This is a genomic window from Paracoccus zeaxanthinifaciens ATCC 21588, from assembly GCF_000420145.1.
GTDB classification, from domain to species: Bacteria; Pseudomonadota; Alphaproteobacteria; order Rhodobacterales; family Rhodobacteraceae; genus Paracoccus; species Paracoccus zeaxanthinifaciens.
Window position 1 is genome coordinate 1 of record NZ_ATUJ01000005.1, and the last position, 112,738, is coordinate 112,738.

105 protein-coding genes, 1 tRNA gene and 1 pseudogene (1 of these 107 cut by a window edge) are annotated in these 112,738 nt (G+C 66.9%); 39 read left to right on the plus strand and 68 right to left on the minus strand.

The window, feature by feature from the left end; all coding sequences use genetic code 11:
• Nucleotides 1-281 (minus strand): transposase (locus F804_RS0106305; RefSeq protein ID WP_022706902.1); only part of this gene is annotated, 281 nt, incomplete at its 3' end.
• Between the two features lie 51 nt (nt 282-332).
• Here F804_RS0106305 and F804_RS17130 point away from each other — a divergent pair.
• Nucleotides 333-590, plus strand: a pseudogene (locus F804_RS17130) (DNA cytosine methyltransferase); the annotation flags it as partial.
• On the opposite strand, the gene F804_RS17335 reads toward F804_RS17130, so the two are convergent.
• The 6 genes from F804_RS17335 to F804_RS15815 form a co-directional block, all read right to left on the minus strand.
• A complete protein-coding gene (locus tag F804_RS17335) occupies nt 518-1,390 on the minus strand; it encodes a DUF6339 family protein (RefSeq protein WP_022706903.1) in 873 nt (290 codons plus the stop codon). The pseudogene F804_RS17130 and the gene F804_RS17335 sit on opposite strands and share 73 nt — an antisense overlap.
• The gene (locus F804_RS0106315; protein WP_022706904.1) at nt 1,387-2,301 is read right to left on the minus strand and encodes a hypothetical protein; all 915 of its coding nucleotides are present in this window, start codon (nt 2,299-2,301) and stop codon (nt 1,387-1,389) included. Before F804_RS0106315 ends, F804_RS17335 begins: the two co-directional genes overlap by 4 nt.
• A complete protein-coding gene (locus tag F804_RS0106320; RefSeq protein ID WP_022706905.1) occupies nt 2,298-4,139 on the minus strand; it encodes an ATP-binding protein in 1,842 nt (613 codons plus the stop codon). The genes F804_RS0106315 and F804_RS0106320 overlap by 4 nt, the downstream gene beginning before the upstream one ends.
• Complete coding sequence (locus F804_RS16895; protein WP_022706906.1) at nt 4,136-5,140, minus strand: PD-(D/E)XK motif protein; 1,005 nt, start codon at nt 5,138-5,140, stop codon at nt 4,136-4,138. Before F804_RS16895 ends, F804_RS0106320 begins: the two co-directional genes overlap by 4 nt.
• Nucleotides 5,133-7,733 carry a Z1 domain-containing protein gene (locus tag F804_RS0106330; RefSeq protein ID WP_022706907.1) on the minus strand — a complete coding sequence of 867 codons (2,601 nt, stop codon included), beginning with the start codon at nt 7,731-7,733 and terminating at the stop codon, nt 5,133-5,135. The genes F804_RS16895 and F804_RS0106330 overlap by 8 nt, the downstream gene beginning before the upstream one ends.
• A gap of 180 nt (nt 7,734-7,913) precedes the next feature.
• Complete coding sequence (locus F804_RS15815; protein WP_084686497.1) at nt 7,914-8,687, minus strand: helix-turn-helix domain-containing protein; 774 nt, start codon at nt 8,685-8,687, stop codon at nt 7,914-7,916.
• Nucleotides 8,688-9,223: 536 nt separating this feature from the next.
• On the opposite strand from F804_RS15815, the gene F804_RS0106345 reads away from it, so the two are divergent.
• A complete protein-coding gene (locus tag F804_RS0106345) occupies nt 9,224-10,330 on the plus strand; it encodes a tyrosine-type recombinase/integrase (RefSeq protein WP_028725692.1) in 1,107 nt (368 codons plus the stop codon).
• Nucleotides 10,331-10,443: 113 nt separating this feature from the next.
• Here F804_RS0106345 and nagB read toward each other — a convergent pair whose 3' ends face one another.
• From nagB to F804_RS0106380, 7 genes are read right to left on the minus strand one after another with little or no spacing between them, the layout of a single operon-like run.
• Nucleotides 10,444-11,223 carry a glucosamine-6-phosphate deaminase gene (gene nagB / locus F804_RS0106350; protein ID WP_022706910.1) on the minus strand — a complete coding sequence of 260 codons (780 nt, stop codon included), beginning with the start codon at nt 11,221-11,223 and terminating at the stop codon, nt 10,444-10,446.
• Nucleotides 11,224-11,227: 4 nt separating this feature from the next.
• Nucleotides 11,228-12,349, minus strand: a complete 1,122-nt coding sequence (locus F804_RS0106355; RefSeq protein ID WP_022706911.1) for an ABC transporter ATP-binding protein — start codon at nt 12,347-12,349, stop codon at nt 11,228-11,230.
• Nucleotides 12,350-12,405: 56 nt separating this feature from the next.
• Nucleotides 12,406-13,620, minus strand: a complete 1,215-nt coding sequence (locus F804_RS0106360) for an ABC transporter substrate-binding protein (protein ID WP_022706912.1) — start codon at nt 13,618-13,620, stop codon at nt 12,406-12,408.
• Between the two features lie 50 nt (nt 13,621-13,670).
• Nucleotides 13,671-14,513 carry a carbohydrate ABC transporter permease gene (locus F804_RS0106365; RefSeq protein WP_022706913.1) on the minus strand — a complete coding sequence of 281 codons (843 nt, stop codon included), beginning with the start codon at nt 14,511-14,513 and terminating at the stop codon, nt 13,671-13,673.
• Nucleotides 14,510-15,394, minus strand: a complete 885-nt coding sequence (locus F804_RS0106370; RefSeq protein ID WP_022706914.1) for a carbohydrate ABC transporter permease — start codon at nt 15,392-15,394, stop codon at nt 14,510-14,512. The genes F804_RS0106365 and F804_RS0106370 overlap by 4 nt, the downstream gene beginning before the upstream one ends.
• Entirely contained in the window at nt 15,391-16,554 is a 1,164-nt protein-coding gene (locus tag F804_RS0106375) for a Gfo/Idh/MocA family protein (protein ID WP_022706915.1), read from the minus strand. The genes F804_RS0106370 and F804_RS0106375 overlap by 4 nt, the downstream gene beginning before the upstream one ends.
• A 4-nt stretch (nt 16,555-16,558) precedes the next feature.
• Nucleotides 16,559-17,278 (minus strand): copper homeostasis protein CutC, encoded by a 720-nt coding sequence (locus F804_RS0106380; RefSeq protein WP_022706916.1) that lies wholly within the window; start codon nt 17,276-17,278, stop codon nt 16,559-16,561.
• A 153-nt stretch (nt 17,279-17,431) separates the two neighbouring features.
• Between F804_RS0106380 and F804_RS15820 the strand changes: the two genes are divergently transcribed.
• The 7 genes from F804_RS15820 to F804_RS0106415 are packed head-to-tail and all read left to right on the plus strand — an operon-like array spanning nt 17,432 to nt 25,854.
• The gene (locus F804_RS15820) at nt 17,432-18,304 is read left to right on the plus strand and encodes a DeoR/GlpR family DNA-binding transcription regulator (protein ID WP_022706917.1); all 873 of its coding nucleotides are present in this window, start codon (nt 17,432-17,434) and stop codon (nt 18,302-18,304) included.
• Nucleotides 18,279-19,355, plus strand: coding sequence for an SIS domain-containing protein (locus F804_RS0106390; RefSeq protein ID WP_022706918.1), 1,077 nt, complete (start codon nt 18,279-18,281; stop codon nt 19,353-19,355). The genes F804_RS15820 and F804_RS0106390 overlap by 26 nt, the downstream gene beginning before the upstream one ends.
• On the plus strand, nt 19,343-20,242 hold the full coding sequence (locus tag F804_RS0106395; RefSeq protein ID WP_028725693.1) for an ROK family protein: 900 nt from the start codon (nt 19,343-19,345) through the stop codon (nt 20,240-20,242). Before F804_RS0106390 ends, F804_RS0106395 begins: the two co-directional genes overlap by 13 nt.
• Nucleotides 20,239-21,498 carry a class II D-tagatose-bisphosphate aldolase non-catalytic subunit gene (locus tag F804_RS0106400; protein ID WP_028725694.1) on the plus strand — a complete coding sequence of 420 codons (1,260 nt, stop codon included), beginning with the start codon at nt 20,239-20,241 and terminating at the stop codon, nt 21,496-21,498. Before F804_RS0106395 ends, F804_RS0106400 begins: the two co-directional genes overlap by 4 nt.
• Nucleotides 21,498-22,589, plus strand: a complete 1,092-nt coding sequence (locus tag F804_RS0106405) for an N-acetylglucosamine-6-phosphate deacetylase (protein ID WP_022706920.1) — start codon at nt 21,498-21,500, stop codon at nt 22,587-22,589. The genes F804_RS0106400 and F804_RS0106405 overlap by 1 nt, the downstream gene beginning before the upstream one ends.
• A complete protein-coding gene (locus tag F804_RS0106410; protein ID WP_022706921.1) occupies nt 22,586-24,478 on the plus strand; it encodes a beta-N-acetylhexosaminidase in 1,893 nt (630 codons plus the stop codon). Before F804_RS0106405 ends, F804_RS0106410 begins: the two co-directional genes overlap by 4 nt.
• Nucleotides 24,475-25,854, plus strand: coding sequence for a M81 family metallopeptidase (locus F804_RS0106415; RefSeq protein ID WP_022706922.1), 1,380 nt, complete (start codon nt 24,475-24,477; stop codon nt 25,852-25,854). Before F804_RS0106410 ends, F804_RS0106415 begins: the two co-directional genes overlap by 4 nt.
• 118 nt (nt 25,855-25,972) lie before the next feature.
• Here the strand turns inward: F804_RS0106415 and F804_RS0106420 are convergent, their stop codons facing one another.
• Genes F804_RS0106420 through cyoA form a run of 5 tightly spaced genes read right to left on the minus strand, consistent with a single transcriptional unit; the run spans nt 25,973 to nt 30,899 of the window.
• A complete protein-coding gene (locus tag F804_RS0106420; protein ID WP_022706923.1) occupies nt 25,973-26,680 on the minus strand; it encodes an SURF1 family protein in 708 nt (235 codons plus the stop codon).
• The gene (gene cyoD, locus F804_RS0106425) at nt 26,677-27,033 is read right to left on the minus strand and encodes a cytochrome o ubiquinol oxidase subunit IV (protein WP_028725697.1); all 357 of its coding nucleotides are present in this window, start codon (nt 27,031-27,033) and stop codon (nt 26,677-26,679) included. The genes F804_RS0106420 and cyoD overlap by 4 nt, the downstream gene beginning before the upstream one ends.
• Nucleotides 27,030-27,701: a cytochrome o ubiquinol oxidase subunit III gene (cyoC, locus tag F804_RS0106430; RefSeq protein ID WP_022706925.1), complete on the minus strand. Its 672-nt coding sequence runs from the start codon at nt 27,699-27,701 to the stop codon at nt 27,030-27,032. The genes cyoD and cyoC overlap by 4 nt, the downstream gene beginning before the upstream one ends.
• Nucleotides 27,701-29,734: a cytochrome o ubiquinol oxidase subunit I gene (gene cyoB, locus F804_RS0106435; RefSeq protein WP_022706926.1), complete on the minus strand. Its 2,034-nt coding sequence runs from the start codon at nt 29,732-29,734 to the stop codon at nt 27,701-27,703. The genes cyoC and cyoB overlap by 1 nt, the downstream gene beginning before the upstream one ends.
• 4 nt (nt 29,735-29,738) lie before the next feature.
• Nucleotides 29,739-30,899 (minus strand): ubiquinol oxidase subunit II, encoded by a 1,161-nt coding sequence (gene cyoA, locus F804_RS15825; protein WP_342662146.1) that lies wholly within the window; start codon nt 30,897-30,899, stop codon nt 29,739-29,741.
• A 138-nt stretch (nt 30,900-31,037) separates the two neighbouring features.
• Here cyoA and F804_RS0106445 point away from each other — a divergent pair, with 138 nt between their 5' ends.
• Nucleotides 31,038-32,297 (plus strand): MFS transporter, encoded by a 1,260-nt coding sequence (locus tag F804_RS0106445; RefSeq protein ID WP_022706928.1) that lies wholly within the window; start codon nt 31,038-31,040, stop codon nt 32,295-32,297.
• 76 nt (nt 32,298-32,373) lie between these two features.
• Here F804_RS0106445 and F804_RS0106450 read toward each other — a convergent pair whose 3' ends face one another.
• Both F804_RS0106450 and F804_RS0106455 read right to left on the minus strand, forming a co-directional pair.
• The gene (locus F804_RS0106450; protein ID WP_022706929.1) at nt 32,374-33,516 is read right to left on the minus strand and encodes a CaiB/BaiF CoA transferase family protein; all 1,143 of its coding nucleotides are present in this window, start codon (nt 33,514-33,516) and stop codon (nt 32,374-32,376) included.
• Nucleotides 33,509-34,732: an acyl-CoA dehydrogenase gene (locus tag F804_RS0106455; RefSeq protein WP_022706930.1), complete on the minus strand. Its 1,224-nt coding sequence runs from the start codon at nt 34,730-34,732 to the stop codon at nt 33,509-33,511. Before F804_RS0106455 ends, F804_RS0106450 begins: the two co-directional genes overlap by 8 nt.
• A 100-nt stretch (nt 34,733-34,832) precedes the next feature.
• Here F804_RS0106455 and F804_RS0106460 point away from each other — a divergent pair, with 100 nt between their 5' ends.
• Complete coding sequence (locus tag F804_RS0106460) at nt 34,833-35,726, plus strand: LysR substrate-binding domain-containing protein (protein ID WP_022706931.1); 894 nt, start codon at nt 34,833-34,835, stop codon at nt 35,724-35,726.
• Between the two features lie 55 nt (nt 35,727-35,781).
• On the opposite strand, the gene F804_RS0106465 is transcribed toward F804_RS0106460, so the two are convergent.
• Nucleotides 35,782-36,126: a hypothetical protein gene (locus tag F804_RS0106465; protein WP_022706932.1), complete on the minus strand. Its 345-nt coding sequence runs from the start codon at nt 36,124-36,126 to the stop codon at nt 35,782-35,784.
• A 338-nt stretch (nt 36,127-36,464) separates the two neighbouring features.
• On the opposite strand from F804_RS0106465, the gene F804_RS0106470 reads away from it, so the two are divergent.
• Nucleotides 36,465-36,863 (plus strand): pore-forming ESAT-6 family protein, encoded by a 399-nt coding sequence (locus tag F804_RS0106470; protein ID WP_022706933.1) that lies wholly within the window; start codon nt 36,465-36,467, stop codon nt 36,861-36,863.
• Nucleotides 36,864-36,914: 51 nt separating this feature from the next.
• On the opposite strand, the gene F804_RS0106475 is transcribed toward F804_RS0106470, so the two are convergent.
• From F804_RS0106475 to cls, 7 genes are all read right to left on the minus strand, one after another.
• Complete coding sequence (locus F804_RS0106475; RefSeq protein ID WP_022706934.1) at nt 36,915-38,162, minus strand: AI-2E family transporter; 1,248 nt, start codon at nt 38,160-38,162, stop codon at nt 36,915-36,917.
• Between the two features lie 101 nt (nt 38,163-38,263).
• Nucleotides 38,264-39,490, minus strand: coding sequence for a saccharopine dehydrogenase family protein (locus F804_RS0106480; protein ID WP_022706935.1), 1,227 nt, complete (start codon nt 39,488-39,490; stop codon nt 38,264-38,266).
• Nucleotides 39,491-39,523: 33 nt separating this feature from the next.
• Nucleotides 39,524-40,630 carry a carboxynorspermidine decarboxylase gene (gene nspC / locus F804_RS0106485; RefSeq protein WP_022706936.1) on the minus strand — a complete coding sequence of 369 codons (1,107 nt, stop codon included), beginning with the start codon at nt 40,628-40,630 and terminating at the stop codon, nt 39,524-39,526.
• 122 nt (nt 40,631-40,752) lie between these two features.
• Nucleotides 40,753-41,148 (minus strand): hypothetical protein, encoded by a 396-nt coding sequence (locus F804_RS0106490; protein WP_022706937.1) that lies wholly within the window; start codon nt 41,146-41,148, stop codon nt 40,753-40,755.
• Between the two features lie 10 nt (nt 41,149-41,158).
• A complete protein-coding gene (locus F804_RS0106495; protein WP_022706938.1) occupies nt 41,159-41,944 on the minus strand; it encodes a DUF6478 family protein in 786 nt (261 codons plus the stop codon).
• A 91-nt stretch (nt 41,945-42,035) separates the two neighbouring features.
• Nucleotides 42,036-42,320 (minus strand): 4a-hydroxytetrahydrobiopterin dehydratase, encoded by a 285-nt coding sequence (locus tag F804_RS15830; RefSeq protein ID WP_022706939.1) that lies wholly within the window; start codon nt 42,318-42,320, stop codon nt 42,036-42,038.
• Between the two features lie 19 nt (nt 42,321-42,339).
• Nucleotides 42,340-43,767 carry a cardiolipin synthase gene (gene cls, locus F804_RS0106505; RefSeq protein ID WP_022706940.1) on the minus strand — a complete coding sequence of 476 codons (1,428 nt, stop codon included), beginning with the start codon at nt 43,765-43,767 and terminating at the stop codon, nt 42,340-42,342.
• An 89-nt stretch (nt 43,768-43,856) separates the two neighbouring features.
• On the opposite strand from cls, the gene accD reads away from it, so the two are divergent.
• Both accD and F804_RS0106515 read left to right on the plus strand, forming a co-directional pair.
• On the plus strand, nt 43,857-44,795 hold the full coding sequence (accD, locus tag F804_RS0106510) for an acetyl-CoA carboxylase, carboxyltransferase subunit beta (protein ID WP_022706941.1): 939 nt from the start codon (nt 43,857-43,859) through the stop codon (nt 44,793-44,795).
• 54 nt (nt 44,796-44,849) lie between these two features.
• Entirely contained in the window at nt 44,850-46,133 is a 1,284-nt protein-coding gene (locus tag F804_RS0106515) for a bifunctional folylpolyglutamate synthase/dihydrofolate synthase (protein ID WP_022706942.1), read from the plus strand.
• 69 nt (nt 46,134-46,202) lie between these two features.
• Here the strand turns inward: F804_RS0106515 and F804_RS0106520 are convergent, their stop codons facing one another.
• Both F804_RS0106520 and F804_RS15835 read right to left on the minus strand, forming a co-directional pair.
• Nucleotides 46,203-46,790 (minus strand): outer membrane protein, encoded by a 588-nt coding sequence (locus F804_RS0106520; protein WP_022706943.1) that lies wholly within the window; start codon nt 46,788-46,790, stop codon nt 46,203-46,205.
• Nucleotides 46,791-47,067: 277 nt separating this feature from the next.
• The gene (locus F804_RS15835; protein WP_022706944.1) at nt 47,068-47,382 is read right to left on the minus strand and encodes an HNH endonuclease family protein; all 315 of its coding nucleotides are present in this window, start codon (nt 47,380-47,382) and stop codon (nt 47,068-47,070) included.
• 53 nt (nt 47,383-47,435) lie between these two features.
• Here F804_RS15835 and F804_RS0106530 point away from each other — a divergent pair, with 53 nt between their 5' ends.
• Nucleotides 47,436-48,068: a DsbA family protein gene (locus F804_RS0106530; protein WP_022706945.1), complete on the plus strand. Its 633-nt coding sequence runs from the start codon at nt 47,436-47,438 to the stop codon at nt 48,066-48,068.
• Here F804_RS0106530 and zapE read toward each other — a convergent pair.
• On the minus strand, nt 48,057-49,172 hold the full coding sequence (gene zapE, locus F804_RS0106535; RefSeq protein ID WP_022706946.1) for a cell division protein ZapE: 1,116 nt from the start codon (nt 49,170-49,172) through the stop codon (nt 48,057-48,059). The genes F804_RS0106530 and zapE overlap by 12 nt on opposite strands.
• A gap of 130 nt (nt 49,173-49,302) precedes the next feature.
• Here zapE and F804_RS0106540 point away from each other — a divergent pair, with 130 nt between their 5' ends.
• Entirely contained in the window at nt 49,303-49,956 is a 654-nt protein-coding gene (locus tag F804_RS0106540) for a 5'-methylthioadenosine/S-adenosylhomocysteine nucleosidase (RefSeq protein ID WP_022706947.1), read from the plus strand.
• A 36-nt stretch (nt 49,957-49,992) separates the two neighbouring features.
• Nucleotides 49,993-51,768: an ABC transporter transmembrane domain-containing protein gene (locus tag F804_RS0106545; protein ID WP_022706948.1), complete on the plus strand. Its 1,776-nt coding sequence runs from the start codon at nt 49,993-49,995 to the stop codon at nt 51,766-51,768.
• Between the two features lie 102 nt (nt 51,769-51,870).
• Here F804_RS0106545 and F804_RS15840 read toward each other — a convergent pair whose 3' ends face one another.
• On the minus strand, nt 51,871-52,413 hold the full coding sequence (locus F804_RS15840; RefSeq protein WP_022706949.1) for a CAP domain-containing protein: 543 nt from the start codon (nt 52,411-52,413) through the stop codon (nt 51,871-51,873).
• A 256-nt stretch (nt 52,414-52,669) separates the two neighbouring features.
• Here F804_RS15840 and F804_RS0106555 point away from each other — a divergent pair, with 256 nt between their 5' ends.
• Both F804_RS0106555 and F804_RS15845 read left to right on the plus strand, forming a co-directional pair.
• Nucleotides 52,670-54,550 (plus strand): acyl-CoA synthetase, encoded by a 1,881-nt coding sequence (locus F804_RS0106555; protein ID WP_022706950.1) that lies wholly within the window; start codon nt 52,670-52,672, stop codon nt 54,548-54,550.
• Nucleotides 54,551-54,734: 184 nt separating this feature from the next.
• Complete coding sequence (locus tag F804_RS15845) at nt 54,735-55,760, plus strand: mechanosensitive ion channel family protein (RefSeq protein ID WP_051142310.1); 1,026 nt, start codon at nt 54,735-54,737, stop codon at nt 55,758-55,760.
• On the opposite strand, the gene F804_RS0106565 is transcribed toward F804_RS15845, so the two are convergent.
• From F804_RS0106565 to rimO, 4 genes are read right to left on the minus strand one after another with little or no spacing between them, the layout of a single operon-like run.
• Nucleotides 55,761-56,237: a DUF421 domain-containing protein gene (locus F804_RS0106565; protein WP_051142311.1), complete on the minus strand. Its 477-nt coding sequence runs from the start codon at nt 56,235-56,237 to the stop codon at nt 55,761-55,763.
• Between the two features lie 20 nt (nt 56,238-56,257).
• Complete coding sequence (gene ettA / locus F804_RS0106570) at nt 56,258-57,913, minus strand: energy-dependent translational throttle protein EttA (protein WP_022706951.1); 1,656 nt, start codon at nt 57,911-57,913, stop codon at nt 56,258-56,260.
• Nucleotides 57,914-57,971: 58 nt separating this feature from the next.
• On the minus strand, nt 57,972-58,850 hold the full coding sequence (locus tag F804_RS0106575; RefSeq protein WP_022706952.1) for a sulfotransferase family protein: 879 nt from the start codon (nt 58,848-58,850) through the stop codon (nt 57,972-57,974).
• Between the two features lie 35 nt (nt 58,851-58,885).
• Entirely contained in the window at nt 58,886-60,250 is a 1,365-nt protein-coding gene (gene rimO, locus F804_RS0106580) for a 30S ribosomal protein S12 methylthiotransferase RimO (RefSeq protein WP_022706953.1), read from the minus strand.
• Between the two features lie 135 nt (nt 60,251-60,385).
• Between rimO and F804_RS0106585 the strand changes: the two genes are divergently transcribed.
• Nucleotides 60,386-60,841: a hypothetical protein gene (locus tag F804_RS0106585; protein WP_022706954.1), complete on the plus strand. Its 456-nt coding sequence runs from the start codon at nt 60,386-60,388 to the stop codon at nt 60,839-60,841.
• Here F804_RS0106585 and F804_RS0106590 read toward each other — a convergent pair whose 3' ends face one another.
• The 3 genes from F804_RS0106590 to mnmC2 form a co-directional block, all read right to left on the minus strand.
• A complete protein-coding gene (locus tag F804_RS0106590; protein ID WP_028725706.1) occupies nt 60,842-61,603 on the minus strand; it encodes an ABC transporter permease in 762 nt (253 codons plus the stop codon). It abuts the gene before it with no gap.
• Between the two features lie 5 nt (nt 61,604-61,608).
• Complete coding sequence (locus F804_RS0106595) at nt 61,609-62,547, minus strand: ABC transporter ATP-binding protein (protein WP_022706956.1); 939 nt, start codon at nt 62,545-62,547, stop codon at nt 61,609-61,611.
• An 80-nt stretch (nt 62,548-62,627) separates the two neighbouring features.
• Entirely contained in the window at nt 62,628-63,311 is a 684-nt protein-coding gene (gene mnmC2 / locus F804_RS0106600; protein ID WP_022706957.1) for a tRNA (5-methylaminomethyl-2-thiouridine)(34)-methyltransferase MnmC2, read from the minus strand.
• Between the two features lie 24 nt (nt 63,312-63,335).
• Between mnmC2 and F804_RS0106605 the strand changes: the two genes are divergently transcribed.
• A complete protein-coding gene (locus tag F804_RS0106605) occupies nt 63,336-64,376 on the plus strand; it encodes an NAD(P)/FAD-dependent oxidoreductase (protein WP_156845212.1) in 1,041 nt (346 codons plus the stop codon).
• A gap of 65 nt (nt 64,377-64,441) precedes the next feature.
• Nucleotides 64,442-65,707, plus strand: coding sequence for a DUF4202 family protein (locus tag F804_RS17745; protein ID WP_342662147.1), 1,266 nt, complete (start codon nt 64,442-64,444; stop codon nt 65,705-65,707).
• On the opposite strand, the gene F804_RS0106620 is transcribed toward F804_RS17745, so the two are convergent.
• Both F804_RS0106620 and F804_RS0106625 read right to left on the minus strand, forming a co-directional pair.
• Complete coding sequence (locus F804_RS0106620) at nt 65,689-66,411, minus strand: GNAT family N-acetyltransferase (RefSeq protein ID WP_022706959.1); 723 nt, start codon at nt 66,409-66,411, stop codon at nt 65,689-65,691. The genes F804_RS17745 and F804_RS0106620 overlap by 19 nt on opposite strands.
• Complete coding sequence (locus F804_RS0106625) at nt 66,408-67,148, minus strand: competence/damage-inducible protein A (RefSeq protein ID WP_022706960.1); 741 nt, start codon at nt 67,146-67,148, stop codon at nt 66,408-66,410. The genes F804_RS0106620 and F804_RS0106625 overlap by 4 nt, the downstream gene beginning before the upstream one ends.
• A 108-nt stretch (nt 67,149-67,256) precedes the next feature.
• Here F804_RS0106625 and map point away from each other — a divergent pair, with 108 nt between their 5' ends.
• Entirely contained in the window at nt 67,257-68,054 is a 798-nt protein-coding gene (gene map / locus F804_RS0106630) for a type I methionyl aminopeptidase (protein ID WP_022706961.1), read from the plus strand.
• Nucleotides 68,055-68,073: 19 nt separating this feature from the next.
• Here map and F804_RS0106635 read toward each other — a convergent pair whose 3' ends face one another.
• Nucleotides 68,074-68,667: a YqgE/AlgH family protein gene (locus F804_RS0106635; RefSeq protein ID WP_022706962.1), complete on the minus strand. Its 594-nt coding sequence runs from the start codon at nt 68,665-68,667 to the stop codon at nt 68,074-68,076.
• Nucleotides 68,668-68,769: 102 nt separating this feature from the next.
• Between F804_RS0106635 and F804_RS0106640 the strand changes: the two genes are divergently transcribed.
• Nucleotides 68,770-69,570, plus strand: coding sequence for a protein-disulfide reductase DsbD domain-containing protein (locus F804_RS0106640; protein ID WP_022706963.1), 801 nt, complete (start codon nt 68,770-68,772; stop codon nt 69,568-69,570).
• On the opposite strand, the gene F804_RS0106645 is transcribed toward F804_RS0106640, so the two are convergent.
• From F804_RS0106645 to F804_RS0106665, 5 genes are read right to left on the minus strand one after another with little or no spacing between them, the layout of a single operon-like run.
• On the minus strand, nt 69,549-72,887 hold the full coding sequence (locus F804_RS0106645) for an efflux RND transporter permease subunit (protein ID WP_040595791.1): 3,339 nt from the start codon (nt 72,885-72,887) through the stop codon (nt 69,549-69,551). The genes F804_RS0106640 and F804_RS0106645 overlap by 22 nt on opposite strands.
• Nucleotides 72,880-74,223, minus strand: coding sequence for an efflux RND transporter periplasmic adaptor subunit (locus F804_RS15855; RefSeq protein ID WP_022706965.1), 1,344 nt, complete (start codon nt 74,221-74,223; stop codon nt 72,880-72,882). Before F804_RS15855 ends, F804_RS0106645 begins: the two co-directional genes overlap by 8 nt.
• Before the next feature lie 55 nt (nt 74,224-74,278).
• A complete protein-coding gene (locus F804_RS0106655) occupies nt 74,279-75,094 on the minus strand; it encodes a uracil-DNA glycosylase (protein WP_028725713.1) in 816 nt (271 codons plus the stop codon).
• A gap of 31 nt (nt 75,095-75,125) precedes the next feature.
• A complete protein-coding gene (locus F804_RS0106660; protein WP_022706967.1) occupies nt 75,126-75,824 on the minus strand; it encodes a response regulator in 699 nt (232 codons plus the stop codon).
• Between the two features lie 18 nt (nt 75,825-75,842).
• Nucleotides 75,843-76,361 (minus strand): MarR family winged helix-turn-helix transcriptional regulator, encoded by a 519-nt coding sequence (locus F804_RS0106665; protein ID WP_022706968.1) that lies wholly within the window; start codon nt 76,359-76,361, stop codon nt 75,843-75,845.
• Between the two features lie 153 nt (nt 76,362-76,514).
• Between F804_RS0106665 and F804_RS0106670 the strand changes: the two genes are divergently transcribed.
• The gene (locus tag F804_RS0106670; RefSeq protein WP_028725714.1) at nt 76,515-77,384 is read left to right on the plus strand and encodes a branched-chain amino acid aminotransferase; all 870 of its coding nucleotides are present in this window, start codon (nt 76,515-76,517) and stop codon (nt 77,382-77,384) included.
• A gap of 68 nt (nt 77,385-77,452) precedes the next feature.
• Here the strand turns inward: F804_RS0106670 and F804_RS0106675 are convergent, their stop codons facing one another.
• The 8 genes from F804_RS0106675 to F804_RS0106710 all read right to left on the minus strand — a co-directional run bounded on the left by F804_RS0106675 (nt 77,453) and on the right by F804_RS0106710 (nt 82,408).
• A complete protein-coding gene (locus tag F804_RS0106675; protein WP_022706970.1) occupies nt 77,453-77,641 on the minus strand; it encodes a hypothetical protein in 189 nt (62 codons plus the stop codon).
• Between the two features lie 53 nt (nt 77,642-77,694).
• Nucleotides 77,695-78,159 (minus strand): PTS sugar transporter subunit IIA, encoded by a 465-nt coding sequence (locus tag F804_RS0106680; protein WP_022706971.1) that lies wholly within the window; start codon nt 78,157-78,159, stop codon nt 77,695-77,697.
• A gap of 91 nt (nt 78,160-78,250) precedes the next feature.
• Nucleotides 78,251-78,826 (minus strand): ribosome hibernation-promoting factor, HPF/YfiA family, encoded by a 576-nt coding sequence (hpf, locus tag F804_RS0106685; RefSeq protein WP_022706972.1) that lies wholly within the window; start codon nt 78,824-78,826, stop codon nt 78,251-78,253.
• 176 nt (nt 78,827-79,002) lie between these two features.
• On the minus strand, nt 79,003-79,731 hold the full coding sequence (gene lptB / locus F804_RS0106690) for an LPS export ABC transporter ATP-binding protein (RefSeq protein WP_022706973.1): 729 nt from the start codon (nt 79,729-79,731) through the stop codon (nt 79,003-79,005).
• Nucleotides 79,728-80,213, minus strand: a complete 486-nt coding sequence (gene lptA, locus F804_RS0106695; RefSeq protein WP_022706974.1) for a lipopolysaccharide transport periplasmic protein LptA — start codon at nt 80,211-80,213, stop codon at nt 79,728-79,730. The genes lptB and lptA overlap by 4 nt, the downstream gene beginning before the upstream one ends.
• 11 nt (nt 80,214-80,224) lie before the next feature.
• Nucleotides 80,225-80,812: a hypothetical protein gene (locus F804_RS0106700; RefSeq protein WP_028725715.1), complete on the minus strand. Its 588-nt coding sequence runs from the start codon at nt 80,810-80,812 to the stop codon at nt 80,225-80,227.
• 4 nt (nt 80,813-80,816) lie between these two features.
• Nucleotides 80,817-81,716, minus strand: coding sequence for a KpsF/GutQ family sugar-phosphate isomerase (locus F804_RS0106705; RefSeq protein ID WP_051142316.1), 900 nt, complete (start codon nt 81,714-81,716; stop codon nt 80,817-80,819).
• Nucleotides 81,717-81,793: 77 nt separating this feature from the next.
• Nucleotides 81,794-82,408 carry a ribonuclease D gene (locus F804_RS0106710; RefSeq protein ID WP_022706977.1) on the minus strand — a complete coding sequence of 205 codons (615 nt, stop codon included), beginning with the start codon at nt 82,406-82,408 and terminating at the stop codon, nt 81,794-81,796.
• Between the two features lie 189 nt (nt 82,409-82,597).
• Here F804_RS0106710 and F804_RS0106715 point away from each other — a divergent pair, with 189 nt between their 5' ends.
• The 5 genes from F804_RS0106715 to F804_RS0106735 all read left to right on the plus strand — a co-directional run bounded on the left by F804_RS0106715 (nt 82,598) and on the right by F804_RS0106735 (nt 87,865).
• The gene (locus F804_RS0106715) at nt 82,598-84,205 is read left to right on the plus strand and encodes an ABC transporter substrate-binding protein (RefSeq protein ID WP_028725717.1); all 1,608 of its coding nucleotides are present in this window, start codon (nt 82,598-82,600) and stop codon (nt 84,203-84,205) included.
• 105 nt (nt 84,206-84,310) lie between these two features.
• Nucleotides 84,311-85,303, plus strand: a complete 993-nt coding sequence (locus F804_RS0106720) for an ABC transporter permease (protein WP_028725718.1) — start codon at nt 84,311-84,313, stop codon at nt 85,301-85,303.
• The gene (gene nikC, locus F804_RS0106725) at nt 85,300-86,211 is read left to right on the plus strand and encodes a nickel transporter permease (RefSeq protein ID WP_028725719.1); all 912 of its coding nucleotides are present in this window, start codon (nt 85,300-85,302) and stop codon (nt 86,209-86,211) included. The genes F804_RS0106720 and nikC overlap by 4 nt, the downstream gene beginning before the upstream one ends.
• Entirely contained in the window at nt 86,208-87,098 is an 891-nt protein-coding gene (locus F804_RS15860; RefSeq protein ID WP_022706981.1) for an ABC transporter ATP-binding protein, read from the plus strand. Before nikC ends, F804_RS15860 begins: the two co-directional genes overlap by 4 nt.
• Complete coding sequence (locus F804_RS0106735; RefSeq protein WP_022706982.1) at nt 87,095-87,865, plus strand: ABC transporter ATP-binding protein; 771 nt, start codon at nt 87,095-87,097, stop codon at nt 87,863-87,865. Before F804_RS15860 ends, F804_RS0106735 begins: the two co-directional genes overlap by 4 nt.
• Here the strand turns inward: F804_RS0106735 and F804_RS0106740 are convergent.
• The 8 genes from F804_RS0106740 to F804_RS0106775 all read right to left on the minus strand — a co-directional run bounded on the left by F804_RS0106740 (nt 87,847) and on the right by F804_RS0106775 (nt 95,365).
• Nucleotides 87,847-89,244 (minus strand): ABC transporter ATP-binding protein, encoded by a 1,398-nt coding sequence (locus F804_RS0106740; RefSeq protein WP_022706983.1) that lies wholly within the window; start codon nt 89,242-89,244, stop codon nt 87,847-87,849. The two genes, F804_RS0106735 and F804_RS0106740, sit on opposite strands and share 19 nt — an antisense overlap.
• Nucleotides 89,241-90,020 carry an ABC transporter permease gene (locus F804_RS0106745; protein ID WP_040595768.1) on the minus strand — a complete coding sequence of 260 codons (780 nt, stop codon included), beginning with the start codon at nt 90,018-90,020 and terminating at the stop codon, nt 89,241-89,243. Before F804_RS0106745 ends, F804_RS0106740 begins: the two co-directional genes overlap by 4 nt.
• Nucleotides 90,017-90,961 carry an ABC transporter permease gene (locus tag F804_RS0106750; RefSeq protein WP_022706985.1) on the minus strand — a complete coding sequence of 315 codons (945 nt, stop codon included), beginning with the start codon at nt 90,959-90,961 and terminating at the stop codon, nt 90,017-90,019. Before F804_RS0106750 ends, F804_RS0106745 begins: the two co-directional genes overlap by 4 nt.
• The gene (locus F804_RS0106755; RefSeq protein WP_022706986.1) at nt 90,958-92,457 is read right to left on the minus strand and encodes an ABC transporter substrate-binding protein; all 1,500 of its coding nucleotides are present in this window, start codon (nt 92,455-92,457) and stop codon (nt 90,958-90,960) included. The genes F804_RS0106750 and F804_RS0106755 overlap by 4 nt, the downstream gene beginning before the upstream one ends.
• A 72-nt stretch (nt 92,458-92,529) precedes the next feature.
• On the minus strand, nt 92,530-93,594 hold the full coding sequence (modC, locus tag F804_RS0106760) for a molybdenum ABC transporter ATP-binding protein (RefSeq protein ID WP_022706987.1): 1,065 nt from the start codon (nt 93,592-93,594) through the stop codon (nt 92,530-92,532).
• Nucleotides 93,591-94,289 carry a molybdate ABC transporter permease subunit gene (gene modB, locus F804_RS0106765; RefSeq protein WP_022706988.1) on the minus strand — a complete coding sequence of 233 codons (699 nt, stop codon included), beginning with the start codon at nt 94,287-94,289 and terminating at the stop codon, nt 93,591-93,593. Before modB ends, modC begins: the two co-directional genes overlap by 4 nt.
• Nucleotides 94,289-95,026, minus strand: a complete 738-nt coding sequence (modA, locus tag F804_RS0106770; protein WP_022706989.1) for a molybdate ABC transporter substrate-binding protein — start codon at nt 95,024-95,026, stop codon at nt 94,289-94,291. The genes modB and modA overlap by 1 nt, the downstream gene beginning before the upstream one ends.
• Nucleotides 95,027-95,089: 63 nt before the next feature.
• Nucleotides 95,090-95,365: an Rdx family protein gene (locus F804_RS0106775; protein WP_028725723.1), complete on the minus strand. Its 276-nt coding sequence runs from the start codon at nt 95,363-95,365 to the stop codon at nt 95,090-95,092.
• Between the two features lie 175 nt (nt 95,366-95,540).
• On the opposite strand from F804_RS0106775, the gene F804_RS0106780 reads away from it, so the two are divergent.
• On the plus strand, nt 95,541-97,769 hold the full coding sequence (locus F804_RS0106780) for a FepA family TonB-dependent siderophore receptor (protein WP_022706991.1): 2,229 nt from the start codon (nt 95,541-95,543) through the stop codon (nt 97,767-97,769).
• 36 nt (nt 97,770-97,805) lie between these two features.
• On the opposite strand, the gene F804_RS0106785 is transcribed toward F804_RS0106780, so the two are convergent.
• Together F804_RS0106785 and F804_RS0106790 are read right to left on the minus strand one after the other, a co-directional pair.
• Nucleotides 97,806-98,972, minus strand: a complete 1,167-nt coding sequence (locus tag F804_RS0106785) for a nucleotide sugar dehydrogenase (protein WP_022706992.1) — start codon at nt 98,970-98,972, stop codon at nt 97,806-97,808.
• Between the two features lie 146 nt (nt 98,973-99,118).
• Nucleotides 99,119-99,203: transfer RNA gene (locus F804_RS0106790), tRNA-Leu, on the minus strand.
• A gap of 195 nt (nt 99,204-99,398) precedes the next feature.
• Here F804_RS0106790 and F804_RS0106795 point away from each other — a divergent pair.
• From F804_RS0106795 to queG, 8 genes are all read left to right on the plus strand, one after another.
• Nucleotides 99,399-100,382 carry a complex I NDUFA9 subunit family protein gene (locus F804_RS0106795; RefSeq protein WP_022706993.1) on the plus strand — a complete coding sequence of 328 codons (984 nt, stop codon included), beginning with the start codon at nt 99,399-99,401 and terminating at the stop codon, nt 100,380-100,382.
• The gene (locus tag F804_RS0106800) at nt 100,382-101,185 is read left to right on the plus strand and encodes an undecaprenyl-diphosphate phosphatase (protein ID WP_022706994.1); all 804 of its coding nucleotides are present in this window, start codon (nt 100,382-100,384) and stop codon (nt 101,183-101,185) included. The genes F804_RS0106795 and F804_RS0106800 overlap by 1 nt, the downstream gene beginning before the upstream one ends.
• 152 nt (nt 101,186-101,337) lie before the next feature.
• On the plus strand, nt 101,338-102,822 hold the full coding sequence (locus tag F804_RS0106805) for an NAD(P)-dependent oxidoreductase (RefSeq protein WP_022706995.1): 1,485 nt from the start codon (nt 101,338-101,340) through the stop codon (nt 102,820-102,822).
• 10 nt (nt 102,823-102,832) lie between these two features.
• Nucleotides 102,833-103,555, plus strand: coding sequence for a hypothetical protein (locus tag F804_RS0106810; RefSeq protein ID WP_022706996.1), 723 nt, complete (start codon nt 102,833-102,835; stop codon nt 103,553-103,555).
• Between the two features lie 2 nt (nt 103,556-103,557).
• Nucleotides 103,558-108,090 (plus strand): glutamate synthase large subunit, encoded by a 4,533-nt coding sequence (gene gltB / locus F804_RS0106815; protein WP_028725725.1) that lies wholly within the window; start codon nt 103,558-103,560, stop codon nt 108,088-108,090.
• Between the two features lie 86 nt (nt 108,091-108,176).
• Complete coding sequence (gene mtgA / locus F804_RS0106820; RefSeq protein WP_245540326.1) at nt 108,177-108,905, plus strand: monofunctional biosynthetic peptidoglycan transglycosylase; 729 nt, start codon at nt 108,177-108,179, stop codon at nt 108,903-108,905.
• A gap of 65 nt (nt 108,906-108,970) precedes the next feature.
• Nucleotides 108,971-109,657, plus strand: coding sequence for an FtsZ-binding protein FzlA (gene fzlA / locus F804_RS0106825; protein ID WP_022706999.1), 687 nt, complete (start codon nt 108,971-108,973; stop codon nt 109,655-109,657).
• On the plus strand, nt 109,635-110,765 hold the full coding sequence (gene queG, locus F804_RS15865; RefSeq protein ID WP_022707000.1) for a tRNA epoxyqueuosine(34) reductase QueG: 1,131 nt from the start codon (nt 109,635-109,637) through the stop codon (nt 110,763-110,765). Before fzlA ends, queG begins: the two co-directional genes overlap by 23 nt.
• Here the strand turns inward: queG and F804_RS17135 are convergent.
• Nucleotides 110,729-111,127 (minus strand): M10 family metallopeptidase C-terminal domain-containing protein, encoded by a 399-nt coding sequence (locus F804_RS17135; protein WP_245540332.1) that lies wholly within the window; start codon nt 111,125-111,127, stop codon nt 110,729-110,731. The two genes, queG and F804_RS17135, sit on opposite strands and share 37 nt — an antisense overlap.
• Nucleotides 111,094-112,738, minus strand: the 3' portion of a protein-coding gene (locus F804_RS17645) for a calcium-binding protein (RefSeq protein ID WP_022707002.1). 41 nt of this gene lie beyond the right edge of the window; only the last 1,645 of its 1,686 coding nucleotides appear in the window; its start codon lies off the right edge, out of view; it ends in the stop codon at nt 111,094-111,096. The genes F804_RS17135 and F804_RS17645 overlap by 34 nt, the downstream gene beginning before the upstream one ends.

Here is a 112,738-nt window from a genome sequence, read left to right on the forward strand (position 1 = left end):
CTCGCCTTGCGCAGGATCTCGTTTGCCTGACGCAGCTCCCGGTTCTCCCGTTCCAGCGCCTTCATCTTCTCGGTCATGTCGGTCGGGATGCCAGCCCGCTTGCCGCTGTCGACCTCGGCCTTCTTGATCCACTCGTTCAAGGTCTGGGGCGCACAGCCGATCTTTGCGGAAATCGACATGACGGCCTGCCAGCGCGATCCATGCTGGCCCTCATTGTCGAGGACCAAGCGCACCGCACGCTCACGCACTTCGGGGGAAAATTTGTTCGTCGTCTTGCTCATGATGCTCCATCCTACTCAGGAGTTGGAGCCTCCGGCAAACCCGGAGCGGTTCAGTTCCGTGTGCAGATCGGAAATCGCCCATCCAGCACCGTGACAAGTCACATCTCGAAGGACGGCCATTACTTCATCCACCCGGATCCTGCACAGGCCCGTGCGTTGACGGTCCGGGAGGCTGCGCGTCTGCAGACATTCCCGGACAACTACTTCTTCTGTGGAAACAGGACCCAGCAATACCATCAGGTCGGTAACGCGGTCCCGCCTTTCCTCGCCTTGAAAATCGCGCGCGTTATCCGTGAGATTATCGGCTGATCGTCCTGACCGCTAGCTTCTACCTCTTCCGGCACCACGTCTGCAGCGACACGTGCAAAGACGTTGCCGACCTCGGCGGCAAGCGCCTCGTCTGAAAGATAAGCCAGATCGACTACCTGGTTTCGCAGTCTGAGCAGCTTGGTCGCGCGTCGCATGACGACTTCCATCTTGCCACGTCCGATCCGCTCGGCTGTCGCGAACCAGGCAGCTGCCATGGCGCGCGACAGCCGGGCGTCACCTGCGATTGAGGCGCGTTCGAAGATCTGGACCATGGCGTCCTCGCTCAAGGCATTCAAAAGGTGCCAGCGATCCTCCCGGCCCTCCCCTTGGTCAAGGGTTCGACCGCGCATCCATAGCCGTTGGAAGGTGTTCCTCACGCCTCCTGCGAAGCGTGGTTTCTGTTCGGAGGAATAGCGCCATACCGCGAACTCCTGAAGCAGGACGCAGGACATGAATGCCCAGACGTCGTCTCGAAGAAGCTCTCCTCCGTCTAGGTCCGGATGTTGGCCGAAGTAAGCTGCCACGCGCTTGTCAAAGTCCGACTTCTGTCGTTCCGATGCCGGATGTGGAAAGCCGCACTCCTGAGCGATGGCATCGATATTGCCCATGATTTCGCCAACGAGCGCTCGATCCACAGAGCCTCCGCTTGCGGCGTACCAGACGTGTGCCTCGTAGGCCCTGAGGCGCTGATCGAGGTCGGAGCCAGGACGAATGCGTCCGTCCGATGAATTACTGAGATCCGCAAGGCACTTGTCTACCCCGATCGGCGACAGTCTGGGCAGGAGTTTCGCAACAGTCATTCGATTTCTCCCATGTCCGCAGAAGCGTGAAGGGCAGCATGGAAAGCCCCGGGGGTTGCGGTCATCAGCCCGCGAATTTCCTCAGGCCGCATGCCGGGGAAGGCCATCTCGAGCCAGCTCGCGATCTGGCTTCCGACCGAGCCGTCCTCGCAAGCGATCAGCGTATCCCGCGCGTCTTCGTCTTCGAGGGTGCCGCGGCACATCTGGACCATCACGTCTCCGAGGATCGCTTGCAGTGTTGTCGGATCGCCTTCTGCGACGCGTTCCGTCAACGCAGTGTGGTCTGCGTTCACGTAAAGACGTACGCTTCCCGTGAAGTCGGCCTGCAAGGAACCGGGCCTCCAATGGAGGTACCAGGGTGCGGTCTCCCACTTCTGACCCGGAAACGCCGCGCCGAACGGTACCATCTCCATCGGGAAGCGGGTGTCGCCGCCGTCCTCTAGGTGAATGTTGGACGTATCGGACCAAAGGCGCGATCCTGCGGTCTTGGGCGAGAGCGCCGAACCGGTCGGGATATCCTCCGCGAGCAGCACTTCGATGCGCACCAGCAGTCGGCCACTCAGGAGACGGCTTTCGATAGGCAGGCTGATCGCGAGGGGCTCGTGGAGCGGACCATCGATCACCTTTGTAAGAACGCGCTCCGTACGGCGGGCGAAGCGGCCGTTACCGGAGCCTGTCTTGGCTACAATCGCCAGCTTCAGGTCGTCCTCCGGGATCTGCAGCGAAGCGGCGGCTCCTGCAAAATCCAGCTCCAGCCGCGTGTCCAGTTGAAGGTCGCGGGCATAGTCCCAGTCATCCAGTTGACTGGAAATGTGAAAGAGTGGCGAGCCCGGATCTCCGATCAGCCAATCGCGGAACCCCACGACTTCGTCGGGCAACGTGAGGAATGGCAGGGCAAAGCTGGTCGTCATGCTGCATCTCCCTCATCGAAGGTGAACTTGACCCCGACTGCGGCGTCATCGGGCATGGTCACTCGACAGACGACGCTTCCGCCATTGCTGCCGATCCTGACCGCATTGCCGACAGTCTCTTCGCCGCGCAGCGTCAGATCCAGCAGCGAGATCTCGTAGCCGGGAGGCAAGTCCGTTGCATCCTCCAGTGATCCATCGATGACAAGTTGTGGTGTCGCAATCAGGAGCATGTCGGGCTTGCTGCCATCGTTCTTCAGGTGCGCTTCGAAGAAAGCCGTGCGCTTGTCGTCGATCGTCTCCAGTTTCACGAAACGCGGCGGGGAGATCGAGATCTTCTTGCGAGTGCCGCCCCCGCTAGGACTCGCGCTGCGTCCGGGGCCCTTGCTTGATGTCTGCCCGAGCAGCTTGCCCAACTTGGTTGCCGTGCCGGCCAGGGACGGCCCCTTTTCCCCGGTTCCAGTCGTCGTGTTCTTCGGAAGTGCAAAAGTCTGGGCCGCTTGCCGGATCTCTCTCAGAGCGACATTGACGAAGGTTTTCTCCCGCCCCTTGGGCAGCATATCTGGGCTCCAGTCGTCATGGGCTGGAGGCTCAGCATCAGCAAAGGCGCGCTCGATGTCCTTGACGTTTGAACAGATGAATACACCGGCCCATTCGAGCCGGTCATCGGGGAAAGCCTCTCCGGGAAGATAGCGCACCACTAGTTCAACCGGTCGCATCAAGGCGATGTGCGATGCTGCCCGGGGTATCAGGCTTTCAGTCTTCTTGACGATAGGAGCGCGAGGCGAGCGCATGCCATGTGTGATGGCCAGATTTCCGAGCAGTGCCTTCGGGCGCTGGCAATGTACTTGCTCGCCTTCTCCGATACGCGCTTGCGCTAGCGCCTGTGCGAACAGGTCAAGTGGTGGAAAGCTCTCGGGCTCGGGGATCGGAATGTTCACTCCCTCGATTTCGAGATTGATAGCGAGCTTTCGGTTCGAAGGGGTCGAAGCGCACATCCGGGGCCAAAAATTCCAGAGGATGGACTCAACGAGGTCGGAGGGCAGTGTGGCGACATCATCGACATGAGGTGCTATGATCGCGATCGTCGTCCCGGTGAGACCTTCATTCCGTTCGGGTAGGCCGAGGGCAAGCGCAAGCCTCACCGCGTCGTCGCCCTCGACGGGGTCGACGCCTCCGTCGCCGTCATCCTGCCCCCACCAATGTCGACCCGTATAGCGCTTCGGAGTTCCGCTCCGATCATCCTCGAAAGCGTTGCCGAGGTGACAGCCCATGATGCGACGGACGGGCCGACCTGCGGATGTGGTCTGGCTGTCGGCAATGATCGTGGAGCATCTGCTGAGGGCATAGAGTGAGGTCTTCCCGTAGCCGTATGTGCCTCCGCCCAAGTTTGTGTCTCGTGCAGCTCCGACATTGCGGAGGAAATTGACGAAATCGAGTTTCTCTCCTGCGGAAACCGCATCCGCGCGGGTTGGGCCTCCAAGGCCGGTCGTATTGAAATCGCAGATCTCGAAGATGCCAAGCTGGCTACCTTCGAGCACCCCATGGATATTGTGTTTCTCTCCGTCTTCGATGTCCTCGGGTTCGGTGGCCATTGGTGGGAGGTGGGAGAAGGCAAGTTTTCTGAACCTTTCAAGCTCTTCGCCGATCAGGACCCTGTAACGCAACTTGACGTCAACAGGACTGCCTTCAGGAGCGGCATCGACCGAGTTCTGGATCGCTTCGCGGATCACGGTCTGGAGCAGTCCGAGAGCTGGTCGGCCGAGCAGCCGACGGAAGCCCTCACCGGCGATGTTCCCCGTCTTGGCAAAGGGTTCGCTATAGAGCGTGAGTGGCGTCATGCGGCAAAGCTCCGGATCATTTCCTGACCAGTAGCCTCGTCCAGCCGATGGTCTCGTGCGTGTGTGAGGTCCAAGCCGTACTCGAGCCCGACGATACCATCGGGCAGGGTCACTCCAGGAAAGGACGAAGATACGATGCGTGGAAAGCCCTCACCTACCTCGTAGAAATCCATGCCCTCCAACTCAAAGGCCATGCTATTCCATTCATCTCCTTCGGGCTCACGGCACCCAATCGCAGCAAGGCGTGCATCGAGCATGACCTCATCGGCACCAAGAGCGATGATCTCGCGCCTCAGAAACGCAACACCTAAGGCGCCACCGTCACTCTGTTCGATTTTCAGATGGGCGAGGTACAGCTGTGCACCTGCCGGCGCGAGCAGCTGGTCAGGTCCATGTATCTGCACCCGCATTGCGTCTGCCCGCGTGGAGGTCTTGGTCTCCAGCGCGAAGGCGCCACGCCGAAAGTCATGGCGTTGGCCCGTAGGCCCAGTCCAGGCGGCGACGGCATCCGGCGACACGGCACAGAGCTTGGAGAGGATCACGAGCTCGCCGATTAGTCCCGCGAGCTCTGTCAGAGAGATTTCCGACTTCGGGGAGATCGCAAGCAGTTTCCTGAAATCCTCGATGGTGCCGTAAACTGCGGTTTCAGGGGCTTCCCCTGCCTCGATGCGTTCGAGGATCTCTTCTGCCAGGTCCGCGAAAACCCCGGCTAGGCGTGATTCCGTCAACATCAGATCGATGAAGTGCAATCCTTTGCCCGCGCTCCGATACGAGGCGTGACCAACTGTGAGGTTTCGGTTCCCGGCCGGCATCTTGCCTCCTCCCGGTCGAGCAACTGGTATGAGGAGCCTCGGTTCCCCAGCCGGCCCCGTTGCAATTCGGACTTGACCGAAGCCGGTGGAGATATCTGTTGTCCTGCTGGGTACCTCGAGGATGCCGTCGCCCTTGCCGCTCTTGCGGATCTGATCCCATTCGCGGGAAAGCTGCTGGGCCTCAGGCATTGGTGCCCTCCTCTTCGAAGTCCAGCTCGTCACCTGCCTCTTCGGTATCGTCGACTGCATGGCCGTCTATCTCGACTGAGAAGTAGTTCCCCGAGCGATCCTTCTGTCCGGGGAAGACGATGCCGAAGCCGACAAGGTCGGACACGGCATCCAGAGATGCACGCGACGTGGACTTGCGTGTCGGGTCGGGAGGGGATTCCGCATCGATGAGATAGATCAGCAGGAGTGGCTTTTCGGGCCGACAGGCCTTGTAGGCACTCCAGTCATGCTGATTTCCGGGCTCCTCATCTGCATCTATCAAGATGTCAGCCTTCGACATCAGGGCCTTGATGTCGGCATACAGCGTAGAGCTCTGCTTGAGCTTCGAACGCCGCATCGTTGATACTTCGCCGAGCCTACCCAAGGGGCGCTTGGATGACGTGCTCGACTTGGTGCTGATGACTGCCACATTCCAGTCTTCCAGACCGGCGGTGCGATCATCGAGGTACTGCAGGAGGTGCGGCTTCTTCAAGTCCATGTGCTCCTCCGAGATATCTGTTTCCCGGATGAAGCTGCGGATGGCCGCGAGGGGCACGTCGCGGAAAAGGCGTCCACGCTTCTCGATGGTGCCAGGTCCTTTCTGAAGAGCAGCATCGACTAATTTGGTTGCTGCTGCCCAGTTCGCCCCGACGATCTCGCTGTCCCGGTGGTTGAAGCGGATGGTCTGAACATGCTTACCCGCAAAGCTCATGCTGGTCGGGAAGGCGTGCCTCATCTTGGTCGCGGAGGTAATCGCCATCCCGGGAATTGCGCGCACCCTGACGGCGAACTGTGCGGGAGTTATCCCGTTCTCACGGTACATGGCGATGTCTTCCCGGATCTCCTCCTCGATCACGGCAAGTGATCTGAACTTCGAAGCCAGGTCGTCCGTGGTCCAGAGGCGGGGCAGGTCTTCGTAGCCCTGACGATAGCCGAACCATCGGCCCATCTGGAGGAGCGTGTCGTACTGCCTGGAGGTCCTGAGGAAAAAGGAGACGCTGAGCCCTTCCAGCGTCAGGCCGCGTGCAAGGACGGTGCCGCCGACGACGATGCAAGTGACTGGAGAGCCCGAGAAATCGAGGCGCATTTCTGCATCTGACACCCCATTTTCGACGGGATAGGTCAGCTGCTCCAATACGTCGGGCAGATATTTTCGCACGGCGTCGTACTGCTCCGGGATGCCCTTGCCATCGGCGGCCGTTGACCGTGTCCGCTCATCCTCAAAAACTTGTCTGAGTTTGGCAGCTGCATCTCCGGAGTCCGCGATGAAATCATCTCGTCGCTCGTCAACCCAGTTCTTGATGAGTTCCGACATGTACTCGTGTTGAGCAACATACTGCGATGAATGCACAAGCATCGACATGTGCTTGTCGGTTTGCCCACGTGCCCTGCGGATCGCGCAGCTTGCCAGGAACCAGAGGACGGCTCTCTCCAAGGACGGTGTCATCAGCGGTCTGAAGGCTTCCTTGTCCTTCGGCGACTTCGGACGCAGCAGATCGGGTTCATCTTCTCCGAGTATGCGGATCATGTCCCGCTCGCGGGCGTCCACGTCGTCGCTGTCGCTTCCGAAGACTTCCCGCGCCCCGAAATAGCCGACGGGGCGCTTGAGGGCCGTAATGAAGTCGCGCGGATACAGATCGTCCAGATCCATATCGTTGCCATAGGGGTACGGATTGATGAAGACATTCGCGAATGGAGTGGCCGTGTAGCCGACATAGCTCACCGCAGGGAGAGCTCTCAGCGCGCGCCTGATTTCCTCGTTGATCCTTGTCATGTCGAATTCGCCGCGTGCTGAATTCACCGAAGCCTGATCGCATTCGTCATCGATCAGGAGCACCTTCAGTTTCTTCATGATTGCAGTGGGCGTTCGGTCGATGGTGCGCCTCAACTTCTTAAGGCGGCTTCCTTCCTTCTTCATGACGATTAGTTGCGCGTGCCCATCTGCCGGCATGGTGAAACCGCCATTTGCTGGTTGCACGAAGTCGTCTTCACTCGTGGTGTAAAGCTGCCAGAGGCTTCGGTGCCTTAGGACATCCTTTTCAAAACGGTCCTGCGTCTGTTGTCGAAGTTTGTTCGTCACGCCGCCGAGAACGATGACCAAATTGTAGCCAGCATCCACGGCTTTCGCCATTACAGCGGTCATGTTCGCGGTCTTGCCCGATTGAACATATCCCACGACCAGGCCCCTGCAGGCAAATTTGTCATCGTTGGGGTTGCCGAGGAGCGAAACCACTTCTGAAGAGGCGTCATCTAGTGAGCCGATTGTATCCGGATCCCAACCTTTGGTCTTCAGGTATTCATGCAAAGCGGGCCAGTGACGCTCCTCGATCGCAGGTCCGGAATACCACTCCGGGCGAGGATCTATTATCGAGAAAGGACGCAGAATTTCCACATCCTGAAGCTCCTCGCGTACGAGCTCCACGGCTTGGGCCAATGCCGCAGACATTGCGTCGTTGAAGGGGGTGAAGGCGGAGAGTTCGGTGCGAATGGCGTTCGCTGTGTCTTCGAGGCTGCCGTAGTTCACGTGGCGCTGACGAAGTTGCGTCGCAAAGGTTTCAGTCTGTGGGCTGGTCATGAAATGCCTCAAGTCATATTCACGACCACGTTAATCGCACGAACCGACCTCTAGCAATTTATTGTGCGCAGGTTTCTTTTGGGTTGTGTCGCGAGACGAGGGTGTCGCCGACGCTGTCGTCAGCGCCAGCCTGTACGGGCAGCTTGTGTCAGTTGACGGGTTCGCAATCAAATTTCGAGATTACTCGAGGTCTTTTCTCCTGGCGTCACGACTCCGACGCTCTGCGCGACGCTCTTCCTCATGACGCTCTTGCAAGAGCTCTTCGATGGCATCCAATCCCCAGCCGCCCTCTCGATACCAGCGGTCAAGGTTGGCCCACTCTTCCGCAACGCGCTTGGGGACCGACGTTGTCGCCACTGCGCCAAGTTCGCTGACCTCACCTGCGATTTTTCGAGCAGGCGCCTCAGCATCAACGGGTAAGTACAGATCGTGCTCAGACAGTAACGCCATGGCCTCGTTATAGCGATCAATGATCCTATCGCGGGTTTCGGCCCAAATGGGATCGCGGCGGGCGTTGAGGAGGTCGTGCATGTCGACGTCGCCGCGTGCCACAATCTGTAGGAGTAGGGAGCTCGGCATGTCGCGCTCTCCACTTTCGTAGCCTCGATAGGCTCGTACGGAGCAGCCCAGTTCTTCTGCCAACTGATCTTGGGTGAGCTCGCGACGACCGCGGTATTTACGAAGCCCTTGGCTGAGGCTCATTTCACCTCGCCGGTAGCAGCGTTCAAAGGTTCGCGCCTCTTCCGCCTCCTCGTGTCGCGCGCTCTGAGAACGCTCGATCTGCTTCCGCCTGATCCAGCCCTTTTGCTGCGCTGACATTCCCGGGCGAATCACCAAATTGTCCTGGTCCGGGTCGGGCTTGAACTGGAATGGCATTGAACGTTCCTTCATCAGATCGAAAACCTGCCAGATCTTGCCGCTTTTTGGTCTCCTGAGAAAACGTAATGATTTCATTTGCTTGGACCATTTTCTCGGGCCATGATCTTAGCGGAAAAGCGGTTTGGAGGCGCAGATGAACGATACATTTGAGAACGCAGTCACGCCAGAGATTTGGTGCGAGCGGCTGCGCTCACAGGGTGCCGAGGTCTCAGCGCGCGTTTTGCGGGCGAAGGCTCGTTCCTGCGGCCACTACTACGCCCTCGGCCGTGTCATGCTGCTGTCAGCGGAGCATGTCGAGGCGATCCTATCCGTTGAAGGGGCCCAGGTTCGCAGAGGTGGGCAAGCTATCAGGACCTGGTCCCGTGGGAAGTGATTTCGATCGAGAACACCATGCAGCCATTCGCCCGGAGGAGGCCCGATGTGGTTCGGCCATTCTGGACGCAGGCAAGTCACCTGCAGACTGGGTGTCCTGGTTGCAGGAGTACCGCCAGATCAACATCGCTGAGCGAACGTTGCGGGAGAAGGCAACGCTTGGGGGCGTGCTTTCGGATCGGCAATGCCATGATCACCACGCCCGACCAGATCGATGAAATTCTGACGGAGGATTGGAAGTGCCGCTCGAACCGTACCTCAGAGGCAAGGTCTATTGGGGCAAAGGCTGGATCGAATACAACAGTCGCCCGATCGCCGGCCCATATCGAAAAAGCACGAGATCGACTTCGGAAGCTGGCGCGCGGGACTCGATAAGCGAAGAAACTGAGTTGCAGGTCCGCAAGCACATCATCGGCGAGGAGCGGGCGCTTCGCTTCGCGGATGCAACCGAACTCTATCAGCCTGACAGCAGGAGTGCCCGCCAACTACTGCCGATCCTCAATGCGATCGGCAGTTTGCCCCTTGCGGCCATTACCGGGCGCTTGCTGAAGAACCTCGGCCCGAAGCTGCGCCCAAACGCGTCCACGGATACTTGGTGGCGGGAAATCGTTACGCCAGCGCGGGCGGTCATCAACAATGCGCGCGAGCTGAAGGGGACGCCACTGCTGCGCGTTCGTCGCTACGACCAGTTCGAGCGCAACGCCCAAGACAAGCGCCGCGGCAAGACCAGTCGTGTTGAGCGGGTTCCGGCAACACGGGCCTGGATCGACGCCTTCTGTGCGGAAGCCGATCCGTATAATGCTTCCATGGCGCGGTTCATGTTCGAAACGGCCGCCAGGATCGACCAAGCTGTTTCTCTGACCCCGGACGACCTGCGTCCGGAGAAATGCCAGGTACGGGTCAAAGCTCAGAAGGGACATCCGGAAACCTGGATAGCCGTCTCGCCGGAAATGATGGCGGAGTTGCAGGAGTTGCGTCCCAAGCGCCCCCGCAACCGCAGAACTGGAGCGATCTTGCCGCCGCGAGTCTTCGGGTACGCGAGCTCGACAGGCTACAACTACCGCTGGAAGACGATCTGTCGCCGTGCTGGTATTCCGTACCTCTCGGCTCATGCCGCAGGACGGCACGGATTCTTCACCGAGCTGGTCATCCGTCAAGGCGTGGACCCTGTTACGGCCGCGCGGGCGGGCCGTTGGTCCGATGCCAATCTGCCGATGAGCATCTACGCCCATCCGGAGAGCGATGAGGCCGACATTCGGGCGCGTTTTCGTACACGGTCCGTACAGACGGACTCGTCGAATAATGATAACCTACAGAAAGAAAAAGGAGAAATGGGCAATGGATAACACCCTCCTAAGGGGCAGGTTGCAGGTTCGAATCCTGCCGGGGTCACCATCGTTTCCCGATCCTGCCCGGCCCCGACCGGTTGTGGGTCGGGAAGCCGCGCAAAGGGTGCGGATCAGCGCCGGGCTTCGCGGGCCGACTGGATCTCCTCGGCGCGAAGATAGTGGTCCTTCAGCGCCAGCTCGGACGCGGCCTCGGCGTCGATCACGACCTGGACCTGCGGATGCATCTGCAGGATCGACGCCGGGCAGAAGGCTGTGACGGCCCCTTCGGCCATGGCACGGACCGCTGCGGCCTTGCGGTGGCCCGTGGCCAGCACCAGGATCGAACGCGCCTCGCGGATGGTGGCGATGCCCATCGTGACCGCCGTTTCGGGAACGGTCTCTCCTTCGGCGAAGAACCTGCGATTCGCCTCGATCGTGTCGGGGCTTAGAAGCTTCTCGCGCGTGCGCGACCCGAGCGAGCTGCCCGGTTCGTTGAAGCCGATATGACCATTTGCGCCCAGGCCCAGCAGCTGAAGATCCAAGGCCCCCCGGCCGGCGATCAGCGCCTCGAACGCATCTGCGGATGCGGCAGGATCGCCAAGCCCTGACGGCACGAAGCAATTCGCGGGGTCGATATCGACATGCCGGAACAGGCGCTCGCGCATGTAATGGGCATAGCTTTGGGGGTGGTCGGGGCCCAGCCCGACATATTCGTCCAGATTGAAGGTCGTGGCCCCGGCAAATTCGAGGCCCGCGCGGTGGCGGCGGATGAGGCCGTCATAGACCGGCTCCATCGTGCCGCCCGTGGCAAGGCCCAGCACCGAATGCGGAACCGCGCGCAGCTGGGCGGCGATCAGATCGACCGCCCGTTCCACCGCCTCGCCGGCCGTCGGAAGGATGACGATACGCATCCCGTCAGGCCAGTGCCGCCAGCGCGCGCAGATCGACCTGCCGGTCGAAGGCATCGCCCTCGGCGGTGAACAGATGCGCCTTGGCCGGATCGAAGCCGATATCCAGCGCCTGCCCCGGACGGATGTCGATCGCGCCATCCGCGATCATGCAGATCTGCGCCGTCGCATCGCCTTCGCAATTGCCATAGATCACGGCCTGGTTGCCCAGACGTTCGACCACATCGGCCAGGAAGCGCAGGCCGCCCGTATCGCCCGCCGGGCGCAGGTCGTCGGGCCGGATACCCAGCACCAGATCCTGCCCCGCCTGCGCGCCCGCGGGGGGAACCGGGATGGTCGCACCGCCCCCGTTCGGCAGGGCCACGGTCACGCCCCCCTCGCCCGTGCCGGTGCAGCGGACGGGCAGGAAATTCATGTTGGGCGTGCCGATGAAACCCGCGACGAAGCGGTTCTTCGGCTTGTGGAACAGTTCCAGCGGGCTGCCCACCTGCTCGATCCGGCCATCGCGCAGCACGACGATCTTGTCGGCCATGGTCATCGCCTCGACCTGATCATGGGTGACATAGATCATCGTGTTGCCCAGCTTGCTGTGCAGGCGCGACAGCTCGACCCGCATTTCGGCGCGCAGGGCCGCGTCTAGGTTCGACAGCGGTTCGTCGAACAGGAAAATCTGCGGTTCGCGCACGATGGCCCGGCCGATGGCCACGCGCTGGCGCTGGCCGCCGGACAGCGCGCCCGGCTTGTGATCCAGCCGTTCGCGCAGCTTCAGCACGTCGGCGGCCTTCAGCACCAGGCGGTCCACCTCGTCCTTGGGCATCCGCGCGACGCGCAGCGGAAAGGCGATGTTCTCGTAGACCGTCATGTGCGGATAGAGCGCGTAGGACTGGAACACCATCGAGATGCCGCGCTTGACCGGGGGCAGGTCGTTGATCCGCTTGCCGTCGATCTCGATGCTGCCCGAGGTGATCTCCTCGAGGCCCGCGATCATCCGCAGCATCGTGCTCTTGCCGCAGCCCGATGGGCCGACGAAGACCGCGAACTCGCCTTCCTCGATGGACAGGTCGGTCGGCTTGATGACCTTGGCAGTGCCGAAATTCTTGGTGACGCTGGCCAGCTTCAATTGTCCCATGGGTGCTCCTGTCAGGGGCGGGGACCCCATGAACGGGGCCCCCGTGATCGTCCGGTTCAGTCGATGAGGTCTTCGAGTTCGTCCTGAACCTCGGCTGCGGCCTCCTCGGGGGTCATCTCGTCCAGAAGGACGCCTTGGATCGCCTCGTTCATGACGTCCTGCATCGCGGTATAATCGACCACCTGCGGCTCGGGGCCGCCATCGGCGACCGAACCGAGGAAGTAGGTCCAGTTCGGGTCCTTCTCGGGCAGGGCGCGGGTCGTCTCGGTGTCGCGCACGGGCGTCCAGCCGCCGATATCGTCGAACTCCGCCTGACGTTCGGTCGCGGTCAGGAATTTGGCCAGCGACATGGCTGCATCCTCGACGCCGGACCCTTCGAAGACCGCCAGACTGTCCGAGATGAGCAGCGTCGAATGACCCTCTCCGCTCGGGCCGGTCGGGATCCAGGTCACGCCGTAATTCACGTCGCCCGTCCGCGCACGGAAACCGAAGCTCTGCTGCATCATCGCGATCTGGCCGTCCGCGAACAACGGCTCCAGCTTGCCGCGCTCATAGGCGATGGGGCCGTCCTGCACATAGGGGACCATGTCCGCATAGAACTGGAAGGTCTCGACCGCCTCGGGGCTGTCGAAGACGACATTGCCATCCGCATCGATCACCTCGCCGCCATTGGCATAGAACCAGCTGAGGAACTGGTGCATCGTGTTGTCGAAGGATGCCGCAGCGATGCCCAGGCCCCGCGCGCCGGTCTTTTCCGTGATGGCCTTCGAGGCGGTCATCATGTCGTCCCAGGTCTGCGGGCCGTCGGGCATGTCCAGCCCGGCCTCGGCGAACAGGTCCTTGTTGTAGAACAGCCCGCGGGTCGAGAATGCGCGCGGCACACCCCAGGTGTTGCCGTCGAACTGCACCGTCGACAGGACCGAGGGCTCGTAGCTGGCGGCTTCCTCCTCGGACAGGTCGACCGGGCGGATCAGGCCGGCCTCGGCCAGCTGCGGCAGGGCGCGGCTGCCCAGATAGGCCATGGCCGCCGGGGCGCCCGCGCTTGCCAGCGTGATGGCCTTTTCCTGGCACTGACCCCAGGGAACGTATTCCATGTTGACCTCGAAGCCGGGATTCTCGGCCTGCCATGCGGCGACATGTTCGGCCTGGACGGCGGCTTCGGCCGCGTCGTCGGATCCGCAATTGATGAAGTGCAGCGTCTCCTGGGCGGCGGCGGCCTGCGACAGGCCGGTGATCGCCGCGCCCGCAAGAAGGACAGTTCTGAGGTTCATGGATACTCTCCGTTGGTTGTTCGGTTGGTTGGCGGCCCGTTGAACCGGGCTCATTCCTTGACCGCGCCGGCGGTCAGACCGGCGACGATGTATTTCTGCAGGAAGACATAGAGGATCAGCACCGGCAGGATGCCCATCAGGCTGGCTGCCATCAGTTCGTTATAGACGACCTGTTCACGCCCGAAGAACTGGTACAGCCCCATCGGAAGCGGGTGATAGGCGTCCACCGAATTGAAGGTCAGCGCGAACAGGAACTGCTGGGCATAGGCGGTGATGAAGACGGTGATCGACACGACCATGATGCCCGGCGCCGCCACCGGCAGGATCACCCGCCACAGCGTATAGAGCCGCGACGCGCCATCGACATAGGCGGCCTCCTCCAGCTCTTTCGGGATGCGCAGGAAATAGCTGCGCATCAGGAAGATGCCCGTGGGCACGGTGAAGGCCGCGCCCGGAATGATCATCGCCCAATAGGTGTTCAGCAACCCCAGCAGCAGCATGATCTTGTACAGCGGCACGATCAGCACCGCCGCCCCGATCATGTTGACGGCCAGGAACGCCATCAGGATCGTGTCGCGGCACATGTAGTCGAAGCGCGACACGGAATAGGCGGCGGGAATGATGCAGGCCAGCGCCAGCAGCGTCACCGCGCAAGAGATGAAGAACGAATTAGCGATGTATCGCGCCAGCCCCGGCACGTTCGTCCACATGTCGATATAGGCCTGGAAGGTCATGTCGGGCGTGAAGAAGCGGTAAGGCGCGCGGAACACCGCCTCGATCGGACGCAGCGAGACCATCAGCGCCTCGGCGAAGGGGGCCAGAACGAAGATCAGGAAGCAGGCCACCGCGAAATAGATGCCGACCTTTTCCCACCATTTGTACTTGTCGATCATTTCCCTGCCCCCGTCTTGCGGCCGCGACGCGCCATCAGCGCAAGGTTGACCGCCGCAAAGGCCGTCATGCAGATCAGGATCATCACGGCACGGGCCGAACCTTCGCCGAAACGGAACCGGCTGATCGCGGTCTTGTAGGTGTCGATGATCATCGTGGTGGTCGCGCCGCGCGGCCCGCCCTCGGTCAGGATCCAGATGATGTCGAAGGAATTGAAGGTCCAGATGGCCGACAACAGCCCCATCGTGAAGATGGCCGGTGCCAGCAGCGGCAGCGTGATCCGGCGGAAGCGATAGAACCGGCTGGCCCCGTCGACCCATGCGGCCTCGTACTGTTCCTTCGGGATGGATTGCATCGCCGCCAGCAGGTACAGCGACACCAGCGGCGTGCCGACCCAGACGTCGGTGACGACGGTGGCGATGAAGGCCGACTGCTTGTAGGCCAGAAATTCGAACGGGCCCGACAACAGCCCGATCTTCTGTGCCACCCCCGAGATCATGCCGAACTGGCCGTTGTACATCCACGACCACATGAAGACCCCGATGGCCACGGGCACGATCCAGGGCGGCATGATCAGCACGCGAAACAGCGTGCGTCCGGGCAAGGCCGCGTTCAGCAGCACCGCCCCGATGACGCCCATGATCATCTTGAAGACCACGCTGAGCGACATCCAGACGAAGGTGCGCTGGATCACCTCCCAGAAATCATCCTCGAAGATCTCGACGTAATTGGCAAAGCCCACATATTCCTCGGTCGAGCGCAACGAGGCGTCGGTGAAGGACAGGCGGAAGGTTTCGAACAGAGGCCATGCGACGATGGTCAGCGTCAGCAGTGCCGCCGGCAGCAGCAGAAGATAGGGGAAGGCGTCGAAGCGACGTGTCATGCGGCCTCCTCTCCGGCAAGCGCCGCATCGAAGGCGGCCCAGATGCCGGCCAGGTCGACGGTGCTGCGGGTCTGCATGGCGCGGTCGATGGCCATGGCGGTCAGCCCTGCCTCCAGCGCCTCGACGCAGCTCAGCGCAAGGCGGTCCTTCGCGCCATTGACATGGGCCATGATGTCCTGCGCCATCGCGCGATCGGCCCCGTAATGCCCCTCGTTCGAGGTGGGCGCGTCGGTCACGCGGTCGTCGCGGGTGATCTGTTCGCCGGTATCGGACAGCGTCACGCGGAAGGTGTTGCGGATGAAGTCGCCCTCGGCCATGCCGTCGCGGCCCGCCACCATGAAGCGGCGATATTCGTCCGGCACGTTCAGATTGGTGTGGAAGGACAGCGTCGCGTCGTTTTCATAGCGGATGATCGCGGTCTGGTAGTCGACCAGATCCCCCCGCCCCGAAAATGCGTCATCGGCCCCACCCCAACGCGGGCTCATCCTGTCCAGATAGGCGGGCGCGCGGTCGGGACGATTGGCGGGCAGGAACTTCTTGCGGCCGCCGAAGCTTGCGACCTGCGCCGGACGGCTGCCCGCAACGGCCTGATACAGGTCCAGATCGTGGCAGCATTTCTCCAGCATGAAACCACCCGACCGGGCGCTGTCGCGTCGCCAGTCGCGCATGAAGAAGCTGCCGTGATAGGGGCCGATATGTTCGGCGGCCTCCATCGACATGATCTCGCCGATATGACCGTCCTTCTGCGCGGCGCGAAGGGCGCGGAACAGCGGCGAATAGCGAAGGACCAAGCCCACGATCAGCCGGTTCACACCGTCATGCGCCGCCATCAACCGCGCGAGTTCCAGGGTTTCCTCTTCGGAGATGACGACAGGCTTCTCGACGAAGATATGCGGCGTGTCGGATGCCAGGGCCAGGCGAAGATGTTCCAGATGCAGGAAATTCGGGGATCCGATCAGCAGCAGGTCGAAGCGGCCCCGTGCCATCATGGTTTCGGCATCCTCGAACCATTCCGGCGCCGACCCGGTGCCCTTGAAGACCGCCGCCCGGTCGCGGCCCGGATCTGCGACCGCGACAAAGCTGGCCTTGGGGTCCGCCCTGGCGAATTCCGGGATCAATGCCGCGATCCGCGCGCCCAGTCCGATTATTCCTATCTTCACCCTGCTACCTTCCGCCTTCCATGATGTCCTTGAGGGATCGGACCCGCGCGGCGCTGGTCACCTTGCGCGGGGCGATCCCGATGGCGCTGCAATCCTGCTGCGCCCCGTCCACGCCCGCACAGGAACCATGCAGCGCATCCACCCCTGTCGCGATTAGCGCGAGGGCATTGCCGTCATCGACGCCGCTGCCCGCCATGATCTGGATCCGCCCCGCCGCGGCGCGGCAGAGCGCCGCGATGCGATCCAGGCCCTGGATCGCGGTGGGGGCCGCCCCCGATGTCAGGATCCTGCGCGCACCCATGCCGACCGCCATCTCCAGGGCCGCCATCTGATCGCGGCACAGGTCGATCGCCCGGTGGATGGTGATGTCCATGTCCCCGGCAGCGTCGCGACAGCGCATCAGCGCATCGGCATCCAGATCGCCCTGCGGCGTCACGATGCCGATGACGATCCCCGCAAGACCCGCCGCACGCATCGCGGCGATATCCGCAAGGATCGCCTGCATCCCAGCTGTCCGGGCCAGGAAATCGCCCGGCGCGGGCCGGATCATCGCATGACAGGGCAGCGGACAGTCCCGCGCCAGCGCGATCATGCCCGGCCCGGGCGTCAGCCCCCCAAGCCCGAGCGCCGAGCAGAGCTCGATCCGGTCCGCACCGCCTTCGACGGCCGCCGACAAGCTGTCGGGGCTGTCGACGCAAACCTCCAGTTCAAGATGTGGAAACATGGGAAAAGCCAAAATCCTTCTTGGCCCAACAATGGCTCGGGCTAAAATTCATTGCAAGAATTTTTTTGTCTAACTTAATTATTGTGCTGATCGACTAAGTTTGAGATGATCAAACCCGATGAAACTTTAGCTTAGCAAAAGTATTACCTCCGAATGATCAGCAAGTCCCGCCCATCCGACCTCGTGCAGGCGATCGCGACCTCCGGTCCCGGCTTCACCCCGAAGCTGGCCATGATCGCCCGCTTCGCGCTGGAGGATCCCGAATCCTTCATTCGCAAGACCAGCCGCGACATCTGCGCCGAACTGGGCACATCGGAACCGACGCTGATCAAGTTCTGCCAACAGTTCGGCTATTCCGGGCTGTCGGATTTCCGCATCGACCTGGCGCTGGCGCTGGCCAAGCACCGTTCGGGCAGCGATTTCGTCGAACCGCTGGCAGGCGACCGGCGGCAGGTCAACCTGGCCGCCAAGCAGCGGATCGCGCAGGCCGTGGTGGGGCTTGTGGCGGATGACAGCAGCCTGCTGATCGACAACGGCTCCACCACCGAGGTGTTCGCCCAGCTGCTGGGCGGGCCGCCCCGGACGATCATGACGACCGGCATCCGCGTCGCGCAGAACGCGCTGGAACACGGCATCCATACCGTCATGCTGACCGGCGGGCGCATCCGCCCCAATGCCATGTCGATGACCGGCCGCATGGTCGAGGCGACCATCGGCCGGATGCATTTCGACACCTTCGTGATGGGTGCGGGGGCGATCGACGCCGATATGGGCCTCTCGACCTTTCAGGAGGACGAGGCCCACAACACGCGCTTCATGCTGGACGCCGCGCGGCGCGTCATCGTGCTGGCCGACAGCACGAAATTCGGCAAGCCGCGCCTGCATGCCATCTGCGGCATCGACCGGGTCGACGTCCTCGTGACCGATCTCGATCCGCAAGACCCCCGCTTCGCCGCCATCGAGGCGCAGGGGACCCACATCGTATCAACTAGGAACGCCAATGACCTCGACGCTGACCCTGCCTGAGACCGCCACCTGGAGCGAAATCCTGAGCCAGCCCGACATCTGGGAGGGCTGGGCCGAAACGCTTGCCGACCAGTCGGCCGAGATCCGCGGATGGATCGCCCGGCGGGGCATCGACACCGTCTGGCTGACGGGGGCCGGCACATCGGCCTTCATCGGCGGGGTCGTCGGCGCGGGCGCTTCGAAACTGCGGCTCGAGGATCGGGCCAGCACCGATATCGTGTCCTGCCCGCAGGATGTGCTGACCGCCGGGGGAAGGATCCTCTGCGTGCAGTTCGGCCGATCGGGCGACAGTTCGGAATCGGTGGGGGTGATGGACCTGCTGGACCGCCACCGCCCCGATATCGACCGGCTGCACATCACCTGCAATCCCGATGGCGCCCTGGCCACCCGCCCGGCCCCCGGCCCGGGCGAGACCCGCGTGATGCTGCTGCCCGAGGCGACGCATGACCGCGGTTTCGCCATGACCTCCAGCTTCACGACGATGCTGCTGTCGGCGCTGGCATGCCTGGGCGATTTCGATGCCGCCCGCCTGCCCGCGCTGGCGGCCGAGGCGCGGACGCTGGTCGCGCAGCTGGCCGACAGCCCCTGCCCCCGCCCCGATCGCGCCGTCTTCCTCGGATCGGGTGCATTGAAGTCGCTTGCACGAGAGAATGCGCTGAAGGTTCTGGAACTGACCGCGGGCAGGACCGGCACGCAATGGGACAGCCCGCTCGGCTATCGCCACGGCCCCAAGGCCGCCGTGGCCGACGATACGCAGGTCTTCGTCAGCCTGCATCCCGATCCGCATACCGCGCGCTATGACCGGGACGTGGCCGACGAGATCCGGCGCCAGTTCCCCGACATCACGGTTCAGACGGTGGGCCCCGGCGGCGACATCGCATTCGACGGGACCGGGGACGCGCGCGCCGATGCGGTGCTGCATGTGCTGGTCGGTCAGATCCGGGCGGCGCAATGGTCCGCCGCGCTCGGCCTGCCGGTGGACGACCCTTTCCAGGGGCGCAATCTCAGCCGCGTGGTCTCGGGGGTGCAGCTCTACCCATGGCAGCGATGATCTGCGGCGGCATCGACCTGGGCGGGACCAAGATCGAGGCCCGCCTGTTCGACGGCCCGGACGCCGCCACGACGCAACTGCGCCGGATCGCGACGCCGCGCGAAAACTATGCCCAGATGCTTGCGGCACTGGTCGAACAGATCCGCTGGCTGCAGCAGGTGTCGGGACGTGACGACCTGCCCGTGGGCATCGCGGTGCCTGGCATCATCGACCCGGAAACCGGCGGCGTCTTCACCGCGAACACCCCGGCACGCGGCCATTCGATCCGGGACGACCTGATGGCGCAGCTGGGCCGGCCGTTCCCCGTGGTCAATGACTGCATGGCCTTCGCGCTGTCCGAAGCCTGCGGCGGTGCGGGCGACGGCCACCGCACGGTGATGGGGCTGATCCTCGGGACCGGGGTCGGGGGCGGGCTGTGCATCGACGGCGCGATCGCCCCCCGCGCGGGCGGCCTTGCGGTCGAGGTCGGGCATGTCGGTCTTCCGGCCAGCGCCATGGCCCGCCATGGGCTGACGCCGCGCCGCTGCGGCTGCGGCAGGCTGGGCTGTATGGAGACCGCCGTGTCCGGCACCGGCCTTGCCAATATCGCCGAGGACATCCTTGGCACACGCATAGAGGGCGCCGATCTGGTGCGCGGCGGCCACGAGGATATCCTTGAAATCTGGGCGGATATCGCAGGCGAATGCCTGCTGACGATCCAGCTGATGCTGGCCCCCGACTGCATCGTCCTTGGCGGGGGCCTTTCGAACATGCCCGGCGTGGTGCCGCGACTGGAACGGGCCTTGGAACGCCATGCCCTTCGCACCATGAAACCAACCAGGCTGCTGCAGGCCCGACATGGCGACAGTTCGGGCACGCGCGGGGCCGCATTGCTGGCAAGAAGATGACACAGGAAATCGACGACATCATCCGTGCAAACCGTGCAGGCAAGGGAACTGCCCTGCCTTCGGTCTGTTCTGCCCATCCCGACGTGCTGACCGCGTCGCTGCTGCTGGCCGAAGCCCTAGACCGGCCCCTGCTGGTCGAGGCGACCTCGAACCAGGTGAACCATCGCGGCGGCTATACCGGCATGACGCCCGATGCCTTCATCGCGTCGCTGCGCGACCGGGCGGCGGCATTGGGGGTCGCGCCCGACCGGCTCTTGTTCGGGGGCGATCACCTTGGCCCGCAGGCATGGAAGGACCAGCCCCCCGAAGCCGCGATGGCCGAAGCGCGCGCCATGATCGAGGCCTATGTCCGCGCGGGCTTTACCAAGATCCATCTAGACTGCTCCGAGGGTTGCGCCGGTGAACCGGCCGCCCTGACCGACGGCCCCGCCGCCGCGCGCGCGGCCGAGCTGGCCGCCGTGGCCGAGGCCGCGGCACCCGATGCGACCGCCCTGCGATACATCATCGGCACCGAGGTTCCGCCCCCCGGCGGTGCGCGCCACGACGACGAAGGCATTGCCCCGACCCCGCCCGAACGCGCCACCGCCACGATCGCGGCCCATGCCGCCGCCTTTTCCGGGGCCGGTGTGGATGCCGCCTTTGCGCGGGTCCGCGGTCTGGTTGTCCAGCCGGGGCTGGAATTCGCCCCCGCGCAGGTCATCCGCTTCGACATGACCGCGCCCGACCACCTGGGGCCGGTGCTGGCCGATCATCCCGACCTGTGCTTCGAGGCGCATTCGACCGATTACCAGGCCCCCGAGGTCTATCCCGAACTGGCCCGCCGGAATTTCGCCATCCTCAAGGTCGGGCCCGCCCTGACCTACGCATGGCGCGAGGCCCTTTATGCATTGTCGCATGTAGATCAATGGCAATCGGGCGCCCCGCATATCTCCGAGGTGATGGAGCGGATCATGACCGCGGCGCCGGCTGCATGGCGCAGCCATTACCACGGCATGCCGGAACATCAGAAGCTGATGCGCCATTTCGGGCTGGCCGACCGCATCCGCTATTACTGGACCGATCCGGCGGTGCAGGAGGCGGTGGCGGCACTGAAATCCCGCCTTGATGCGAACCCGCCCCCCGCACCGCTTCTGGCGCAGTATCTGCCCGAAGCCACCATCCGGCGTGCGGCGTCGCTGGACCTGCCCATGGTCGAATGCCTGCTGGTCGCGCATGTGCAGGAAGCGCTGCTGCCCTATTACGAAGGGACCGCGTGATGCTGATCGGGGTCAAATCCCTCTGGAACGGCGGGCGCCTGCTGCACGACATGGCGTTCGAGGCCGCATCGGACGACATCGCGGCCATCCGGCCCCTCGGGGCGGACACGCCCGATACGACGGTCGCCCTGGCCTCGCCCCTGCTCTGCGATCTGCAGGTGAACGGCAGCGGCGGCGTGATGGTGAACAGCACGCCCACGCCCGACGGGTTGCGCGCCATCGCGGCCGCACAGCGGCGCTGCGGCACGGGGGCGATCCTGCCCACCGTGATCACCGACACCCCCGACGTGATCGAGGCCGCAGCCGAGGCCGCGCTGGCAGCCTTCGGGCATGATGGCATCGCGGGCCTGCATATCGAAGGGCCGCACCTGTCCGCCCAACGGCGCGGCACCCACAAGGAGGCATTCATTCGTCCGCTGGACGACCGAACCGTCACGCTTGTCGAACGGCTGCGCGCCGCGGGCATGCCCGTGATGATCACGCTGGCCCCCGAGCTTGCGGACCCGGTCCTGTTCTCGCGGCTGGTCGCGTCGGGGGCCGTCGTCTCGGCCGGGCACACCATGGCCACCGCCGAAGAAACCCGCGACGCGCTGGAACGCGGGTTGTCCTGCTTCACCCATCTCTACAATGCGATGCCGCCCATGACCGCCCGCGCGCCGGGCGTGCTGGGCGCGGCACTGAATTCGCGGGCCCATGCGGGCATCATCGTGGACGGCATCCATGTCGATTGGGACATGCTGCGCGTCGCGCTTCGGTCGCGCCCCGCACCCGGCCTGACCTTTGCCGTATCGGACGCCATGGCCACGGTCGGCGGCCCGGACCACTTCGAGATCTACGGCCAGATCATCCGCGTCCGCGACGGAATGCTGGTGAATGCCGAAGGCTCGCTGGCGGGGGCGCATATCGACCTGCGGCAGAGCCTTGCGAACCTGGTGAACCGGGTCGGCCTGCCCCTGTCCGAGGCACTGCCCATGGTCTGCGACATCCCGCGCCGCGTGATGGGCCTTGCGCCCGCGCAGATCGCCCCGGGCCAGCCCATCGCCGACACGCTGCTCCTGAATGACGACTTCCAACTGATCGAGCTGACATGACCCTGCACATCACCCAGACCTGGAGCGCGGCACCCGAGGGCACCAAGGGCAGCTTCCATTTCCGCCTGCGCAATTTCGGGACCGCTGCCGTTCCGATGGCGCGGTTCTGCTATACCTCGCTCGGACGGATCGACGAGACGACGGATGTCGCGGGCGGCTCTGTCGCGCGAAATTTCGGCAGCTTCGTCGAGATCCGGCCCGACATTTCCGAACTGGCGCCCGGCGCGTCCTGGGATCTGCATCTGCGCGGGCTGATCTATGGCGCGTCGAACCGCACCCAAGGGCTGATCACCGCCTGGATCGAGGGGCCCGAGGGCCATGCGACCACGGTGGCCTTCGACGATCTGCAGCCCCTTGAGGATTTGCCGCGCGGCACGACCAAGCAATGGCCCCGTGGCAAGGCCGTCCACCCCCTGGGGCTGCTGCCATGGCCGAACGCGGTCGATATCACGGACTGGCATGACGCGGTTCCGAACCTCTGCCCGGCCGAAGGGGTCGATCCCGCCCCCTTCGTCGCCGTGGGGGCCCTGCATCGCCGGCTGTTCCCGCTGGCCGCGACCGCGATCCGACCCTGCCCCGATGACGGCGCCATGGCGGTCACCACGGCCACCGATCCCGCCCTGCCCGCCGAAGGCTACAGGATCGCCTTCGGCCCCACCATCGACATCGCCCATGCCGACAAGGACGGGTTGCGCCACGCGCTGATCGCCCTGGCCCAGATCGCCCAGTCCGCCCACAACGACGCAGGCTATCGCTTTCCGCGCGCGGGCATCATCGAGGATGCCCCCCGCTTCGGGTGGCGCGGCGTGATGTTCGACGTTTCGCGGAACTTCTTCCCGGTGGCCACGCATCGCAGGCTTCTGGACATCATGGCATGGCTGCGGATGAACCGGCTGCATTGGCACCTGACCGATGACGAAGGCTGGCGCATCCCATCCGCCGCCTTCCCCCAGCTGAACGCGACCGGCGCCACGCGCAGGCGCGGCGCGCCCATGCCGCCCCAATATGGCGACGGGCCGGACGGCCAGTCGGGCTTCTACCCCCCCGAGGATATCGCAGCCGTGCTGGACCATGCCGCGATGCTGGGCATCGAGGTCATGCCCGAGGTCGAGATGCCCGGACATGCCTCGTCGCTGATCGCTTCGGTTCCCGGTCTGCGCGATCCCGAGGAACCCGAGAACGCCTATCGCTCGGTGCAGGGGTTCACGAACAACGCGCTCAACCCCGGCCTGCCCCGAAGCTACGAGGTCGCCCATACCCTGCTGGACGAGGCCGCGGCCTTCTTCCCCTTCGAGATCATCCATGTCGGCGCCGACGAGGTGGAACATAGCGCCTGGTCGCGTTCCCCCGCCGCGCAGGCCCATGCATCCCTGCACGGGCTGTCGGGAACGGCCGAACTGCAGGCGCATTTCCTGCGGCGCGCGCAGGCGCATCTGGCCGAACGCGGGCGCAGGATCGGCGCATGGGACGAGGCGGCCGAGGGGGGCGGCATATCGCCCGACACCGCCGTCCTCTTCGCGTGGCGCAGCAAGGAACGCGTCGCGGAACTGATCCGCGAAGGCTATGACGTGGTCGCGACGCCGGGGCAGGCCTATTACCTCGACATGGTGGAATCCGAAGGCTGGGATGCGCGCGGCATTTCCTGGGCGGGGGCGGCCACCCCCGAGGACAGCTATGCCTACGAGGTCGGGCTGGACCTGCCCGAAGGACCGGGCCGTCTGCTGGGGGTTCAGGCCGGGATCTGGACCGAATACCTGCACACGACGGAACGGCTGAACGCCATGATGTTCCCCCGCCTTGCCGCCGTCAGCGAAGCCGCATGGACGGCGGGCGACCGCAAGGATGCGGACCGCTTCTTCGCCCTGTCCCACCTGGTGCCGCAGCTGTGAGGCGGGTGGCGATCGGCGGGTTGCATACCGAATGTTCCAGCTATTCCCCGCTGGAACAGACGGCCGGGGATTTCACCCGGATCGAGGGGGCCGCGCTGACCGCCTCGGTCCCGTTCGACTTTGCAGGACACGGGATACACCCGATACCGATCCTGCATGACAGATCGGTTCCCGGCGGGCCGGTCGCCGCCGCCACCTTCGACGCGCAGCGGGCCGAATTCATGCGCCGGTTGCGCGCCGCCATGCCGCTGGACGGCGTGCTGCTGCTGATGCATGGCGCGATGTTCGTGCCGGGCATCGACGACCCCGAGGGTGACTTCATCGCCGAGATCCGGCGGATCGTCGGACCCGATGCCATCATCTCGGCGGCGTTCGACCTGCATGGGCAGATCACCGAACGGATCTGCGATGCCCTGGACGGCTTCGCGGCCTATCGAACCGCGCCCCATGTCGATGTGCCCCTGACATGGACGCGTGCCGCGACGATCCTTGCCCGGGCGCTGGCGGGCGGGCCGCGCCCGTCCGTGATCCGGGTGCCGATCCCGATCCTCGTCTCGGGCGAGATGTCATCGACCTTCGTGGCGCCCTGCGACCGGCTCTATGCCGCGCTGGCCGATCACGACGCGGCGCCGGGGATCGAGGATGCGAACCTGATGATCGGATATGTCTGGGCCGACAGCCCCCGCGCCACGGCGGCGGCGGTCGTCACGGCCACCGACCGCCGCGCAGGCCAGGACACGGCACGGGGCGTTGCGCGCGCCTATCGCGACGCCCTGCCCGAACTGGCCTTCGACATGGTGTCCCTGCCGCTGCCCGATGCGTTTGGTCATGTCGCGCACGGACCCGCCATCTTGGCCGACAGCGGAGACAACCCGACCGCGGGGGGCGTGGGCGACCGGGCCGATGTGCTGCGCCATGTGCTGGATGCGGGGCTTGGCTCGGTCCTGATCGCGGGCATCGCGGACCCAGTGGCCCATGCAGCGCTGCAACAGGGCGCGGGAACGATCACCCTCGGCGGCAGCTTGGGGGGCGGGGGGCCCAGGTTCGAACTGACGCCCGACCTGTGCCGCTTCGCGGAGGGCTGCGCCGTCATCGCCATTGGCGGGATCACGGTCGTCATCTCGGACAGGCGACGCCCGTTCCACCACCTGAGCGATTTCGCGAAGCTGGGCCTGACGCCTGGCGATTTTCGTCTGCTGGTCGTCAAGTCGGGATATCTGTCGCCCGAATTGCGCGAATTGCCACGCCGGCAGGTGATGGCCCTGACCGAAGGAGCCGTCTGCCAGGACATTTCCCGGCTGACGAACGATCATCGCCCCCGGGGGACATGGCCCTTCGATCAGCGGGACGCGAACGGGGCGCCTTTCGACGTGTAAGGAATGCCGGCGATCATCGGGGCATGCCGGGGACCGGTATATCACTTGATGCCCCCGGCCGACCGTCAGCAGCCTGCACCGCAGGGCCGCGCATGGCAAGCCATGCGCCGGAGATCCGTCAGTCGTCGCCGCGCAGCCGGTCGCGGATGGCCCATGCCATACCCGCGACCAGCAGCAGCGCCATCGCGTACCAGGTCAGCGCGTAGGACAGGTGCGAGTTGCGGAAGTCGATGATCGTCAGCCCGCCGCGCGGCCAGGCGTCGGGGGTGCCCTGCTGGTCGGCGTCGATGAAATATCCGGGCTGCGCGTCGATGCCCGTCGCCGCGTTCATGGCGGCGATATCGCGCGAGACCCACCGATCGCCCTCGGGGTCGTTCTTCTCCAGCAGGGTGCCGCCGGGTTCGGTGATGCGAAGCAGCCCCTCGATCCGCTGGCGGCCCTCGGGGCGGGTCCAGTCACCCGATGTGGGGACGAAGCCGCGATTGATCCAGACCGCCCCCTCGGGGCGATCCAGCGGCGTCATCAGCCAGAAGCCGGGACCGATCTCGGTCACGGCCTTGACCAGAAGCGAGCGGTCATGGCGGAAGCTGCCCGTCACCTCGACCCGCAGATAGGCGTCGTCGTCCTGGGTCACGGGCGGTTCGGGCGGGGCGACGGGATCGCCATGGGCGCGGGTCTCGACGGCCTCGATCAGGTCCAGCTTCCACGACAGGCGTCGCATCTGCCAGTTCCCAAGGCCGACCAGGGTCACGAAGACCACCCCCGCCAGCGCCAGCAGGACGATGTCCAGCCAGCGCCTGCGCCCATGTTCCCGCGCCTCGGTCACGGCAGGTTGCGAACCCGCTCGATCTGGTCGTGCGACGGCATCATGTTCTCGTTCAGGTGGAACATGACCCAGATCGACCCGGCCAGGACGATGACCAGCAGCGTGGCGGTGAAGACCAGCGACATGAACTGCCAGCCGTTCTCGGCGCGGAAGGTCACGTGCAGGAAGTAGTGGACATGCACCAGGATCTGGATCGCGCCCAGACCGAAGATGATGCCCACGGCCCAGGGCAGCCCGACCTCGAACTCGCCGATGACCAGGCCGAAGGGGATCAGCGTCAGGATCACCGACAGGCCGAAGCCGATCAGGTAGGACTTGTAGGAGCCGTGCGCCTCGTTGTCATGCGCGCTCATAGCAGCACCCCCGTGAGGTAGACGAAGGAAAAGACGCCGATCCAGATCAGGTCGAGGAAGTGCCAGAACAGGCTGAGGCACATGATCCGGCGGCGGTTCTCGTGGGTCAGGCCGTGCATGCCGACCTGGGTCAGCAGGACGACCAGCCAGATGCAGCCCGCGGTGACGTGCAGCCCGTGCGTGCCGACCAGGAAGTAGAAGGACGACAGGAACGCGCTGGCCATGGGCGTCGCGCCCAGGTGCCACAGGTGGCTGAACTCGTAGATTTCCAGCCCAAGGAACGCGAGGCCGAAGATGCCGGTGACGATCAGCCAGCGCACGAGGCCCTTCCGGTCGTCCTTCTGCATCGCGAGGACCGCGAAGCCGTAGGTGATGGACGAGAAGAGCAGCATGAAGGTCGAGACGAGGATCATCTCGATCTCGAACAGGTCGGCGGGGGACGGCCCCGCCGCATAGTTCTGCCCCAGCACGGCATGCACGGCGAACAGGATCCCGAAGATGAGGCAGTCGCTCATCAGGTAGATCCAGAAGCCCAGCATGGTGCCGGTATCGTGGCCGTGCTCTTCCTCGTCGTGCTCGGTCTCGAACACGTGGAACTGGAAGGGCTTGTCGTCGCCGGGTTCGGCTTCCTTCGCCATCCCGCCGGTCTTTTGCGCGATGCTGCTCATCAAGCCTGCTCCACCAGTTGGCGCGTGCGCGCCGCTTCGATTTCACCGACCTCGTCCGCCGGCACATAGTAGTCGCGGTCGTAGTTGAAGGTATGCGCGATCCCCAGGCCCACCGAGGCCAGGAAGCCGAGCGCCGCCAACCACCAGATGTGCCACACCAGCGCGAAGCCCATCACCGTCATGAAGCCCGAGATGATGATCCCCGAAGCCGTGTAGCGCGGCATGTGGATCGGCACGAAGCCTTCCAGAGGGCGCTTGTAGTCGTTGCGCTTCATGTGCTCGTAGGCGTCGATGTCATGCACCTGCGGGGTGAAGGCGAAGTTGTAGTAGGGCGGCGGCGACGAGGTCGACCATTCCAGCGTGCGCCCGTTCCAGGGATCGCCCGAGAAGTCGCGCAGGCGCGGCGTGTTGCGGTCGCGGATCGAGACATAGAGCTGCATGAAGAATGCGGCGATCCCGATGGCGATGCAGACCGCACCGATCGCTGCCGTCACGAAGTAGACGGCATAGGCGGTATCCTCGAACTGGCTGAGGCGGCGCGTGACGCCCATCAGGCCCAGGACGTAGAGCGGCATGAACGCCAGGTAGAAGCCGACGATCCAGAACCAGAAGCTGACCTTGCCCCAGAACGGGTCCAGCTTGAAGCCGAAGGCCTTCGGGAACCAGTAGCCGATCCCCGCGAAGACGCCGAAGACCACGCCCCCGATGATCACGTTGTGGAAATGCGCGATCAGGAACAGCGAGTTGTGCAGCACGTAATCCGCGGGCGGAACGGCCAGCAGCACGCCCGTCATGCCGCCGATCACGAAGGTGATCATGAAGCCGACGGTCCACAGCATGGGCGGCTCGTACCGGATGCGGCCCTTGTACATGGTGAACAGCCAGTTGAAGAGCTTGGCCCCCGTCGGGATCGAGATGATCATCGTCGTGGTGCCGAAGAAGGCGTTCACGTTCGACCCCGCACCCATCGTGAAGAAGTGGTGCAGCCACACGATATAGCTGAGGACCATGATCACGCAGGTCGCGTAGACCATCGAGGTATAGCCGAACAGCCGCTTCGAGGAGAAGGTGCAGACCACCTCGGAGAAGATGCCGAAGATGGGAAGGATCAGGATGTAGACCTCGGGGTGGCCCCAGATCCAGATCAGGTTCACGTACATCATCGGGTTGCCGCCGAGGTCGTTCGAGAAGAAGTTCGTCCCGATGTAGCGGTCGGCCGTCAGCAGCGCGAGCGTGGCGGTCAGCACGGGGAAAGACGCCACGATCAGCACGTTCGTGCACAGCGTCGTCCAGCAGAAGATCGGCATCTTCATCCAGCCCATGCCCGGCGCGCGCATCTTGACCAGCGTCACCAGCAGGTTGATCCCGGACAATGTCGTCCCGATCCCCGCGATGTTCAGCGCCCAGAGATAGTAGTCCATCCCCACGCCGATGCTGTATTCCGGTCCCGACAGCGGCGGATAGGCCAGCCAGCCTGTCGTCGCGAATTCACCCACGAACAGCGACACCATGATCAGCACCGCACCCGAGGCCGTCAGCCAGAAGCTGAAGTTGTTCAGGAACGGAAAGGCCACGTCGCGCGCGCCGATCTGCAGCGGCATGACATAGTTCATGAAGCCCGTGACGAAGGGCATCGCCGCGAAGAAGATCATGATGACGCCATGCGCCGTGAAGACCTGGTCGTAATGGTGGGCGTTGAGGTATCCCTCGTATCCCATCGACGCCAGCGCCTGCTGCGACCGCATCATGATGGCGTCGGCAAAGCCGCGCACGAACATGATCAGGCCCAGCACCATGTACATGATGCCGATCTTCTTGTGGTCGATCGAGATGAACCAGTTGCTCCAGAGATATCCCCAGAGCCGGAAATAGGTGAGCGCGCCCACGACCGCGCCGCCCAGAAGGACGGTGCCGACGAAGGCGGCAAGGATGACGGGCTCGTGGAACGGAAGGACGTCCCAGGTCAGCCGGCCGAATATCGGGTCGGTCACAAGGGCACCGGCGGTGCCGTGAACTGTATCTGCGGTTGCCATTTTCTCAGTTCGCCTCGGTAGGTTCGGTCCGGGTCCCGATCACGGGGGCCTCGGCGGGCGTCGACTGCAGCGGCGCGTCCAGTGCGGCCAGGATGTCGGCCGCATGCGCGCTGTCGGTCGGACGCAGGATCTCGAACAGGGCCTCGGGGTTCTCGACCGAGCAGATGCCGCGATAGGCCTCGCGGTTGTACAGCCCCTCAATGCCGCCGCCGCCAAGGGCGTCGACCATCATCATGTCGTTGACGCAGAGGTCGTCGTCGCTGACGCAGAGGTTGAGAATGCGGTCCCAGAGGTTCTCCTCGATGCCGTCGAAGGCGGTGACCGGGTGGTCGATCGAGGGTTTCTCCAGCTCGACGAAGGTGTCGCGGTCCAGCATCCCGCCTTCGCTGCGGACGTTTTCGACCCACTGGTCGAAGCCCGCCTGGTCGAAGCTGTGCAGGTCGAAATTCATGTGGTTGAAGCCGTTGCCGCTGTAGTTCGCCGAGAAGCCGCGGAAGGTGCCTTCCTCGTTCATCACGGCGTTCAGCTCGGTCTGCATGCCGGCCATCGCGTAGATCTGTCCGGCCATCGCGGGCACGTAGAACGAGTTCATCACGGTGGTCGAGGTGATGCGCCATTCGACGGGACGGTCAGTGATGACGGCGGCCTCGTTGACCATCGCCACGCCCTGCTCGGGATAGATGAACAGCCATTTCCAGTCCATCGCGACGACCTCGACGACCAGCGGCTCGACATTCGGGTCGATCGCCTTGTCGGCCGAGATGCGCCCGAGCGGGTCATAGGGGTTCAGGCGGTGCGTCGCGACCCAGGTCAGGCCCGCAAGGCAGATGATGATCGCCAGCGGAACCATCCAGACCACGACCTCGAGGCTGATCGAGTGGTCCCATTCGGGTTCGTACTTCGCCTTCTTGTTCGAGGCGCGGTAATGCCATGCGAAGAACGCGGTCAGCGCCATCACGGGCAGAATCACGATCAGCATGAGGATTGTGGAATAGACGATGAGATCGCCTTGTTGGGCGGCCACGTCCCCGGAAGGGTCGAGAACCACAAGATCGCAGGCCGAGACGGTCGCGAGTGCAGGGAGGACTGCAAGTTTTTGCCAGACGCGCATGGGGTTACTCACCAGCCTTTGGGTGTCGTCTTTCGTTAAGGACAGGACCGTCATATAGAACGCCCTGCCCGCGCGGGCACCGTGTAACTCTGCCGCATCCCGTGATACAAGTCGCCGATCTACAAATGGCAGTGTCTTCGACGCATGGCGTTACCACAACCTTCTACATGAACAGTGACAGGCAGCCCCTTCATGACCAGCACTGACGCACATCACAGCGAACACGCCACGATCGACGAGGTGGTCACCACCGTCATCATGGCGCGCGTCACCGATTTCTTCGGCTTCTTCGTATATGCCATCGCCTCGGCGCTGGTTTTCCCGGAACTGTTCTTCCCGAACCAAGACCCGGTCACCGGAACCCTGCTGAGTTTCGCAATCTTTTCATTGGCTTTCATCGCCCGCCCCATCGCAAGCGTGCTGGGCCGCGAGGCGCAGAAGGTGATCGGCCGCAAGGGCAAGGTGATGGCCGCGCTGATGCTTCTGGGCGTCTCGACCGTGGCGATCGGCCTGCTGCCGGGCCATGACAGCATCGGCGTGATGGCGCCGATCCTGCTGGCGGTCTTCCGCTTCGTGCAGGGCCTGGGCCTTGGCGGGGCATGGGACGGGCTGACGCTTCAGCTTCAAAATGCCGCACCCGAGGGGCGCAAGGGCGTCTACGGCATGGTGCCGCAGCTTGGCGGACCCATCGGATTCTGCGTCGCGGCATCGATCTTCTTCGTGCTGACGGGCTTCCTGACCCACGAGGAATTCCTGCGCTATGGCTGGCGTTTCGCCTTCTTCGCGGTCATCGCGGTGAACGTCGTGTCGCTGTTCGCGCGCCTGCGCCTGCTGGAAACCGACTTCGGCAATGACGAGCGCCTGATGCAGTCCGCCCCCTATGGCGATCTGATCCGCAACCACTGGCGCCCGATCGTGCTGTCGACCTTCCTGCCGCTGGCCAGCTATGCGCTGTTCCACATGGTGACGGTCTTCCCGCTGGCCTACGCCAAGCTCTATTCGGACCACGAGATCGCGACGATCCTGCTGTGGGAACTGCTGGGCGGTTCGCTGGCGATCGTGTCGGTCATGGCCTCGGGGCCGCTGGCCGACCGCTTCGGTCGCCGCACCCTGCTGGGTGTCACGACCGCGCTGATTCCCCTGCTGTGCCTGACCATCGGCACGCTGGACACGGCGCCGGGCGTCTTCATCGTGACGGGCATGGTCCTGCTGGGGCTGGCCTATGGCCAGGCAAGCGCGATCGTTCCGAACCGCTATCCGACGCAGTTCCGCTATTCGGGTTCGGCGCTGTCGACGAACTTCTCGTGGCTGTTCGGCGCGGCCTTCGCGCCGCTGGTCGGGCTGTCGCTGACCTCGGCATTCGGGCTGTGGTCCGCCGCGCTGTACCTGCTGTCGGGCGCGATCGTGACCTGCGCCGCGCTGTACTTCCTGCGAATCACCGAACACCGCTGATCGCCCGAAACGCCTCTGCCCGCCCCGTTCGGCGGGCAGAGAGCCCCCTCTGCGGCGATCTGCCGCAGGCCTTCCCCTAGCCCGAGAACCCCCAGTTTCCCGATCCCAGCACCGGCGCGGCCCGGTCGCTGATCGAATCACTGCGCGAGAATCGCACCGGGCTGCGCAGCCCCGCGATCCCCTCGGGGGTGATGCGCAGCCCGCGCGCACGGATCTGCGGATCGTCCAGCGCCTCGGCCACGGAATTGATCGGGCCGCCCGGAACGCCAACGGCGGTCAGCGCGTCGATCAGGCCGGATTTCGCCCAAGCCCGCGTCGCCTCGGACATCGCGGCGATCAGCGCCTCGCGATTTGCCACCCGGCCCGCGTTTTCCCGGAAACGCGGATCCTGCGCGCAATCCAGGCCTAGGACGTCGCACAGCGCGGCGAACTGGCGGTCGTTGCCGCAGGCGATGATCAGGTGGCCATCCGCTGCCGGAAACACCTGGTAGGGGACGATGTTGGGATGCGCATTGCCCAGCCGGCTGGGAGTGCTGCCCCCCAGAAGAAAGTTCGCGGCCTGGTTCGCCAGCACCGCGGTGCCGCAATCCATCAGCGACAGGTCCACCTGCTGGCCGCGCCCCGACGCGGCCCTTTCGGCCAGCGCGGCCTGAATGCCGATCACGCCGTAAAGCCCGGTGAAGATGTCGATCCAGGCGACGCCGACCTTCTGCGGTTCGCCCTGCGGATCGCCCGTCAGGTCCATGATCCCCGTCATGCCCTGGATCATGAAATCATAGCCCGGCTGCCGGGCGCGCGGTCCGTCCTGCCCGAAGCCCGTGACCGAGGCATAGACCAGCCCCGGATTCTCCGCCGACAGGCTGTCGTAATCCAGCCCGAAGCGGGCAAGCTGGCCGGGGCGGAAATTCTCGATCACGACATCGGCCTCGGCGATCAGCGCCTTCAGCCGCGCCAGATCGTCAGGGTCGCCGAAATCGCAGGTGACGCTGGACTTGCCGCGATTGGCGCAGTGGAAATAGGCCGCGACCCGTTCGGTACCGCCATCCGGCAGGGGCCGTTCGATGAAGGGCGGCCCCCAACGTCGCGTGTCGTCGCCTCCGGGCGATTCGACCTTGATCACCTCGGCGCCCAGATCGGCCAGCGTCTGCCCGATCCAGGGGCCGGCAAGGATGCGCGCCAGTTCGACGACGCGCAGCCCCTTCAGCGGGCGATCAGCCAAAGGCCTGGATCCCGGTCTGCGCACGTCCCAGGATCAGCGCATGGACGTCATGCGTGCCCTCGTAGGTGTTCACCGTCTCCAGGTTCTGGGCGTGGCGCATGACGTGATATTCGACCTGGATGCCGTTGCCGCCATGCATGTCGCGGGCCTGACGGGCGATATCCAGCGCCTTGCCGCAATTGTTGCGCTTCATGATGCTGATCATCTCGGGGGCGAAGCGGCCCTCGTCCATCAGGCGACCGACGCGCAGGCTGCCCTGCAGGCCAAGCGCGATCTCGGTCTGCATGTCGGCCAGCTTCTTCTGGTACAGCTGCGTCGCGGCCAGGGGCCGGTTGAACTGCTTGCGGTCCATCCCGTATCGGTGGGCGCGATACCAGCAATCCTCGGCCGCACCCATGACACCCCAGCTGATGCCGTAACGCGCACGGTTGAGACAGCCGAACGGCCCGCCCATGCCCTGCACATTGGGCAGGATCGCATCCTCGGGGACCTCGACATCGTCCATCACGATCTCTCCGGTGATCGAGGCGCGCAGGCTCAGCTTGCCGCCGATCTTGGGCGCGGACAGCCCCTTCATGCCCTTTTCCAGAATGAAGCCGCGGACCTTGCCGCCATGGGCCTCGGACTTGGCCCAGACCACGAAGACATCCGCGATAGGGCTGTTCGAGATCCACATCTTCGACCCCGACAGGACATAGCCGCCATCGGTCTTGCGGGCGCGGGTTTTCATGCCGCCGGGGTCCGACCCGGCATCGGGCTCGGTCAGGCCGAAGCAGCCGATCCATTCGCCCGATGCAAGCTTCGGCAGGTATTTCCGGCGTTGCTCCTCGGAGCCGTAGGCATGGATCGGGAACATCACCAGGCTGGACTGCACCGACATCATGCTGCGATAGCCGCTGTCGATGCGCTCGACCTCGCGCGCGACCAGGCCATAGGCGACATAGGACGCGCCGACCCCGCCATATTCCTCGGGGATGGTGACGCCCAGAAGGCCCGCCTCGCCCATGGCGCGGAAGATCGCGGGATCGGTATGTTCGTCCAGATAGGCTTCTTCGATCCCCGGCAGCAGCCGGTCGGCCGCGAAGGCCTGCGCCGAGTCGCGGATCATGCGCTCGTCCTCGGTCAGCTGATCGTCCAGCAGGAACGGATCCTGCCACACGAAACCGCCGCCCTTGTGGTCGACCGCCGGTGCGGGTTTTTCGTCACGGTCCAGCATGGGAACCCCCCTTTGAATCTGTCGGCGCCACCATACCGCGGGCGATGCCTGTCATGAAAACGATCTTTTCGCATCTTTCCATGCATCCTATACATGCATCATGCGCCAGAGACATTTCCTGCCCTCGTTGTCCCAGCTGATCGCCTTCGAGGCGGTGATGCGCCACCAGTCCGTGACCGCCGCCGCGGACGAGCTGCACCTGACCCAGAGCACTGTCAGCCGCCTGATCCGCGCGTTGGAGGACCGCATCGGCAAGCCGCTGTTCCTGCGCCAGAACCGCAGCCTGATCCCCCTGCCCGAGGCCCGCGCCTATCAGAACGACATCTCGCGGGGGCTGGACATCATCCAGCGGGCCAGCATGTCGATGATGGCCAATCCGGGCGGGGGCACGCTGTCGCTGTCGGTGCTGCCGACGCTGGCGACGCGCTGGCTGGCGCCGCATCTGGGGCGTTTCCTGGGCGACAATCCGGGCATCGCGATCAACCTGTCCACGCAGATCCGCCGCTTCAGCTTCCGCGCCGAGACGCATGACGCGGCCATTTACTTCGGACAGCAGGATTGGCCGGACGTCCGGCATCTGAAGCTGTTCGACGAAAGGCTGACGGCCTGCGCGGCGCCCGATTTCCTGGCCCGCAATCCCGTCCGCGACGTGGCCGACATGGCCGTCCTGCCGCGCCTGCAGCTGGAGACGCGGACGATGGGCTGGGCGGACTGGTTCGCCGCGCACGGCACCCAGCCGCCGGGGGCTGCGGGCATGGTGATGGACCAGTTCTCGACCATGATCCAGGCCGCGATCTCGGGGCTGGGGGTGGCGCTGCTGCCCCATTATCTTGCGCGCGTCGAGATCGCCGAGGGCCGCCTTGCGCCTGTGCTGGACCAGAACGTGCCGGCCAGCGGGGCCTATTGGCTGGTCTGGCCCGCATCCAAGGACGCGCATCCGCCGCTGATCCGGTTCCGCGACTGGCTGGCACAGCTGGTGGACGACACGCATTGAAAAAGGGCCGGACGCAATGTCCGGCCCTTCCACTCCGCGCGTGAGGGTCGCGGGATCAGTTCAGGTCTTCGCCTTCGCTCATGCCCGAGGTCTCGGCTCCACCGTCCTCTTCCAGACCGGTATCGCCTTCGACTTCGGCAGCGGCTTCGGCCGGGATCGTGTCGGCGACAGCGTCGTATTCGTCACCGTCGGTCGAGGCGGTCTCGGCGTCGGTCGGGATGATCTCGTCGCCGCTCAGATCGGTCGAGCTGGGCGTCTCGGTGGGCGGCTCGTCGCCGTCGGTGGATGCGCCGACCTGGACCTGGTCGTCCATGGCGGTGGCGGGTTCGGTCTGTGCGAAGCTGGCGGTGCCGGCCATCAGCAGTGCGGTCGTCAGGGCGGTCATCGTCTTGGTCATCATGACGTGTTCTCCTGTTTTCAAAGACGCGGCCCGTTTCGTTGCCGCGATTGTCCAGCCAACAACGCCAAATCGACGGAAGTTCGATCACGCCGCCGTGATATTCCACAAGCCACTGTTATCAAAAGCGGATTAAATATCGCAATCGGAATGGAACCCTGCTCCGCCCTTCTCACAAGGGCGTTCAAGGCAGGAACCTGCCGGAACCGGCGGGCCCTTGGCGACCCTTCAGGCGGGGTTTTGCCATGCACGCTTCCGTTACGGGCAATTCCCGGAAATGGCCCCTAGCTTCCATCCAGACGCGCAAACGACAGCGCGCATGACGGAAAAGGAGTAATCGCATGATCCGCCATTTCGCAGTAGCCCTCGGCATCACCCTTGCCGCCCCCGCAGCCTTCGCGCAGACCGCCGAAGCGCCCCAGCCCACGGCCGAGGATGCCGCCGCGAATTACGAAGCCGCCCGCAACCAGCTGGGCATCCTGCAATATTGCCAGGAACAGGGTCATACCGGCCCCGAGGCGATCGAGACGCAGGGCCAGCTGGTCGGCATGCTGCCCGCCGGTGACGAGACCGCAGGCCAGACCGCCGAGGACAAGGGCGCCGAAGGCACCGTCGCGATCGCCGGTCAGGAGATGACGCTGGCCGAGGCCGCCGAAGGCCAGGGCAGCACCGAGGCCGAGACCTGCCAGCAGATCGAGGCCGCCGTGAACGACATCGCCGAGAGCCTGCCGCAGGGCTGATCGCGACCGAGCTTGCGAATTGCGAAGGGCCCCGTTTCCGGGGCCCTTCTGCTATGTCGGGTCGTCATGATCGTGGGTCATGACCTGCCGCGTGGCGATGCGGGCGGTCTCGTGATCCTCGGCACCCGCGCCGGTCTCGACAAGATCGCGGGCAGCGGTCTCGTCGGGATCCTCTAGCGGGGGCGGATCCTCGCCCGCAAGGAAGTTGCCGAACTTCTCCCATCCCGGCACATGTTCGGCCAGGACGCGCAGCACCACCAGCACCGGCACCGCGATGACCATGCCGATCACGGACCACAGCCAGGCCCACAGGGCGACGGCCAGGAACACGACGACCGTGTTCATCTGCAACCTGCGCGACACGAAATAGGGCGTGATGATCTGCCCCTCCAGCGATGTCAGCGCCAGATAGCTGCCGGCGACCATGGCGGGCCAGAACAGCCCCGGCATCACCACCAGCGCGACCAGTCCCGCGATGGCGACGCCCGTGATCGCGCCCAGATAGGGGATGTAGTTCAGGACGAACGCCCCGATCCCGAACAGCAGCGCGCCGGGCATTCCCCAGGCCCACATCGTCAAGCCGACCGCCAGCCCCAGCCCCGCATTGATGACCGTGATGGCGCCCAGGTAATTCCCAAGCGATTCCTCGATCTCTCGCAGCGCCAGGTAGGCCGAGCGCTTGTCGCGCAGCCGGTCGAAGCTCTGGACGATTTTCAGATACAGAAGATCTCCCGAGGCGATCATGAAGAACAGCAGGACCATCGTGAACAGGATCTGCCCCATCAGCAGGGGCGTCATCGACAGCACGGTGCCAAGGGTCGTCTGGCCGTCCTGCTCGATCTTGATGGCGGCGGCGGGTTCGTCCTCGTCGTCCATCTCCTGCGCCTCGTCGATGCGCCGGACGGCATCCTGCAGGTCCGAGAAGGATTCGCGCACGTTCTCGAACTTGCGTTCGAGCTGGGCGCTGATGATCGGCATGTTGTCCATCGCCCGCGTCAGCGGCCCGCTGGCGGCATAGAAGATGACGCCGACCGTCAGCAGGATCGACAGCGTGACCCCAAGCGCGGTGATCCCGTCGGGGATGTTGCGACGCTCGGCCAGGCGGCGCAGCGGCGTGAAGACGAAGAACAGCAGCAGCGCCATCGTCACGGGCATCAGGAAGTCCCGCCCCGCCGCGATGGCCGAGAACGCCAGGATCATGAAAATCCCGGCCAGCGACCAGCCGACGATCCGCGGGAAGGGTGCGGGTTTCTCGTGTTTCTCTCGGCGGGGAAACAGGTTCCCCGGTTCCCTGGGCATGTGGTCCCCTCCCGCGATCTTGTCGGACGATACGGCCCGAAACGCGAAAGGCGGGCCGGATGTTCCGGCCCGCCCCTGCGGTTCGACCTTGCGGGTCGCGATCAGATCGGGTGGTCGCCCGTCTCGTCGATGACGCGGGTGGGCAGACCCATCTCGCCCAGCAGTTCGAGGAAGGGCCGCGCGGGCAGATCCTCGACATTGGCCATCTTCTTCACGTCCCAGGGACCGCGCGCGATCAGGATCGCGGCCGCGACGGGCGGCACGCCGGCGGTGAAGCTGATGCCCTGGCTGCCGACTTCGAGGAAGGCCTCCTTGTGGTCCGCGACGTTATAGATGAACACCTCGCCTTCCTTGCCGTTCAGGCTGCCCTTGACCAGGTCGCCGATGCAGGTCTTGCCCTCGTAATCGGGCGCAAGGCTGGCGGGATCTGGCAGCACGGCCTTGACGACCTTCAGCGGCACGACCTCCTGCCCCTCGGCGGTGGTCACGGGCTGTTCGGACAGCAGGCCCAGGTTCTGCAGGACGGTGAACACGTTGATGTAATGTTCGCCGAAGCCCATCCAGAAGCGGACATCGCTGTCCTTGTAGCGGACGGACAGGCTGTGCACCTCGTCATGGCCCGACAGATAGGCGGTGCGCTTGCCGACGACGGGCAGGTCCCATTCGCGACCGACCTCGAACATCCTGTTCGTCTTCCACTCGCCGCCCTGCCAGGAATAGACGGTGCCGGTGAATTCGCGGAAGTTGATCTCGGGATCGAAATTCGTGGCGAACCAGCGGCCGTGCGAGCCGGCATTGATGTCCACGATGTCGATGCTGTCGATCTTGTCGAAATACTCGTCCTCGGCCAGGCGGGCATAGGCGTTCACCACGCCGGGATCGAAGCCCGCGCCCAGGACCGCGGTGATGCCCGCGGCGGCCACGTCCTCGCGGCGTTTCCATTCATAGTTGCCGTACCAGGGCGGCGTCTCGCAGATCTTGGCCGGATCCTCGTGGATGGCGGTGTCGATATAGGCCGCGCCCGCGCGGATGCAGCCTTCCAGCACCGTCATGTTGATGAAGGCCGTGCCCACGTTGATCACGATGCCCGCGTCGATCTTGCGGATCAGCGCCTCGACGGCATCGGCGTCCATGGCATCCAGCGCATGGGTGGCGAAGGGCATGTCGTGCCCCTTCTCGCGCAGGCTCTCGACGATGGCGTCGGCCTTGGACTGCGTCCGGTTCGCGATATGCAGATCGCCGAACTCGGCGGCCCATTGCGCCACCTTGTGTGCCGAAACCTGTGCGACGCCACCGGCGCCGATGATGAGGACGTTCTTCTTGGCCAATTCCAACTCCTTCGGGGTAAAGAATGGGTCGCCTTACGAGAGGCTGCCTTTGTAGTCATCATAGCCGAAGCCGCGGACGGTGCGAACCGTTCCGTCTTCTTCGCGCCGTGCAATGGCGGGCATGGCCACGCCGTTGAACCAGTTCTTCTTGACCATGGTATAGCCCGCGGCATCCGCGATGCTGACCCGGTCGCCGACCTTCAGCGGCTGCGCGAAGCGCGCCTCGCCGAAGATGTCGCCCGCAAGGCAGGTCTTGCCCGCGATCTGGTATGCGTGATCGCCGTCCTGCGGCAGCTTGGCCGTCTCGCGATAGATCAGCAGGTCCAGCATATGCGCCTCGGTGCTGCTGTCGACGATCGCGACGTCCTTGCCGTTGTTGACGATGTCCAGCACGCTGACCTCCAGCGTGGTCGTCTTGGTGATGCTGGCCTCGCCCGGTTCCAGGAAGGCCTGCACGCCGAAGCGGTCCTGGAAGTCGCGCAGCCGGTCGGCCAGGCGGTCCAGCGGATACCCCTCGCCGGTGAAATGGATGCCGCCGCCCAGGGACACCCAGTCCAGCTTCTTCAGGAAATCGCCGAACTCGGTCTCGATCCGGGTCAGCTGACGGTCGAACAGGTCGAAGTCGCCGTTCTCGCAGTTATAGTGGATCATGACGCCGCTGATCCGGTCCAGCGCCTTCTCCAGCACGGCCATGTCCCATTCCCCGAGGCGCGAGAATTCGCGCGCGGGGTCGGCCAGGTCGAACCCGCTGGTCGAGAAGCGCGGGTTCAGCCGCAGGCCCGCGGTGACGCCGGCCGCCTGCGCCTTGTCCGCGTAACGGTCCAGCTGCGACAGGCTGTTGAAGATGATCTTGTCGGCATAGCCGATCGCCTCGTCGATCTCGTGATCGGCCCAGGCGACGGAATAGGCATGGGTCTCCTTGCCGAATTCCTCGTGGCCCAGGCGAAGTTCGTACAGCGACGAGGACGTGGTCCCGTCCATGTAGTCGCGCATCCCGTCGAAGACCGACCAGGTCGCGAAGCATTTCAGCGCCAGCAGTGCCTTGGCGCCCGAACGCTCGCGCAGATAGGCCACCTTCTCCATGTTGGCGCGAAGCTTGGCCATGTCGATCAGGTAGTACGGGGTCTGCGGCTGGGTCATGGGCGGGGCTCCGGTCGAAGGGGCTGTTGCGACGGTCCATCGCGGCGGTCGTAAGGCCGCCGATATAGGGCCACGCCCCGTTATTCGCAAGGAAACATGACGCGGCGGTGACGCCTGTCCGATCAGCCCCGCGCGCGGGTTTCGGCCGCGAAACGGCGCAATTCGCGCTTGCACAGGTCCAGTTCGGCGCGCAGGGCGGACAGTTCGGCCAGCAGGTCCTCGTCCAGGGGATGCCCCGCGATCAGGGGCAGCCGGGCGATCGTCGCTCCTTCGGCATCGGTCGCGCCCGATCCGGCCTCGGGCTCGGCCTTCAACAGCAGCGTGTGCACCCCTTCGGACACGACCGTGCCGGGCAGGTCCACCTCGACCAGCCACGCCCCCTCGCCATCGGCGGTCAGGCGGGCCTCGGACAGGATCTCTCCGGTCTGGACCAGAACGACGCGGGCGGGTTCGGTCCGGGCCGTCAGGCGACCGCGCCAGGTGCCGCCCTTCAGTCCGTGGCTGGTGAAGCTGGTCATCGGCATCTCCTCAGATCTGGGCGCGGGGGTGGCGCGACAGGACCACGTCGCGCAGCACGATCGCGTTCATGTAGGGGGCCTCGAAGATCAGGTCGATCCAGGCCTTGTCCACGCTGCGCTGCGACATGTCGGCATAGCCGAGATCGAACTCGACCAGGCGCTGGCAGTTCGCGCCCTCGATCGGGTCGCCCAGCTGGCGCAGGACGGTTTCGGTGTTCGGCCCCTGCTGGACGTTCAACCGCGCATAGACGGTGATCGCGCGTTCCGCCTGCAGGACCGCCTGAAGCCGCACGATGTGATGCCCGCCAAGACCCTCGGATGCCTCGGGCGGCAGCGACAGCGAAAAGGACAGGAAGCTGCCCGAGAAGCCCATCACCTCGAGCCGAAGGCCATAGGCCGCAAGATCGGTCGCGCGGCGGTTGCGCACCTGCTTCAGCAGCAGGGCACGGGCGTCGCAATCGTGGAACAGCGCGACCTCTTCGGACAGCCAGCGGTCGCTGCGCGGGGCGATCAACGCATTGTCGGCGATGCGCGACTGCATGACGCCGGGGCGCCAGCGCCAGTCGGTGCCGCCGGGCAGGTCCATCCGGCCCAGGCTGTCGCGCATGCCCGGCACGAATTCGTCGCTGACCTGCATGAAGCGGCCCAGCACCTGGTGCAGGTCGCGCGCCTCGTCGCGCAGGGCTTCGGGGACGGGGCGGCGGTGGCGCAGCAGCCCGTCCAGGAGGCCGCTCCACTGGGTGGCGGCGCGGTGGCGTATCCGCCGGGAGATCCAGCTTTTCTCGTGACGCGACATCCGGCCTCCGGTTGAATGGACGACGGGTCGGAAGCGACCGACACCTGCCTTCGGGATAGACCGCCCGAAAGGGTCGCACAAGCCTTGCGGCCTATTCCCCGTCCATCAGCGCATCCAGCCGCGCCGCGCAGTCGAAATCGCGTTGGGTCAGCCCGCCCGCATCGTGGCTGGTGAAGCTGACGGTGCAATATCCCCATCCGAAGGCGATGTCGGGATGGTGGTTGCGGCGGTTGCCCAGCCATGCGGCAAGGTTCGCCGTCTCGACCGCGCGGGCAAAGCCCTTGAACGCGAAGCTGCGGCTGATGCGCGTGCCGTCATCCGACCTCTGCCAGGCGGGCAGCCCCGCCATCGCGCCCGCAATCCGTTCCTCGTCCATCTCGGTTTCCCCCTTCGTGTCACAGCAGCGGCGATGCCAACGCCAGCAGGTTGTTGCGCAGCCGCCGCAGCGCGGACCAGCCGCGCACGCGGTCCAGCGTGATCTCCTCGGCGCGGGCAAGGAAGCTGTCCTGCCGCGCGTCCAGCTGCGCCACGCAATCGGCATCCAGCACGGCCATGTTCACCTCGTAGTTCAGCTCGAAGCTGCGGCGGTCCAGGTTGGCGCTGCCGATCATGGCGATGCGCCCGTCCACGGTCATGATCTTGGCATGCAGCAGCCCCGGCTGGAACAGGTGCAGCCGCACCCCCGCCGCCAGCAGCCCGTACCAGAAGCCCTGGCTGGCCGCGCCGACGATGATGCTGTCGTTGCGCGCGGGCAGGATCAGCGTCACGCGCACGCCGCGCCGCGCGGCGGCCCTGATCGCGGCATCCAGCGCGGCATCGGGCACGTAATAGGGCGTGGTGATCGTCACGCTGTGACGCGCGGCATGCAGCATCCCCACCATGCAATCCGATATGCTGCCCGAGCGCAGGTCCGGCCCCGTCGCCACCACCTGCGCCACCTGCCCCGGCGCCGCGACCGGATCGACCATCTTCAGCATGTGCCCCAGGTCGCGGCCGGTATAGCTCATCCAGTCGGCCAGGAAGATCGATTGCAGCTGGCGCACCACCGGCCCCTCGACCGAGACGAGGATGTCCACCCAGGGGGCGAAGCGCGCCTTGACCGCGAAGGCCTGGTCCGCGCAGTTGCGGCTGCCCGTGAAGGCCAGGCGGTTGTCGATCACCACGATCTTGCGGTGGTTGCGCAGGTCCAGCCGCTGGAACAGCACGCTGATGAAGGGCAGCCCCCAGGGAAAGGCCGTGACGCATTCCGCGCCCGCCTGCTGCATCCGGTGCCACAGCTCGGACCGGACCAGCCCGCGCGACCCCAGTGCATCGACGATGACGCGACATTCGACGCCGCGGGATTCGGCGCGCATGATCGCCTCGGCGATCTTGGTGCCGCTGGCATCGGGCAGCCAGATATAGAACATGACATGGACATGATCCGTCGCGCGGTCGATCGCATGGACCAGCCGGTCGATCGCCCCGTCGCTTTCCTCCAGCAGGCGCAGCCGATTGCCCGACAGGGCGGGCATCCCCCCCACCGCGGCATTCGCATCGACCAGCACGCGCTGCGCATCCGGCAGGTCGTCCTGCTCCGCGGGGCTGGGTTCGCGCAGACCGGTCAGCCGGTCGCGGATATCGGCCATGCGCTGAACCTCGGCATGGTTCATCCGCACCTCGCCGAACAGGATATAGGCCAGGATGCCGACCAGCGGCACGGCCTCGACCACCATGATCCAGGCCACCCGCGATGCGGGCTCCAGCCGCGGGCGCAGCAGCACGCGGATGATGATCGCCCATGTCAGCGAGGTATGAAGAAGATAGAACAGCGTGGCCCACATGGGCGCATCATCCCCGCGCCCCCCGGCAATTGCAATTCCCCGCCGTCCGGTCTATCTGCGAGCCTTGAAACAGCCACAGGTCGCCCGCGATGAACTGGATCACCAACTACGTCCGCCCGCGCATCAATTCGCTCTTCTCGCGCCGCGAGGTGCCCGAGAACTTGTGGACGAAGTGCCCGTCCTGCGGAACGATGCTGTTCCACCGCGAACTGGCGGACAACCTGAACGTCTGCACGAATTGCGACCATCACCTGGCGATCACCCCGCGTGAACGCTTCACCGCGCTGTTCGACGGCGGCGTCTTCCGCGAGGTGAAGGTCCCCGAACCCGTGGCCGACCCGCTGCAGTTCCGCGACCAGAAGAAATACCCCGACCGGATGCGCGCCGCGCAGAAATCCACCGGCGAGAAAGAGGCCATGCTGGTCGCCGAAGGCGAGATCGGCCGCACGCCCATCATCGCCGCGGGCCAGGATTTCAGCTTCATGGCCGGGTCGATGGGCATGTATGTCGGCAACGCGATCATCGCGGCCGCCGAACGCGCGGTGCAAACCGGGCGCCCGCTGGTGCTGTTCTCGGCCGCGGGCGGTGCGCGGATGCAGGAAGGCATCCTGTCGCTGATGCAGATGCCCCGCACGACCGTCGCGGTGCAGATGCTCAAGGAGGCGAACCTGCCCTATGTCGTGGTGCTGACCCATCCGACCACGGGCGGCGTCACCGCCAGCTATGCCATGCTGGGCGACGTGCAGATCGCCGAACCGAACGCGCTGATCTGCTTTGCCGGTCCCCGCGTGATCGAGCAGACCATCCGCGAGAAGCTGCCCGAGGGCTTCCAGCGCGCCGAATACCTGCTGGAACACGGCATGCTGGACCGCGTGACCCATCGCAAGGCGATGAAGGACGAGCTGGTGTCGATCCTGCGCATGATGACGGGCCAGCCCGCGCCAACGCGCGCCGACCTGCCCGCACCCGCGACCGAGCCGGCCCTGCCCGAGCCCTCGCCCGAAGAGACCGCCGAAAAGGCCGGGTAAGACCTGACACCGACGCAGAATGGGGGGCCGGGGCTGCCCCCCGGCATGCCGGCCATGAGCCATACCGAAGATTTCCAATCCGACGCGATCCTGGGGCGGCTGATGTCGCTGCATCCCAAGATCATCGACCTGTCGCTGGACCGGATGCACCGCATCCTTGCCGCGTTGGGCAATCCCGAACGCAGCATCCCGCCCGTGATCCACGTCGCGGGCACCAACGGCAAGGGCAGCACGCAGGCCATGATCCGCGCGGGCCTCGAGGCCGGGGGCGCGAAGGTCCATGCCTATACCTCGCCGCACCTGGCGCGGTTCCACGAACGCATCCGCCTTGCGGGCGATCTGATCCCCGAGGCCGATCTTGCCGCCGCGCTGGAGGAATGCGAGGCCGCCAATGACGGCCAGCCCATCACCTTCTTCGAGATCACGACGGCGGCGGCCTTCCTGGCGTTCTCGCGGTCCCCTGCGGATTACACCCTGCTCGAGGTCGGGCTTGGCGGGCGGCTGGACGCGACCAACGTGATCGACGATCCGCGCCTGACCATCGTCACCCCCGTCAGCATCGACCACACCCAGTACCTGGGCGAGACGCTGGAGCTGATCGCCGCCGAGAAGGCGGGCATCCTCAAGCCCCGCGTGCCCGTCGTCATCGGCCCGCAGGACGAAACCGCCCTGCGCGTGATCGAGGCGAAGGCCCAGGGGCTGACCGCGCCCATCCTGGCGCATGGGCAGCACTGGATGGTCCAGCCCGACCGCGACGGCTTCGTGTTCCAGGACGATCACGGGCTGTGGGATCTGCCGATGCCCAACCTGATCGGGGCGCACCAGCTGCAGAACGCGGGCACCGCCCTTGCGGCGCTGCGCGAACTGGGCGCGACCGAGGACATGGCCCGCGCCGCCGTTACCCGTGCGGAGTGGCCCGCCCGGATGCAGCGCCTGACGCGCGGTCCGCTGGTCGATCTGGCCGACCGGGCCGAGCTGTGGCTGGATGGCGGGCACAACCCCGCGGGCGGGCAGGCCGTCGCCGCGACGCTGGCGAACCTGCCGCGCCGCCCGACGCACCTTGTCTGCGGGATGCTGAACACCAAGGATATCGGCGGCTATCTGCGCCCGCTTGCCGCCCAGGCCCAGTCGCTGACCGCCATCGACATCCCGGACGAGCCGAACACCCTGCCCGCCGATGCCACCGCCGCCCATGCGCAGGCCGCGGGCCTTCCGGCGCTGACCGCGACCGATGCCGCCGCGGCGATCCGCGCGATCGTCGCCCGGGAACCGGATGCCCGCATCCTCATCTGCGGATCGCTGTACCTGGCGGGCCGCATCCTTCGCGCGAACGGCTGAGCGCATGAAAAAAGGGGCGGTGCGTTTCCGCACCGCCCCGATCGGGCAAGGCCCCGATCCCGTCCGGGATCAGAAGCGGTATGCCGCGCGGACCTGCACCATGTCGGTGTCCAGGTCCAGGCCGTCGATGTTGTCGACGTCGTTGAAGTCCTGGCGGGTGTATTCCGCACCGACGGTCACTTTCTCGGTGACCTTGTAGTCGGCGCCGATGCCGTAGCTGAAGGCGGTTTCCGAGACGTCGATGCCGCCGCCCAGGTCCTGCGACAGGTGCGCCGCACCTGCGGTGACGTAGGGCATGAAGCGGCCCATGTCGTAACCGGCGCGGGCGCGCAGACGGGTCAGGTCGCCCTTCTCGTCCAGGTCGTCAGCGTCGATCTGGTTGTAGTCCAGCTCGCCGCCGACAACCCAGTTGCCCAGGTCGCGCATGTAGCCGCCATGGATGCCGTAGGCGTCGAAATCGGTTTCGGCATCGCCCAGGTCGGCGTTGCCCTGGCCCCACTGGGCACCTGCATAGAAGCCGGTCCAGTCCGAAGCGGACTCGACGACGACGGGCTCGACCGCAACCGGAGCGGTTTCGGTGACCGGAGCGGTGTAGCCGCCGGCATGGGCGGAAACGGCGAACAGGCTGGCGCCAAGTGCAGCAATAGCGAATTTCATTGCAAACCTCCAAAGTCTGAATTTGCTGAGGCAGCATCTATGCCCATGCCCGGCCCGCCAAAAGGCCACGACCCGCGCCCCCTGCCGGTCCCGTGTCCAACCCGCAACCACGCGCTTGTGACGGGCCGTGACGGGAACCCTGAAACGGCCTTGAACTGCTGGTGGCGCGGATCACGGCATCCCCGGTCACGGCACAAAATTTGCAGATCGTGCAATTTATTGACGCTCGCATCTTGAAAAAATCTGGTGCGGGCACAGCATCGCAAGCCCCTGTTTTTCAACGCGCCCGCCCCAGGAAATGCGGGGGACGGCGCGCGACCCATTCGAAGAATCGCGCCAGATCGGGATGGGATCGCAGCGCCTCGACGGTGTTGTAGCGGCGCGCAAGCTCTCCTTCCTTCAGGGTCTTGTGGATGGTCTTGTGGCAGATGTGGTGCAGCAGGACGGTCTCGCCGCCCTTGCCGCCCTTCAGCTTGGGGATCAGGTGATGGCGGCTCTGGGGGGCATCGGGCGGGATGGGTCGCAGGCACAGCGGGCAGACCGGGTCTGACGCAACCGTGACCTCTTCTTCGACATATCGCTGTTTACGCATTCTTCCCCCTGCCGTTACCTCTGGGACGTTCCCAGACTGCGAAAGGACCACCCATGCCGACCCGCCGCCTCGTCCTGTCCGGCGCAGGGGCCGCCTGCGCCCTTGCAGCAGCCCCCGCCCTTGCCCAAACGCCCGAGCGTCCGAATCCGATGCCCGCGGAACTGCGCGAGGCGCTGGAGCGCGATCCGACGGCGCCGGTCCTGGGCAATCCCGATGGCAACATCACATTGACCGAGTTCTTCGATTACAACTGCCCGCATTGTCGCAAGATGGTCGGCCTGATGCAGCAGCTGGTCGCGGCGGAACCCGAACTGCGCATCGTCTATCGCGAATGGCCCGTCTTCGGGCCGGGCTCCGAATTCGCGGCCAAGGCGTCGCTCGCGTCACTGGGGACGGGGAAATACTGGCAGCTTCACCACGCGCTGATGACGATGCGCGGGCCGGCCGATACCGCCAGCACCATGCGCGTCGTGCGCAGCGTCGGCCTGGACGAGGAGAGGATCCGTCAGGACATGCTGGCCGAGGCCCCCGAACGGCACATCACCAACAGCTTCCTTCTGGCCGATCACATGGGCCTGCTGGGCACGCCCAGCTTCATCTGCGGCGACGAGCTGGTCTTCGGAGAGATGGACCTGTCCGATCTGCGCGCGCTGGTCGCACGCGGTCGCCGCACCCTAGGGGTCTGACCGGCCCCAGCCCGCGTCCTGCATTTCCCGAAGGCGGCTGGCGGTTCGCTCGAACTCGAAGCTGCCCTCGCCCTCGCCATACAGCCGCTCGGGTTCGTCGGCGGCGCTGGCGATCAGGCGGACCTTGGCCTCGTACAATGCGTCGATCAGCGTGACGAAGCGCTTGGCCTCGTTGTAATTGCCCGAATTCAGGCGCGGCACCCCGTCCAGGATCAGCACCCGGACCCGCGATGCCAGAGCAAGGTAATCCGCAGGCCCAAGCGGACGCCCGCACAGATCCCAGAACCCGGCCCGCGCGACATCGTCCGACAGGGCCTGCAATTCGACCTTGCGGCCCTTCACCTCGAACGTGCCGGGCTGCGGTTCCGCCCCGCCCGTCAGCGCGTCCCATTCCGCGTCCAGCGCCTGCCGCGCCTGCGCATCGGCGGGAGTGAACCAGATGGGCGATCCCTCGCGGTTCTGGCGATAGTCGTTGTCGCTGTCGAGGCAGACCACCGCCATGCGTTCGCGCAAGAGCGCGATGAAGGGCAGGAACAGCTGGCGGTTCAGGCCGTTCTTGTACAGATCCTCGGGGACGCGATTCGAGGTGGTGACCACCGTCACGCCCTGGTCGAACAGCACCTGGAACAGCCGCCCCACGATCATCGCGTCGGCGATATCGGTGATCTGCATCTCGTCGAAGCACAGAAGCCGGACCTTGGCCGCGACGCCCATCGCGACGGGGCGGACGGTATCCTGGTCGCCGCGCTTGCGGGCCTCTTCCAAGCCGGCCTGGATCTCCTGCATGAACTCGTGGAAATGGACGCGGCGCACGGCAATGCCCTGGTCGCGGGCGGCGGCGGCCATCAGGTCCATCAGCATCGACTTGCCGCGACCGACCCCGCCCCACAGATACAGACCGCGACCCGCGGGGGCCGGGGCGGGTGCGGACCCGCCACCGAACAGCGATCGCCAGCCGCCCTTGCGAGCCGGCGCGGGTGCGGGGGCTTCGGACATGCGATCCAGGACGCCGTCCATCTCGGGCAGGACGGCCCGCTGCGCGGGATCGGGGCGGATCTCGCCCGCATCGGCCTTCCGGCCATAGAGTTCCGCGATCCTGCCCATGCGCTGCCCCTTCGATATGCCAGCCCGTGCCTGCCACAGCCCCAAGGCCCCCCGCAAGGCCGCATGAGGCTTGACCGCCCGCAGGGGCCCATGCAACCCCGATCCAGCGACACCCTTAAGGAAGCCCGCCATGACCCGTCCCGCACCGCGTCCCGACATGATCGGCGGCATCCCCGTCCTGTTCGTCATGGCCGCCCAGCCCGAGTACGGCCCGCAGCTGCAGGCGCGCATCGACCCGCTGATGACCGGCATCGGCCCGATCGAGGCCGCCGTACAGCTGACCGCCGCCCTTGCCGCGATGGAGGAGATGCCCGCGCTGGTCGTCTCGCTCGGGTCGGCGGGATCGGCACGGCTGGCCCAGACCGAGGTGTACCAGGTCGGCGCGGTGGCCTGGCGCGACATCGACGCATCGCCCCTGGGCTTCGATCGCGGGCGCACGCCGCTTCTGGACCTGCCGCGCGTGATCGACCTGCCGCACCGTATTCCGGGCATCCCGGTCGCCAGCCTGTCCACCGGGGGCAACATCGTGACCGGCGCGGCCTATGACCCGATCGAGGAGGACATGGTCGACATGGAGACCTTCGCGATCCTGCGCGTGACGCAGCATTTCGGGCTGCCGCTGATCGGTCTGCGCGGCATCTCGGACGGCGCGCACGAGGTGTCGAAGATGCTGGACTGGACGCAATACCTGGACGTCATCGACGGCAGGCTGGCGCAGGCGGTCGACGCCCTTGGTGCCGCGATCGAGGGCGGCTTGCTTGTCCTGCCGGGGGACAGCGCCTAAACGGACGGGGTTTCCCCAAGGACGAACGGACCGGACATGGCACGCGGCGCAAGAATGACGGAAGACAGGCCCCGGGGCCGGCGGCTGGGCACGCTGGCGGCACTGGTGCCCTTCCTGCGCCCCTATCGGATGCAGGCGCTGGCGGCGCTGGTCGCGCTGGTCGCGACATCGGGGATCAGCCTGGTGCTGCCCCTGGCCGTGCGGCGCGTGATCGACAATTTCGACGATGGCGCAGGGCTGCTCGACCGCTATTTCGGTGCGGCGCTGCTGATCGTGCTGGGCCTCGCGGTGGGGACGGCGGCGCGGTACTATTTCGTGTCGCGACTGGGCGAACGCGTCGTGGCCGATATCCGCAAGGCCGTCCATGCCCGTGTCATCACCCTGTCGCCCGCCTGGTTCGAGCGCGTCATGACCGGAGAGATCCTGTCCCGGATCACCACCGACACCACGCTGATCCAGTCGGTCATCGGATCGTCGCTGTCCATCGCGCTGCGCAACCTGCTGCTGCTGATCGGCGGGCTGGGGCTGCTGGCCTGGACCTCGGTCAAGCTTACGGGGCTGGTGCTGCTGATCGTGCCGGGGGTGATGATCCCGATCATCGTGCTGGGCCGCAGGCTGCGCGTGCTGTCGCGCCGCAACCAGGATTGGATCGCGGCCTCGTCCGGTGCCGCGTCCGAAAGCCTGCTGGCCGCGCAGACGATCCAGGCCTTCACCCACGAGGATCGCAGCATCGCCCGCTTCGACGAGGTGACCGAGGGCGCCTTCGGCACCGCGCTTGCGCGCATCGGAACGCGCGCCGTGATGACCGCCATCGTGATCTCCCTGATCTTCGCGGGGGTGATCGGCGTGCTGTGGATCGGGGCGCGGGACGTACAGTCGGGCGCGATGACCGCGGGCCAGCTGGTGCAGTTCGTGATCTATGCGGTGCTGGTCGCGGGCGCGGTCGGCGCCCTGTCCGAGATCTGGGGCGAATTGCAGCGCGCCGCCGGCGCGACCGAGCGGCTGGCCGAGCTGCTCTCGGCCAGGGATTCGCTGGCGGATCCGGCCAAGCCTGCGCCGCTGCCCGTACCCCTGCAGGGCCGCATCGCGTTCGAGGGGGTCGGCTTCCACTTCCCGTCCCGCCCCGACATCCCGGCGCTGGAATCGCTGGACCTGACGATCGCACCGGGTGAAACCGTCGCCCTGGTCGGGCCGTCGGGGGCGGGCAAGACGACCGTGATCCAGATGATCCAGCGCTTCTGGGACCCGCTGACGGGCCGGGTGACGCTGGACGGGATCGACATGCGGGACCTGTCGCGCCGGGATTTCCGCGCAAGGATGGCGCTGGTGCCGCAGGACCCCGCGATCTTCGCCGCCAGCGCCGCCGAGAACATCCGCCTCGGGCGGCCGGACGCGTCGGACATGCAGGTGGCGCAGGCTGCGCGCGCCGCCCACGCCCATGACTTCATCGAGGCCCTTCCCCAGGGCTATGATACGCCGCTTGGCGAACGGGGCGTGACGCTTTCGGGCGGTCAACGCCAGCGGATCGCCATCGCCCGTGCAATCCTGCGCGACGCGCCGATCCTTCTGCTGGACGAAGCGACAAGCGCGCTGGACGCCCAGTCCGAGGCACTGGTGCAGGAGGCCATCGGCGCGCTGACCGAGGGGCGCACCACCATCGTCGTGGCGCACAGGCTCGCGACCGTGAAGAAGGCCGACCGCATCGTGGTGATGGATGCGGGGCGGATCGTCGCGCAGGGCCGGCACGAAGAGCTGGTCGCCCAAGGCGGGCTCTATGCCGAGCTGGCCCGGATGCAGTTCACCGACCGCTGATGCGGGGGCATGCCTTCCGTCCGGCCATCGAGGCCGGCCGGAAGGCAGCGCGTTGCCCGGCCTCGATGGCCGGGCAACGCGCCCCTCCCCCTCATGTCCGTGCTATTTCCGCGCCGCATAGACCGCGGACCAGTACCGCGTGCGGCCATCCGCGCCGATCGCCTGTCCGATCCCGTAATCGCGCACCAGGGGCTGCATGATGTTCTCCAGATGCCCCTCGGACCGGTTCCACTCCAGCAGCACGCGCTGCAGATCGTACGGCCCCGCCGCGATATTCTCGGCGATGATCATCGGCTGATAGTTCATGCGCTTCGCCCTGTCCGACGGCATCCGCGCCCTGCTTCCGAAATGCGTCATCCGCCCGCGCTTCGCCATGTCGCAGGCGTGCCTTGCCGCAACCTCGGCCAGGACGGGATCGGGCTGCATCGGGGGCAGGCCCTGTCGCGCCCTGGCACGGTTCGTGGCCGCCACGCCGATCCGGTTCGCCTCGGACGAGGCCGCGATGCATTCTGCATCGCCCGCTTCGGCCACCTGCACGGCATAGGGGTCGGTCGCGGGGCCGTCGCCGGGTTCCGGGGCGCAGGCCGCGATCATCAGGACCCCGCCCAGCAGGGTTCCTGCAAGCCATCTGTTTCGATCCGACATGGGCCGCTCCGTTCGTTCGCCTTGTGATTGAACGCTTCATACACGCGAAAGGTTACCAACCCACCCCGTCCCGACGTGACGCAGCGGCAATCGCACCCGCTTGCGATTTTCCGCCAAGGCTGCGCATGGTCGCGGACACAATGACGCGGCGTTTCGGCGGGGCACCGGGCCGCGCCCCTTGCCCGACATGCGCAATCCGGCACATCCTTCGCCGCGAGGGGGAGGGCCGGGAACGGGCCCTTCAAGGGAGGAAGCGATGGGAAAATTCAGCACTTACGACGACCGCGACCGGATCGAGAACGAGGGCCCCTACGAGGGGCGCGACCTGCCGGTCACCATCTACGAGTTCCTGTCGCGCACGGCCGCACGGTTCCCGGATCGCCCCGCGCTGTCCTTCCAGCTGCTGGCCGGCCCCAAGGATCACGCCACCACCCTGACCTGGCGCGAGACGCTGGAGCGCGTGACCGAGACCGCGAACCTGTTCCGCAGCTTGGGCGTCGGTCCGCAGGACACCGTGGCCTATCTGCTGCCGAACAGCATCGAGACGCCGGTCGTCCTGCTGGCCGGTGCGACCGCCGGGATCGTGAACCCGATCAACCCGCTGCTGGACGCCCAGCAGATCGGCGGCATCCTGCGTGAGACCAATGCCAAGGTGCTGGTGACGCTCAAGGCGTTCCCCAAGACCGACGTGGCCCAGAAGGCCGCCCAGGCCGTGGCATCCGCGCCGAACGTCACCCATATCGTGGAAATCGACCTGAACCGCCACCTGCGCGGCGTGAAGCGGTTCATCGTGCCGCTGATCCGTCCCAAGGTCACTGCCACCCATCACGCCAAGGTCCTCGACTTCGAAGCTGCGGTCAGCGCGCAGAAGCACACGCGCCTCGAATTCGACGACCCCCGGCAGGACCGCATCGCGGCCTATTTCCACACGGGTGGCACGACCGGCACCCCCAAGGTCGCGCAGCACAAGTATTCCGGCATGATCTACAACGGCTGGCTGGGCGGCACGCTGCTGTTCGACGAGACCGACGTGCTGATGTGCCCGTTGCCGATGTTCCACGTCTTCGCGGCCTATCCGGTTCTGATGTCCTGCATCGCGTCGGGGGCGCATGCCGTGATGCCGACGCCCGCAGGCTATCGCGGCGACGGCGTCTTCGACAATTTCTGGAAGCTGATCGAACGCTGGCAGGCAACGTTCCTCATCACCGTTCCCACCGCCATCGCCGCGCTGATGCAGCGCCCGGTCGATGCCAATGTCGGATCGCTCAAGACCGCGCTGTCGGGATCGGCCCCCCTGCCGATCGAGCTGTACAACCGCTTCAAGGCCGCCACCGGGGTCGAGATATCCGAGGGTTACGGCCTGACCGAGGCGACCTGCCTTGTCAGCTGCAACCCCGTCGCGGGCGTCAAGAAGGTGGGCTCGGTGGGGATCCCCCTGCCCTACACGCATGTCCGCATCCTGAACCATTCCGATGGCGGGCAGGTGCATGAATGCGGCGTGGACGAGGTGGGCGAGATCTGCGTAGGCAATCCCGGCGTCTTCCCCGGCTCGACCTATACCGAGGCCGACAAGAACCATAACCTGTTCGCCGAGGAACGTTACCTGCGCACGGGCGACCTGGGGCGCATCGACGCCGACGGGTATCTGTGGATCACGGGCCGCGCCAAGGACCTGATCATCCGCGGCGGTCACAACATCGACCCCGCCGAGATCGAGGAGGGGCTGCTGTCCCACCCCTCCGTGGCCTTCGTGGGCGCGATCGGCCAGCCCGACAGCTTCGCGGGCGAACTGCCCTGCGCCTATGTGGAACTGACGACCGACGGGCATGTCACCGTCGAGGAGCTGCTGGAGCATGCGAAATCGCATATCCACGAACGCGCCGCGATCCCCAAGCATATCGAGATCCTGTCCGAGCTGCCCAAGACCGCCGTGGGCAAGATCTTCAAGCCCGACCTGCGCCGCATGGCCATCACCCGCGTCTATGACGCGGCCCTGCAGGGGACCGGTGCCCATGTGGTCGAGGTGGTCGAGGACAAGAAGCGCGGCCTCGTGGCCCGCATCGCCCGCGACGGCGCGGACGAGGGCGACGTGACATCGCGCCTGGGCCAGTTCACCTGCCAGTGGGACTGGGCCTGACAGGGACTGGCCCGCAAGACGGCAGGCGACGGGGCCAGACCGGCCCCCGTTGCCGCCCCTGCAGGCGATCCGTGCCCGAAGGGGCGGCAACCCCATGAAGGTCGCGCTTTCCTGAAGTGCTGACGGGAACGGTTCCGCGGGGCCGTGCCTTCACCCCTGAACGCGTTGGCCAAGGGGACAGGGCATGACGGTACTGTGGGAAAACATCATCCTCTTCGGGATCGCCTTGGTGGCCGCGTGGTTCGCGGCCTCGGCGATCTTCGCGGTGGCGCGGCGGATCCTGCGCAACGGGGACGATTTCTGGAAGAACCTCGTGGCCCAGACCCGCATGCCCGTCCGGCTGGCCATCCTGATCGCCTCGGTTTCCTTCGCCGCGAATTTCGCGACGCTTCCGGCCCAGCAAGGCGGGCTGATCCGGCACCTGCTGCTGATCGCCTTCATCGCCTGCCTCACGCTGATCGCCCGCGCCGCGCTGAACATCTGGATGAGCCTGCACCTGCGGCGCTACCGGATCGACGTGGACGACAACCTGATGGCGCGCAAGCACGTCACCCAGTCGCGCATCCTGCAGCGCGTGGGCGGCGTCCTGATCATCGCCATCGGGACCAGTGCCGCGCTGATGACCATCGAGAGCGTGCGCCAATACGGCGTCAGCCTGCTGGCATCCGCGGGTGCGGCGGGGATCGTGGTCGGCCTTGCGCTGCAGCCGCTGCTGAAGAACCTGTTCGCGGGCATCCAGCTGGCGCTGACACAGCCCATCCGCATCGACGACGCCGTCATCGTCGAGGGCGAATGGGGCAATATCGAGGAGATCAACGGCACCTATGTCGTCATCCGCATCTGGGACAAGCGACGGCTGGTCGTGCCGCTGAACTATTTCATCGAGCAGCCGTTCCAGAACTGGACGCGGTCGGATTCCACGCTGCTGGGCACGGTCATGATCTATGTCGATTACCGCGCCCCGGTCGAGGAGATGCGCGCCGAGGCCCGGCGCATCGTCGAGGCATCCCCCCTGTGGGACCGCGACGTCTTCGTCCTGCAGGTCACCGATTTCCGCGAGAACGTGGTCGAGATCCGCATCCTGGCCAGCGCCCGCAGCGCCCCCCGCGCCTTCGACCTGCGCTGCGAGATCCGCGAGAAGCTGCTGACATGGCTGCAGCAGTCGGGCCATGCCGCCATGCCCAGGGTCCGCGCCGAGATCGCCGCCTGATCAGAAGATCGCGCTGATGCTGCCGTCGCTTTCCAGGATCAGCGCCTTGACCTCCGACAGGTCGCTGCCGCCCTGGGCGCGCATCGCGCCAAGGGCCTCGTCGCGGGTGATCCGTTCGCGTTTCAGGGCCGCGTCGCAGAACTCTCCGTTGCGCACCAGCAGGGTCGGTTCGGACCGCACGAAGGTGGCAAAGCGCCGCGACCTGACCGACAGGCTGGCCACGACATATTGCATGCCGATCAGCAGGGCCAGCGCCGTGGCGCCTTCGGCCAGCGCGATACTCTGTTGCAGCAGGATCGATGCCAGCACCGACCCGATGGCCACCGTGACCACCAGATCGAAGGCGTTCAGCTTGGCAAGCGTGCGCTTGCCCGCGATCCGCAGGAACAGCACCAGCACGACATAGGCCAGAAGCCCGATCAGGAGGGTCCGGACAATGCCGGACCACCCCTGGAAGAACATCTCGGACCAGTCCATGCCGGCGCCCTCCTTTCGGATCAGCGCGTGAACTTCTTGTATTTCACGCGCTTGGGTTCGATCGAATCCGGGCCGAGGCGGCGGATCTTGTCTTCCTCGTAGGCCTCGAAGTTGCCCTCGAACCATTCGACATGGGCGTCGCCCTCGAAGGCCAGGATGTGCGTGCACAGGCGGTCGAGGAAGAAGCGGTCGTGGCTGATGATGACCGCGCAACCGGCGAAGTCCTCCAGCGCGGCTTCCAGCGCCTGCAGGGTCTCCACGTCCAGGTCGTTGGTCGGTTCGTCCAGCAGCAGCACGTTGCCGCCCGATTTCAGCAGCTTGGCCATGTGCACGCGGTTGCGTTCACCGCCCGACAGCTGGCCCACCTTCTTCTGCTGGTCGCCGCCCTTGAAGTTGAAGGCGCTGCAATAGGCGCGGCTGTTCATCTGCGCGTCGCCCAGCACGATCTGCTCGGCCCCGCCGCTGATCTCTTCCCAGACGGTGGCGTTCGGATCCAGCGCGTCGCGCGACTGGTCCACATAGGACAGCTGCACCGTGTCGCCATAGGTGATCTCGCCCTCGTCGGGCTGTTCATTGCCGGTCAGCATGCGGAACAGCGTCGATTTACCCGCGCCGTTCGGACCGATGACGCCCACGATGCCGCCGGGCGGCAGGCTGAAGTCCAGACCCTCGATCAGCAGCTTGTCGCCCATCGCCTTCTTCAGGCCCGCGACCTCGATCACCTTGTTGCCCAGGCGTTCGCCGTTCGGGATGATGATCTGGGCGCGCGACAGCTTCTCGCGCTCGGACTGGCCGGCCATCTCGTTATAGGCGGCGATACGCGCCTTGGATTTCGCCTGACGGGCCTTGGCACCGGCTCGGATCCACTCCAGCTCGCGCTCGAGCACCTTCTGCTTGGACTTGTCCTCGCGGGCTTCCTGTTCCAGCCGCTTGGCCTTCTGTTCCAGCCATGCGGAATAGTTGCCCTCGTAGGGGATGCCGCGGCCGCGATCCAGTTCCAGGATCCAGCTGGTGATGTCGTCCAGGAAGTAGCGGTCGTGCGTGACGCACAGGATCGTGCCCTGGTATTCGATCAGGTGCTTCTGCAGCCAGGCGATGGTTTCCGCGTCCAGGTGGTTGGTCGGTTCGTCCAGCAGCAGCATGTCGGGCGCTTCCAGCAGCAGCTTGCACAGCGCGACGCGGCGACGCTCACCGCCCGACAGGGTGGACACGTCGGCATCGTCCGGCGGGCAGCGCAGGGCCTCCATCGCGACGTCGATCTGGCTGTCCAGATCCCACAGGTTCTCGGCGTCGATCTCGTCCTGCAGCTTGGCCATCTCCTCGGCGGTCTCGTCCGAGTAGTTCATCGCCAGCTCGTTGTAGCGATCCAGCTTGGCCTGCTTGCCCGCGACGCCCAGCATGACGTTGCCGCGCACGTCCAGGCTCTCGTCCAGCTGCGGTTCCTGCGGCAGGTAACCCACGGTCGCCCCCTTGGCGGCCCAGGCCTCGCCGGTGAAATCCTTGTCCCAGCCGGCCATCACGCGCAGCAGGGTCGATTTACCCGCGCCGTTGACGCCGACGACGCCGATCTTGACGCCGGGCAGGAAGTTCAGACGGATGTTCTCGAAGACCTTCTTGCCGCCGGCATAGGTCTTGGACACGCCGTCCATGTGGTAGACGAACTGATAGGACGCCATCGGAAACTCCTTGGAAAGCTTTGCCCCCACATAAGCGAAAGGGCGCGCCGGTGAAAGGTCAGCGTAGCTCGGCCATGAAATCCGGGCCCATATGCGACCGCAGGAAGTCGTATTGCGGGGCCATGCGGCGCGACAACTCCTCGCGCAGCTCGGGCGGGGGCATCAGCCCCTTGGGGTTCGCGAAGACCTTGCTGCCCATGTTGGCATAGGGCATCGGCCCGATCCCCAGGTGATCCTCGACCGCTTCCAGGACGGCATGGGGCGCGGTGGCGATGCGCCCGAAGGGCAGGATCAGCATGTCGGGATAATGCGCCTGCCAGCGCGGGACATAGGACGCGTAATCGCCACGGTCGAACAGCACGGGATCGTCCAGCTCGGCCATCCATTCCGCGACCGTGGCCGGTTCGCGCCCTGCCCGGCGCAGGTTCATGCGCAGCTGCGAAATCGCCCGATCGACCGGATCGCGCACCAGGTAGACGACGCGCGCCTTGGGCAGCAGCCGGGCCACCGCGGCGACCCCTTCGGCGGGCAGGGTCGAGTATTCCGGCGTGAAATCCATCGGCGTCGCATGGACGGGCGCGGGGGCGAAGACGCGCTTGTACCACTGGTTGTGGAACATCTTGCCGCCCGTGATGCCGTTCAGATAGGCGTCCAGCGCCTCGGGCATCGGCACGCCGCGCGCCTTGTGGCGTTCGCGGATCTCCTGCGGCTTGTTGCGGTAATGCCAGCGGATCCAGCGCTGGTGGTCGGGGACGTGCAGGAAGTTGAAATACTGCACCTCCTTGAAGGGGGGGATCCAGACCTGCGGATGCTGGCCCAGCATCTGGGCCAGCCACGACGTTCCGGCCTTCTGCGCGCCGATGCACAGGGCGCCGGGCTTGCGTGGGGCGCCTTTGGGATCGAAGGCGGGGCTGATCGTCAACATCGACTGGGTCATGCCGGTCCTTTCATGGGCAGGGACCGGCAATCGCGTCAGAGCCGCCCCCACAGGTCGTATTCGCTGGCCTCGTCCACCGTGACGCTGACGATATCGCCGGGCGACAGGGCTTCAAAGCCCTGATCGATGAACAGGTTGCCGTCGATCTCGGGGGCGTCGGCCTTGGTGCGGCAGGTCGCGCCCTCGTCATCGATGGAATCGACGATCACCTCGATCCGGGTGCCGACCTTGGCCTCCAGCTTGGCGGCGCTTATGGCCTGCGCCTTTTCCATGAAGCGCTCGAAGCGGTCCTGCTTGACCTCGGGCGCGACGTGATCGGGCAGGTCGTTGGCGCGCGCGCCGGCGACGTTTTCGTACTGGAAGGCACCGACGCGATCCAGCTGCGCCTCGTCCAGCCAGTCCAGCAGGGTCTGGAACTCGGCCTCGGTTTCACCCGGGTAGCCCACGATGAAGGTGGAACGCAGGGTGATGTCGGGACAGACGCTGCGCCATGCGGCGATCTCGTCCAGGGTCTTCGCGCCTGCCGCCGGTCGGGCCATGCGCTTCAGGACGTCCGGATGGGCGTGCTGGAAGGGGATGTCCATGTAGGGCAGGATCAACCCATCCGCCATCAGCGGGATCAGGTCGCGCACATGCGGATAGGGATAGACGTAGTGCAGCCGCACCCAGGCCCCGAGCGACCCCAGGTCGCGGGCCAGGTCGGTGATATGGGCGCGATGCCCGCGCTCGGTCTCGTATTTGCGATCGAGGCCATAGGCGCTGGTATCCTGACTGATGACCAGCAGTTCCTTGACGCCGGCCTCGACCAGCTTCTCGGCCTCGCGGACCACGGCATGGGCGGGGCGGCTGACAAGGCGGCCGCGCATGTCGGGGATGATGCAGAACTTGCACTTGTGGTTACAGCCTTCCGAAATTTTCAGATAGCTGTAATGCCGGGGCGTCAGGCTGACGCCGGATGCGGGCAGCAGGTCGATGAAGGGATCGGGCCGGGGCGGCACCGCGCCATGCACCGCGTCCAGCACCTGCTCGTATTGATGCGGGCCGGTGACGGCCAGAACCTTGGGGTGGGCACCCGTGATGTATTCGGGCTCGGCCCCCAGACAACCCGTCACGATCACGCGCCCGTTTTCCTGCAGCGCCTCGCCGATGGCGTCCAGGCTCTCGGCCTTGGCGCTGTCGAGGAAGCCGCAGGTGTTCACGATCACCGCATCCGCGCCCTGGTAATCGGCGCTGATGGCGTAACCTTCGGCGCGCAGGCGCGTCAGGATGCGTTCGCTGTCGACCAGCGCCTTGGGACAGCCAAGGCTGACCATGCCGATGGTCGGCTGGCCGTCGCGGCGTTCATCGGGAATGCGCGCACGCGCAAGGTCGGGGCGAAGTTCGGGCGGGTTCTGCTGCATCCGCCGCAGATAAGCGATTCGCGCGCGCCGCAAAAGGGGCAAGGCAGGCAGGCCCCGCCGATTCCCGCGCAGGCGTGGCAGAATTCGCCGGAACGTGACTTTCCCTTGCGCCCCTTTGCCGCGAAGATGCCTGCCATGAAACAGACGCTGCGCCTTGCCCTGCCCCTGATCGTCGCCCTTGGCGGGATCGCCCCTGCGGCCCACGCCCAGCAGGGCCGCTATATCGACGTGTGGAACGACAAGGGCGGCAACGTGCTGCAGATGGTCCAGCGCAGGCAGGAACTGGCGCGGTCGGGCAAGACGGTACGGATCCGCGGCTATTGCCGCTCGGCCTGCACGATCCTGACGACGCTGCCCAATGCCTGCCTGGGGCCGGGGTCGCGGATCGGGTTCCATGCGCCCCGCATCCCCAACACGCAGATCATCCCGCCCTATGTCGATCAGATCATGGGCAACTTCTATCGCGGGGGGATTCGCGACCGGTGGTTCGGCGGCTGGAACCGGTCGCTGGACATGCAGGTGATCTCGGCGCGCGAATATGTGCGCCTCGATCCCCAGACCCGCATCTGCGACAGCATCAAGCTGCGCTGATCATTCCCGCAGGCGCCAGCCGGTCGCGAAGATCCAGCGGATCACGGCCATGCAGATCACCACCATCAGCGCCACGGCGAACAGCGACACGCCCACCGGCACGTCGGCCAGCCCGAAGAAGGACCAGCGGAACCCCGAGATGAGGTAGAGCACCGGGTTCAGCTTGGCCACACCTTCCCAGAAGGGGGGCAGCATGTCGGCCGAGTAGAACGCCCCACCTAGGAACACGAGCGGCGTCACCACCATCAGCGGGATGATCTGCAGCTGCTCGAAGTTCTTGGCCCACAGCCCGATGATGAAGCCCAGAAGGCTGAAGCCGATTGCCGTCAGGAACAGGAAGGCCAGCATCCAGAACGGATGCAGGATGTTCGCGCCCACGAAGTAGAAGCTGGTCAGCAGGATCACGAAGGCGATCAGCATGGCCTTGGCCGCCGCCGCGCCGACGAAGCCCATCGTCACCTCCAGCCAGCCGACCGGCGACACGAGATATTCGTAGATCGTGCCGCTGAATTTCGGGAAATAGATGCCGAAGCTGGCATTGCTGATGGATTGCTGAAGGATGGTCAGCATCATCAGGCCCGGCACGATGAACGCGCCATAGGGCACGCCCTCGACCGATTCGATCCGGCCCCCGATGGCCGCCCCGAAGACCACGAAATACAGGGTCGTGGAAATCACCGGCGACAGCAGCGACTGCATGATGGTGCGGAAGAACCGCGTCATCTCGTGGTGGAAGATGGCCCAGACGCCACGCCAGTTGATGCCGGTCATGCCGCGCCCTCCTTGTTGCCGTCGACAAGCGACATGAACACCTCTTCGAGGTTCGACTGACGGGTCGAGACGTCGCGCACGCTGACCCCTTCGGCCGCGAGGTCGCCCAGCAGCCGGGCGATGCCGGTGCGGTCGGCCTTGGCGTCGTATTCGTAATCCAGCCGGCGCCCGCCATCGGTCAGCGTCAGGCCGCGATCCGCCAGCGATGCGGGAACGGCGTCCAGCGGGCTGTCCAGCTCGATGGTCAGGGTCTTGGCCCCGAACTCGCCCATCAGCTCGGCGGTGGGGCGGACCAGCAGCAGGTTGCCCTTGTTGATGACGCCCACGCGGTCGGCCATCTCCTCGGCCTCTTCCAGGTAATGCGTCGTCAGGATGATGGTCACGCCCTCGCGGCGCAGCTCGCCCACGACCTGCCACATCTCGCGGCGCAGGGCGACGTCGACGCCCGCCGTGGGTTCGTCCAGGAACAGCACCTTGGGCTGATGCGCCAGCGCCTTGGCGATCAGCACGCGACGCTTCATGCCGCCCGACAATTCGCGCGTGGCGGCGTCGCGCTTGTCCCACAGGGCCAGCGCCCGCAGGATGCGTTCGATATAGGCGTCGTCCGGCGGCATCCCGTACAGGCCCCGCGTGAAGCGCACGCAGTTCATCACCTTCTCGAACGGCTCCAGCGCGATCTCCTGCGGGACCAGCCCGATCAGGCGGCGCGCCGCGCGCCAGTCCTTGCGGATGTCGTGACCGCCCACGCGGACCGTGCCGCCCGTCGGCGTCACCAGCCCGCAGATGATCGAGATGAGCGTCGTCTTGCCCGCCCCGTTCGGTCCCAGCAGGGCGATGATCTCGCCCTGGTCGATGGACAGGCTGACGCCGTCAAGCGCCTTGGTCCCGCCCTCGTATTGCTTCGAAATATTGTCGATCTCGATGATCGCGTTCATGCGTCTGTTTCCCGCTGTTTCGCGCCCTCGGGCAGGCAGATAGGCATGGGGGACCCCGATTGCCAGACGCGTGATCACATTCAGATGGGCAGGCGGCCCACGCTCATGTGGCGCTTGGTGCCGAAACCGGGGATGCGGGCGACCTCGAATCCGGCACCTGCCAGTGCGCGGCGGACATGGCCCGCGGCGGTATAGGTCGCGAAGCTTCCGCCCGGCGCGGTGTGGCGACCGACCTCGGCCATGATGGCGTCGGACCACATCAGCGGGTTCTTCGCGGGCGAGAATCCGTCCAGGAACCACGCATCCGCCCGCCCGTCCCATGCGGGCAGCGCATCGGTCACGTCGCCCAGCCGCAGGTCCAGCACCACCTGCCCCACCGTGACGCAATCGCCCGCCAGAAGCGCGTCCCAGCCCGCGCGCAGCTGCGCCGCCAGGTCGGCCAGGTCGGGAAACGCCGCGTGGGCCTGCGCCAGTTGCGCGGCGGTCATGGGATAGGCCTCGAAGCTGGTCATGCGGACCCGGACATTCGCGATCCGTGCCAGCGCCAGCGCGTTCAGCCCCGTGCCGAAGCCCAGCTCGGCCACGTGAAAGCCCGGCACCAGCCGCGCGGGCAGGTCGTTGCCGTCCAGAAAGACGTGGCGCGTCTCGGCCAGCCCGCCCGCAAGGCTGAAATAGGGGTCGTCGAAGCGCGTCGATACGGGCACGCCCCCCTCGCGCCATTCCAGCGGCGGCTCGTATTCGGATGGATCGTCGGCTATGTGCATGGGGCGCAGCATTCGGGGATCGCGATGGAATTGGCAAGCGGGGCTTTGGTGCGGATCGCGGGCGGCGGGATATTCGGGCTGGCCTGTGCGTGGCGGCTGGCACGGCGCGGCGTGGCCGTGCGAGTCCACGAGGCCCGCACGATCGGCGCGGGTTCCTCGGGCGGGCATGTGGGCGCGCTGGCGCCGCATGTGCCGGAGAACTGGAATCCCAAGAAGGCGCTGCAGCTGACCAGCCTGCTGGGCGCCGCCGATTTCTGGGCCGAGGTCGAGGACGCATCGGGCCTGCCATCGGGCTATGGCCGCACGGGTCGCATCCAGCCCGTGGCGGATCGCGCGCAGCTGCCCCGCCTGCAGGACCGGATCGAGGCCTCGCGCGAGCGCTGGCCCCGCGATGCATGGATGTCGTTGACCGACGCGCCAGAGGGCCTGGTGCCCGACAGCCCCACGGGCCTGTGGCTGCATGACGGGCTGACCGCGCGGCTGAACCCCCGCGCCGCGCTGGCGGCCCTTGCGGGCGCGATCCGCGCGAAGGGCGGCGAGGTGATCGAGCACGACCCCGCGCCCCAGGATCACGCCCCCACCATCTGGGCCACGGGCACCGAGGGGCTGCTGCACCTGAACGACGCGCTTGGCCGCAAGATCGGACAGGGGGTCAAGGGCCAGTCGCTGCTGCTGCGCCATGCCGCGCCGGGGGCCGCGCAGGTCTTCGCGGACGGGCTGCATGTCGTCCCGCACGATGACGGGACCACGGCTGTCGGGTCCACGTCCGAAAACAGCTTCGAGCACGACCGCCCCGACGACCAGCTGGACGACATCCTGGCACGCGCGGTCGCGATCTGCCCCGCGCTGCGCGACGCACCCGTGATCGACCGTTGGGCGGGCCTGCGCCCCCGCGCCCGCAGCCGCGCGCCCGTGCTGGCCGCCTGGCCCGACCGCCCCGGCCACTGGATCGCCAATGGCGGCTTCAAGATCGGCTTCGGCATGGCCCCCGTCATCGCGGACCTGGCCGCCGATGCCGTGATCGCGGGGCGCGCGGATTTCCCCGAGACCACCGCCCTGCCCTGAGCCGCTTGCACCCGTCGCCCGCCCCGCGCATCCTGCAGGGCAGAACGCCACGCAGGGACGCCGCCATGACACGCCTGACCACCGCCTTCGACGCCATCGACGCAGCCAACGCGCAGGATCCGGGCCACGAGGACGGCCAGCCTGCGAACCTGCTCTATGGTCGGCGGATGACGCAGGAACAGGAACGCCTGTTCCCCGATGCCGACGAGGTGCTGCGCATCGCTTGCCGCGGCCAGCATATCGAACGCTGGAAGCTGCCGCGCGACAGCTTTCCGATGAACCGCCCCGGATACCTGCAATGGCGCCAGGAACAGGGGCGCCGTCATGCCGAGCGCGTGGGCGCGATCATGGCCGAGGCGGGATACGACGCCGCCGATATCGACCGCGCGGGCCGGATGCTGCGCAAGCAGGGACTCAAGCGCGACCCCGACGTGCAGGCGCTGGAAGACGTGATCTGCTTCACCTTCATCCGCTGGTATCTGGGCGATTTCATGGCGACGCAGCCCGATGAACGCATGCCCCGCATCATCGAGAAGACCGCACGCAAGATGTCTGCCGCCGCACGCGCCCGCGCCCTGGCCGAGTTCGAGATGCCCGAGGAATTCGCGCGCCTGTTCCGCATCGCGGACCGCATCGGCCCGCCCGCCTGCGCGGTGATCGTGTCGCATGGCCAGCCCGGCGATCCCGAACCCCAGCAGCAGGCGGTCGAGGATCTTGCCGCCGCCGTCGCCGCCTGCAATCCCGGCCTGCCGGTGCGCGGCGCGACGCTGGCGAAACCCGGCGCGCTGGCGGATGCGGTGACGCCCGACTGCATCGTCTATCCCTTGTTCATGGCCGAGGGGTGGTTCACCGGAACCGAGCTGCCCCGCCGCCTGACCGAGGCCGGCGCCCCCGCCGCGCATATCATGCGCCCCTTCGGCACCGATGCGGGCCTGCCCGACCTGATCGTCGCCAAGGCCCGCGAGGCCGCCGATACCGAAGGCTGGCCCCTGTCCGAGGTCACGCTGCTTCTGTCGGCGCATGGATCGCAGCGCAGCCAGGCCAGCTTCACCATCACGCAGGCATTGGCCGAGACGCTGTCACCGCATTTCGCCCGCGTGGTCACGGGCTTCGTCGAACAGGAACCCTTCATCGCGGATGCGGCGCGTGACCTGCAGCGCGCGATCAGCCTGCCGCTGTTCGCCCTGCGGGCCGAGCATGTCACCGACGACCTGCCCGAGGCGCTGGACGCCGCGGGCTTCGACGGGCCCCGGCTGGACCCGATCGGCCTTGCGCCCGAGGCCCCGGCGATGATCGCGAAGTCGATCGCGGCTCAGCTGTCGCGCCCGTAATAGGCATAGCTGCCAGCAACGGTGAACCCCAGGGCGCCATAGGTCGCGCGGGCGACCTCGTTGGCGCGGCTGACGGCAAGGGCGAGCGTCTCGGCCCCCTGCTCGGCCGCCCAGAAGGCAGCGGTGCGGACCATCCAGGACCCGAGGCCCATGCGCCGGAAGGCGGGCAGGATCTCCAGCCCGTGGATCATCGCGACACCCTCGTGGCAGGCGACGAACCCCGCCCCCGCCGCGCGGTCCTGGATGCGGCCCAGCAGCGCGGCCTTGGGATGGGCCACGCGCTCCATCACGCCCTGCCGCGCGGGATTGATGTTGCCCGCCGACCAGATGTCGCGCTGGATCGCCAGGGGCGGCCAGATCGCGAAGCCCGTCACCGGCGGCACCTCCTGGTCGATCAGCGACGAGACGGGCGCCGACATCACCAGGGTCGGGATCTCGATGGCGCAGTCGCGCTCGATCAGGGCGGTCATCAGGCGGTCGTCGTCGTCCCAGGCACGGAACAGGATGCGCTGGCCCCAGTCGCGGTGCTGGGCCTCGGCGGCGTCCAGATCGTCCACGCTCCACTCGGCCACGGCACGGGCCGAGCTGACGCGCCCGCCCGCCCCCGCGCCGCGCCCCACGGCGATGCCGCCGAAGATGCGGGTCTCGGCGGCGGGCCAGCTGGCCTCGAACGCGGCGGCGATGGCCGGTGCGGGGCGCGTCACAGCGCCAGCCGCGATTTCAGCACGTCCATCGCATGGGCGACGCGATCCGTGTCCAGCCCGCGCACGACAAGGTTCGTCCCCCAGCCGCCATCGTCATGGAACGGATAGGACCCGAGCGACAGGTCCGGGAAGTCCCCCGCGATCGCCTTCAGCTCCTCGGCCACGTCGCTTTCGCCGCGGCGCACCTCGACGCTGAGCGACTGGACCGGGCGGCCCTTGGGCAGGCGCGGGATCAGCCAGTCCACCATGCCGCGGAACACCTCGGGGACGCCCGCCATCACATGCGTCCGCCCGATCGAGAAGCCGGGCGCGGCCGATACCGCGTTGTCGATCAGCGTCGCGCCCACGGGGATGCGGGCCATGCGCAGGCGGTTCTCGGTCAGTTCGGTCCCCATGCGGTCGCAGCGCTCCTGCAGCAGGCGGCGGGCCTCGGGGTCGATGGTGACGGTCGTGCCATGCGCCGCGGCGACCGCGTCGGCGGTGATGTCGTCATGCGTGGGCCCGATCCCGCCCGAGGTGAACAGCAGGTCCCAGGCCCCGCCAAGGCTGCCGTCCAGCGCGCGGATCGCATCGACGATGCGGTCGTGATCGTCGGACACGACGCGGATCTCCTGCAGGTCGAAGCCGGTGGCGGTCAGGACCTGGGCCAGGTGGTGGGCATTACCCTCGCGGGTGCGGCCCGACAGGATCTCGTCCCCGATGACGAGGATCGCGGCGGTGGGGTTGTCCGACTGCATCTTGCTTCGTCCTTCGCTGTGTGGTCGCAACATCTATGCGCGCGGGTGGGGGTGGAACAAGTGCGTCACGCCGTCTATCTAGGGGGGAAGCCCAGATAAGGACCCGCCATGAACGACAGCCGCACGACCAAGGAAGGCATCCGCATCCACATGCCCGGCGATTCCGCCGGAATGCACAAGGCGGGGGCCGTCGCATCGCAGATCCTGGACGAGGTGGGCGCGCTGGTCGAACCGGGCACCACCACCGCCGCGCTGGACGATTTCATCACCCGCCGCATCCAGGAACTGGGCGCGACCTCGGCGACGATCGGCTATCGCGGGTATCAGCACGCAAGCTGCATCAGCGTGAACCACGTCGTCTGCCACGGCATTCCGGGCGACAAGGTGCTGAAGGATGGCGACATCCTGAACATCGACGTGACCGTGATCGTGGACGGCTGGTTCGGCGATACCAGCCGCATGTACGTGGCGGGCCGCGCCCCGATCAAGGCGCAGCGCCTGCTGAAGGTCACGCATGACGCGCTGATGAAGGGCATCGAGGTGGTTCGTCCGGGTGCGACCTTCGGCGATATCGGCGCGGCCATCCAGTCCTATGCCGAGGGGCAGCGCATGTCGGTGGTCCGCGACTTCTGCGGGCACGGGATCGGCAAGGTGTTCCACGCGCCCCCGAACGTCCTGCATTTCGGCCGCGCGGGCAAAGGCCCCGTGCTGGAGGAGGGGATGTTCTTCACCATCGAGCCGATGGTGAACCTGGGCCGCCCGGAAACCAAGGTCCTGGCCGACGACTGGACCGCCGTGACGCGCGACAAGTCGCTGTCGGCGCAGTTCGAGCATTCGATCGGCGTCACCGCCGATGGCTGCGAGATCTTCACCCCCTCGGACAAGTTCTTCCCCGACCTGGGTTGAGGTCGGGATGGCGGGCCGCTCAGGCCCGCCCTGCCGCCGCCGACAGAAGCGACGGGTCGATGCCCTGGGCACGCAGCGCGCGCTGCCATTTCGCATCGTGGTCGGGATCGAAGATCAGGTCGTCCTGCCCCTCGCCCGTCAGCCAGCCATTCGCCAGCATCTCGGATTCCAGCTGCCCCGGCCCCCATCCGGCATAGCCGAGCGCAAGCACCGCCTGTTCCGGACCCTGCCCCATCGCCAGATCCTCGAGGATGTCGCGCGTCGTCGTCATGGCCAGCGCGGGGCTGATGCGCATGCGCCCCTCGGGGTCCTGCCCGTGCTGGGCGACCTTGTGCAGCACGAAGCCGCGCCCCGGCTCGACCGGGCCGCCGAAGCACACCTCGATCCGGCGGATCTCCTCACCCTTCTCGATGCCAAGCTGCTCCAGCAGGTCGCCGAAATGGATCTCGGGCAGGGGCTGGTTCAGGACCAGTCCCATCGCGCCCTCGTCGGAATGGGCGCAGACAAGCACGACCGAGCGTTCGAAGCGGGGGTCCGACATGCCCGGCATCGCGATCAGGATCTTGCCGGTCAGGTTCTCGGGCTGGTCATGCGTCAGGGTATCTGTGGTCATCGCGTCTCCTTTCCGTTCAAGATCGGGTGTCATCGGGCAAATCGCAAGCCATGCGCGCGTTTGTTACTTCCGTTGCGGGTGCGTGGGCGGCTAGGTGGGCCCATGTTGCCAAGTAGCTTTGCCCTTCGCCCGATTCTGCCCGCCATCTGCGCCACGCTGCTGGCCCTGCCCGCATGGGCGGACGACCTGCCGCCGGGCCTGGCATCCGCGCGGCTGCTGCCCGGATGGACCGACGAGGCCGGCCGACGCGTCCTTGCGCTGGAACTGGACCTGGAACCCGGCTGGAAGACCTATTGGCGCAGCCCCGGCGACAGCGGCCTGCCGCCCGATTTCGACTGGACGCGTTCGGCCAACTTGGCCCGGGTGCATCTGCACTGGCCCGCGCCGGACGCGATCGACAGCGGCGACGCGCGGGAAATGGGCTATCGCGACAGGTTGGTCCTGCCCCTCACCGCCGAGGCTGCCGACCCCGCGGACCCCATGCGCATCGCCGTCGATATCGACCTTGGCCTGTGCGAGAACATCTGCGTACCCGCGCATCTGACGCTGGACGCGCCCGCCCCCGGCGCGGCCCCCGACCCCGCGATCCTGACCGCGCTGAAGGCCGAGCCGAAGCGCCTGGACGCCCTGCCCCGTTGCGACGTCACGCCCATCGCTGATGGCGTCCGCGTCGCCATGCACCCCCCCGTGAAGGGCGTGGAGCTGGCCGCCATCGAGCTGACGGGCCGCCCCGAGATCTGGGTGTCGGGTGCCGATCTGAACGACACGCCCGACGGCCCCGAGGCCGTGGTCGAGATGGTCGGCCCCACCGCCGCGCCCTTCGACCTGGACCGCAGCCGGTTGCGGCTGACGATGGTGACGGCGGATGGCGCCGTCGAAACTCAGGGCTGCGCCGCCGACTGACGGCGCAGCGCCCAGACGCCCGTCGCGCAGGCCACGGCCAGCAGCCACAGCGCCAGCACCGCCAGCGCCTGCATCGGGGCCAGCACCGGCCACCATGCGGGCGCGGGCAGCCCCGCGGCGGGCCCGACCAGCGCCAGCATCCCCAGCCCCGCGGCGACGCAGCCCGCGCGCATCGCGCCCGCCAGCGGCCCCGCGCGCAGGGCACGCCCGAAGGCCGCGCGCGCCCGCCCGACATCCGCGCCCACCGCAAGGATCGCGGGCACGACCAGCAGCACCAGCACCATCCCGAAGCCCAGCCCATAGGCCAGCGTCACGACAGTCGGCTTCAGGAACAGCGCCTGCGAGGACCGCTCGTACAGCAGCGGCGCAAGCCCCAGCACCGTCGTCGCGGTGGTCAGCAGCACGGGCCGGAACCGGTCGCCCACCGCCGCGACGATCGCGGGGCGCAGCCCGCGCGTCCGCGCATATTCGTCGATGGTCGAGATCAGGACGATGGAATCGTTGATGATGATCCCCGACATCCCGATCAGCCCCACGATCGAGAACATGCTCATCGGCAGCTGCCAGGACGCATGTCCCCAGACCGCGCCGATCAGGCCGAAGGGAATGACCGACATGACGACCAGCGGACGCGTCCAGCTGGCGAAGATCCAGGCCAGCACCATGTAGATCCCCGTCAGCGCCGCGCCGAAGCCGATCAGCGCCTCGGACAGGAAATCGGATTCCTGTTCCGCCAGCCCCGTCAGCGCATAGCCGACACCGTATTCCCCCGCGATGCGCGGCATCAGGTCGTCCTGCAGATATGCCGTGATCCGGGCGGCGCGGGCGGGGTCGTCATCGGCGATGTCCCCCGTGACCGAGATCATCCTCTCGCCGTTCTCGCGGCGGATGACCGAGAAGCCGGCATCGGAGCTGACGGTGACGATGTCGCCCAAGGGGACCCATTCCCCCGACGAGGCCCGCATCATCATCCGTTCCAGGAAATCGGCCTGCCGGTCGCTCTCGGGCAGTTCGACCCGGATCGCGCCGGTGCGGGTGCCGACCGCGAAGGTCGCGGCCTCGATCCCACCAAGACGGCGGCGCAGGTCGGCGGCCAGCGCATCGGTGGTGAAGCCCAATGCCTCGCCCTGCGCGGTCAGTTGCAGCGCCAGCTCGGTCTTGTCGTAATCCATGCTGTCTTCCAGCGCCGAGACCTCGGGGAATTGCGACAGGTCGGACTTGATCGCCTCGGCCGCATCCTTGAGGCGCTGCGCCCCCGCCCCCGTCATGCGCACGGAGATGGCATCCCCCCCCGGCCCCGAACGGAACCCGCGGAAGCTGATCACCTCCAGCCGGGGGTCGGTGGGCATGGCCGATTGCAGGTCGGACACGAATTCGAAGCTGCTGTAGGGGCGGAAATCGGGGTCGATCAGCTCGATCTGGACGGCGCCCAGAAGGTCGGCATCCTTGGTATCCGCGCCGGGCAGCGGACGGCCCGCATTGTCGCCCACCAGCATCATCATGTGCGTGATGGGATTAGTGCCGTATTCGTCCTCGTATCGCTGGCCGACGCTGCGGGTCGCCTGTTCGACCATGTTCATCACGCGGATCGTGTCCTCGCGCGTGGCGCCCGCCAGCATGGCGAAGTTCCCCTCGACGCTGCCCTGTTCGGGGGCGTCGAAGAACCGCCAGGGCACCTTGCCCGTCATCAGCATCCCCGCCGACAGCGACAGCGCCAGGATCACGCCGGCCATCACCGGATAGCGCGCGACCAGAAGCCCCCGGACCAGCGGGCGCAGAAAGCCCGCGACGAAGCGGTCCAGCCAGCGGTTCACCAGCCTGGACGGGCGGTCGTACCAGCGGTCGCGGGCATGGCCCGCCAGCGCATGCGCCATGTGGTTCGGCAGCACCAGGAAGCATTCCGCCAGCGAGGCGATCAGCACCAGGATCACGGTCATCGGGATCTCTCCGACGATCTGGCCGAAGCGGCCGCCGATCATGGTCAGCCCGGCAAAGGCGATCACCGTGGTCAGGGTGCTGCTGATGACCGGCGCGCCCATGCGCCCCGCGGCGCGTTCGGCCGCCAGCTTGGGGGCCTCGCCCAGCTTGCGGGCGCGGTAATCGGCATGTTCGCCCACCACGATGGCGTCGTCCACGATGATCCCCAATGTCAGGATCAGCGCGAACAGAGAGATCATGTTCAGCGTCATTCCCGCCAGGTGCATCAGCGCGACGGCGGCCAGCAGCGCGGCGGGGATGCCGGCTGCGACCCAGATCGCGGTGCGGGCGTTCAGGAACAGGAACAGCAGCCCCAGGACCAGGGCCAGCCCCAGGATCGCGTTGTCCAGCAGCAGCGCCAGCCGGGCCGAGATCAGCTCGGCCCGCGCGCGGACCAGCTCGACGGTGACGCCCTCGGGCAGGGTCGGGCGCATCTCGGCGGCGATGCCCTCGACCGTCTGCTGCATGCCGATCGCATCGCCAGTCGCGGCGCGCTGGACCTCCATGGTGACGGCGGGATCGCCGCCCACGAAGAAGGCCACGTCGCGGTCGATCCCCTGGGCGGTGACGGTGGCCACGTCGCCCACGGTCAGCTGCGTCCCGTCGGGCAGCGCCTTCAGCGACAGGCCCGCGACCTCGGACGGGGTGCGGGTCTCGGAGCCCGTCCGCACGCGCGATGCGCCCGAACTGATGTCGCCCGCGGGCGTGGGGGCGGCGGCGGCGGCGATCACCTCGGCCACCTGCTGCATGGTCAGATCGTGGCGGATCAGGTCGGCCATGCGCAGCTCGACCATGGTTTCGGGGGCGGCGATCCCGGACACGGTCAGCCGCGTCACCCCCCGACCATAGAGCCGGTTCGTCATGTCGTCCGCGATGCGGCCCAGCTGGTCCAGCCCCACCGGCCCCGAGATGACGATGTCGGCCACCCTGTCGCGCCATGCGCGCCGCTCGATCTCGGGGTCCTCGGCACCCTCGGGCAGGTCGCCTGCACCCGCGACGGCGGTTTCCACATCGGCCACGGCGCGGGACATGTCCCAGCCGGGTTCGAATTCCAGGTTGATGCGGGCCGACCCTTCGGCGGCCTGCGAACTGGTCAGCATCACGCCCTCGACCGACATCAGCGCCGGTTCGAGGACGGCGACCACGGCGCTGTCCACATCCTCGGCCCCGGCGCCGTCCCAGGTCACGCGGACGTCGATCTCCTGGACGACGGTGTCGGGGAAATACTGCGCGCGCAGGCGCGGCGCGGACCACAGCCCCGCGACCACCATCACCGCCAGCAGAAGGTTCGCCAGCGTGGCGTGGCGGACGAACAGCGACAGCAGGCCGCGACTAGCCACGTCCGGCCCCCTGCGCACGCGGGCCGCGCTGCGCCGATCCGCCACCCTCCGGGGCATCCGCCGGGGCGGTGCTGTCCTCGACCCGGATGCCCGCGCCCAGCTGGGCCGAGCGTTCGGCCACGATCCGCGCGCCGTCCAGCGCGTCGGGGACCGCGATGATCACGTCGTCGCCCTGGCGGCGCAGCAATTCGACCGGCAGGGCCGACAGCCGACCGTCCTGCCCCGCGACCAGCACCGTGCCGTCGCTGCCGATGGCGGCGGCGGGCACGGTCGCGACATCCTGCAGGGTGGGTTCCTCGATCATGACCGACAGGAAATCGCCGGGGCGCAGCGCCTCGGCGCCATCGGTCACGCGGGCATAGACCACGCGCCCCGCCGCCCCTTCGGCGACCGAGGCCGCCGCACGGTCGATGCGGGCCGCCGCGCCGATCTGGCCCGCGCTTCCGTCAAGCACCAGCCTCAGGTCCAGCGGCGGCAGCGTGCCGTCATCGTCCAGAAGCCGCGCGAACTGGTCCAGCGACAACGGTATCGCCACCTCCAGCGCGGCGGGATCGATGATGGTCGCAAGCTGTTCGTTCAGGCTGACAAGCCCGCCCTCGACCGCCGTCACGTCGGTCACGCGCCCGTCGAAGCCCGCGCGGATCTCGGTATCGGCAAGGTCGTTGCGGGCCTCGGACAGGGCGATCTCGGCGCGGCGCAGGGCGTTCTCGGCGCTGGTGACGGCGCTTTCGGCATCGGCCAGCGTCGCGCGGCGGGTGATGACGGCCTGTTCCGCGGTCGAGGCCGCAAGCTGCGCAGTCTCGCGGTCGGCACTGGTCCCCAACCCGCGGGCGGCAAGATCGGTCTGGCGCGTCACGGCGGTCTCGCGCAGTTCGGCCTGGCGGATGGCGGCGGCCAGATCCTCGGTCGCGATGGAGACCGCGCGGCGGGCATCGGCCAGCACGCCCTGCGCATCGTCGCGTTCGGCCTGACGGCTTTCCAGCGCCGCCGAGGCCGAAGACGGATCGATCCGCGCCAGAAGCTGCCCCGCCGCGACGCTGCCGCCTTCCTGCAGCGCGTCGGCCAGCATGACGATCCGCCCCGCAGCGCCCGCGCGCAGCTGCAGTTCCCTGCGCGATGCGACCTGCCCGTAGACCTGCATGACCGGCACGCCCGGCCCGGCCTCGACCCGGATCAGGCGCGCGGTATAGACCTGTTCGCGCGCCCCGCGTCCCGGCCCGCCCCCATCGTCGGATGTCGTGGCCGCACGCCAGACGGCGCCCGCCGCCAGCATCAGCAATGCCAGCGTCATGAAGCCGAGAAACAGCCCAAACAGGCTGCGGGAAAGAAAACGCATGTGCCAGGTCCCGGTGATTGTGACGCCCGGTTAGCACATCATGGGGAAACCGAACCTAAACGGAAAGCGATTCCAGCCGCGCCTGCAGCGACAGAAGGTCTGCCCAGGCCTCTCGTTTCGCCTGCGGATTGCGCAGCAGATAGGCGGGGTGCGTCATCGGCAGCGCGGGCTTGCCGAAGGCCTCGGTCCATTGACCGCGCAGGCGCAGGATGCCGCGCCGTTCCAGCGCGGCCTGGCAGGGGATGTTGCCCATCAGCACGATCACGTCGGGATCGGCCAGTTCGACATGCCGCCGCAGGAAGGGCATGCTGACCGCGATCTCGTCGGGGTTGGGATCGCGGTTGCCCGGCGGGCGCCATGTCAGCACGTTCACGATATAGATCGCGGCCTGCGCATCCACCGCGTCGCGTGCCATGCCGATGGCGGCGAACATGCGGTCCAGCAGCTGCCCCGCGCGGCCCACGAAGGGGCGGCCCTGGCGGTCCTCCTCGTCCCCCGGCGCCTCGCCCAGGATCAGGACGCGGGCCTTGGGGTTGCCGTCGGCAAAGCAGAAGTTCCGCGCGCCCTTCTTCAGCTCGATCCCGTCGAAGCCCTGCTGGGCGGATGCCAGCGCCTCGAGCGTGCTGGCCGATGCGGCAAGGGCCTCGGCCTCGGCCAGGCGGGCGGCGCTGTCGTCATCGTCGGCAGGCGGAGGCACGGGGGCTGCGGGGGCCGCGGGCAGCGGCGGCAGTTCGGGGCGGGCCGGCAGGTCGAAGCGGTCGACGGGGGCGTCCATGACCGGCATGTCCGCGCCCATCTCCATCTGCCATTCCAGCAGTGCCAGCGCCGTCTCGGCGTCCAGCTCGATTCCCTGATAAGTCGTGGCATCCATGTCGCGGGCCAAGCTAGGGGCGCGGGCGCCGCTAGTCCACCACCAGCATGTAGCCGGTGCCGCGAACCGTCTGCAGGAAGCGCGGTTCGCGCGGGTCGGGCTCGATCTTGCGGCGCAGGCGGGTGATCTGGACGTCGATGGCACGCTCGCCGCCCTCGGCCTCGTCGCCGCCACGGCCCAGATCCTCGATCAGCTCGGCCCGGCTGACGGGCTGACCCCGGCTGGCGGCCAGCCTGCGCAGCAGCGCCGATTCGGTGCCCGTCAGGCGCAGCGGCGTGTCGCCCTGCCACAGATCGCCCTTGTCCGTGTCGTATCGCAGCTGGCCCAGTGTCAGGAACTTGGGCTGCGCGATTTCCACGGCGGGCACGCGGCGCAGGATGGCCGAGATGCGCAGCAGCAGCTCTCGCGGCTCGAAGGGCTTGGGCAGGTAATCGTCCGCCCCGCTTTCGAGGCCCGCGATCCGGTCCTCGGTCTCGCCCCGCGCGGTCAGCAGCAGGATGGGCGTCTGGATGCGCCTGCGCAGATCGCGCGTCAGTTCCAGCCCGTCCTCGCCCGGCATCATCACGTCCAGCACGATCAGGTCGAATTCGAGACCCGCCAGCAGCCTGCGGGCCTGGGCGGCATCGCGCGCCATGCTGACCATGAAGCCGTTGCGCCGCAGGAACCGACCCAGCAGGGCGCGAATGCGTTCGTCGTCATCGACGATCAGCAGATGGGCGTCGGTCGTCATGGCGTTTCCCCTGGCGGCTCAGCGATCTTCGGGCAGATCCTTCATCGCCTGATACTGCGCCCGCATGTCGGGGTCCATCATCGCTTCCAGCACCTGCCGGAAACCGGCCACCGCCTGCGGCCCCGCCTTGCGATAGGCGCCCCGCATCCGCGCGCGCTGCGCCTCGGACAGGCGGCGTTCCAGCGCGGTGCCCGTCTGGGTCAGGAACAGCTGCCTTTCGCGCCGGTCGCGGCGGCCGACGCGGCTTTCGACCAGGCCGTCCTCGATCAGGGCGCGCAGGACGCGGTTCAGCGACTGCTTGGTCACCCCCAGCACCGCCAGCAGCGACGTGACCGTCAGGCCCGGTTCGCGGTTGATGAAATGCAGCGCGCGGTGATGGGCGCGGCCATAGTCCAGATCCTCGAGGATCATGTCCGGATCGGCGGTGAAGGCCCGGTAGGCGAAGAACATCGCCTCGATCCCGCGACGCAGCTGGTCGTCCGTCAGGAACAGCAGATCCTCGCCGACCATGGTCTGAATACGGGCCTTGTCCTGCATGCGGGGTCCTTCCGGTCTTGTCGTCGCGTTATGGCAGCGTTGTTGACTTTCTATGCGGTGATTGCTAGCCGTCAACCGTCTTGCGTAACAAACATGCCAAATCCGCCCGGAATTGCGCAAGAATCGAACATCGGGTGGTCGACGGAGATGACGATGAACGGGGCTTACGACGATCGCGACGGCAAGATCTGGATGGACGGCGAACTGGTCGACTGGCGCGATGCGAAAGTGCACGTCCTGACCCATGCGCTGCATTATGCAAGCTCGGTCTTCGAGGGCGAGCGCTGCTATGACGGCAAGATCTTCAAGGGACACGAGCATTCGCTGCGGCTGATCGAATCGGGCCGCCTGCTGGACATGCCGCTGCCCTATTCGGCCGAGGAACTGGACGCCGCCAAGGAAGAGGTGCTGAAGGCCAACGGCTTCGAGAACGCCTATATCCGCGTGGTGGCATGGCGCGGGTCGGGGCCCGACATGGGCGTGTCCGCCGCGCGCAACCCCGTCCGCGTCGCCGTCGCCGCCTGGGAATGGGGCAGCTATTACGGCGATGCGAAATGGCAGGGCGCGAAGCTGGACGTCGCCAAGTGGAAGCGTCCCAGCCCCGAGACCATCCCGACCGCGGCCAAGGCCGCAGGCCTTTACATGATCTGCACCATGTCCAAGCACGCCGCCGAGGCCAAGGGCTGCTCGGACGCGCTGTTCATGGACTGGGAGGGCTACGTGGCCGAAGCAACCGGCGCGAACATCTTCTTCGTCAAGGACGGAGAGATCCACACGCCGCTGGCCGACCGTTTCCTGAACGGCATCACGCGCCAGACCGTCATCCAGATGCTGAAGGACAAGGGCTTCGTCGTCCATGAACGCCGCATCCTGCCCGAGGAGCTGGAAGGCTTCAGCGAATGCTGGCTGACCGGCACTGCAGCCGAGGTGACGCCGGTCGGCCAGATCGGCGACTGGATGTTCCAGGTCGGCCAGATCACCCGCAAGGTGGCCGAGGATTACGAGGCGCTGGTCCGCGCCTGATCGCGGCACGCATCGACGTCAAAGGGGGGCCTCGCGCCCCCCTTTCGCATGTTCGGACCGGGTGTCCGTCAGGCCAGCCTGCCCCGTTCGATCCGCGCGAATTCGGCGGATTTGCGCAGCTGCCCGTCGCGCCCCTGCGGACGCGTCTGCAGGCTCAGGCTGCTTTCATGGGGCATCGCATCGCGGTCCTGGCGCAGGAAATGCTGCATCCGGGACTGTCCGCGAAGCCTTGGCTGATCGGCGATATGCTTGGTCATGGGGACCTCCTTCCCGGCCCCAGTATAGGGCCGAATCGGTCCTTCTCCAAATCTCAGGCGGCCTTGATGCCCTGTGCGGCCGACAGGACGGCGTGCAGTGCGACGGCATCGTCATTCGCGCGCAGCTTCTGGCGCAGGTCCTGATCGCGCAGCGTGCGCGACACCAGCGCCAGCGCCTTGAGGTGATCGACACCGCCCGATTCGGGGGCCAGAAGCGCAAAGACCAGATCCACCGGCTGGCGGTCCACGGCGTCGAAATCCAGGGGCTTCTCCAGCCGCAGGAACAGGCCCGCGACCTTTTCCAGCCCGTGAAGCCGCGCATGGGGCAGCGCCACGCCATGGCCCACGCCCGTCGGACCAAGGCTCTCGCGTTCCTGCAGGGCGTCCAGCACCTCGGATGCCGGGACGCCGTACTGGGCCTCGGCCAGCTCGGCCAGTTCCTGGAACAGCCGTTTCTTCGAGGTGACCTGCCCGAGAGAGCGTACCGCCCCCGGCTGAAGGATCTCGCTGATCTGCATCGTCTTCGCGTCTTTCCCAATCCGACCGCCCCCGAAATCCCAACGGGCACGGGGGCGACAGAGTTCAAATTGGCGTCAGTCGCGGCGGCGCTCAGCCGTTTCCGCGCGGGTCGATCCAGCCCACATTGCCGTCGTCGCGGCGGTGGACGACATTGACGCCGCCATGTTTCTCGTTGCGGAACACCAGAAGCGGTGTGCCTGCCAGTTCCATCTGCATCACCGCATCACCGACCGACAGGGTGGGAACGCGGCTCTCCATCTCGGCGATGATGATGGGTTCCAGGCTTCCGCCCTGCGATTCCCATTCGTCCTCGTCGGCGGCCAGCACATAGCTTCCGGCCTCGCCGAAGACAACAGGTGCCGCGCGGTCCTTGTGATGATCCTTGAGGCGGCGCTTGTAGCGGCGAAGCTGCTTGTCCATCTTCTCGCGGCAGGCCTCGAAGGCGGCATAGATCTCGGTCGCCAGGCCCCGCGACTGCACGGTCAGCCCGGTCGACAGATGCACCACAGCGTCGCACAAGTACTGATGCGCGTCCTTCGAGAAGGTCACGGTCGCATCCGTCGGGCGCTGAGAATACTTCTCGATCGTCTCGCCCAGCTCGGATTTGACATGCGTGCTCAACGCATCTCCGACATCGATGTGTTTTCCGCTGATGGTGTAGCGCATCGTTATTCCTCTCCGGTTGCCCGTTTCGTTGCGCAGGCCCGTTCAAAGGCCGGCGACGGCGGAAACGGGGGTCGGCGGGGCGGCACTTCCGCGCCCGCATGAGTCAATTTGGTGACAGCATTCCGGCGTTGTCAACGGTGCGCACGTGGCCGTGAGAGCGATTTGCACGACGCGCATCACGCCATGCGGAAGCCCTCGCCCAGATAGACTTCGCGCACCTTGGGGTCGGCGACGATCTGGTCCGTGGTGCCGGACATCAGGACGTGGCCGTCATGCAGGATATAGGCGCGATCGACGATGCCCAATGTCTCGCGGACGTTGTGATCGGTGATCAGCACACCGATCCCGCGCCCCTTCAGGTCGTGGACAAGGCTGCGGATCTCGCCCACGGCGATGGGGTCCACGCCCGCGAAGGGTTCGTCCAGCAGCAGGAAACCGGGGTTCGAGGCAAGGCAGCGGGCGATCTCGGCCCGCCTGCGTTCGCCGCCCGACAGCGCCAGCGCGGGGGCGCCGCGCAGATGCGTGATCGAGAAGTCGGCCAGCAGCTCCTCCAGCCGGTCGCGGCGGCGATGGGGGTCCGCGACCGAGACCTCCAGCACGGCCATGATGTTCTGTTCGACCGTCAGGCCGCGAAAGATCGACATCTCCTGCGGAAGATAGCCGATGCCCATGCGTGCGCGGCGGAACATGGGCAGGCGCGTCACGTCCCGACCGTCGATCGAGACGCTGCCCGCATCGGGCGTCACCAGCCCCGCGATGCAGTAGAAGGTCGTCGTCTTGCCCGATCCGTTCGGACCCAGAAGGGCCACGACCTCGCCGCGCGACAGGCTGACGGACACCTCGCGGATGACGGGGCGGTTCTTGTAGGACTTGCGCAGTTCGCGGACGATCAGCCCCTCGGTCATTGGCCGCTTCCCTGCTGCAGGATGGTGCGGACGCGGCCCTGCGCCTCGGCGGTGCCGTTGCGGATGTCCACGGTGATGCGGTTGCCCGACAGCACGTTGCGGCCCTGCGTCAGCAGCACGTCGCCGGTCAGCAGCACGGTGCCGGCCTCGACATCGTATCGCGCCTCCTGCGCCTCGGCGGCGTCCTCGCCCGCGACCAGCGTCACGTTGCCCCGCGCCAGCAGCGCGCGGATGCGGTCCTGCCCGCCTTCGGCATATTCGACCGTCACGTCGTCGGCCGAAAGGCGCATCTCGCCCTGGCCGATCACCACGTTGCCGGTAAAGCGCGCGCTGCCGTCGGATTGGTTCACCGACAGGTTGTCGGCCGCCACCTCGACCGGGGCCGAGGGGTCGCTGTCCATGCCGCCGAAGGCGACGCTCTGGGCGATGGCCGCCGCGGGCAGCAGCGCAAGGGTCAGGGCAAGGACGAACTGGCGCGGCATGGCGGATTCCCTCATTCGGTCTGTGGGCGGTATATCAGACGGACCCCGCCCGAGAAATTCAAGATCGCCGGTCCGTCGGATGCTTCCGCATCCTCGGGCTCCAGCCGCATCGATCCGGCCTCGATCTCGCCGAAGGGGGCCTCGGCCTCGACCCGGGTGTCGGCGCGCAGCACCCCCTGCCCCGTCGCGGCCTCGAGGCTGTCGGTCACCAGCCGCCACCCGGTCGAGGTCTGCATCGTCACGCCCCCGCCCAGCCGGATCGCGTCGGCATCCGACCCGCCATTCGGCGCGGTGACGGTGGCGGTCACCCCATCGCTGCGGCGCAGGTCCAGCTGCAACCCCTCGGCGGTGGCGCCGTCGGCGGTCGGGCGCCCGTTCGCGGCACGCAGCGCGATCTGCGACCCGTCGCCCGCGACGGCGGAGTATTCCGGTGCCACCACGCGCCCCTCGCGGGCGGCTTCCTCGGCGTCGACCTCGGCATAGGGGATGCGCGATTCGGTGTCCGACCCGCGAGAGAACAGGAACATCGTCGACAGCATCGCCAGCGCCACCAGGGGCAGCAGGACACGAAGCCAGCGGACGATGCGGGTGCGGTTCATGGCGTCACACGAGCCCTGCGCGAAGACAGTCGTGGATATGCAGGATGCCGCAGGGCCGCCCGTCTTGCACCGCGAACAGGCAGGTGATCTTGCGGTCCTGCATCTCTGCCAGCGCGGCCTCGGCCAGGGCATCGGGCGCGATGACGCGCGGCGCGGCGGTCATGACCTGGTGCGCGCGGTGATCCAGCAGTCCCTGCATGTGGCGGCGAAGGTCGCCATCGGTGATGATGCCCACCAGTTCGCCCTCGGGGCCGGTGACGCCGGTGACGCCGTATCCCTTCTGGCTGATCGTCAGCAGCGCGTCGGACATGGGCGCGTCGCTGTCCACCAGCGGCATGTCGCGATGCATCAGGTCGCCCACCTTGGCCAGCAGCGCGCCCAGCTTGCCGCCGGGATGGAAGACGCGGAAATGTTCGGGGGTGAACTGCCGATGCTCCATCAGGGCGATGGCCAGCGCATCGCCAAGCGCCAGCGTCATGGTGGTCGAGGTCGTGGGCACGATGCCGTTGCCGCAGGCCTCGTCCGCCTGGGGCAGCAGCAGGCCCACGTCGGACTGCCGGATCAGCGTCGATCCGGGGCGCGAGGCGACGCCGATCAGCGGGATGCCGAAGCGGCGCGTATGGGCGATCAGGTCGGCCAGCTCGGGCGTCTCGCCGCTGTTGGACAGGACCAGCGCGACATCCTGCTTCGTGACCATGCCCAGATCGCCGTGGCTGGCCTCGCCCGGATGGACGAACTGCGCCGGCGTGCCGGTGGACGCGAAAGTGGCCGCGATCTTGCGGCCAACATGGCCCGACTTGCCCATGCCGGAAACGATCACCCGCCCCTCGGCGCCCAGGATCGTGCGGACGGCGCGGTCAAATTCCTCGCCCAAAGTGTCGGACAGGGCCTGAAGCCCCGCCATTTCCGTCGCGATGACGCGCCTTGCGGCGGCGATGTAATCGTTCAAACCTTCCTCCTTGGTCGTCGCCCCGTCAATCATCAGTGGCGAAAGATGTCACCCTCGTCGCCCCAGCCCAGAAGGTCCAGATGGGCGCGGGCGGGCAGAAAGTCAAAGCACGCCTGCGCAAGGCCCATGCGGTTCTCGCGCTTCAGGCGGGTTTCCAGCGCCTCTTTCAGCTTGTGCAGGTGCAGCACGTCCGAGGCCGCGTATTCCAGCTGCGCGTCGGTCAGGTCGGCCGCGCCCCAGTCGCTGGTCTGCTGCTGCTTGCTGACATCGACGTTCACCATCTCGTTCAGCAGGTATTTCAGGCCGTGGCGGTCGGTGAAGGTGCGGACCAGCCTCGAGGCGATCTTGGTGCACCAGACGGGCGCGGTCACCACGCCGAAGGCGTTTTCCAGCGCCGCGATGTCGAAGCGCCCGAAATGGAACAGCTTCAGCACCTTCGGATCGGTCAGCAGCTTCGTCAGGTTCGGGGCCTCGGTCTGGCCGCGCTCGATCTGGACCAGGTGGGCATCCCCGTCCCCCGAGGACAGCTGCACCAGGCACAGGCGGTCGCGGCGCGGGTCCAGCCCCATCGTCTCCGTGTCGATGGCCACGACATTGCCGAGGTCCAGATCGTCGGGCAGATCGTTGGGATAAAGATGGATGCTCATCCTGCGGTCCTTTCTGGAGCAGAGGGTCGCGAAGTTTCGTTCCCTGCCTCTCTGACCAGAAACGGGCAATCCGTTCCAGCCAAAAATCCGTGCGCGACCTGCCGCAAGGGACACTTGCATGACCCGGGGGCATGGGCCAACCTGCAGGTCATGCAAACCCTGCCTCAGACAGGGCGCAACTCAACAGGGATGACAGACATGACCATTCGACTGACCTCGCGGGCCGTTCTTCTGGCGTCGGCGCTGGCCTTCGCGCCTGCCGCATTCGCGGAGACGCCCGCCGACACGCTGGTGATCGCGCACACGATCGACGACATCATCAGCCTGGACCCCGCGCAGGCCTTCGAGTTCGCGGGCAACGACGTGAACCGCAACACCTATGACCGGCTGGTCGATTTCGACCCGCTGGACCCCGAGGCAGGCTTCCAGCCCGCCCTGGCCGAAAGCTGGGAGGTGTCCGAGGACGGGACCTCGATCACCTTCACCATGCGCGAGGGCGTGACCTTCCATTCCGGCAACCCCGTCCGCGCCGAGGATGCGGCCTTCTCGCTGCAGCGCGCGGTCAAGCTGGACAAGACCCCCGCCTTCATCCTGACGCAGTTCGGCTTCACCGCCGACAATGTCGAGGAGATGATCACCTTCGACGACACCACCCTGACCCTGCAGCTGGACCAGCCCTATGCGCAGTCCTTCGTGCTGAACTGCCTGACGGCCATGATCGCCAGCGTCGTCGACAAGGAGACGGTCCTGGCCAACGAACAGGACGGCGACCTGGGCAATGCCTTCCTGACCTCGTCCGAGGCAGGTTCGGGTGCCTATGAACTGGCCGCATGGCGCCCCAACGAGGCCGTGCAGCTGACGGCGTTCGAGGATTACTGGCAGGGCGCGGCGGACATGAAGCGCGTGATCGTGCGCAACGTCGCCGAATCCAGCGCGCAGCGCCTGCTGCTGGAACAGGGCGACATCGATGTCGCGCGCAACCTGACCCCCACCGACGTGGACAGCATCGCCTCGGTCGAAGGGGTGACGATTCAGGACGAGCCGCGCGGGCGCATCCTCTACATGGGTCTGAACCAGAAGGACGAGCTGCTGTCGAACCCCGCCGTGATCGAGGCGATGAAGCATCTCGTGAACTACGAGGGCATCACCTCGAGCTTCCTCAAGGGGCAGTTCATCACGCATCAGGCCTTCCTGCCCAAGGGCTATCTTGGCGCGCTGGAAGACCAGGCCTGGACCTATGACGTGGAGAAGGCCCGCCAGCTGCTGGCGGATGCGGGCATCGAGGGCGGCACCATCACCACCCGCGTGCGCGACCTGCGCGAATACGTGGACGTGGCGCAGACCCTGCAGGCATCCATGGCCGAGGTCGGCCTGACGCTGGAGATCGAGCAGATGACCGGCGCGCAGGTGCTGGACGCCTATCGCGCCCGCGAGGTGCCGATCTTCCTGGGCGAATGGGGCCCGGATTATTCCGACCCGAACACCAATGCCGCGACCTTCGCCTTCAACCCCGACAATAGCGACGAGGCGAATGCCGTGGGCCTTCTGGCATGGCGCAACGCCTACGAGGTTCCCGCCGAGATGAACGAGGCCACCGTGGCCGCCACGCTGGAGCAGGACACCGAGAAGCGCGCCGCCATGTACGAGGACATCCAGCGCCAGTACCAGGCCGAGGCCCCCATCGTGCCGCTGTTCCAGCGCATCGAGCAGGTCGGCCTGCGCGACGGCGTCCAGAACTGGTGGAGCGGCGGCGCCGTGACCTCGGTCGTCTATCACCAGGTGTCGAAGGGCGAATAAGACTTGGCTTCGGACACGACCGCGGCCGCCGGGGGCACGTCCCCCGGCAACGGCCGCCCCGACCCGTCGGCGCGCACGGCCCTGCGCCGCAGGCGTGCGCGCGGCATCGCGGGCACCGCCCTTTCGCTGGCGCTGACCCTGCTGGGCCTGCTGCTGGTGACCTTCATCATCGGGCGCGTCATGCCCATCGACCCCGTCCTGAAGGTCGTGGGCGATCGCGCGACGCAGGCGCAATACGACGCGGCCTATCAGGCGATGGGCCTCGACAAGCCGCTGGCCATCCAGTTCCTCAACTATATCGGCGATGTCGTGACCGGCGATTTCGGGCGGTCCATCTCGACCGGACAGCTGGTCTGGGACGACATCCGCCGCGTCTTTCCCGCCACCTTCGAGCTGGCGACCCTGGGCACGCTGATCGGCGTGCTGGCGGGCGTGCCGCTTGGGGTGATCGCCGCCGCACGGCGCGGCGGCATCGTGGACCAGGTCGCCCGCGTGGTGGCGCTGGTCGGGTATTCCATGCCCATCTTCTGGCTGGGCCTGATGGGGCTTCTGATCTTCTACGGCATCCTCGGCTGGGTCGGCGGGCCGGGACGGCAGGGCATCATCTATGACGGCATGGTGCCAAGCGTGACCGGCATGATCCTTGTCGACAGCGCCCTTGCGCGCGACTGGGCCGCGTTCCGCGACGCCTTCAGCCACATCATCCTGCCGGCCAGCCTGCTGGGATATTACAGTCTTGCCTATATCAGCCGGATGACGCGCAGCTTCATGCTGGAACAGCTGTCGGCCGAATATGTCACCACCGCCCGCGTGAAGGGCCTGTCCGAACGCGCGGTGATCTGGGGGCATGCCTTCCGCAACATCTCGATCCCGCTGGTGACGGTCATCGCGCTGTCCTTCGGGTCGCTGCTGGAGGGATCGGTCCTGACCGAGATCATCTTCAGCTGGCCGGGGCTGGGGCAATACATCACCCGCTCGCTTCTGTCGGGGGACATGAACGCGGTGCTGGGCGGCACGGTCGTCGTCGGCGTCTGCTTCGTGGTCCTGAACCTGTTCAGCGACATCCTCTATCGCGTGCTGGATCCGAGGGCGAAATGACGAACACCATGACACGCCGCGAATGGCTGCTGTCGGATGCGCCGCAGACCCGCCGCCAGGCACGGCTGGGCGCGTTCTACCAGGGCTGGCTGACCTTCCGCGCGAACAAGCTGGCGATGCTGGGGCTGATCATCCTGATCCTGCTTCTGGGCATGGCCGCCTTCGCCCCGCTTCTGGCACCCAAAAGCCCCTTCGCGCAGGATCTGGCCAGCCGCCTGCAACCGCCGTCGGCGGAACACTGGCTGGGGACCGACGCGCTTGGGCGGGACATCCTGTCGCGCCTGATCCACGGGTCGCGCATCACCCTGTTCATCGTGGGCACCGTGGCGCTGATCGCGCCGGTGATCGGGCTGTTCATCGGCACGGTCGCGGGCTTTGCCGGGGGCTGGGTCGACCAGGTCCTTATGCGGATCACCGACATCTTCCTGGCCTTCCCCAAGCTGATCCTGGCGCTGGCCTTCGTCGCGGCACTGGGCCCCAGCATCGGCAACGCGGTCCTTGCGCTGGCGCTGACCGCCTGGCCGCCCTATGCCCGCCTTGCCCGGGCCGAAACGCTGACCATCCGCAATGCCGACTTCATCGCCGCAGCAAGGCTGCAGGGCGCGGGGCGGGCACGCCTGCTGTTCCGCCATATCTGGCCGCTTTGTGTCAGCTCGCTGATCGTGCGGGTCGCGCTGGACATGGCGGGGATCATCCTGTCCGCGGCGGGCCTCGGATTCCTCGGCCTGGGGGCGCAGCCGCCCATGCCCGAATGGGGGGCGATGATCTCGGACGGGCGGACCTACATCCTGGACTTCTGGTGGGTCGCCGCCATGCCGGGGCTTGCGATCTTCACCGTCTCGATGGCCTTCAACCTGCTGGGTGACGGGCTGCGCGACGTGCTGGACCCGAAAGGAGGCGCGAAGTGACCGACGCCCCGCTTCTGTCAGTGCGCAACCTGCGCGTGACCTTCCCGACCCGCCAGGGCCTGTTCCAGGCGGTGCGCGGGATCAATTTCGACCTTGGCCGCGAAAGGCTGGGCGTCGTCGGCGAATCCGGCAGCGGCAAGTCCATGACGGGCCGTTCGGTGCTGGGCCTGATCCGGCCGCCGGGCCGGGTCGAGGCCGACCGGATGGAGTTCCAGGGCCAGTCGATCCTGAACCTGCCCGAACGCCGGATGCGGAAGATCCGCGGCCAGCGGATCAGCATGGTCATGCAGGACCCCAAGTTCAGCCTGAACCCCGTGATGACCGTCGGCCGCCAGATCACCGAGGCGTATCGCCTGCATCGCCGCGTCAGCCGTGCCGATGCCCATGCCAAGGCGCTGGAGATGCTGCGCGCCGTCCAGATCCGCGATCCCGAACGGGTCATGGACAGCTATCCCCACGAGGTGTCGGGCGGCATGGGCCAGCGCATCATGATCGCCATGATGCTGGCCCCCGACCCCGAGATCCTGATCGCGGACGAGCCGACCTCGGCGCTGGACGTGTCGGTCCGCAACGAGGTCCTGTCGATCATGGACAACCTCGTGCGCGATCGCGGGATGGGGCTGATCTTCATCAGCCACGACCTGAACATGGTCGCGCAGTTCTGCGACCGGGTGCTGATCATGTATGCCGGCCGCATCGTCGAGACCCTGCCCGCGCGCGAGCTGCACAAGGCCCGCCACCCCTATACCCAGGGGCTTCTGGCCAGCCTGCCGCGTCTTGACGCGCCGCAGGACCGCCTGCCGGTGCTGACCCGGCAGGACAGCTGGCGCGACGGCGACCCGATCGCCCCCCATGCCGATACCGATCTTCCCGGAGGGCTGCGATGACCAAGCCGCCGATGCTGTCCATCCACGACCTGAACGTCTGGTTCGGCGATCCGCCCGACCGCGTGGACGCGGTAAAGCACGCCTCGATCGCCGTGGCCGAGGGCGCAAGCTTCGGGCTGGTGGGCGAATCCGGTTCGGGCAAGTCCACCATCCTGCGCGCCGTCGCGGGGCTGATCGACAGCTGGTCCGGCAATCTCGAGGTGGCGGGCCGCACGATCCACGGCGCAAGGCGCGACCGGCAATTCTTCAAGACCGTGCAGATGGTCTTCCAGGACCCCTATGCCAGCCTGCACCCGCGCCATTCCGTCGATGCCGTCCTGTCCGAGACCCTGCGCCTTCAGGGGATCGGGGATGTCGACCGGCGCATCAACAGGCTGCTGGACGATGTGGGTCTGGGGCGCAGCTTCCGCTTCCGCTATCCGCACCAGCTGTCGGGCGGGCAGCGGCAGCGCGTGGCGATCGCCCGCGCGCTGGCCGCCGAACCACGCCTGCTGCTGCTGGACGAACCGACCAGCGCGCTGGATGTCAGCGTCCAGGCCGAGATCCTGAACCTGCTGTCGGACCTGCGGGCGGAACACGGCCTGACCTATCTGATGGTCACGCACGACCTGGCGGTGGTCGGGCATATGTGCGACCGCATCGCGGTCATGCAGCACGGGCGCCTGGTCGAGGAACTGCAAGTCGAGGACCTGCGCCGGGGTGCGGCGCAGGCCGATTACACGCGCGGCCTGATCGCGGCCTCGGGCAGCTATCGCGCCGGGGGCTGATCGGGCAGGCGCAGCACGCGGTCGCAGGATGCCCGCAGCAGGGACGCGTCATGGCTGACGATCATCATGGCCATGTCGCGTTCCCGCGCGATGCCCGTCAGCAGGTCGAACGTCTCGGCCTGGGTGACGGGGTCCAGCCGCGAGGTCGGCTCGTCCGCGAACAGGAAGGCGGGCTTCAGCAGCAGCGCGCGCAGCAGGGCAAGGCGCTGTAGCTCTCCTCCGGAAACCTCGGCGGGCAGGCGGTCCAGCAGTTCGGAACGCAGCGCAAGGCGGGCCATCAGGGGCGCGACCTCGGATGCGTCAAGCCGGTGCAGCGCGACCAGATCGTCGATGCCCTGCCCCAGCCGCAAGCGGCGCGGAAAGGCCGCGACCGGATCCTGCCACAGCTTCTGGAAGGCGACCTTCGGCAGCGACGGATCGCGCCAGACGCTGCCCGCGACGGGCAGCAGGCCCAGAAGCGCATTCCCCAGGCTGGACTTGCCGCAGCCCGAAGGACCCTGAATGCCCATCACCTCGCCCCGGTGCAGGTCGATATCCTGCGGACCTGTCAGCGCGCGCCCGCCGCGGCTGACGACCAGATCGCGCGCGCGCAGCAGGGCCGCCCCCGGCACCGACGGCTTGCGCGGGGGCCAGCGGGCGGGGTCGGCCTCGATCAGGCGGCGGGTATAGGGGTGGGACGGGTCGGCAAGGACCTTCGCGGCCTCGCCCTGTTCGATCGCGCAGCCGTCCCGGATGACGATGATGTCGCCGCCCAGCCCGCGCGCGAGGTCGAGGTCGTGGGTGATCGTCAGCAGCCCGCCCCCGTCGCGCAACCCGCGTTGCAGCAGGGCCAGCACGTCGTCGCGCCGGTCCGCGTCCAGCCCCTTGGTCGGCTCGTCCGCCACGGTGATCGGCGCCCCGCCCGCGCGGGCCGCCGCGAAGGCCAGGCGCTGCGCCATGCCGCCCGACAGCTGCCAGGGCCATCGCGCACCCGCGCCCGACAGGCCCAGCTCGGACAGGTCGCGCGCGGTGGCGGCGCGGGCATCGGCGCTGCCCGCGACCATGCGGTGCGTTTCCTCGACCTGGCGCCCCGCCCGCATCAGCGGGTCCAATGCCAGCCAGGGCTCCTGCGGCAGAACGGCGATCAGCCGCCCCCACAGCGCACGGTTGCCACGCGGCCGCGCGGGGTCCAGCGCGACATCGTCCACATGCAGTTCCCCCGAGGCATGCAGCCCCTTGGGCAGCGTCCCCAGGATGGCCTGCGCCAGCAGGCTCTTGCCCGAGCCGCTCTCGCCCAGGATGGTCAGGGCGCGTCCGGGCCGAAGGGTCAGCGACAACGGCTGGACCAGCCTGTCGCGACCGTCGGTGACGGAGATATCGCGGGCCTTCAGAAGGGTCATGCGCGACCTCCGGCGATCAGGTTCAGGGACAGAAGCAGCACGAAGCAGGCCGCGACGGGCTGGGCGACTGCCACGGGCGCCTCGCGCCAGCTGGGCAGCAGCTCGACCATCATCTGGCCCAGCTCGGGCGTGGGCGCGGGCACGCCCACGCTGACGAAGCCGAGCGCCGCGATGGCCGCGATGGCACCGGCCACGCCGAAGGCCATCGCGGTGCGCAGGACGGGGCCGATCTCGGGCCAGAGGATGCGGCGGAAGATCCATGCCGGACCGAAGCCCTGGATGCGCGCGGCCTCGACCGCGGGGCCGTCCATGACGGCGCGGCAGGCGCGGCGGGTCAGGCGGAAGAACTCGATCCACTGGACGGCGGCGATGCCGGCCCAGAAGGCCGCGCCCATGCCGGGCAGGATGACGCCCATCATCAGCACCATCAGCAGCGCCGGCAGCGCCAGCACGCTGTCGGCGACAAGACCCAGGGCGCGGTCGATCCAGCCCCCGCGCCATGCGGCCAGGACGCCCAGCCCGATGCCCACCACCGCCGCCGTCGCGGTCGCGGCAAAGGCGATCGTCAGCGACAGCCGCAGCGCATGCGCCAGCCGAGAGAAAAGCGACCGGCCCAGGTGGTCATAGCCGAAGGGCGCCGCGGCGTCGGGCCCGGCCAGCGCCTTCAGCAGCGACTGCTTCAGCGGGCCGGTCTGGTCGAAGGCCGGGGCCAGCAGCGCGAAGCCGATGACGGCCAGCAGCAGGGCCCAGCCGATACGGTCGGAACGCAGGCTCATGCGGTCACCCCCCGCGGGTCGATCCGGCCCGCCGCAAGGTCGATCAGCGCGTTCAGCACGACGAAGCCCAGCCCCATGACCAGCGCGGTGCCCTGCACCATCGGCACGTCACGGTGGAACACAGCGTGGATCAGCGCATGACCGATGCCGGGCCAGCCGAAGATCGTCTCGACCACGACGACGCCCTCGGCCAGGAAGACGAATTGCAGGCCCAGATAGGTCAGCAGCGGTGCCGCGATGTTGCGCAGCCCGTGATGGCGCAGGACCTGGCCGTCGGACAGGCCCTTCATGCGGGCGAAGGCATAGTGCTGGCTGGCGGCGATACCCGCCATCAGGTCTCGCGCGATCCGCGCCGAGCCTGCGGCCAGCCCCAGGGCCAGGGTCAGCGCCGGCAGCACGACATGCGCCGCGCGACCGTGACCGGCCGAGGGCAGCAGCCCCGCCTCGACCGCCAGGGCCACGATCAGCACCAGTCCCAGCAGGAATTGCGGCATGGCGCGCAGTCCCGCCGCGGCGACCAGCAGCACGCGATCCAGCAGGCCGCCCGCGCGCAGCCCCGCCAGCACCCCGAGGGGCGGCCCGATCAGAAGCGCGATCAGCAGCGCCACGACCGACAGGTGCAGCGTCGCGCCCAGCTGGTGCGCGATCTCGTGGGCGACGGGTTCGCCCGACACGACCGAGCGCCCAAGGTCGAAGCGCAGCAGGTCCGCGATCCAGCCGCCGAACTGGGCAAGCGCGCCCGCATCCAGGTTCAGCTCGGCCCGGACGGCATCCGCCGCCTGCGACGACACCATGTCGTAGCCGTATCGCGCCGCGGCGATGCGATAGGCCGCATCGCCGGGCATGGCCTGTATCATCAGGAAGGACATGACCCCCACGACAAGCGCCACCCCCGCCGCCTGCGCAAGGCGGAAGGCCAGGATACCGGTCAGCCCCCTCATTCGACGAAGCCCGCGCGGGCCAGCCCGAAGCCGCGCTCATAGGGGTCCAGCGTGATCCCCTCGACCCGGTCCGAGATGGCGGCGGTCTGCTGGTACCAGGCGATCGGGATGACCGGCAGGTCCTGCCGGAAGATCGCGGCGATACGGGCGCGGTCGCCCGGCGTCGCGCCCTCGGAGGCCATGCGCCGGATCAGCTGCGCGGCCTCGGGGTTGTCCCAGCCCATCGCGCCCCAGTCCCCGCCGGGGGCGTAATCCTGCAGCAGCGTGCCGGTCGGATCGGGCACCAGCGCGAAGTTGCGCGCCATCAGCCCCATCTGCAGCGTGCCCGCCGCGTGGCGCGCGGGGATCTCGGACGAGTTCGACGAGACGATGCGGATGTCCACCCCGATATCGTGGAACAGCTGCTGCAGGACCGTCGCGGTCAGCGGCAGTTCGGGCCGGTCGGGATAGGTCACCAGCTCGACCGCGAAGCGCTGCCCGTCCTTCTGCATGATGCCGTCATCGCCGGGCGTCCAGCCCGCCTGTTCCAGCAGCGCGCGGGCAGCTTCGGGATCGTAGGACAGCGGCGGCAGCGCGGCATCGTGCCAGCCGTCCATGTTGGGCGGGAACATCTGGTCGGCCGAGGCGTCATAGCGCAGCACCACCTGCGCAAGGCCCGCGCGGTCGATGGCCATGGACAGCGCCTCGCGTTCGGCGGCGCTGTCGAAGAACGGCGATGCGGCGTCCACCTTCAGCATCAGGACCCGCGGCAGGGGGGCGCTGACCACCTCCAGGTCCTCCAGCTCCGAAAGGCGGGTGACGGATGCCGGGTCCAGCGTGACGACCAGCTCGGCATCGCCGCTCTCGGCCATCAGGGCGCGGGTTTCCGACCGCGTCACGGCGGTATAGCGCAGCGCCGGAATGCGCGCCGCGCCGTCCCAGTAATCCTCGAACCGCTCGGCTGCGAGGGTCTGGGGCGGCGAGACCTCGGTCGTGCGGAAGGCGCCGGTCCCGATCAGCGCGACCACCTCGCCATCCGGGCCGTAGGATGCGGGCGCCAGGATCTGGCTGCGATATTCCGCAAGGAAGGCGGGCAGGATCGCGAAGGGTTCGGACAGGGCGACGACCAGATCGGCCCCGTCGGCGCGGATATCGGTGATGGGCGCGCGGGACAGCAGCCCCTCGTGGCTGCGGGCATGGTTCAACGAGATCGCGGCGGCGGCGGCGTCCAGCATGGTGCCGTCGTGGAAGGCCACCCCCTCGCGGATGCGGAAGCGCCATTCCAGCCCGTCCTCCGAGGTCGTCCATTCCGTCGCAAGGCCGGGGCGCAGACGGCCCTTCGCATCGCTGTCCACTAGCGTCTCGGCAATCTCGAGCCGCAGGAAGATGTCGCCGGACAGTGCCGGATCGAGGCCCTTCAGCTCGAAGGGGGCGGCGATGTCCAGGGTCTGGTCATCGGCAAGCGCGGTCAGCGGGCACAGCGCCGCCGTGACCGCCAGAAGGGCGGAACGGATCATTCCTGATCTCCGGTTATGAAATGTAATATTATGCCATTTGCCGGATGCGCGGTTGCGGCGCAAGCCCCGAAATCAGCCGGGCGCCGGCGCGATGTCGGACCCGTGAACCGCCACGGATTTCAGGATCGCGTGGCAGTCCTGACCGACCGCAAGCCCCATCGCATGGGCAGAACGGCGGGTGATGCGGGCGATCAGCGCATCCTGTCCCAGGTCCAGCCTGACCATGACCGAACCGTCCGGCGCATCGCGCATCCCGGCGATGCGCCCCGGCATGATGTTCAGTGCCGACAGCCCCGTCGGGCGATCGCGCGACAGGACGACATCGCGCGCGCCGACGCGCAGGCGCAGCGCTGTGCCGGGGGCGGCGGCCACGCGCGGCACCCACAGGGGCACGTCGCCCGCGACCAGCTCGGTCAGGCCGTCATCGTGGTGGCGCCGGACACGGGCGTCGATGATCGCGCCCGCATCGCCGCCAAGCGCGCCCTGGCCCAGTACCTCGGACGGGGTGCCCTGCGCGATCACGCGGCCCGCCCGCAACGCCACGACCGTGGTCGCAAGGCGCGTCACCTCGGGGATGGAGTGCGAGACATAGAGGATCGGCACCCGCGCCTCGTCGCGCAGACGCTCGAAATAGGGCAGGATCTCGGCCTTGCGGGCGTCGTCCAGCGCGGCAAGGGGTTCGTCCGCCAGCATCAGCAGCGGCTGCGCCAGCAATGCGCGGCCGATCGCCACGCGGCTGCGTTCGCCCCCCGACAGCGCGGCGGGCGCGCGGTCCAGCAGGTGCCCGATGCCCAGCATCCCGACCACCTGCGCGAAATCCGCGCCCCCCTTGCGGCTGCCATAGGTCAGGTTCCGCCGCACGCTGAGATGCGGGAAAAGCCGCCCCTGCTGGAACACGTATCCGGCACGGCGGCGATGCGGCGGCACGAAGATGTGCGCGTCGGTATCGGTCAGCACGCGGCCATCGGCGCGGATCAGCGCGTGATCGGGACGAAAGAGGCCCGCCACCGCATCGACGATCGTGCTTTTTCCGGAACCCGAGGGGCCGAACAGCACCGTCAGTCCGGGCTGCGCGGTGAACTCCGCCTCCAGCGCGAAGCCCGCGAAGCGGTGGCGTATGCGGACCTCCAGGCTCATGCGCCGGCGACCTTGCGGGCGACGCGCCGCGCGATCAGTTCGGACAGCATCAGCGCGGCCATGGCGATGAGGATGGCGATGACGACAAGGCGGCCTGCCGCAGCCTCGCCACCCGGTACCTGCAGCAGGGCATGGATCGCGGAAGGCAGGGTCTGGGTCTGGCCGGGAATGTTCGACACGAAGGTGATCGTCGCGCCGAATTCGCCGATGGCCTTGGCAAAGGACAGGATCGCGCCCGCGACCACACCCGGCGCGGCCAGCGGCAGCGTCACCGTCGCGAAGACCCGGACCGGCCCCGCCCCCAGCGTGGCCGCCGCGGATTCGAGGCCGGGGTCCACGGCCTCGATCGCAAGGCGGATCGCGCGGACCATCAGCGGAAAGCCCATGATCGCCGCCGCAAGCGCCGCACCCGTCCAGCGGAAGGCCAGCGTGATGCCGAACGCCTCGTGCAGCCAGGCACCGACCGCGCCCTGCCGTCCGAAGACCAGCAGCAGAAGATAGCCCGTCACGACAGGCGGCAGGATCAGCGGCAGGTGGACCAGCCCGTTCAGCAGCCCGCGCCCCGGGAACCGCCAGCGGGCCAGCGCATGCGCGACAAGGATGCCAAAGGGCAGCGACAGGGCCGTGGCCCAGAACGCGACCTTGAGCGACAGCACCACCGCCTGCCAGCCCTCGGGGCCCAGCCAGTCCGCCATCACGGATCGCCGAAGCCGTATTCGCGCCACAGCTCGCGCGCCGCGTCCGATGTCAGGAAGTCGAGGAAACCGCCATCCTGTGCCCCCGCGACCCGCGCGGCGGGATAGAGGATGGGCGCGTGGCTGCCTTCGGGGAACCGGCCGATCACGGTCACGTCGGGTTCGACCAGCGCATCGGTCGCATAGGTGATGCCGAGCGGCGCCTCGCCCCGCGCGACGAAGGCCAGTGCCGTGCGGACATTGTCGGATTGCGCGACGCTTGCCTCGACCCCCTGCCACAGCCCAAGCGATTCCAGCGCCTGCCGCCCATAGATGCCCGCGGGCACGCTGGCGGTCATGGCCATGGACAGGCGCCCCCCCTTCAGCATCGCGGGCAGGTCCAGCGCGGCGTCGATGGTCACCGGGGGCGCGTCGCCATGCGCGATCAGCACCAGCGCGTTTCCGGCCACGTCGCGACGGCTGGCGGCATCGACATCGCCCGAACGCTGCAGGGCGTCCATCCATTCCTGGTTGGCGGACACGAAGATGTCGGCGGGCGCACCCTGCTGGATCTGCCGCGCAAGCGCCGAGGAACCGGCATAGGATATGGTGACGGGCTCGTTCCCGCCCGCCTCCCACAGGGCGGCGATGCGGTCCAGCGCGTCGGTCAGGCTGGAGGCCGCGAAGACCAGCACCTCGGCCCCTGCGCGCAAGGGCGGGGTCGCAAGGACGGCGGCGATCAGAAGGGCGCGGAACATGGCCGCGATTGCAGCCCGCGCGGGCCGCGGATGCAAGCGCTATTTTCCGCCGGACATAACGGATCAGCGATCCAGGTGGCCCAGGTCGCGTTCGGGGTCGATCGCGTCGCGCAGGCGCTGCTTGATCTCCTTGGGGCCGGGAAAGCCGCCATCGGCCTTGCGGTCCCAGATCAGCCGGTCGTCCACCGCGATCTGGAAGATGCCGCCGGTGCCGGGAACGATCGCGACCTCGGCAAGGTCCTCGCCGAAGGTCTGCAGCAATTCCTGCGCCATCCACCCGGCCCGAAGAAGCCAGTTGCAGCCGGTGCAGTAACGGATCGTGATGCGGGGTCTGGTCATGGCGGCGACGATATCCACGCGCCCCCGCCCGCACAAGCGGCGCTGTTGCCGGCCTGCAACAATGCGGCCCCTTCACGGAAACACACGCTTCAATCCCGTTTGCGTGAGGATTATCGCCGCAATCAGCCAGTGTCCGCACCAGCCATTCCCGTGAACCCATTTCCCGGAGTGGCCCATGTCACCGACCTTCCGCACCATCCTGACCACCACCGCGCTGGTCCTGCTGCCCGCCCTGCCCGCATCCGCGCAGGATGCCGAACCCGTCATGCTCGAGGGCATCGTCCTCTCGGCCGAGGAACAGGCGCTGCAATCGCTCGGGGTGTCCAACATCTCGCAGGACGAACTGGAGCGCAGCCCCGTCGTCAACGACATCTCGGAGATCGTGCGCAAGCAGCCGGGCGTGAACCTGACGGGCGCGACGGCCACCGGTCAGCGCGGCAACCAGCGCCAGATCGACATCCGCGGCATGGGCCCCGAGAACACGCTGATCCTGATCGACGGCAAGCCGGTCCTGTCGCGCAATTCCGTCAAGCAGAGCCGTGGCGGCGAACGCGACACGCGCGGCGATGCGAACTGGGTGCCTGCCGAACTGATCGAGAGCATCGAGGTCATCCGCGGCCCCGCCGCCGCGCGCTATGGCTCGGGGGCCTCGGGCGGGGTGGTGAACATCATCACCAAGCGCCCCGACAGCTTCATGGCCGAGCTGGGCCTGCACTGGAACCAGCCCGAGAGCGGTGACGAAGGCGCGACCAAACGCATGAACCTGCTGCTGGCGGGGCCGATCTCGGAGCGGCTGGGCCTGCGCCTGTGGGGCAACTTCAACAAGAGCGATGCCGACGACGCCGACATCAACCCGATCATCGGCGAGGGTGACGACACCCAGATCCTGGCCGGGACCGAGGGCGTGGTGAACAAGGATGTCGGCGCCAGCCTCAGCTGGGACGCGGCACCGGGGCACCGGCTGGACCTGGACGCGACCTTCTCGCGGCAGGGCAACATCTATGCCGGCGACACGCTGCGGGGCGCGGTGCTGACCGACGCGGCCGATATCGACGACCTGATCGGGATGGAGACGAACCGCGTCTATCGCCGCACCTTCGCGCTGACCCACGAGGGGGAATACGATTTCGGCAGCTCGACCAGCTTCATCCAGTGGGAGAACACCCGCAACACGCGCTTCTGCGAAGGGCTTGCGGGCGGCGGCGAGGGCCGCATCACGGGCTGCGTGGACACGGATGGCGATGACAGCGGCGACACGGTCACGGACCAGACGATCGAGCTGGACACCGTCTCGGCCAAGACCGAATGGGTCCTGCCCACCACCATCGCGAACCGCAATGCCAGCGTGACCCTGGGCGCCGATTACCGCGGCGAATGGATGGACGACCCCGCATCCATCGGCCAGGGGCTGGACGATTCGCTGGTGGATGTCACGGGCGTTCCCGCCGACGGCGACGCGCGCGACACCGAAAGCGACCAGCACACCATCGGCCTCTATGCCGAGGCGAATGTCGAATGGTCGCCCGCGCTGACGCTGACCCCCTCGATCCGCTATGACTGGAACGACAATTTCGGGGGCAATGTCTCGCCCGGGATCATCGCCGATTACGCGGTGAACGACAGCTGGACCGTCAAGGCGGGGATCGCGCGCGCCTACAAGACGCCGACCCTGTTCCAGCTGAACCCGAACTATGTCTATACCACGCGCGGCAACGGCTGCCCGGTGATCGACGGCACGAAGGTCGAGGGCCCCTGCTATGTGCTGGGCAATCCCGACCTCGACCCCGAGATCAGCCTGAACAAGGAACTGGGCGTCGCCTATGCGGGCGCGGACGGGCTGGAGGGCAGCCTGACCTTCTTCCACAACGATTACGAAAACCGCATCGCCTCGGGCTTCCGGCAGTACAATCCCGAAGCGACCTCGGACCGCCTGTTCCGGTGGGAGAACGAGGGCAAGGCCGTCATCTCGGGGATCGAGGGCAATTTCGCCACGCCGATCGGCACCGATTTCGCCTTCAACGCGAACTTCACCCACATGATCAAGTCCGAGAAGGACAATGGCGACCCGCTGAGCCTGGTGCCGGACTATACGGTCAACGCTTCGCTGGACTGGTACGCACGGCCCGATGTCACGCTGCGCCTGTCGGCCACCCATTACGGCAACATCGAGGCCCCCGACCTGAACCCCGTCACCAACGAACCCTACGAGGAGACCCGTTCGCGCGGCAGCTATACGCTGGTCGATCTTGGCGCGACCTGGGACGTGAACGACCGCGTCCGGCTGTCGGGCGGCGTGACCAACCTGTTCGACAAGCAGATCCTGCGCACCGGGTCGGGCGGCACGTCCGAGACCTACAACGAGCCCGGCCGCGCCTATTACCTGTCGCTGAACAAGCGTTTCTGATCGCGACGCGCGCCCCCCTCACGGGGGCGCGCGGCATCAGTTCTGGCGGAACAGGTCGCGGGTGAAGGTCTTGTCCGCGATATCCGCGATCTCGTCGGTGACGCGGTTGGCGACGACCACGTCGCAGATCGCCTTGAAGCGGGCCAGGTCGCGTTCGTTGCGCGAGTTCTTGTAGTGATCCTCGGCCAGGCTCGGCTCGTAGATGACGACCTCGATCCCCTCGCCCTTGATGCGCTTCATCAGGTCCTGGACCGAGCTGTCGCGGAAATTGTCCGAACCCGCCTTCATCACCAGCCGGTAGATGCCCACCCGCTGCGGATTGCGCGCGATGATCCGCGCCGCAAGGAAGTCCTTGCGCGTCTGGTTGGCCTCGACGATGGCGCGGATCAGGTTCTGGGGCACGTTGTTGTAATTCGCCAGAAGCTGCTTGCTGTCCTTGGGCAGGCAATAGCCGCCATAGCCGAACGAGGGGTTGTTGTAATGCGACCCGATCCGCGGATCGAGGCTGACCCCCTCGATGATCTGGCGCGCCTCCAGCCCGTGACTGAGGGCATAGCTGTCCAGCTCGTTGAAATAGGCGACGCGCATCGCAAGATAGGTGTTGGCGAACAGCTTGATCGCCTCGGCCTCGTCGGCATCGGTCAGCAGGATCGACACGTCGGTCTTGATCGCGGCATCGCGCAGCAGCTCGGCAAAGACCTGCGCGCGGTCCGACCGTTCGCCGACCACGATGCGCGACGGATAGAGGTTGTCGTGCAGCGCCTGCCCCTCGCGCAGGAATTCCGGCGAGAACATGATCTGGCGCGACCCGGTGCGGGCGATCAGGCCGCGGGTATAGCCCACGGGAATCGTCGACTTGATGACCATGACCGCGTCGGGATTGATGCGCGACACCTGCTCGACCACCGATTCGATGCTCTCGGTGTTGAAGGCGTTGGTTTCGGGGTCGTAATTGGTCGGCGTGGCGATGATGACGAAATCCGCATCGGCATAGGCCTCGGCGGGGTCCATCGTGGCCTTCAGGCGCAGCTTGCCCTCGGCCAGGAACTTCTCGCATTCGTCATCCGCGATCGGAGAGATGCCCGAATTCACCATCCGGATCTTGTCCTGCACGACATCGACCGCGACGACATCGTGCTGGCGTGCCAGCAGAATGGCATTGGACAGCCCGACATAGCCCAGTCCAGCGACCGCAATCTTCATGGTGACCCCCTTCGATCGGACCGGTCCGTCCGGCCCCTTGTCAGAAGGTGATAGAGAAGCGGCCGCCCCGCGTCCAGAATGGCAGACCTTACCTGCGCCGGACAGAAGAAAGCCCCGCAACTCGTTGAGCTGCGGGGCTTTTTTTATGGTGCCCAGGAGAGGACTCGAACCTCCACGTCTTGCGACACACGGACCTGAACCGTGCGCGTCTACCAATTCCGCCACCTGGGCAGGTGGTATGAGCGGCTATCTACGGGCAGTCGCAGGGGGCGTCAATGGCCCTTTGCAACTTTTCTGACATGTTTTCGATTTTTCTTTCGCGACCCCCTGCGACGCATCGCCGAAGGGGCCTGCCGCCGCTTGCCGCATGGCATCCCCGCGGGTAAGCATCGCAGGACAATTCGGCACGAAGGAGGCGAGACGCCCATGGCGAAACTGGTCACGATCTTTGGCGGGTCGGGCTTTGTCGGCCGGCAGGTGGCACGGCTGATGGCCAAGGAGGGCTGGCGCGTGCGCATCGCGGTGCGTCGCCCCGACGAGGCCCTGTTCACCCGCACATATGGCGCCGTGGGCCAGGTCGTCCCCGTCATGTGCAACATCCGCGACGAGGCATCGGTCCGCGCGGCGCTGACGGACGCGGATGCGGCGGTCAACTGCGTCAACATCCTGTCCCCCGAAGGCAAGAGCAACTTCACCAACGTCTTCGAGGATGGCGCCGAATTCATCGCGCGCATCTCGGCCGAGATGGGCGTCGCGCGGCTGGTCCACATCTCGGGGCTGGGGATCGATCCCGACAACCCCAGCAGCTATGTCGCCGCCAAGTCGCGGGGCGAGGCCGCCGTGATCGCGGCGCGCCCCGATGCGGTGGTGCTGCGCCCCTCGGTGATCTTCGGGCCGGGCGACAACTTCTACAACCGGCTGGCGGGGCTGACCCGCATGGGCCCGTTCATGCCCGTCATCTCTCCCTCGACGCGGCTGCAGCCGGTCTATGTGGACGACGTGGCGCGCGCGGCCATGATGGGCGCGACCGGCGCGGCGCAGCCCGGCATCTACGAGCTGGGCGGCCCCGAGGTGATGACCATGGCCGAGATCTCTCGCCAGGTGATCGAGGCCGTGGACCGCAAGCGCATTCCGCTGACCGTGCCCATGCCCTTCGCACGGCTGGGCGCGATGGCGGGCGGGCTGGTCCAGACGCTGACCGGCGGCCTGATCGCGGCGCCGCTGAACCGCGACCAGCTGCACTTGCTGACCCAGGACAATGTCGTCTCCGAAGGCGCGCAGGGCTTTGGGCAGCTGGGCATCTCGCCCACCTCGCCCAGTGCGGTGATCGAGGACTACCTGTGGCGCTTCAGCCCCTCGGGGCAATATGACGCGATCAAACGCTCGGCCAAGAACCTGCGCAGGGACTGATGGAACAGAACACGATCGTCGCCGCCGCCCTCGGGGTTCTCGAGGGCCTGACCGAGTTCATCCCCGTCTCGTCCACCGGCCACATCCTGCTGGCGGGGCATTTCCTCGGCTTCGAATCGCCCGGCCGCGCCTTCGAGGTGCTGATCCAGCTGGGCGCGCTCGGGGCGATCCTCGGGGTCTATGCGGGGCGGATCTGGCAGACCTTCCGCGCCGCGCCGCACGACCCCGCCGCCCGCCGCTTCATCGCGGCGGTGCTGCTGGCATTCTTCCCTGCGGTCGTCATCGGGGTGCTGTCGCACGACTTCATCAAGACGGTCCTGTTCGAGACCCCGATGCTGATCGCGGTGATGCTGATCCTTGGCGGATTCGTTCTGCTGTGGGTCGATCGCCGGACCACGCAGCCGAAATACCACCGGGCCGAGGATTTCCCCCTGCCCGTCGCGCTCGGGATCGGGTTCTTCCAGTGCCTCGCGATGATCCCCGGCACCTCGCGGTCGGGATCGACCATCGTGGGCGCGCTGCTGATGGGCGCGGACAAGCGGTCGGCGGCGGAATTCTCGTTTTTCCTGGCGATGCCGACCATGGCCGGTGCCTTCGCCTACGACTTCTGGAAGAACCGCGACATCCTGGACGCCGCCGCGCTTGGAAATATCGCAGTCGGCTTCGTGACTGCCTTCCTTGCGGGCGTCGTCGTGGTGCGCTGGCTGCTGGGATATGTCTCGGCCCATGGTTACGGCCTGTTCGCCTGGTGGCGAATCATCGTGGGCGTCCTTGCCATGCTGGCGCTGTCGCTTGGTATGTAAGCAATGCTGACCTAATTTTGGCGGGTTCGGGCGGATTAATTTTGCCTGCCCGCCATAAAAGCAGCATTTAGGTCAGCACTGCTGACTTTTAATGCCGGCGACCATGGGTTACCGAAAGCTTCCTGAAGTTTCTGCCTTGGGGGAGCGCAGCCATGGCCACGCAAAAGATGCTCACATTCGTCTCGACCCCGCGCGAGATGCCCGAGAAACGCTCGGCAGCCGAGCGGAGCGAGGACTTCCACGAAATCTATCGCGAGTTCGCGAACCAGAAGGCGGCCGAACAGGCCAGCCGTTGCAGCCAGTGCGGCGTGCCCTACTGCCAGTCGCACTGCCCGCTGCACAACAACATTCCCGACTGGCTGCGCCTGACCGCCGAAGGCCGCCTCGAGGAGGCGTATCGCGTCAGCCAGGCCACCAACACCTTCCCCGAGATCTGCGGCCGCATCTGCCCGCAGGACCGCCTGTGCGAAGGCAATTGCGTGATCGAGCAGTCGGGCCACGGTACCGTCACCATCGGCGCGGTCGAGAAATACATCACCGACACCGCCTGGGACAAAGGCTGGGTGCTGCCCACGAAACCCGCGCAGGAACGCGCCGAATCGGTCGGCATCATCGGCGCGGGTCCGGGCGGCCTGGCGGCGGCGGACATGCTGCGCCAGAAGGGCTTCCAGGTCACCGTCTACGACCGCTACGACCGTGCGGGCGGGCTGCTGACCTATGGCATCCCCGGCTTCAAGCTGGAGAAAGACGTCGTCCTGCGCCGCAACAAGCTGCTCGAGGACAGCGGCGTCGAGTTCGTGCTGAACTGCAACGTGGGCGAGGATATCAGCTTCGACGCGATCCGCGGCAAGCATGACGCGGTGCTGATCGCGACCGGCGTCTACAAGACCCGCGACCTGGATCTGGACAATGCCGATGCCGGCGGCGTCGTGCGCGCCATCGATTACCTGACCGCCAGCAACAAGGTCGAGTTCGGCGACGACGTGCCCGATTTCGACGATGGCGAGCTGAACGCAAACGGCAAGCGCGTGATCGTCATCGGCGGCGGCGACACCGCGATGGACTGCGTGCGCACCGCGATCCGCCAGGGCGCGCAATCGGTCAAGTGCCTCTATCGTCGCGACCGCGCCAACATGCCGGGCTCGCAGCGCGAGGTGCAGAACGCCGAGGAAGAGGGCGTCGAGTTCGTCTGGCTGTCCGCCCCCGGCGCCTTCACCGGCCACGTGACCGGCGATGCCGCCGTCGCGCAGGAACGCGATGTCGCGGGCCTTCCCCAGATCGGCAGCGTCCGCATCCAGAAGATGCGCCTGGGCGCCCCCGATGTCAGCGGCCGCCAGTCGCCCGAACTGATCGACGGCGCGGATTACGACGAACCGGCCGACCTGGTCATCAAGGCGCTCGGGTTCGAGCCCGAGGAACTGCCCCGCCTCTGGGGTGTCGAGGGCCTCGAGGTCACGCGTTGGGGCACGGTCAAGGCGAACTTCCAGTCGCACCAGACCTCGATCCCCGGCGTCTTCGCCGTGGGCGACATCGTGCGGGGCGCCAGCCTCGTGGTCTGGGCGATCCGGGACGGTCGCGAAGCTGCCGACAGCATCGAGAGCTTCCTGACCGGCGAAGCCCGGATCGCGGCGGAATAAGGCGCGTGCCATGACGCTTCTGCCCCTTCTTCGGGCGGCGACGGGCGCGGCATTCCTTGCCGCCCTGTCCGCGACGCCCCCCGCCATGGCCGCGAACTTCACCCCGCCCGCGGGCTGCAGCCTGGACCTGACGGTCCAGAACCGCGGCTGCACCGTGGCGCAGGTCTATCGCTGCGATGCCGACCCGCAGGGCTGGCAGCGCACCGCGCTGTTCGACCGCGACGGTCTCTACTATCTGTCCGCGATCGACGCCGAGACCCGCTGGATGGAGAGCCAGAGCACCCGCACCGGCATCCTGGACCGGCTGGTCGAGAACGCGCCCGACGATGCCAGCTTCTCGGGGCTGGTCGCCACGGGCGAGGACAGCTTCGACTTCTGGACGCAGTCCACCTCGGGCGAGCTGCTGCACCATGTGGGCGGCGACCGCCTGACGGGCGAGACCGTCACCATCGACGGCCAGCCGCTCGAACGGACCGAGTTCGAACTGACGACGACCGACGGATCGGGCAAGGTCCTGATCCGCCGCCACGGCAGCCAGTATATCAGCCGCGAGTTCGGCCGCTTCTTCGGCGGCCTGGAAACGGCCCGCGACTGGTCCGGCAAGACCGAGAAATCCGACGACAGCCCCGCCGCCTTCGCCCTCCCGGGCGAGGCCGGGTTCGGCGACACCACCCCACAATTCGACTGCGACCAGCTTCTGTCGCAGATCCCGCAGGAAAGGGCCGCATCATGAGCATGGATTGGCAGACCGAGGAACAGGCCCGCCGCGACTGGATGGCCGAGAACAGCCTCTATCGCCACGAGGACGAGCATTCCTCCTGCGGCGTGGGCTTCGTCGTCGACCTCGACGGCAAGCCCAGCCGCCAGGTCGTCCAGAACGGCATCGACGCGCTGAAGGCCATCTGGCACCGCGGCGCGGTCGATGCGGACGGCAAGACCGGCGACGGCGCGGGCATCCACGTCCAGATCCCGGTGCCCTTCTTCCACGACCAGATCCGCCGCACCGGCCATGAACCCGACCATGACAAGCTGATCGCGGTCGGCCAGGTCTTCCTGCCGCGCACGAATTTCGCCGCCCAGGAAGCCTGCCGCACGATCGTGGAATCCGAAGTCCTGCGGATGGGTCACTACATCTATGGCTGGCGCCACGTTCCGGTGAACACCGCCGTGCTGGGCGACAAGGCCAATGCCACCCGCCCCGAGATCGAGCAGATCCTGATCCGCTGCGAGAAGGACATCGACCACGTCCAGTTCGAGCGCGAGCTGTACATCATACGCCGCCGGATCGAGAAGGCCGCCGTCGCCGCGCAGGTGGGCGATCTGTACTTCGCCTCGCTGTCCTGCCGGTCGATCATCTACAAGGGCATGATGCTGGCCGAGCAGGTCGCGGAATTCTATCCCGACCTCAAGGACGAGCGCTTCGAATCCTCCTTCGCGATCTATCACCAGCGCTATTCCACCAACACCTTCCCGCAATGGTGGCTGGCCCAGCCCTTCCGCATGCTGGCCCATAACGGCGAGATCAACACGCTGAAGGGCAACCTGAACTGGCTGCGCAGCCACGAGATCCGCATGGCCTCCAGCGCCTTCGGCGAGATGGCCGAGGACATCAAGCCGATCGTGCCCGCCGGGTCGTCCGACAGCGCCGCGCTGGATTCCGTCTTCGAGGTGCTGGTCCGTTCGGGTCGCAGCGCGCCGATGACCAAGACCATGCTGGTTCCCGAAAGCTGGTCCAAGGCCACGACCGACATGCCGCAGGCATGGGCCGACATGTACGCGTACTGCAACGCCGTGATGGAGCCCTGGGACGGTCCTGCCGCCCTTGCGATGACCGACGGGCGTTGGGTCTGCGGCGGTCTCGACCGGAACGGCCTGCGCCCGATGCGCTTCGTCGTCACGGGCGACAACCTGCTGATCGCGGGTTCCGAGGTCGGCATGGTTCCGATCAACGAATCCAATGTCCGCGAGAAGGGCGCGCTTGGCCCGGGCCAGATGATCGCCGTCGACATGTGGGAGGGCAAGCTCTACCACGACACGGAAATCAAGGACCGCCTGGCCAACAGCCAGCCCTTCGGCGAATGGATCGAGAAGGTCACCGAGCTGAACGACGGCATGCGCGACCTGCCCGAGCCCGTCACCTACGAGGGCGAGGCCCTGCGCCGGCGCCAGACCGCGGCGGGCTTCACCGTCGAGGAACTGGAGCACATCCTTGCGCCCATGGCCGAGGACGGCAAGGAATCCATCGCCTCGATGGGCGACGACACGCCGCCCGCGGTCCTGTCGAACCAGTACCGCCCCATGAGCCACTTCTTCCGGCAGAACTTCAGCCAGGTCACCAATCCGCCGATCGACAGCCTGCGCGAGACCCGCGTGATGTCGCTCAAGACGCGGTTCGGCAACCTCAAGAACGTGCTGGACGAAAGCAGCGCCCAGACCGAGATCCTGCTGCTGGAAAGCCCCTTCGTCGCGAATGGCGAATTCGCGGAAATGCAGAGGATGTTCGGCGAGACGGTGACCCGAATCGACTGCACCTTCCCGGCGGGCAGCGACCAGGACGCCCTGGGCGAGGGCCTTGCCCGCATCCGCGCCGAGGCCGAGGACGCCGTGCGTTCGGGCGCGGGCCATATCGTGCTGACCGACGAGGGCCAGGACGAGAACCGCGTCGCCATGCCGATGATCCTTGCGACCAGCGCTGTCCACAGCTGGCTGACCCGCAAGGGCCTGCGGACCTTCTGTTCGCTGAACGTGCGGTCGGCCGAATGCATCGACCCGCATTACTTCGCGGTCCTGATCGGCTGCGGCGCGACGACGGTGAACCCCTATCTTGCGCAGGACAGCATCGCCGACCGCATCGCGCGCGGGCTGCTGACCGGATCGCTCGTGGACAACATGCGCCGCTACCGCGCGGCCATCGATGCGGGCCTGCTCAAGATCATGGCCAAGATGGGCATCTCGGTCCTGTCCTCCTATCGCGGGGGTCTGAACTTCGAGGCCGTGGGCCTGTCGCGTGCGATGGTGGCAGAGTATTTCCCCGGCATGCAGTCGCGCATCTCGGGGATCGGCCTGCACGGTCTTCAGGCCAAGCTGGAGGGGCTGCACGCCAAGGCGCATTCGGCCACCGGCGCCGACCTGCTGCCGATGGGCGGCTTCTACAAGCTGCGCCGTTCCGGCGAGAAGCACGCATGGGAAGCCAACACCATGCGCCTGCTGCAGATCGCCTGCGAGAAGGCCAGCTATGACGTGTGGAAGCAGTTCAGCTCGGCCCTGCGGGCGAACCCGCCGATCCATATCCGCGACCTGCTGGACATCAAGCCGATCGGCAAGCCCGTGCCCATCGAGGAGGTGGAGAGCATCACCTCGATCCGCAAGCGCTTCGTGACGCCGGGCATGTCGCTTGGGGCGCTGTCGCCCGAAGCGCACATGACGCTGAACATCGCCATGAACCGCATCGGCGCGAAATCCGACAGCGGCGAGGGCGGCGAGGATCCGGCGCACAGCCACCCGCTGCCCAACGGCGACAACCCCTGCGCCAAGATCAAGCAGGTCGCCTCGGGCCGCTTCGGCGTCACCGCCGAATACCTGAACGCCTGCGAGGAACTGGAGATCAAGGTCGCCCAGGGCGCCAAGCCCGGCGAGGGCGGCCAGCTGCCCGGCATGAAGGTCACCGACCTGATCGCGCGGCTTCGCCATTCGACCAAGGGCGTCACGCTGATCAGCCCGCCGCCGCATCACGACATCTACTCGATCGAGGATCTGGCGCAGCTGATCTACGACCTCAAGCAGATCAACCCGCGCGCCAAGATCACCGTCAAGCTGGTGGCATCGTCGGGCGTCGGCACGATCGCGGCAGGCGTGGCCAAGGCCAAGGCCGACGTGATCCTGATCAGCGGCCACAATGGCGGTACCGGCGCGTCTCCCGCGACGTCCATCAAGTTCGCGGGCCTGCCCTGGGAAATGGGCCTGACCGAGGCGCATCAGGTCCTGGCGATGAACCGCCTGCGCGAGCGTGTCACCCTGCGCACCGATGGCGGTCTGCGCACGGGCCGCGACATCGTCATGGCCGCGATGATGGGTGCCGAGGAATACGGCATCGGCACCGCCGCCCTGATCGCGATGGGCTGCATCATGGTCCGCCAGTGCCAGTCGAACACCTGCCCGGTGGGCGTCTGCACCCAGGACGAGAAGCTGCGCGCCATGTTCACCGGCAGCGCCGACAAGGTCGTGAACCTGATCACCTTCTATGCCCAGGAAGTGCGCGAGATCCTGGCCTCGATCGGGGCGCGGTCCCTGGACGAGGTGATCGGCCGCGCCGACCTGCTGACCCAGGTCAGCCGGGGCGCCGCGAACCTGGACGACCTGGACCTGAACCCGCTGCTGATCACCGTCGATGGCTGGGACAAGATCGTCTATGACCGTTCCAAGCCGCGCAACGCGGTGATGGACACGCTGGACGCGGAAATCATCCGCGACGCCGAGCGGTTCTTCAGCGACGGCGAGAAGATGCAGCTGTCCTATGCCGTGCGGAACACCCTGCGGACCATCGGCACGCGCACCTCGTCGATGATCGTCCAGAAGTTCGGGATGCGGAACAACCTGCAGCCCGATCACCTGACGATCCGCCTGACGGGCAGCGCGGGCCAGTCGCTCGGGGCCTTCGCGGCGCCGGGGCTGAAGCTGGAAGTGTCGGGCGATGCCAACGACTATGTCGGCAAGGGCCTGTCGGGCGGCACGATCGTCGTGCGTCCCGCCATGGCCAGCCCGCTGGTCGCGGCCGAGAACACCATCATCGGCAACACGGTCCTGTATGGCGCGACGAACGGCTACCTGTTCGCGGCAGGCCGCGCGGGCGAACGCTTCGCGGTCCGCAACAGCGGCGCATCCGTCGTGATCGAGGGTTGCGGCAGCAACGGCTGCGAATACATGACCGGCGGCGTGGCCGTGATCCTGGGTCGCATCGGCGCCAACTTCGGCGCGGGCATGACCGGCGGGATGGCCTATCTCTATGATCCCGAGGGCGTGGCGCGCGACTATATCAACGCCGAGACGCTGGTGACCTGCCCGGTCACGCAGGATCACTGGGAAGACCAGCTGAAATCCCTGATCGAGCGTCACCTGAAGGAGACCGGATCGCGGCGTGCCGACGACATCCTGTCGAACTGGGACCGCGAGAAGGGCAACTTCCTGCAGGTCTGCCCCAAGGAGATGCTGGCCCACCTGCCCCATCCCATCGCCGAGGACACGGTGACCAGCGCCGTCCCCGCCGAGTAAGGCAGCCACCCACGCCAAGCGGCCCCCGGTCAACTCCGGGGGCCGTTTCCATTCGCGGGCGGGTTCTTGACGCAGCCGCATCCGGCATGAGACATGCGCCAATGCCCCCGCGCCAGAAAACCGACGATCCGACACGCCCCCCCGCGCGCCCCTGGCGTCCGGGCTTCTGGCTGCGCTTCGTGCTGATCCGCATGGCGCTGGTGCTGACGGGATCGGTCGCGGTCTATTCGGTGATCGACCCGCCCTACAGCTGGACGATGCATGCCGATGCGCGGCAGCACGAGCTTGCCCCGCGCGGCTGGACCGACCTGGGCGACATCGCGCCCGTGATGCTGCGGTCGGTCGTCGCCGCCGAGGATGCGAATTTCTGCCGCCACTGGGGCTTCGACATGGACGAGATCCGCAAGGTCGTGGCCTCGGGGTCCAGTCGCGGGGCCTCGACGCTGACGCAGCAGACCGCCAAGAACGCCTTTCTGTGGCAGGGGCGTAGCTGGCTGCGCAAATCGACCGAGGCCGTCCTCACCCCCCTGGTCGAGGCGATGTGGTCCAAGCGCCGCATCCTCGAGGTCTACATGAACCTGGCCGAGTTCGGGCCGGGCATCTTCGGCATCCGCGCCGCCGCCCGCGAACATTTCGGCACGACGCCCGACCGCCTGACCCCCGTGCAAGCCGCAAGGCTGGCCGCGATCCTGCCCGCCCCCAAGCGGCGCAGCCCCCATGCGGCGTCGTCCCGGTCCCGCGCGATCCTGGACGGGGCCGCCACCATCGCCCGCGACGGGCGGGCCGACTGCTTCACCACGCGCCGCGACGGTTGAAAGGGCACCCCTCGGGGCGTATCAACATCGGCGTTGCGACAAGAAAACAAGGTCTCGAGCAGTCAATGAACACGAATACGCAGACCACGCGACTCTACCACAGCCCGCTGTCGCCCTTCTGCCGGAAGGTGCGCCTGGTCCTGGCCGAGAAGAAGATCGAGGTCGAACTGGTCGAGGAGCGTTACTGGGAAAGCCCCCCCGATCTGAAGCGCCGCAATCCGGCGGGCAAGCTGCCCGTGCTGCGCTGGCGCGGGAACATGCTGGCCGAGAGCCAGGCCATCGTCGAATACCTGGACGAGGCCATGCCCAGCCCCGCCCTGATGCCCCAGACCCCGATGGAACGTCACGAGGTGCGGCGCCTGTGCGCCTGGTTCGACGACAAGTTCAACGCCGAGGTGACCCAGCCCATCCTGACCGAGCGCGTCTGGAAGAAAATCACCCGCCAGGGCTATCCCGACAGCCGCGTGGTCAAGGAAGGGCTGCGCAACATCAAGGAGCATATCGACTATCTCACCTCGCTGCTCGAGGCGCGGCGCTGGCTGGCGGGCAATGCGCTCAGCCTGGCCGATTTCGCGGCGGCGGCGCATTTCTCCTGCCTCGACTACATCTCGGACGTGGATTGGGACCGGTCCGAGACGCTGAAGGACTGGTATGCGACGATCAAGTCGCGCCCCGCCTTCCGTTCCGTGCTGGCCGATCAGGTTCCGGGCATCCACCCGGCCCCGCATTATGCCGAGCTGGACTTCGGCTGAGGCCGACAAGGCGGCCCTGTCGGCGCAGGCCGACAAGGTGACGCTGTCGGCGCAGGCCGACAAGGCGGCGCTGGACGCCTTCGCGCGTGAGGCGGGCTTCGCCAAGATGCGCGTGACCACGCCCGGCGCCGTGCCGGGCCTGCCCGAACGGCTGCGCGAATTCCTGGACCAGGGGCGGCACGGCCAGATGGCCTGGATGGCGGAACGCACGCATTGGCGCGCGGACCCCGCCGCCCTCTGGCCCGAGGCCAAATCGGTCGTCATGCTGGCCGAGCTGTACACCCCCGAGGGCGACCCGCTGGCCGCGCTGGAACGGCGCGACCACGCCGCCGTCAGCGTCTATGCGCAGGGGCGCGATTATCACGACCTGGTCAAGAAGCGCCTGAAACGCGTGGGCCGCTGGCTGCTGGAACAGCATCCCGACCACCAGATCAAGGTCTTCGTCGACACGGCCCCGGTGATGGAGAAACCCCTGGCCGAGGCCGCGGGCCTCGGCTGGCAGGGCAAGCATACCAACCTGCTGTCGCGCGACCTCGGCAGCTGGTTCTTCCTGGGCGCGATCTTCACGACCGTGCCGCTGCCGCCCGACGCGCCCGATGTCAGCCATTGCGGATCCTGCCGCGCCTGCCTCGACATCTGCCCGACCGGCGCCTTTCCCGCGCCCTACCAGCTGGATGCGCGGCGCTGCATATCCTACCTGACGATCGAGCATCACGGGCCCGTCGATCCCGACCTGCGCGCGCTGATGGGCAACCGCATCTATGGCTGCGACGACTGCCTTGCGGTCTGCCCCTGGAACAAGTTCGCGCAGGCCGGGACCGAGATGCGCTATCGCGGGATCATCGACGCGCCGCCGCTGGCGGAACTGGCGGTGCTGGACGATGCGGGCTTCCGGGCGCGGTTCTCGGGCAGTCCGATCAAGCGGATCGGGCGCAACCGCTTCGTGCGCAACGTGCTGTATGCGATCGGGAACTCGGACGATCCCTCGCTGCGGGCGGTGGCGCAGGGCCTGGCCGAGGACGAGGATCCGACCGTGGCCGATGCCGCGCGATGGGCCGCGATGCGGCTGGATCACAGCAGGAAGTCGTCGCCGTCCAGCGACAGCTGACCCGACAGGCGGATCGTCATCTCGGCCCGCCCGTCGCCATCCAGATCGGCAAGGACATGCGTCTCGCGGCCGACATGGCGCCAGATCAGCGAATCCTCGCCCGAGAAGCGGTTGCCGTCGTAATCGAGGTCCAGCGCCCGCAGGTCGATCCGGTCCGTTCCGGGCGTGAAATCCGTGATCAGGTCGGCCGCGCCCGTGCGGCTGTCGGCTGCCAGGAAGAAGCGGAACTCGTCCCGCCCGGCACCGCCGGTCATCACGTCCGCCCCAAGGTTGCCCGCCAGCGTGTCGTGGCCCGCCTGCCCCCACAGTGTGTCGGCACGAACATTGGCTAGAAGCGTGTCTTGCCCCCGTCCCCCGCCGATATCGTGTCGTTGCCCCCGGCGCCCACGATCCGCTCGGGGCCCGAGGCCCCCAGCAGCGTATCGTTCCCCTCCGTTCCGAAGACCCATGTGGCGACATCCGACGGGGTGTCGTCGGGGCCGACATCCTCGGGGTCGATCTCGGGCAGCGAATAATGGGCCAGCGGGAACATCGCGTTGGTGAAGTCGCTTGCCTGCAGCGACCGCCCGTCCCATGACCGTACGTCCAGGATCGTCTGCCCCCAGATGATCAGGATCCCCGTCGAGGTCGGCACGAAGCTCAGCTGCCAGACGCTGCGGACAGTCCCCAGCAACGAGAAGTCGATCGCATCGACGCCGCGCCGGAAGTCGAGGATCGTGATCCGCCCGCTGATGCTGGTCGGCATGAAGATGTCCGCCCCGTCCCCCCCATGCATCAGCAGCGGGCGGCCCGCAGCGATCAGGATGTCGTCGCCGCCTCCGCCGTTCAGCCGAAGGGTGGCCGCCCCCGCCTGCAGCAGGTCGTTTCCCGCCCCGCCGCCCTGCGTTCCCGCCCCGGCGATGCGCGTGACGCCCAGATCGCCGGGGTCGAACAGGAACTGCGTCACGCCGGTCTCGGTGCCCGAGGCGACGAAGACCGCGATGCGGCCGTCGATCTCGACCGCGGTGATGTCCGAGACATCGGCCAGCGTGGTCGCCGCCTCGTCCGCGATGGTCGCAAGATGCACCAGCCGGCCGTCGGGCGTCATGGTCATCACGCTGATCCCGTCATCCGCGCCGCCCGCGAAGACGAAGGCTCGCCCGTCGACCACGACCACCTCGAGCGCGGTGACGGATGCGAAGCGGGTCCCCCCCTCGTCCAGAACGTGATCCGCGCGGGTCAACGAACCGTCCTGCCCGATGCGGAACACGCTGAGCGAATTCGACCCCGCCGCGCCGAGGATCGCGAAGCTTGCGCCCCCGAACTCGGCCAGGGCCAGCGCCGAGGGCAGGTCGAACCCCGCCCCGCTGGCCGCGCTATGGACATGGCCCGCACCCAGCCGCCCATCCGCGCCCATCGGATGCGTGGACAGGAAATTCCCGTTCCCGGAGGCGGTGACCAGCACGACCTGACCGCCGACATTCGCCGCGACGACATGATCCAGGTTGGCGTCGGTCACCCCCTGCGGCAGGGGCAGCGTCACGCTGCCGGCCTGGCTCAGCCGTCCCGCCGCGTCCATCATGTGGGTGCGCAGCACCAGCCCCTCGGCCGCCGAGAAGACGACCTGCCCGCGCGTCGTCGCCACCTGCCCCAGTGCCGTCAGCCGCGCCCCCAGATCGGTGCCGAACAGCTGAGAGAACGACGTCAGCGCCCCGTTATGCGATTGCAGGTCGACCGACAGGTCCGACAGCCCCCCAAGCCCGCCCAGATGCACATGCGCCTGCCCGCCGATATCCAGCAGATGCAGTTCGGGCGCCCCCTGATAGGTCGCCCCGCCCGGATAGTCGCGATTGCGCAGGCCCGCGATCGGCGCGTCGCCCGCCCCGATGCGATAGCTGCTGACCCCCCCGCCGATCTGCGTGGCGGCCAGCAGAATCCGCTCTCCTCCGATCTCGGCCACGAGCAGATCGGAAATCGAGGACAGCCAGCGTTGT

What these genes read in the sequence shown, in the direction of transcription:
- F804_RS17335 (WP_022706903.1), bottom strand. Translation starts at nt 1,390, where the DNA reads ATGACTGTTGCGAAACTCCTGCCCAGACTGTCGCCGATCGGGGTAGAC.
- F804_RS0106315 (WP_022706904.1), bottom strand. Translation starts at nt 2,301, where the DNA reads ATGACGACCAGCTTTGCCCTGCCATTCCTCACGTTGCCCGACGAAGTC.
- F804_RS0106320 (WP_022706905.1), bottom strand. Translation starts at nt 4,139, where the DNA reads ATGACGCCACTCACGCTCTATAGCGAACCCTTTGCCAAGACGGGGAAC.
- F804_RS16895 (WP_022706906.1), bottom strand. Translation starts at nt 5,140, where the DNA reads ATGCCTGAGGCCCAGCAGCTTTCCCGCGAATGGGATCAGATCCGCAAG.
- F804_RS0106330 (WP_022706907.1), bottom strand. Translation starts at nt 7,733, where the DNA reads ATGACCAGCCCACAGACTGAAACCTTTGCGACGCAACTTCGTCAGCGC.
- F804_RS15815 (WP_084686497.1), bottom strand. Translation starts at nt 8,687, where the DNA reads ATGAAATCATTACGTTTTCTCAGGAGACCAAAAAGCGGCAAGATCTGG.
- nagB (WP_022706910.1), bottom strand. Translation starts at nt 11,223, where the DNA reads ATGCGTATCGTCATCCTTCCGACGGCCGGCGAGGCGGTGGAACGGGCG.
- F804_RS0106355 (WP_022706911.1), bottom strand. Translation starts at nt 12,349, where the DNA reads ATGGGACAATTGAAGCTGGCCAGCGTCACCAAGAATTTCGGCACTGCC.
- F804_RS0106360 (WP_022706912.1), bottom strand. Translation starts at nt 13,620, where the DNA reads ATGAACCTCAGAACTGTCCTTCTTGCGGGCGCGGCGATCACCGGCCTG.
- F804_RS0106365 (WP_022706913.1), bottom strand. Translation starts at nt 14,513, where the DNA reads ATGATCGACAAGTACAAATGGTGGGAAAAGGTCGGCATCTATTTCGCG.
- F804_RS0106370 (WP_022706914.1), bottom strand. Translation starts at nt 15,394, where the DNA reads ATGACACGTCGCTTCGACGCCTTCCCCTATCTTCTGCTGCTGCCGGCG.
- F804_RS0106380 (WP_022706916.1), bottom strand. Translation starts at nt 17,278, where the DNA reads ATGTTTCCACATCTTGAACTGGAGGTTTGCGTCGACAGCCCCGACAGC.
- F804_RS15820 (WP_022706917.1), top strand. Translation starts at nt 17,432, where the DNA reads ATGATCAGCAAGTCCCGCCCATCCGACCTCGTGCAGGCGATCGCGACC.
- F804_RS0106390 (WP_022706918.1), top strand. Translation starts at nt 18,279, where the DNA reads ATGACCTCGACGCTGACCCTGCCTGAGACCGCCACCTGGAGCGAAATC.
- F804_RS0106395 (WP_028725693.1), top strand. Translation starts at nt 19,343, where the DNA reads ATGGCAGCGATGATCTGCGGCGGCATCGACCTGGGCGGGACCAAGATC.
- F804_RS0106400 (WP_028725694.1), top strand. Translation starts at nt 20,239, where the DNA reads ATGACACAGGAAATCGACGACATCATCCGTGCAAACCGTGCAGGCAAG.
- F804_RS0106405 (WP_022706920.1), top strand. Translation starts at nt 21,498, where the DNA reads ATGCTGATCGGGGTCAAATCCCTCTGGAACGGCGGGCGCCTGCTGCAC.
- F804_RS0106410 (WP_022706921.1), top strand. Translation starts at nt 22,586, where the DNA reads ATGACCCTGCACATCACCCAGACCTGGAGCGCGGCACCCGAGGGCACC.
- cyoD (WP_028725697.1), bottom strand. Translation starts at nt 27,033, where the DNA reads ATGAGCGCGCATGACAACGAGGCGCACGGCTCCTACAAGTCCTACCTG.
- cyoC (WP_022706925.1), bottom strand. Translation starts at nt 27,701, where the DNA reads ATGAGCAGCATCGCGCAAAAGACCGGCGGGATGGCGAAGGAAGCCGAA.
- cyoB (WP_022706926.1), bottom strand. Translation starts at nt 29,734, where the DNA reads ATGGCAACCGCAGATACAGTTCACGGCACCGCCGGTGCCCTTGTGACC.
- cyoA (WP_342662146.1), bottom strand. Translation starts at nt 30,899, where the DNA reads ATGACGGTCCTGTCCTTAACGAAAGACGACACCCAAAGGCTGGTGAGT.
- F804_RS0106445 (WP_022706928.1), top strand. Translation starts at nt 31,038, where the DNA reads ATGACCAGCACTGACGCACATCACAGCGAACACGCCACGATCGACGAG.
- F804_RS0106455 (WP_022706930.1), bottom strand. Translation starts at nt 34,732, where the DNA reads ATGCTGGACCGTGACGAAAAACCCGCACCGGCGGTCGACCACAAGGGC.
- F804_RS0106460 (WP_022706931.1), top strand. Translation starts at nt 34,833, where the DNA reads ATGCGCCAGAGACATTTCCTGCCCTCGTTGTCCCAGCTGATCGCCTTC.
- F804_RS0106465 (WP_022706932.1), bottom strand. Translation starts at nt 36,126, where the DNA reads ATGATGACCAAGACGATGACCGCCCTGACGACCGCACTGCTGATGGCC.
- F804_RS0106470 (WP_022706933.1), top strand. Translation starts at nt 36,465, where the DNA reads ATGATCCGCCATTTCGCAGTAGCCCTCGGCATCACCCTTGCCGCCCCC.
- F804_RS0106475 (WP_022706934.1), bottom strand. Translation starts at nt 38,162, where the DNA reads ATGCCCAGGGAACCGGGGAACCTGTTTCCCCGCCGAGAGAAACACGAG.
- nspC (WP_022706936.1), bottom strand. Translation starts at nt 40,630, where the DNA reads ATGACCCAGCCGCAGACCCCGTACTACCTGATCGACATGGCCAAGCTT.
- F804_RS0106490 (WP_022706937.1), bottom strand. Translation starts at nt 41,148, where the DNA reads ATGACCAGCTTCACCAGCCACGGACTGAAGGGCGGCACCTGGCGCGGT.
- F804_RS0106495 (WP_022706938.1), bottom strand. Translation starts at nt 41,944, where the DNA reads ATGTCGCGTCACGAGAAAAGCTGGATCTCCCGGCGGATACGCCACCGC.
- F804_RS15830 (WP_022706939.1), bottom strand. Translation starts at nt 42,320, where the DNA reads ATGGACGAGGAACGGATTGCGGGCGCGATGGCGGGGCTGCCCGCCTGG.
- cls (WP_022706940.1), bottom strand. Translation starts at nt 43,767, where the DNA reads ATGTGGGCCACGCTGTTCTATCTTCTTCATACCTCGCTGACATGGGCG.
- accD (WP_022706941.1), top strand. Translation starts at nt 43,857, where the DNA reads ATGAACTGGATCACCAACTACGTCCGCCCGCGCATCAATTCGCTCTTC.
- F804_RS0106515 (WP_022706942.1), top strand. Translation starts at nt 44,850, where the DNA reads ATGAGCCATACCGAAGATTTCCAATCCGACGCGATCCTGGGGCGGCTG.
- F804_RS0106520 (WP_022706943.1), bottom strand. Translation starts at nt 46,790, where the DNA reads ATGAAATTCGCTATTGCTGCACTTGGCGCCAGCCTGTTCGCCGTTTCC.
- F804_RS15835 (WP_022706944.1), bottom strand. Translation starts at nt 47,382, where the DNA reads ATGCGTAAACAGCGATATGTCGAAGAAGAGGTCACGGTTGCGTCAGAC.
- F804_RS0106530 (WP_022706945.1), top strand. Translation starts at nt 47,436, where the DNA reads ATGCCGACCCGCCGCCTCGTCCTGTCCGGCGCAGGGGCCGCCTGCGCC.
- zapE (WP_022706946.1), bottom strand. Translation starts at nt 49,172, where the DNA reads ATGGGCAGGATCGCGGAACTCTATGGCCGGAAGGCCGATGCGGGCGAG.
- F804_RS0106540 (WP_022706947.1), top strand. Translation starts at nt 49,303, where the DNA reads ATGACCCGTCCCGCACCGCGTCCCGACATGATCGGCGGCATCCCCGTC.
- F804_RS0106545 (WP_022706948.1), top strand. Translation starts at nt 49,993, where the DNA reads ATGGCACGCGGCGCAAGAATGACGGAAGACAGGCCCCGGGGCCGGCGG.
- F804_RS15840 (WP_022706949.1), bottom strand. Translation starts at nt 52,413, where the DNA reads ATGTCGGATCGAAACAGATGGCTTGCAGGAACCCTGCTGGGCGGGGTC.
- F804_RS0106555 (WP_022706950.1), top strand. Translation starts at nt 52,670, where the DNA reads ATGGGAAAATTCAGCACTTACGACGACCGCGACCGGATCGAGAACGAG.
- F804_RS15845 (WP_051142310.1), top strand. Translation starts at nt 54,735, where the DNA reads ATGACGGTACTGTGGGAAAACATCATCCTCTTCGGGATCGCCTTGGTG.
- F804_RS0106565 (WP_051142311.1), bottom strand. Translation starts at nt 56,237, where the DNA reads ATGGACTGGTCCGAGATGTTCTTCCAGGGGTGGTCCGGCATTGTCCGG.
- ettA (WP_022706951.1), bottom strand. Translation starts at nt 57,913, where the DNA reads ATGGCGTCCTATCAGTTCGTCTACCACATGGACGGCGTGTCCAAGACC.
- F804_RS0106575 (WP_022706952.1), bottom strand. Translation starts at nt 58,850, where the DNA reads ATGACCCAGTCGATGTTGACGATCAGCCCCGCCTTCGATCCCAAAGGC.
- rimO (WP_022706953.1), bottom strand. Translation starts at nt 60,250, where the DNA reads ATGCAGCAGAACCCGCCCGAACTTCGCCCCGACCTTGCGCGTGCGCGC.
- F804_RS0106585 (WP_022706954.1), top strand. Translation starts at nt 60,386, where the DNA reads ATGAAACAGACGCTGCGCCTTGCCCTGCCCCTGATCGTCGCCCTTGGC.
- F804_RS0106595 (WP_022706956.1), bottom strand. Translation starts at nt 62,547, where the DNA reads ATGAACGCGATCATCGAGATCGACAATATTTCGAAGCAATACGAGGGC.
- mnmC2 (WP_022706957.1), bottom strand. Translation starts at nt 63,311, where the DNA reads ATGCACATAGCCGACGATCCATCCGAATACGAGCCGCCGCTGGAATGG.
- F804_RS0106605 (WP_156845212.1), top strand. Translation starts at nt 63,336, where the DNA reads ATGGAATTGGCAAGCGGGGCTTTGGTGCGGATCGCGGGCGGCGGGATA.
- F804_RS17745 (WP_342662147.1), top strand. Translation starts at nt 64,442, where the DNA reads ATGACACGCCTGACCACCGCCTTCGACGCCATCGACGCAGCCAACGCG.
- F804_RS0106625 (WP_022706960.1), bottom strand. Translation starts at nt 67,148, where the DNA reads ATGCAGTCGGACAACCCCACCGCCGCGATCCTCGTCATCGGGGACGAG.
- map (WP_022706961.1), top strand. Translation starts at nt 67,257, where the DNA reads ATGAACGACAGCCGCACGACCAAGGAAGGCATCCGCATCCACATGCCC.
- F804_RS0106635 (WP_022706962.1), bottom strand. Translation starts at nt 68,667, where the DNA reads ATGACCACAGATACCCTGACGCATGACCAGCCCGAGAACCTGACCGGC.
- F804_RS0106640 (WP_022706963.1), top strand. Translation starts at nt 68,770, where the DNA reads ATGTTGCCAAGTAGCTTTGCCCTTCGCCCGATTCTGCCCGCCATCTGC.
- F804_RS15855 (WP_022706965.1), bottom strand. Translation starts at nt 74,223, where the DNA reads ATGCGTTTTCTTTCCCGCAGCCTGTTTGGGCTGTTTCTCGGCTTCATG.
- F804_RS0106655 (WP_028725713.1), bottom strand. Translation starts at nt 75,094, where the DNA reads ATGGATGCCACGACTTATCAGGGAATCGAGCTGGACGCCGAGACGGCG.
- F804_RS0106660 (WP_022706967.1), bottom strand. Translation starts at nt 75,824, where the DNA reads ATGACGACCGACGCCCATCTGCTGATCGTCGATGACGACGAACGCATT.
- F804_RS0106665 (WP_022706968.1), bottom strand. Translation starts at nt 76,361, where the DNA reads ATGCAGGACAAGGCCCGTATTCAGACCATGGTCGGCGAGGATCTGCTG.
- F804_RS0106670 (WP_028725714.1), top strand. Translation starts at nt 76,515, where the DNA reads ATGAACGGGGCTTACGACGATCGCGACGGCAAGATCTGGATGGACGGC.
- F804_RS0106675 (WP_022706970.1), bottom strand. Translation starts at nt 77,641, where the DNA reads ATGACCAAGCATATCGCCGATCAGCCAAGGCTTCGCGGACAGTCCCGG.
- F804_RS0106680 (WP_022706971.1), bottom strand. Translation starts at nt 78,159, where the DNA reads ATGCAGATCAGCGAGATCCTTCAGCCGGGGGCGGTACGCTCTCTCGGG.
- hpf (WP_022706972.1), bottom strand. Translation starts at nt 78,826, where the DNA reads ATGCGCTACACCATCAGCGGAAAACACATCGATGTCGGAGATGCGTTG.
- lptB (WP_022706973.1), bottom strand. Translation starts at nt 79,731, where the DNA reads ATGACCGAGGGGCTGATCGTCCGCGAACTGCGCAAGTCCTACAAGAAC.
- lptA (WP_022706974.1), bottom strand. Translation starts at nt 80,213, where the DNA reads ATGCCGCGCCAGTTCGTCCTTGCCCTGACCCTTGCGCTGCTGCCCGCG.
- F804_RS0106700 (WP_028725715.1), bottom strand. Translation starts at nt 80,812, where the DNA reads ATGAACCGCACCCGCATCGTCCGCTGGCTTCGTGTCCTGCTGCCCCTG.
- F804_RS0106705 (WP_051142316.1), bottom strand. Translation starts at nt 81,716, where the DNA reads ATGGCGGGGCTTCAGGCCCTGTCCGACACTTTGGGCGAGGAATTTGAC.
- F804_RS0106710 (WP_022706977.1), bottom strand. Translation starts at nt 82,408, where the DNA reads ATGAGCATCCATCTTTATCCCAACGATCTGCCCGACGATCTGGACCTC.
- F804_RS0106715 (WP_028725717.1), top strand. Translation starts at nt 82,598, where the DNA reads ATGACAGACATGACCATTCGACTGACCTCGCGGGCCGTTCTTCTGGCG.
- nikC (WP_028725719.1), top strand. Translation starts at nt 85,300, where the DNA reads ATGACGAACACCATGACACGCCGCGAATGGCTGCTGTCGGATGCGCCG.
- F804_RS0106735 (WP_022706982.1), top strand. Translation starts at nt 87,095, where the DNA reads ATGACCAAGCCGCCGATGCTGTCCATCCACGACCTGAACGTCTGGTTC.
- F804_RS0106740 (WP_022706983.1), bottom strand. Translation starts at nt 89,244, where the DNA reads ATGACCCTTCTGAAGGCCCGCGATATCTCCGTCACCGACGGTCGCGAC.
- F804_RS0106745 (WP_040595768.1), bottom strand. Translation starts at nt 90,020, where the DNA reads ATGAGCCTGCGTTCCGACCGTATCGGCTGGGCCCTGCTGCTGGCCGTC.
- F804_RS0106750 (WP_022706985.1), bottom strand. Translation starts at nt 90,961, where the DNA reads ATGAGGGGGCTGACCGGTATCCTGGCCTTCCGCCTTGCGCAGGCGGCG.
- F804_RS0106755 (WP_022706986.1), bottom strand. Translation starts at nt 92,457, where the DNA reads ATGATCCGTTCCGCCCTTCTGGCGGTCACGGCGGCGCTGTGCCCGCTG.
- modC (WP_022706987.1), bottom strand. Translation starts at nt 93,594, where the DNA reads ATGAGCCTGGAGGTCCGCATACGCCACCGCTTCGCGGGCTTCGCGCTG.
- modB (WP_022706988.1), bottom strand. Translation starts at nt 94,289, where the DNA reads ATGGCGGACTGGCTGGGCCCCGAGGGCTGGCAGGCGGTGGTGCTGTCG.
- modA (WP_022706989.1), bottom strand. Translation starts at nt 95,026, where the DNA reads ATGTTCCGCGCCCTTCTGATCGCCGCCGTCCTTGCGACCCCGCCCTTG.
- F804_RS0106775 (WP_028725723.1), bottom strand. Translation starts at nt 95,365, where the DNA reads ATGACCAGACCCCGCATCACGATCCGTTACTGCACCGGCTGCAACTGG.
- F804_RS0106780 (WP_022706991.1), top strand. Translation starts at nt 95,541, where the DNA reads ATGTCACCGACCTTCCGCACCATCCTGACCACCACCGCGCTGGTCCTG.
- F804_RS0106785 (WP_022706992.1), bottom strand. Translation starts at nt 98,972, where the DNA reads ATGAAGATTGCGGTCGCTGGACTGGGCTATGTCGGGCTGTCCAATGCC.
- F804_RS0106795 (WP_022706993.1), top strand. Translation starts at nt 99,399, where the DNA reads ATGGCGAAACTGGTCACGATCTTTGGCGGGTCGGGCTTTGTCGGCCGG.
- F804_RS0106800 (WP_022706994.1), top strand. Translation starts at nt 100,382, where the DNA reads ATGGAACAGAACACGATCGTCGCCGCCGCCCTCGGGGTTCTCGAGGGC.
- F804_RS0106805 (WP_022706995.1), top strand. Translation starts at nt 101,338, where the DNA reads ATGGCCACGCAAAAGATGCTCACATTCGTCTCGACCCCGCGCGAGATG.
- F804_RS0106810 (WP_022706996.1), top strand. Translation starts at nt 102,833, where the DNA reads ATGACGCTTCTGCCCCTTCTTCGGGCGGCGACGGGCGCGGCATTCCTT.
- gltB (WP_028725725.1), top strand. Translation starts at nt 103,558, where the DNA reads ATGGATTGGCAGACCGAGGAACAGGCCCGCCGCGACTGGATGGCCGAG.
- mtgA (WP_245540326.1), top strand. Translation starts at nt 108,177, where the DNA reads ATGAGACATGCGCCAATGCCCCCGCGCCAGAAAACCGACGATCCGACA.
- fzlA (WP_022706999.1), top strand. Translation starts at nt 108,971, where the DNA reads ATGAACACGAATACGCAGACCACGCGACTCTACCACAGCCCGCTGTCG.
- queG (WP_022707000.1), top strand. Translation starts at nt 109,635, where the DNA reads ATGCCGAGCTGGACTTCGGCTGAGGCCGACAAGGCGGCCCTGTCGGCG.